Source organism: Labilibaculum filiforme (assembly GCF_002843315.1).
Taxonomy (GTDB): Bacteria; Bacteroidota; Bacteroidia; order Bacteroidales; family Marinifilaceae; genus Labilibaculum; species Labilibaculum filiforme.
On the sequence record NZ_MVDD01000003.1, the window covers coordinates 173,015 to 288,357 of the forward strand.

The following is a 115,343-nucleotide window of genomic DNA, read 5'->3' on the forward strand; positions in this document are numbered from 1 at the left end:
TCAGCATTAAACTTTTCGGCTGTAAACATGGGAATGAAATCTTTATAACCAAACTTATCCAAAGATCCATAATTTTCTAAATGAAATTTATGGTTAGGATGCCAACTATTATACATATTGGTGCCGTACCAGTCACTTTGTCCGGTGGCTTTTGGCACCGAGTAAACTCCCCAGTGAGTATAAATACCAAATTTAGCGTCCTGAAACCAAGTAGGACATTCATACTGCTTTAAGGATTCCCAATTGGGCTCGAAATTCTTAATTTCTTCTTTGGTATCATGCTTACATGCAGCTATTGCAGCAACCAACAGAACCAATAGTAAAACTCTATTCAATCTCATTCTATTTATTTTATATGATTTTATTTTTTAGCCTTGCTTACGTCTATTTTTAACACGGCTCCTGAATGTTTTCGATCTTCTCGCATAATTGCATTAAAAAGATATTCTGGCTGGCCATTTTTCCATAGTACCTGCACTCGTTCGTATCTACATTTCTCACAAACAGGAAAATAATGATCTCCTTTATGATGACTCCGCTGATATTCTCCCCAATGCAATCCATCATCTGATTCCAGATAAAGACCACTCAACCAGTCATAATTCCCCATATCCCGAATCAGGCAATGAAATTTATTCTTATAATGAAAAAAGTATGGATCTTCAGTTTGACCACCTCGCTCCGGAAAATCAATTACAGGATTCCCTGCATATTTCACATATGGACCTTCGAGTGTTTTCGACATAGCAACACCTGTCTTTCTTCTATCATCGTTTCGACGATCCCAAGAACGATAATAAATCCAATATTCCCCATTGGGGTGTTTCATAAAGGAAGGATTTACGGTACAGTATCCATCCCAAGCCATTGTGTCGCGAGAAACATCAACAACTGGTTGATCGAATCTTTTCCACGGACCGTATGGTGAATCGGCAACAGCCATTCCTACACGTTGAGTATTCGCAGCCTTCCCTTTCTTTCGCCAATTATCTTGGCGCAAAGTATCGTTCCCAATATAAAGCATTACATATTTACCATCTACATAATTAATGTTAGGATTGTGGATGGTATGTGCATCCCATTTGCCTTTTCGACCTTCCAAAATAACCCCCAATTTTTTATAAGGACCTTCGGGATGATCAGCAACTGCATGTGCAATTTTACTATGGGTTAGCCAATTCCCATTTTTTTCCCAAGTAGAATAATACACATGAACTTTGCCTTCCTTATCGTAAATAGGTGCACATCCCCAAACAATACTGTCCTTACTTTCGAGAATAAACTTTCCTTTTTCGGCCAAACATGGAGTAAGCCAAGAATCTTTAGGCTGTTGCTTCTGCTGTGCCATAGTTGTAAACACGGTTAACATCAGAACCGAAATGACAGTAATTAGTTTCATAAGTAGTTAGTTTATATTGATTTTTAATTCTTCAGTCTGTTTCTTAATACGTTCTTTTTGTTTCTGGTTTAGTGCATGTTTAAAGTGAAACTCAGGACTATAATTGTAATGGTGATCTTTCATTCCCTGGTCGTCCACATCCTGACTTAAATCACAATCGAAGCGTACAAGCATTGTGTGGTTCCAATTGCCATCGGCATTTATAATATGTGAAATTCCCCAAGTAATTCCTCTACCATTTTTAGTATCCGTAAAGGCATCTGGAACAAACGGACCAGCTGCAACAGGCAATAATTCTGTGATAGATGCAATTTCGAAATTCACCCAGTCTTTAGCATACTGAATGGTATTGTGCTCCTGACCATCGCGCTGAACAATGGCAGCAACTCCTTCTTTAAATGGAAACAATGTTGTTTCATGACCAGAATTGACTACCGGATTAAGCGGATGTTTTATGAATGGTCCAAGTGGATCTTCAGCAATAGCCAGACCTTGCATGCGTATTTTTGATGGTTTTAACTCTGGCCTTTTATCAAAATCGCCTTTATAGTATAAATAGATTTTACCATCGTGTACCAATGGATATGGATCGTGAATTGAATATTGATCCCAAGCACCTTCTGGACCATTAGGAATAACAATTTTACCAGTATGCGTCCAAGGACCATCCGGAGAGTCTGCATAGGCAACTGAAACGGGGCAAAAATCACCACGTAACCCACTTGCCTCCATAAATGCCTGGAAGTATAAATAGTATTTGCCTTTCCATTTTAAAATATCTGTTGTAGTAACAGAACGCCAGCCCGGTTGAGGTTTTGGCGGACGAGCTACAGCAATACCTTGTTCTTCCCAGGTAAAACCATCTTCGGAAGTAGCATACCAGATATCCGATAAATCCCAGTCTGCTGAAGGAATTACATCGGTAGCCTCTTTAGCTCTTGCCATCCCAACTGGTTTTACCGGAGATTTACGCCCTGTATAATACACATAGTACTTTCCATTTTCGAAAATCACTTTCGAAGGATCTCGACGCGTTATTGTACCATCACCATCATTATAATCGAAACCTTTCAATTTCGTGTATTTAAACTGCGTGTACAATTCTGTTTGCTCAGGACGAATATTATCGTAAGCATCGTAATTACGTTTAACTGCTGCACTTAAAGGACGATTTGGTTTCTCTGCTGGAATAAAGAATGGGAATTCTTCGTTTACAGTATCTTGAGTAGCCACGGTTTCTTGTTTTTGTTGGCAAGATATAAAGGCTAAGCTTGCCACTAAAAAAATTACTATTTTTATCATAGTTATTAATTTACCTTATTCAACTTTTACAGATTAAAGTTCATTATTTGTTATTTTATATTCTTTAAAAGCACTTCCTACATTCCTATAATCAGTTCCGGGAGTCCATGCAAAACCCTCTGGAGACCAGTCAATACCAGGAACCCAATATTCTCCGCCCAGTTCGTACGCGCCCAAGTCGGGTGTTACTCCAATAAAACCATCAGTGATTCCTTCTACTTGGTTTCCAGAATCGATTAAAGGAGAATCATCAAGCGGAACAAACATTTTACCTTTTTCGAAATGGAAAGGAACATTGGTAAATTGCCAATTATTTTTAAAATCATTATCAGCTTGACTGCCTAAATATTCTTTTTCGTCTACGCGATATTTTGTTCCGTTTCCAGAATGCCACCATGGGCGAACATCAGAAATATTGTTGTATAAAATATTGTCTTTCACATTGTATTGTTCCCCATCTATTTTAGGAACCCAACAATCTATCATTGCTTGCTCCATAGGACCAACATTCCAGAAAGTGTTGTTGTAAATTTTATTTTCGATAGCATTCCAATTAAAATGTAATCCTCCCCATTCTACATCCCACACAACATTATGATGGACGATATAACCTGCAGTATTATTATCCAAATAAATACCTGTTGCTTTTTTTCCTGCATGGGTATCGGCGTAAGCATCATGAAACCAATTATGGTGTAGTTCTATATTTTTGGGAATACTTCTTCCTGTCACATAAAATAATCCACCGTCGGCACCTGAAATCAAGCACTTTTGAACATGATTATAGGCAAACTCACTATCATTACCAGTAACTTTTGCACCATCACGTGCCGAACCGTATAAAGAATTTCGAATAATTTTACTGCGTACCCCTTGGCTGTTAAGTATATGAGCATGAATACCAATGGTATTAAAATATTGGATAATGCAATTTTCAAGCTTGGTATCTTCAGCATCATTACTGATGTACAAGCCTGTGACAGAACCATGTTCCAGCACACATTTTTCAATCAGATTATTATTTCCTTCCAATACCTGAATTGCAGCATCACTCACAGCTGCTCCATTTAGATTTGTAACCAATCTTTCGGCTCCATGTTTTACCATGCAATTGGTAAGTTTATTGTAATTTCCCTTAAGCGTTACCATACCTCCAAAAAAGTTAAGCTTGTGCAGGTGAATATAATTCTTGTTAATCTCAACCGTATTGCTTCTAACAGCAACTTCTACCAAGTCATTATTCGGATTACTACCTTCAGGAGCATAAAAGTAAAGCTCTTTATTTTTTGCATCGTAGTACCATTCGCGAGGTGCATCCAAAGCTTCTAACTTATTCATCAAATAAAAGATTCCTCTATGCCCATTTTCAAAGCGTTTTGGACTGTGTGTTGTACCAAAAGGCCACTTATCAGGCAAAGTTTCAAAATGAACACGGTGTAATTCTTTATCGTAATCGGTAATGGTTCGTTCCCAACTACAACCACTATGCGCACCTAAATAGTGAATGATACCTCCCGTCCAGTCAAGATCCTGAATTTCGTTATTGCTAATAAAAGACATAGACCATGTTTCCTTATCCATATCGATGTATTTAGCATCTAGCGAATATTCATTGTTATCCACATCGTTTGGCCAACGAGCTATCTGCATTTTTCTATGGTTCCAATAAACATTATTAGCATCGCCCATAGATAATGTAATACCCGATTTTTTATAAATATTTCCATTGTATTTTTCCCAATTAGACACTTCATCTGTGGCTGAAATAATAACAATGTCATTTTCAAAGCAAGTGAATGTGATTGGTTTTGTTACAGTTCCCGAATTTTTAGGATGAATACTTTCCCGATAAGTCCCCTTATGGATGTAACAGAAATCTCCTTTTTTCATAATATCCGCAGCCTGAGCGATGCGTTTAAAGGGATTTTCAACTGAACCATCTCCCTGAGAATTGCTGTTACAATCTACATGGTATTCTTTAGCAATAACACTAAATGATATTGCAAATAAAAACAGTACTAAAAATGCTTTTTTCATATTTAAAATTCAAAGGTTAATTCTATCACAATAGGCTCATCGTCATTACCCAAATAATTTTCCGAGTTTCCATGCGGTCCCATACTATCACATTCTTGAAATTTAGTGCCAATGCCCGGAATATTCTTTACAAAAGAAATATCGCCATCTGGAAATTTCGGAGAAAGCCTGCCTTTAGGATCTCCACTCGGATTTTCAGGAGTTAACATCCGTAAAAAAGTGTGCTTTGACTTACAATAAACTGTAAAACCGTTGCTGTTTTTCCCTTTTACTTTCGCCCAATACAAACTCGAAAAGAATCCTTTAAATTCAGGATACACAAAGCCCGACTCGCCAGTAATAGTATTGTTGTAATCGTTCTCCCACACCTGTAATTTGGTTCCTTTCATTCGGTTGCGCCACACCCGGTAAGGTCCATCGCCGAACCATTTCATACCTGCAACCTCCTGTTCCGGAAACGAAAAAGTAATTCCTTTGTAGTCCTTAACTATTTTCTTGCCTTTAATTTCCACCTTCAGGTCTAACAAACCATTCGGATAAACTGTCCATTTAATAAGGTCTGAACTATACTCTTTGTGACTAGCCCAATTCGGCGACTTGTCCGTTTTTTCGAATACTACTGATATCTCTACCCTATCTTTTAAAGATGTAAGCGTCAACTTTTCTATTTTATCTTTATGACCAAGAATTATCGGTCCATTACTAAAAGGAATTAATTGATCTCCCTTTTTTACTTCTAGTAACAATCCTGTTTTTTCAGAAAAAAGAAACTCGATTCCCTTCGCTTTCACTTTTATTTCCTCATCCTTTGTTTCTGTTACTAACGCTCCCGATCCGGTATAGTTTATTTTTGATTCATTAAACTGTTTTGGCGTTTGAATGGGATAAGTCCACGTAAAGATTTCCATTCCATGCTGATCGACAGCCTTTAAATTCAAGACATCTGCATTTTTCCAATTTCGCGGTAGCTCTACAGTAAAACTCCCTTTCTCACCAACCTCAAGATGAGGAAGTTTCACCATACTTTCTTCCAAAATAGAGCATTGTACAGAAGCATTGGGACCATCGAACTTTACCCATTGAGCAATCATTTTACATTGGTCAAGATTGGTAAAATGATACCTATTCTCTACTCTAAATTTGCCAGTAAAGCTTTCGCGGATATAACGATCTTCGATATAAATTGGCGACCAAACCTCTTTGATCGTAAAGTAGCTCGCTTCTTTCTCTCCATATGGGCCAACAATTCCATCTGCGGCATGATTCCCATCGGTATCCAACATCCCATTCTTATCGGTTCGAACTACTGCTTCGTCGGCAAAATCCCAAAGAAAACCACCTGCTGCAATAGGAATATTCCACATCATTTTCCAATAATCTTCTAAACCTGCACCATGACCTCCATCGTATAAGCCGTGTAAAAACTCGGTAGGAAAATAAATTTTATCTTTTGCATAAGTATCGTAAGCAAAAATGTGAAAGCTAGGATAATGCATTGTATTGGTTTTTCTGAAAATATTCCAAGGATGAATCACCTCACGATTTTGAATATCCCACTTTGCATAGTCATCGTCCAATTCCTTATTCCAACCCGTTTCGTTCCCATTTGCCCAAATTAAAATAGAGGGATGATTCACATCTCGAACCACTAATTCTTTCACAAGCTTTCGTCCAACTTTTGTATCTAAATGCGGACTGTGCCAAGTACACAACTCGTCAATCACAAATAAACCAAGCGAATCACACACCTCTAAAAAATGTACATCCGGCGGATAATGTGACATACGTACCGCATTCATATTCATATCTTTCATCATCTTCACATGCTCAATACTTAATTCTTTTGAACAAGTTCTTCCCGATTCGGGATAAAAAGAATGACGATTAACCCCTTTAAACTTAATTCGCACGCCATTTACATAAACTCCGTCCCCTTCAAGTACTTCAACCGTACGAAAACCAATGCGTTGCTTCACTTGGTGCAACAACTCATTATTTTTATCGAACAATTCTATCTGCAAGCTATAAAGTGTAGGTAGTTCTGGATTCCAGGATTTTATATCATTTGCTTTTGCAGAGAATCTCCACATCGTTTTTTCTTTTCGAATCAATTTCGTTTGAATATCCTGTAACTTGTTCCCTTTTAAATCGAAAAGAGCCAACTTTATTTGATCTCCTTTTTTTGATTCCATAAAAACATCCGCAATAATTTCCCCATCTGCTTTGGCATCAATAGCAACACGATTAATATTCTCTTTGGGAGAAACTTGAAGATATACCGGACGATAAATGCCACCAAAAACCCAAAAATCAGCTTTTCGCTCGGCAAAATTGATCGTTTCGTTAGAGGAAACCTTATTTACTTTAACTTCCAATAAATTATTAGCTCCATAGGTAAGCAAATCGGTAATTGTATATTTGAATTCGTAGAATGCTCCCTGATGGATTTCTCCTGCCAACTTCCCATTTATCTTAACCTCTGCATCCGTCATCACTCCTTCAAACACAATTTTAACATCCTTATTCTTCCAATTCTTAGGAACTGCAAATTGATGTTTATACAATGCATGTTCCTGGTGTCGTTTATCTTCATCATCTTGCCCATAATTATAGTGCCCGAAACCTTGTAGCTCCCAACAGGAAGGAACTCCAATAGTAGTCCACTTGCCACTATTCATTCCGTCCGAAACAAAAAATTCCCAGTCTACTGTATTATCTTTATCAGTACCCGACAAATACTCAATTTGAGTACTTTTATCCGACAAAACAGTATGTCTACTCAAATTCACTTGAGCCCTCATATTGCTTGCCATTAAAATGGAGATGAAAATCAAACTTACAATGAGTTTGGCATAAATCTTATTCATAAATTCTTGATTAAAATTATTCAATTTGTAATTTACATAGAAACCCTTACTTATCTCTATCAAATAAAGACTAAAACCAATAAAATAGCTACCTTTAACCTCACTTTAACTGTAGCTATAACGGTTACAAACCCACACCTATAATAAAGGTTTACAGAACAATAAGTCGAATTAGCCTAACTCTCGACAAAGCACTATTTAAAGAATAAATTAATATGCCCGCAAAGGATAAAAAACTGGAAATAACAGAACAAATTGTTGGAAGTAACACCTTTAAAAACGCTCCAACAAGCATTGCTATTTTAAGGTATTTAGTTCAGGCAAATATCGAAGATCGATTCTTAAAAGAAAGTGTTATTGACATAGAGTTTTTTGGCACCAAAGCAGATGCTGAAAACAATAATCCTCGGGTACGAGTAACTATTTATAACCTTAGAAATAAACTAAAAAACTACTACGAACGAGAAGGTGCAAATGATTTATTGCAAATTAAAATTGACAAAGGCCAATATTCCGTTCGTTTCGAAAAACAAAACTTTAAAAGAAAACGAATTTCGATTCCTCGATACAAACAGCTTATTCCTTACAGTTTATTATTACTTTCTCTTATCGCATTAATTTTTTCGCACCTTCCTGCTTCATCGCCTAAACTTTGGAAAGACTTCTTCAACAATAAACATTCTACCAATTTATTTATTGGTGATGCTTTTGGTTACGGAGGAAAAACCATATCCGGCATGGCTGGTTGGACCCGCGATTTCAGCATCAACAGTTTAGATGAATATTATGCTTTACTAGAAGAAAAACCAGAATTAAAGTCAACAACAAATCCAACCAATTTCTTCTATTCCACACGTATGGCTGAAAATGCAACCCACGACTTGGCACGTTTTTTTACAAAATGGAATCAAAATTTTGAAATTAAATACGGTACTCGTACCTCTTTCTCCGACATAAAAGAAGGAAATACTATTTACGTTGGGCGATTAAAAGACCAAAAGAATTTTGTTTACCTGTTTAATGAAGGCAATCCTTATTTTAAAATCAAAGATAAATTCGTAGAATTTAAAGGACATCCCAATATTCCAGACACTACCATTTTTGCAGGTTCTATAGAAACAGAATTAGACTATACAGTGGTATCCCGAATTCCAGGACCGAACCATACAGAACAATTTTTATTCTTTTCGGATCACGATATTGGTGTAATGGCTACCGTAGAATACTTTACAAATGCAGATTCTATTAAATTCTTCTCGAATAAATACTTAAAACAAAAACCTTATTTTACCGCCATTTACAAAACAAAAGGAAAAGGACGAATTAATCTGGACTTAGAAACAATACTAGTTGTTCCATTTGAATAATAAAACAAATTCCTAAGGCAAAAAAACCGAAACAGCACGTTACTGTTTCGGGATTTTCACTTATCACTAATCTAACTTACAATCTTTCTACAAGAAAATAGTAAGCCATTTCCTTCTCTCCTTTATCGTTGGTAAAACTTCCATAAAAATTCATTTTACCTGCAACTAATTCAATTTCTACCTCAGCAGCCTTATTGTCTTTTGTAAAAGCACATGGGTATTCCTTCCCATCAACAACAATCATTGGATTTGTTAAAGATAAAGATTTTCCAGCCTCGATAATTTCTGTATAACTAGTTGCCTTAACACCTTCAATGGCTGCATCCATTTCCAAATTACTTTCTACCGGGTAACGCGAAATAGAAAATTTGTAGGTTCCTGCTCTCACCACTTCGGTAAAAAATTCGCCTTGGGTAAACGACAATCCTTCGCGAATATAATTCTGATTCCAAGGAATATTTTGTTCGCTGTGCATATCATGACAAGTTAAATGCGTTGGATTTTCATGCTCATCCCCTATTTTCATCAATGAATATTCAAAATCGGCTTCAGTACTTTTCCACCATTGATCGTAAAAAGAATTCATTTCGGTAACCACCTCTGGGTAAGCTTGCGCAACATTAACATTCTGCCCAGGATCCTCATTAATATCGTACAACTCATCGCCATCAATCAATCGCCAACGAGTGGTCATCACACAAGAATTTCTTCCTTTTTTAGGCCACTGAATACGTTGCGTATCGGTCACTAACATTCTTGTATCAAAATCAACATTTGTACTATCTCCTTCAATCAAATTTTTTAATGAAGTTCCATCTAAAGTAGCATTGCTTGTATTTTTAATACCACACAAATCAGCTAATGTTGGCAACAAATCTACATGAGCAGTCAATGAATTAACATCAACTCCCTTTCTTTTAATTCCCTCTGGCCAACTTATAAATAATGGAACACGATGCCCTCCATCGTAGTGACTTCCTTTTGTACCTCGCATTCCGGCGTTATATCCATAAGTTCTTCCCTCATTTTTATCGTACGAATAACCTGCTGCAGTTCCATTATCTGTCATAAAAATAAAAATGGTGTTTTTTGCCAGTCCTTTTTCTTCCAGATGCTTTCTCAATTTTCCTACTTGCTCATCCAAATTCGTAATCATGCCATAAAACCGCTTCTGCCTTGGTTGTAAATCTGCATTCTCATACATTTCATAGTACTCTTCGGGCACATTGTAAGGACCATGTGGTGCGTTTAAGGATAGATACAAAAAGAAGGGTTTATCCTGATTTTCATCCACAAATTTAGTCGCCTCATCGAACCAAACATCGGTGCAATATCCTTTCACCTTTTCTGGTTTTCCATTTCTGAAATAAGTATCATCAAAATAGTCATTGTCCCAATAATCAGGCGTTTGACCTACACCACCACCGCCATTATAAAAGGCTGTCTGAAATCCTCTATCCTGAGGTCGAAATGGATACATATCTCCTAAATGCCATTTTCCCAACATTGCTGTTGTGTAACCACCCTCCGAAAAAACATCAGCAATACTTGTTTCTTTCTCGTTTAGTAAAGAACATCCACCAATAGTATGCCAGGTTCCATTACGATTCGAATTACGCCCAGTCATTAATCCTGCACGAGTTGGAGTACAGGTGGTTCCACTATGAAAATTTGTTAATCGCACGCTCTCGGAATGCAATTGATCAATGTTTGGCGTTTTAATAATCGGATTTCCCGTACAAGCTAAATCACCATAGCCCTGATCATCGGTTACCAATAAAATCACATTTGGTTTTTCAATCTTTTCTTTCGATTGACATCCGAAACATGCAATCGTCATTAAAAGAGCTCCCAATAGAGTTTTCATTTTCATTATACTGATATTTAATTAGCTGTTTGTCTGTCTGTACTAAAAAATGGTTTGTCCCATTTTAAATTCTGATTTAGAAACGTATTTTGCCTGAACGCTATGTGGCTTTTTATTTTTTAAAACGTCCATTTTAACTTCTAAATAATTACTGCCATATCCTGCATAAACAGGTAACTTTTCCTGATGAAAAACATTCCCTTCCTCATCTAAAAACAAGAACTCAATCCTTCTGTTTTTATTCGCTTTATAAATAAAATCAATCCGTAAAGCGGTTCCTTGATTATTTGCTGTAAGTTCTATATTTTCCTTAAAAATTGCTTCTTTATAAGTTGATTTCTCCTTTTGATCCATCTTTACCAATTCATAAGACCTTACCCAATCGTAAAAGGCAGTGTTAATGTCATTGTTCAGTAAATCTTCGTTTGAAGGTGCTGGTTGCCAATCGTAAGTTTCGGTCACCATGTTTATTTTCATGGGTCTATCAAATGGTTTTGATGAAATATCGGTACGAATCATTACCGTATCAAACAACTGATTATCAGCATAATAAAGCACCTCATTTGCATTTTTCCACCAAGCTCCATAGGTATGAAACTCTTCCGAAACCTCAGAGTTTAAAGTTGCTCCTGTTCCCTTCGACATAAATGTCTCTTTTTTTTCTCCTGGCTTTACGTATCTAAAATGAGTATTAGAATTCATGCCATTTCTAAACTTCTTATGAACCGTTCCTCCACCTATACATTCCTGAATATCCAGTTCCTGACTGTAAGAATCTCGTGTATCTTCAGTATCGGCATAAGGTACTTTATCATTAGACATCCAAAAAGTAGTCGACATGGCAATTTTAGATGCTTTCGCATGACATTCGTAATAGCCGTAATATGCCTCAGATGATTTTGAAGATACCGCTCCGCCATAAATCGTAAAATCTTTAACTGGCTTGTCCAACACTCCACTTTTTATTTCCAAATTTCCATTTTTTACGGATATTGCTTCAGGAACAAACATAGCAGGAGCTCTTCCCTGCCATCCGTTAAAGGTATCGTACCATTTTTTAGAATTTAATTGATTGCCATTAAACTCATCGGAAAAGCTTCCATTCAACACCCAACGGTAACCCTTTGGTGGAATTGGAGGATCTGCAAAAGTATTTGTTGTTAAAAACGCAAATAGAAATAGAATTAGATATTTTCGATTCATAATATAAAATTTAAAATAATGTTCAGAAAACAATATTACAATCTCCTGCCAACAATCAAGAAATAAATCCTATACATAAAAGGGGGCATTTGAATACATTTCCCCATGCAATTACACAAATCCCCCCTACAATTGGCATGAAACGAACTGCTTGTTACAAAAGTTCAAAGTATTTTTACTGATGGAATATTAAAGCGAATTATTTAGAAAAACTCAAACCAATATAATTACATGAAAAATTTACTACTGGCATTTTTATGCCTCTCGTTTATGCTTTCTCAAGCTCAAGAAAAAAAGAAAGATTGGGAAAATGAAGCTGTTTTTGGAATTAATAAGATGCAAGCTCGAGCTACTTCTTATTCCTATAAAAATACCGATGATGCCTTAACTGGCAACAGAAATAAATCAGCAATGCAATTATTGAATGGAATGTGGAAATTTCATTATTCTGATCAAGTAGAAGCACGTCCTACAAATTTTTACAAATCAGAATTCGATGCATCGAATTGGGATGAAATTGCGGTTCCTTCGAATTGGGAATTAAAAGGCTACGGAAAACCTGTATATGTGAATTCTGATTTTAAGGTTGATTTAAAACCTCCACACTACCCTTGGGAAAATGAAGTTGGATCTTATATCACAACATTTGAATGGAACCCAAACTGGGAAAATCAGCAAGTAATTCTTCATTTTGGAGGTGTTACTTCTGCTTTTTACATTTGGGTAAATGGAAAAAAAGTTGGTTACAGCGAAGACAGTTGTTTGCCTGCCGAATTTGATATTACCAACTACCTTACAAAAGGAAATAACAGCCTTGCTGTTGAAGTTTACCGATGGTCAACTGGTAGTTTCCTGGAAGATCAAGATCATTGGCGTTTGAGTGGAATTCATCGTGAAGTAATGATTCTGACTCAGCCTAAAGTTGCTATTAATGACTTTTTCGTTCGTACCAAATTTGATTCTAATTTAGAAAATGCCTTAGTACAGATTCGTCCTCGTTTATCGACAATTGATAATGCAGACTATAAAGATATTAGTGTGGAAGCTAAATTATTCAACGCTGATGGCAAGGAAGTTATGTCACCGATCACTATTAGTGCCAGTAAAATAATCGATGAATATTACCCACAACGCGATAATGTTTATTTCGGCTTGCTGGAACAAAATATCGAAAGTCCAATTAAATGGTCTGCCGAAAATCCATACCTCTACACCCTTGTTCTTAATTTGAAAGATAAAAAGGGAAAAGAACTGGATACTCGCTCTCAGAAAGTTGGTTTTAGAGATGTCACTATCGATGGGAATGTACTATTGATTAACGGCAAAAAGGTAAAACTTTATGGGGTGAATCGTCACGATCATGATCAAACCGGAGGAAAAGTAATTTCTCGTACAGCTATGGAAAAAGATGTTCAACTGCTAAAACAGTATAATTTTAATGCTGTTCGAACTTCACATTATCCTAACGATCCTTATTTTTACGAACTATGCGACCAATACGGAATTTATGTAATGGACGAAACCAATTTAGAAACTCACGCAGTAAGAGGTTTACTTTCGAATCAACCCACTTGGGCAGGAGCCTATGTTGATCGTGCCATTCGCATGGTCGAGCGAGATAAAAATCACGCAAGTATTATTTCTTGGTCTCTTGGAAATGAATCTGGATCGGGGCCAAATCATGCTGCAATGGCAGCTTGGATAAAGGATTACGACCCTACCCGTTTTGTACATTACGAAGGTGCACAAGGCAATTCAAATCATAAGCAGTACAAAAAAGTCTTCTCAAAAGATTGGCACGAATATGAAAATATTCACTCTGCAAATCCAACCGATCCTGCTTATGTTGATGTTATTAGCAGAATGTATCCTACATTGGAACAACTAGAAGATATGGCAAACAACCCTTATCTTCATCGGCCAATTATGCCTTGCGAGTATGCTCATGCCATGGGAAATTCTTTGGGAAATATGATGGAATATTGGGATTTGATTCACCAATACGACAACCTAATGGGTGCTTTCATTTGGGATTGGATAGATCAAGGACTTTTACAACAAGATGAAAAAGGAAACGAATACTACGCTGTTGGTGGCGATTTTGGAGATGAAGTAAATGCCGGAAACTTCTGCTTGAATGGAATTATTGCCTCTGATCGTACTCCAAAACCCGAAATTGAAGAGTGTAAGTACGTTTATCAACCGGTTACTTTTAAAGCAATAGACTTAAAATCTGGTTTAATTCGAATTCGCAACCGTCAATGGTTCACCAATACCGCTAGCAATCAATTTGTTTGGGAACTTTGGCAGGATGGTAAAAAACTACAAAATGGCAATGTTCCAACACTTAGCATTATGCCGGGAGAATCGCAAGAAGTAAGCATTCCGTTTCAAACACCGAAACTAATTTCCGGAGCTGAATATTGGTTGCGTATTAGTATGAAAAGCACTACTACAACGCTTTGGGCGGATAAAGGATTTGAAATTGCCAAACAACAGTTCAAACTTCCAATTGGAATTGAAAAGAAAGAGTCTTCGAAACAAAATCTTCCTGAAATATCAGAAAAAAGAGAAAATGGAATGCTTATTCTTTCCAATAAAAATTTCTCCTTAAAAGTTTCTGAAACAGATGGATACATTCATCAATTAATATCAAAGGGAAATACACTTGTTAACGGCGCTTTAACTCCCAACTTTTGGAGACCAAAAACGGATAACGACGAACGTGGATGGAAACCTGAAAAACAATCTGCTTTTTGGCAAACTGCTGCTCAAAATCTTAGTTTAGCATCATTTGATGTTGTAAAAAATCAAGATGGAGCCATTCGTATTTCTTCTCTTCTAAAAATTGAAGATAAACTTACTTTAGAGCTAAAATATACTGTAAGCGGTGATGGTTCGGTAGAGGTAGATTACAGCTTAAATGCTGCTAATTCTTTACCTAAACTATTAAGAGTTGGACTAAGCACAAAAGTACCCGTTAACTTCTCTGAAATGAGTTATTACGGAAAAGGACCTTGGGAAAACTACAGTGATCGTTCTCAGGCAGCCGAAGTAAATATTTACAAAGGAAAGGTTGCTGATTTTGTATTTGAATATGCACAACCACAAGAGTGTAGTAACAGAACGGAAGTGAGATGGTTGAAACTTCAGAATAAAAATGGAGCTGGACTACAATTTGAAGGAGCACAGGCTTTAAGTACTTCTGTATGGCCTTGGACCGCTGCTTCCTTAGAGCAAGCACGACATACCAACGAATTGAAAAAAGAAGACTTCTACACAGTTAATATTGATTTGACTCAAACTGGCGTTGGTGGTTGCGATACTTGGTCTCCAAAAGCGGAGCCAATTAAAAAATACCGCATTTATCCAGGAAAATATCACTACCGCTTTACCATAATACCATTACAATAATTTTATCGGTTTTTAGTTTTGATTTGGGGAATTCCGAAAGGGATTCCCCGTTTTTATATTTCCAAAATCATAAAGAATATAACTTATTTGTTGGTGGTTGCGATACTTGGTCTCCAAAAGCGGAGCCAATTGAAAAATACCGCATCTATCCAGGAAAATATCACTACCGCTTTACCATAATACCATTACAATAATTTTATCGGTTTTTAGTTTTGATTTGGGGAATTCCGAAAGGGATTCCCCGTTTTTTTTCATTTGTCTCAATCTATCTATTACGCATTATTGTGTTGATTTTCATCTTTTTACACCTACACACAACTACTAAGTATGTTTTATAATTGATCATCAAGACCGCAAATAATTACATGATTTACAATCAAAAGAACATTTCTTATAACGAGATTTATCAACTAACAACTCAATATCAATCCTTAAAAGCTATATGCTCCTCCTTACTATTCACGAGTCGCTCCATTTATAAATTTCCAAAGTGGTTTTATCTGTTTAATCAGATAGTAGTCCTTCTCTAACATCCGAAGTTCAGAAAAACAACCAAAACCCTATTTCTAAACACTAAATTGAATACACATATCTTCTTAAATTATCACCAAAAAAAGAGGATTGCGTAAGCAATCCTCTCTAAAAAATTAGTTATATAACTTCTTAATTATAAACTTCTGTAGTTGTTAACGTACCACTAACCGAACTTGATGCTGTTGAAGCATCAGCGTTGGTAGTAGTTATTGTAATGGAACAAACACCTGTGGCCTTGTCGGCTACAACTACGTATGCATGAGTAAGAGTTTCTATTGTTTCAATTCCGGCTTCATCCGTTACCGTTTTTTTCTCAACAGCAGTAACATTTACCATATAGTTCAACTCATCCGAAGTATCAGAATAAGCAGTTGTAACATACGATGTAATAAAATTACCGTCCCAAACTGTTAATAAAGCTTCTTCGCGATAAATATTAATTTGATCCATTTTAGCATTATTTGTTTCCGTGATGGAATAAACAGCAGTCAAATCAATATCTGGCACGTCATATTCCTCATATTCACACGAAAAAGTGGTAAAAACTAAAATGAGGCTTACTATTTTAATTAGATTCTTCATAATTGTCTTTTTTTTACCCACCCCGAAGGGTGGGATGATAGTATTTATTACGGTCTATTATCTGTTTCGATGATAGTTACATCATCAAAGTAAAGAATCGCATCTCCATTTACTCTAAAGCTAAAGAAACCAGGACCTGCATCAGGAACTACTTGATCTCTAGAAAAAGAAATCCACTCTCCTCTAGCTAAAGGATTTAAACCAGTCCAGAACTGCTGTCCTCCTGCTCCGTCATTCCAATAAAACCATGGTCCCATAGATGCTGTTGTTGTTGAAGGATCAATCCAAACCTTATATTTAATGGTATAGGTTTTTCCAGCTTCTAGTTCAACAGGATTATTTTCTGATGTACATCTTGTCCAATCTTCACCAGCTACACTTGTTAGTTTAATGGAATAATTCCCCGAAGCTACTTGTTCAGTACTGTATGCAACAGTTGGCGCATTGGTAGAAATCCAATCGTCTGCACCACTTTCGAAGCCATAAACACTCTCCGAAGTAAGTGTCACTACGTGAGGAGTAACGAGAATATCAGTAAACCCCTGAAGTGTTCTTTCATCCAACGACTCTAAATTACCACCAGCATAAGAAACTGTAACCACATCGTTTCCATAAATAGCTTCAGACAATTTTAAATCAATTATATTTCCAAAACTAGCATTTCTGGATACAGAGCTCACTGGTACAATTTTATCAAAACCATTTGGATTCGTAACATGTACTGTAAAAAACTCTTCCTTGTCGGTGAACTCAACCAATTCGCCAGAAACACTCATTTGAATAGTTTCGTCAGACTTCTCGGTGATTGTTCCCACTATTTCAAATGGCAAACTTGATTTAATTACCTTAATCTTCAAAGGAACATATTTCATTTTATTCCCGAAAGGCAAATTTTCACCTGATCTTGCAGCTGTTTGACGAGCAAAGAAGGTTCCCAAACGATAATAGTTCACAACCGCTGCAGAATCGGTACTTGTAGATGGAGAACCTCCATTCACAGACCAAGTAATTAAATTTGGGCGTCCTTTTTCTGTCATATCAACAAATTTCAAAGATGCACCTGCTTCAATTTCTACAGTTGGCCAAGAAGCTGAATCTGCTAAAGTAACCTGTTGATTAAAATCAACATTAGCAATCTCAATATCCTCCTTAAATACTTTAAACGCCGATTGAATGGTATCGTAAACATCTACCATAAAAGTAGTATCAATTACCCAAACATCTCCTTCTTTTACTGCTACCAATGTATCTAATCCTTCAAAAGTTACAGGATGTGGAAATGTATTTCTTAATCTGATTCCTTGTACTCCAGGCTTTGTAAATAAGATACTAACTGTTTCTTTTGTAGAAACCTCATCTAAATCTTTATCAATAAATTGAGTAAATGAAGTATCTTGTCTTACGATTACCCCCTTTAAAAATTTACAACCACTAGTATCGGCAAACGACCAAGAATGATCGATATAATTTTGAGATAAATCGGAAAAAGACAAGTAATTGTCTACTCCAACCAATTTTGCATCTCCAAATGTACTGGTATACCAGTCTACATCAGAATAGTCATTTAGTGGTTCGTAATCCGCTTCGCAAGCAAACAGCATTGCTAAGGCGGAAAAAAGAAATAATATTTTTATATTTTTCATAATCTCTTGCATTTTTAGTTAACCTCCGAGTTAGCTGTAGTTTCACTTGTTGGAATTGGCCAATAAGAGTGCTTTGCTTCGTTATAATTCTTTGCAGCCTGAACAAGATCCATTGATTTATAATCATAATCTTCTAAAGTGGCATGTTGCAATAAACCGCCCCATCTTGTTACCTCTTTATTTTGAATATCGCTATAGAATGTATAATCTGTTCTTTTATAATATCTGTTCGATAAATCCTCGAAACGAGACTTGGTAATTCCCCATCTTCTCATATCTAACTGACGAATTGCATATCCTTCTGCAGATAGTTCCAATGGACGTTCCTGATACATCAAATGATCCATTAGAGATTGAGCAGTATAACTTACCTCATCGTGTGTTGAACTAGAATATTCGCTTGATGCACTAGTTCCAAGCAATTTTAGCGCCGAACGATAACGAACTTTATTAATATATTTTAGTGCTTCCGTAACACCTCCGTCATTTGTTCCTCCTTTAATTAGACACTCAGCATACATCAATAACACATCAGCATAACGAATTACTCTAAAATTAATTCCCGATTTTTGATTGGTTGTTTTTTCTGTATTTAAAATATCCCAATTGGTCATCTTTCTCCAATATCCACATTCAGAATTGTTAAAAGCAGTTCCATCAGCCGTAACACTACCTTCGTAGTAGGTCATGTCTTTATCCTCTACTAATGCTACAGAATAAGATGTTCTTAATGAAAAAACTCTTAACCGTTCAGTACCGTCCTCTTCAGTAACGATATTACGTGGATCTGTTGGATCCATAGGATCTTCCATGTATGCCATTAATAGCCAATTACTTGGATAAACAGATCTCCATCCACCCACCGGACTAAACTGCATGTGATAAGTGTTAGATGTTCCTTCGGCGGACCATTCACTCTCCTCCACTTTAGTATTTGCATTGTAAGCAATCTCCAAAATTGATTCCTGATTCCACTCACCCTGTGTAGTAAAATTATCAGCCACATCAACTAATTGATAGTTCCCACCATCAATTACCTCTTTAAAAAGAAGAGCTGCACTTGTATAATCTTTTGCATATAAATAGCTTTTTCCTAAAACAGTAGTTGCAGCACCTGAAGTAACACGTCCTAAATTACTATCATTATCTGCAGCACCGCTATCAGAATAAGTAGTCCATGTTTCGGGTAAATTTTTACGTGCATACTCAAGGTCTGCAGTAAAAAATTCTCTTATTACACTTGCATCGGTTAGTGGTTGATTAAAATCAGCTTCGCCTTCCGGAACAAAATCATACAAAATTACGTTCCCATTGTTAAAAGAACTATGCAGATAAAAGTAAAATAAACCTCTAAAAAAACGTGCTTGTCCCATTTGAACGGTCCATTCTTCTAATTCAGCCTCTGTTTTCATGGCACTTTCAATTCCATTCAATCCAGCAATTACCTCATTGGCACGAAAGATTCCTTTGTATAAATTATCCCATTTATTATTTGCACCACTTGACGATGCCGTAAATATTTGCAAATAATATTCATCTGAAGTATTTGGTCTTCCCCAACCTGGAAAACTTAAGTCGGTTCTTTTTGTTTCTTCAGCCACACTCATCAATCCAGGATTACGAAACTGATTGTACACAGCCGTTAATCCCTTACTACAATCAGATAGATTATTCCAATAACTCGCGGTCGAAATCTCATTTGGATTCACCTCAGTAAGGAAATCATCACAACTACTAAAGGATAATAGAATCGAAGCAGCTGCTAAATATTTTAATATTTTTATTTTCATAACTTTTCACTTTAAATATTAGAAATCAAGCTGTATACCTACTCTGTATTGAGAACTAATAGGGTAATTACCTTTATCTAAACCTCTGGTTGCCAATCCATCATTACCAACTTCAGGATCGTAACCTGTATACTCTGTAAAAGTCAAAGGATTATCGGCAGCTACGTAAAATCTTAATTTCGTAAGACCTACTTTATTAATGATATGATTAGGCATAGTGTATCCTAATGTTACATTACGCAAACGAACAAACGATCCATCTTCTACCCAAATATCAGCCCATGCACGGTAATTATCGTGACTACCACCTCGGTTGGCAGGAATTACGCCATAAGGATTATCTGGTGACCATTGATACAATAGATCTTTATGCGTACCTGCTGTGTAAGCAAAAATCTTTGAACCATTAATTACTTCTTGTCCAACAGCCGCGAACCATTGCATAGAGAAATCGAATCCTTTATAATCGCAGTTAAAGTTTAAACCAACTTCAAATTCTGGAGTACCACTACCTCCATAAACACGATCACTTTCGTCGATTACATTATTTCCATCCTGATCCACATAGATTAAATCACCCATTTTTGCACCAGAATTAATTTTTTGGTAATCTGCTAATTTTGCTTCCGTGTTTATGATTCCATTAGTTTCCATAACCATGTATGCACCAGCTTCGTACCCTTCTCTAATTACTGTAATTTTATCGCTGTTACCACTTACGTTGATAGGATTACCATTGGAGAAATAGGAAATTGGATTAGATCCTTTCATTTTAGTAATCTCATTTTCATTTTTAGAAAAAGTACCGTTTACCGACCAAGTAAATTTGCCATGATTTCGATAACCAACAGCCAATTCAACTCCTCGGTTACTCATATCACCTACGTTAAGAATAACATCCTGATTTTGTCCTGCTCCTGCAGCTGTAGGAATTAATAGTGGGAATAACAAATCTTCCTTTTGTGTATCGTAGTAATCAGCAGTGATCGTTAATTTATTATCAAACAATCCTAAATCAATACCAATATTTTTCTGAATAGAAGTTTCCCACTGCACATATGGATTAGCATAACCAGTTTGAATACCTCCTGTAGCTAGATTTGGATTTCCTTCACTACCAAAAGGATAGTCGTACCCAAAGCTTATGGTTGGTGAATTACTGTAATCCAAGAAACTCTGATTACCAGTAGTACCATAACTACCTCTTAGTTTAAACGAATTAACCGGAGTTTGTAAGTCTTGCCAAAAATGTTCATCAGAAACGTTCCAACCAACAGAAGCAGATGGGAAAGTTCCCCAACGATTATCTTCTCCAAATCTCGACGATCCATCATGACGCACACTCACACTTAACAAATACCGACCTTTATAGTCGTATTGAGCACGAGCTAATAATCCAACCAAAGTGCTATTTTTATCCTGACTCCAACCTGTTCCAATTCCAACAGCTGGCTCAGTCGTTGTTTGACCAAGATTTTGAACTTCATTACTAGTTATATCCTGTCCTGAAGCCCAAAAACTAGTGTAAGTATATTTTTCAGCCGATGCTACTGCCAACAACTTAATTTTGTGATCTCCTAGACTTTTTGTGTAATTCAAACCACCATCCCAAGTAAAACTGGTATTACGACTACTTTGATCTTTAATACCAGAACGTGTATTTGAATTAATAATTAATTCTCCTTCATCGTCATAAACTTCAAACAAAGGATTAATCGTTACTCTCGTATCGTTTCCATACAACATACTTAAAGAACCTGTAAAGTTTAAACCTTTGGCTAATTCAAGGTTTATATTTACATTTCCATTAAACTGTTCTCCGTTCCGTACATCTGTTTGTTTTAACTTTGCCATTACAGTACCTAATTGCTGCTGGTCATTTCCTAAGGTTCCTGCTCCTGTAAATGAAACCGCATTAGGATCTAAAGATGCTTGATAAGGTTTGTATTTGTATGCTTCGTATAACAAATTATAAGATGCATAAGCTTGTTCTTCCACTCTAGCTCCTAAACTTGTTTTAATAGTCCATTTTCCTTTTGTGAAAGATGTATTTGCTCTTACATTATAACGCTCGTAATTGGAATTAATTAAAGTTCCTTCTTGTTCGAAATACGAACCAACAACATTGTAAGTTAAATCTTTTTTACCCCCTGAAATACTAACATTATGATTTTGAATAGATGCATTATCATTTTCAATAACATCCATGATATTAGTGTTATTCGTAAAATTATCTGTCGAATTCTCAAGAGAAGTCCAGACATTATCCGAATTAGATGCTGCATCTAAATGGTTTTTATTCATGAAAAATGAATAAAAGTAATCTTCAAAATCAAGTAACTCGATACCCGAAGTAATTTTCTGAATTCCGTAATAACTGTTTACAGAAACTTTCATTTCTCCGGCCTTACCTTGTTTAGTAGTGATTAAGATAACCCCAGCAGCACCTCTAGTACCATAAATTGCACAAGAAGCCGCATCTTTCAAAATATCGATGGTCTCAATTTCACTATTAGCCAAACGAGGATCACCATTTTGAGGAATTCCGTCTACAACGAAAAGTGGTGAATTCTGTCCATTAATAGAACTAATACCACGAATTTGGATATTAGAAGAGGCACCTGGCGCACCAGAACTAGCTTGAACACTAACCCCAGCTACTGTTCCTTGTAAAGCACTACCCAAATCGGAAGTTGAAATTTTCTCCAGATCCTCAGACTTCACCTGAACTACCGCACCTGAAATTTCTTTTTTCCTTTGAGTTCCGTAACCAATCGCAATAACTTCGTTCAAGTCATACGATTGAGGTTCCAATGCAACGTTAAGTTGCCCACTTGAAATCGTTTTCTCCAACGTTTCCATTCCCATAAAACTAAAAACAAGCACTTCGCCTTTATTAGCTTTAATACTGTAATGTCCATCAATGTCAGTAATTGTACCTATAGTTTTACCTTTAAGCACAACACTTACTCCGGGAATTGATAGGTTATCTTCGCTAGAAACCACCTTTCCTTGGACTTGAATTTCTTGACCATACATATTAAAGGTCAACATCAACAAGAGGGATAAGACTATACCTCTCGCCTTCCATGAACTTATGTACCTTATGTCCTTCATAAAATTTAAAAATAGATTAGTTTTAAACAATTATCTGCATCTTTTACACTTTCTGAAACAAATGTACTTTTCGTAAATGCAAACGTTGGAAAAAATTAGTTTCAATAGAAGGGGGATTTTTGTTAAAAAATGTAAAAACACCAATTTTCAACACTTAAATCATTCAAAAACAACACTCCTACAGCATTCTAAACAACAATAAAAGAACCCTACCTAAGTCTTTATCAATCAAAACAAACCAGATGTAAAATCTTATTTACCCCTGCTAATTAAAGATATTTTCCCTCGGGTAGAATTGCACACGAACAACTCTTCCTTTTATTCAACTATGAAATACAAAATACCTGAAACAAAGCAAAACTAATTAGTACACAATAGCAATACAACCTGTTATACGACAGTTAACTAAAACAAAAAAGAGGTGCCATAAGGCACCTCTACACACAATTTCACTAACTAATTAACTATCTAACAACAAATTAATTCAATTCCACTACGAACGCACATGCATACTTTGCATTGGCATCAACGGTTGTTTTAATTTTAAGTCCTGCCTCATCCACTTGCCATTCACAAGCTTCATCTAATCCCAACATTTTCACCGACTTGATCTTTTCCTTGCAAACAGTACTTCCAGTAGCAAATGATTCAACAAGATATTCTCCATTTTCAGCAATATCCATCGCAATCACATATATTTTACCATCCTTTTGAGTAAACCGAAAATCAGCAGCCGTAAGATTTTTATTTTTCCCTTCGGTATGATGACCCGTTTTAACTTCTGTAGGTCCTTCTCCGAAGATAGTCCATGGGCGTGTTCCGTAAATGGCTTCGCCATTTTTACTCAACCAACTTCCCATTTCAAGTAAAATATCTGCTTGATCTTGAGGTATTGTACCATCGGCTTTTGGGCCTACATTAAGCAGCATATTCCCATTTTTACTCACAATATCAATTAAATCATCAATTAATGTATTTGCATCTTTCGAAATCCAATTGGTAGTATAACACCAACTATTTGTACCTATAGAGGTATCTGTTTGCCAAGGAAATTTTCTGATATCTGCTGATTTACCACGTTCAATATCTAAAACATTGGTTCCTTCGGGAAAAGTTTCGTGCTTAAAGTTCTTGGTTTGTAACACAACATCTTTATTCCAATCAATTCCCTTATTATAATAGTAAGCCGCAAGTTTTGCATGATATGGTACAAACTCATCGTGATCCAAAACAAAATCAAACCAAAGAATATCAGGTTGATAATTATCAATGATATCTTGAGTTCGGTTCCACCACATATCTAAAAATTCTTGATCGGCAGGAGCATAATGTTCATGTTCACGTGCATATAAATCGGCATACTCAGGGTTTGCAGTATCAAAGCCTTTTTTATGAGTGTAGTAATTCCAATTAAAAGCATAATGAGAAGAGGCTCCAAAATATAAACCGGCATCTTTAGTTGCTTTTGAAATTTCCCCTATCACATCACGTTTCGGTCCCATATCTGCAGCATTCCAACGAGTAAAATGTGACTTATACATTGCAAAACCATCATGATGTTCTGCTACTGGAACGATATATTTTGCTCCGGCTTTTTTAAATAAATCTACCCATTCTGTAGCATTAAACTTTTCAGCTTTAAACATTGGAATAAAATCTTTATAACCAAACTCCCCTAAATTTCCGTAGGTTTCCACATGATGAGCATTAACTCCGGTTCCCGTATTCTCAACCATTTCTCCGGTTGGACTCCACAAAACTGAATCCATATACATTAAACGGGGATACCATTCCGAGCCGTAAGCAGGCACACTATAGGGACCCCAATGAATAAAAATACCTAATTTGGCGTCTTGGAACCAAGCTGGAGTTTGATATTTGGCCAAAGAGTTCCAATTCTCCTCAAAAGGTTCACTATTCACCATTGTGGAATCTTTACTATTCACACAGGAAACAAATAGAGTTCCTACTAACAACATACTTATTGCAAGTTTTTTCATCTTTTCTTTGTTAATTTCAAGTTGAACAATCTGCATTTTCATAAAAACAAAACTTTTTTACTCTCCTGCAAATTGTTTAATAATTTTAAAAGTGTACTTAGATCGCGATTCAAAAATACATGTTGCAAACTCCTTGTACAGATAGAAACTGCGACTATTACAGGGGGGAATTTCTCACAGCTGTCCCTATTGCAGACTGAAAGGGACATTTATAAACTATTTAAGGGTATTTTTTCAATCAGGCTTTAATAATCCATTAAAGACTATAAAAAAGAAGGAGAACCATTCATTGTGGTTCTCCTTCTATTCAAAAAATATATTTTTGCTTTATTTATGCCTCATCTTCTTGATCTTCTCGATGCCTTCTAATAAATTCGGATGGCGTAGTTCCAAATTGCTTCCTAAAACATTCCCTAAAATACTTCATATCGTTAAAACCCACCTCATATACCACATCAGTAACCGACAATCGATCTAATTTTAATAACTGCGCTGCTCTTTTCAATCGAATGGTTCGAATAAAAACATTGGCAGTCTGCCCTAACAATGCCTTCAATTTTTTATTTAAAATAGACTGACTAATTCCTACTTCGCGCCCTAACTGAACCACCGTGAATTCAGGATTGCTAATATTTTCTTCCACCACCTTCAACAAACGTTCTACCAGTTTCTCGTCAATAGAAGTAAAAGTTATTTCTTTAGGCTCAATTTCAATTTTTTGATTAAAAACATGTCTCACTAATCTACGTGCCTCCAAAATTGATTTTATTTGAGCAACAAGCACGTCAATATTAAACGGTTTTGAAATATAAGCTACTGCACCTTCTGTTAATCCGATCAGCTTATCTTCATCGGCCGATTTTGCAGTTAAAATTACGATGGGAATATGACATATTTCCTGATCCTGCTTAATTAGATTACACATTTCGAACCCGTCCATTTCAGGCATCATCACATCGCTAATAATAATATCAGGAGTAAACTTACGACACAAGTCAATCCCTTCTTTACCATTGTATGCCTGTATGCAATTAAACTCTTCCTCTAAATTAGTTTTTATTAATGCCTGAACATCATAATTATCTTCAACAATTAAAACACTTGATTTATCCTCATCAAACACCACATTTTCCAGTGATTGTTGCTCCCTTTTTTCAATTTGGTAATCTTTTACTACGATTTGTTTTTCTATAGCTTGCTCCATAGGCTGATCGGAAAAATCATCCTCTTTAAAATGAAGTTTTCCCTTACTTAAATACACCGAAAATACTGTAGCAATATTCGGATTACTAGAAACCATTATTTTCCCATGGTGCAAATTGATAAGATTTTTGGCAAATGCTAAACCTATTCCCGTACCTGATACTTTTGATAATTTGTGGCTACTCGTTTGGTAAAAACGATCAAAAAGAAAAGGAAGCTTTTCTCTATCTATACCTGGACCATTATCTTTTATATCAAATCGTACCCACTCCTTCCCTTCAATCTCCTCCTCCGAAACAATAATTGAAACTTCGCCCCCTTGAGGTGTAAATTTAAATGCATTGGAAAGTAGATTAAACAGTACTTTTTCTATTTTGTCGTAATCAAACCACAACTCCACCGAAGGGTAAGCATTTTTTAATTCGTAACGAATTCCTTTCGATTGGGCTATCTCATTAAATGCATCAAAAACTTCATTTACCAACTCCATTACATTGCCTCGAGATACAGCCAATGGCATTTTACCCTTTTCTAATTTTCTAAATTCCATTAATTGATTAATCAATCGATTTAGCATACCAACATTCTTAATCATTAAAGAATAATTACGCTGACGATACACTTCATCCACCCGATCGCCTTTGGATATTAATTTTTCTAATGGACTCTGTATTAGCGTAAGAGGAGTTCTAAACTCATGCGATATATTGGTGAAAAATTGCAATTTCATTTGAACCAGCTCTTCCATTTTTTCTTGTTCGAAATGCTCCATCATGAGTTGATTCTTTTTGGTAACATCAATAATTGAATACCTACGGAAAAAAACCATAAGCACAATAAAAAGGATTCCATAAAGTAGAAATGCAAAACTAGTAAACCAAAATGGAGGAACAACTTCAATAAATATGCTAGAGGGAAGAGTTGCCCATACACCATCATTATTAGTAGCCAAAACAATCAGTGTATATTCTCCTGGCGGTATATTCGTATATTTTGCTCTGGGATCTGCACTATTAACAACCGTCCATTCGGTATCGAAACCATCTAATTTATATTTATAGCTAATTTTTTCGGGTGCCACATAATGAAGTGCAGTAAAACCTACGGAAAAACTATTTTCGGAATACCTTAATTTAATAGAATCTGTTGAAGGCATCTCACTCTCGAGCAACACCCGTCCATTATATTTCTTGCCTGTTAATATTTGCTGATTAAGCACAAATAATTCTGTAAACTCAACTTCGGAACCGTATGGATTATCAACAATCTCGCTTGGATTAAACACATTAAGACCATTAACGCCTCCAAATATCATCTCCCCATTTACTTTCGTATAAGAGGCCAATTCACTAAACTCATAATCTTGTAATCCATCAGATACCGAATAGTTTCTAATTTCATCTGTTTCGGGATTAAAGCGAGTGAGTCCCTTATTGGTAGATATCCACAAATTACCATCTCCATCTTCTTCCAATGCCTTAATTGCATCGTTTGGTAAGCCATGTTTTGAGGTATAGGTTTTAAATTTGAAAGTACTCCCAAATTGCTCCAGCAATAAACATAGGCCACCACCCATTGTGCCCACCCAAGTTCGATCTTTACTATCTACATACATGGCCATCACATAATTATGCGACAATGAATTTTCATCCCCACAAACATGTACTGCCTTCAGAAAATAAGGATCTGGTTTGTATTTTTCGTTTTGTAGTAACAAATTCAATCCCTGATCGGTACCGATAAAAATATTCCCTTCCTTATCCTCTATTAAACTTCTTACAATATCTGAAGATAAACACCCATCTCCCTCACTATCCGCGTTATAATGATTTAAGATGACCAATTCCTTCTTCTCAACATCATAGCTTGCCTTGTACAAACCATCGCTATAGGTTCCTAACCAAATTAAATCATCGCGACCAACTAGAATTGTAAAAACAGGATTTTTTACCAAATTACTTAGTGAACTAAATTCAATATTTTCCTTGCCTTTTAAAGTACAAATTGCCAATTTCGTTGGATATCCAACTCCCATTAATACACTTTCCGGTTTCCCTGGTATGCCTTTAATACAATAAACGTAATTTTGAGCTCGTTCATTTGTACTTATTGGAATATTTACAAAACCATTTTGATAATTTTCTGTTTCATACTTAGATAGAAAAGAAACACCTCCACCTTCGGTACCAATCCATAAATTTGCATTGGGATCTTCATAAACAGCTCGAACTTTATTATATGCCAAACTTCCTTTTGAATTTGATTGACTTATATGGTGAAACTTTTTCTCATTTAAATCTAACTTATTAAGTCCTCCACCATTGGTTCCTACCCATAAAAGTCCCGACTTATCCTCGTACAAAATGGTTATATTATTTTTACTGAGACTGCCAGAATTGTAGAATTCCGATTGAAAATTTCGAATTAAATCCAATTGCTCCAAATCATCATCCCACATAAACTGAAATAAACCTTTAGGATTCCCTCCAAAAATGAACTCTTTACTAGTTCTGATTAAGTTTGCAAAAAAATAGGGCGCAACTTTCTTTACTTCCAACTTATCTTTGTCAAGAGAGCCTTTTAAAAAATAAACTGCATCGTTAAACGATATCAAATAACCATTTTTTGTTTCAACAATATCACGACAATAACCATTAAAATTTAGACTAATCTCATTAAGTTCTAAACTTAAATTTGTTGACAATTTAAATAGAAACAACCCTTTAGCACTGCTTAACCATAACTGCTGCTTCGAATCTTCTTTTAAAACATATATAGTAGCTAAATCATGAACTACATTTGCTTTATCAACAGCAGTTCTAAATACAGCACCTCGATATTCGTTTCTATTTTTATTATAGACTTTCGTATCTAAAACACTTAAGCCTTTGGAGGAAGAAAGCCAAAGCATTCCATTCGAATCAAGCAATAGGTTACCTATTTTAGTACCAAGAATAATTTGCTTCCCGTTTATTTCATTTGGGATCTTATGAAATTCCTCTTTTTTTCGATCAAAAAACCAAAGCCCATTATCGGAAGTTGCAATCCAAAAATTTCCATTATCATCTTCTGTCATACCAAATGGAAGGTTACTCCCAATTGGAAATTCCATAGGAGAAGTTCTTTTGTATGTTACAAAGTTCAATCCATCGAATCGATTCAAACCATCATAGGTTCCAAACCACATAAAACCTTTCGAATCCTGAAAAATGAAGGTAACATCATTTTGAGAAAGACCATCAAGCGTGCTCAAATGATCAAAATCGGATTGTGAGTAAGAAAATAAACTTGTAAACAATAACAAAAAGGACAGAAGTATACGCATATAAGATTAATTACTAGATTATTACCGCGACCTTAAACCAATTAGTAAATAATGGACTTAAATCGATCATTGAAACAATCGATAATGTATAAAAAAAAACCTTCCCTACATAGAATGCAGGGATAAGTTTATATTTCACTTTAGAATTTATTTTACTACAAATACATCCTCAATTAACTTTACAGAACCTAATTTTGACATATCTTGGATAGGAGAACTACCTCCTACCATAATTTTATACTGCCCTTTTACTACCACTTCTTTTCCTTCTTCCGAAATTTGAGCTAATTTTTTTGTATCTATTTCAAATTCTACTTTTTTCGTTTCTCCTTTAAGCGTTGTAATTCGTTTAAATCCAATCAGTTTTTTAAATGGTGCAGTTTGTCCAGCTCCGGGTTGACTCAAATACAATTGAACCACTTCATCACTATCGTAATTACCTGAGTTTGTTATTTCTACACTTGCTTTTACGCTTTCTTCTCTTTTAATTTTCTTGGCACTTAATTGCAAATTTGAATATTGAAACTGAGTATAACTCAATCCAAACCCAAAAGGAAATAATGGATCTTCCTTCATAAATTTATAAGTTCTGCCATTCATACTATAATCATTGTAAGCGGGAAGTTGATCCATACTCTTTAGAAATGTTACAGGCAATTTACCCGATGGAGAAACTTTACCAAAAACAATATCCGCTACGGCGGTTCCTCCATCTTGTCCTGGATACCAAGCCCATACTATTGCATCAGCCAATTCAGCTACTTCAGGAATAATCATAGGACTTCCTCCAGTCATTACAACAATTACTGGTTTTTTATTATCCTTTTTCAGTTTACGCAAAAACTCCAGTTGATTTGAAGGTAAGAATGGTTGTAATCGATCTCCCATAGTTTCCGATGCAATAGCATCCCCTTCTTCGCCTTCCATTGCACTTGATATGCCTAAAACAGCAATAATGGCATCAGCGCTCTTAGCTTCTCCTGTAGTCCAATCAATTGGATTTACATTATCACGAAAAGGCAAGCATCCCATTTTATAGTTGATAGTAGTTCCGGAACTTACTGTAGCGGTAATTCCTTCTAAAATATTTACCAAACGATTGCTCATTCCGTAATAATTCCCTAATAAAACTTCACTATTGTTGGCTTGTGGACCAGTAACATACAAATTTTTAATGTTCGGAGATAATGGTAATGCATTATTCTTGTTGGTAAGCAATACAATGGATTTTTGAGCTACTTCCAAAGCAAGAGAATTATGCTCATCGCTACAAATTACTTCCTCACCCAATTTACTGTATGGATTATCTTCTTCCGGATCGAAAAAACCTAACTTAAATCTTGTGTTTAGTAAAGCTCGTAAGCTTTTATCGATTGTTTCCTCCTTCACCAAGCCTTTTTGAACAGCTTCCACTAGGTTTGGATATACTCTTCCGCAATTTAAATCGACCCCAGTATTAATAGCTAAAGCTGCCGACTCTACAGCATTTTTAGTAACCTTATGATGAGCGTGAAAATCCTCGATTGCACCGCAATCGGAAACTACATGCCCCTTAAAACCCCATTTTTCGCGCAGAATTTCCTGCATCAACAAGTTACTTCCGCAAGCTGGCTCTCCCAACACACGATTATAGGCTCCCATTACCGATTCTACTTTAGCTTCCTTAACTAAAGCCTCAAAAGCTGGAAGATAGGTTTCATAAAGGTCTTTTTGAGAGGTAATCGCATCAAATTCATGACGCAAGGCCTCTGGACCGGAATGTACTGCATAATGTTTTGCACATGCCGCGGTTTTTAAATAGTTGGGATTGTCTCCTTGTAAACCTTTCACAAAAGCAACACCAATTCGAGAAGTTAAATATGGATCTTCTCCATATGTTTCTTGACCTCTACCCCATCTTGCATCCCTGAAGATATTAATGTTAGGAGTCCAAAAAGTTAGTCCTGCATATTTAGACCGATTATCATTTTTTATAGAAATATTAAATTTAGCCCTTGCCTCATCCGAAATGGCAGAGGAAACTCTTTGTGCCAAATCAGTATCAAATGTAGCTGCTAATCCAATAGCTTGCGGAAAAACAGTTGACCTTCCATTTCTTGCAACTCCGTGTAAACATTCATTCCACCAATTGTAAAGTGGTACAGATAAACGTGGTATTGCTTCACTAACATCTGTCAATTGCGATACTTTTTCTTCTAAAGTCATTGCATCAATTAATGCATCTATCCTCGTTTCTACAGGCAAAGTAGTATTATACCATTCAAAACTTTCATTTTGCGCGCTAACAATACTTTGATTAGCCAAACTGATCATTACCAGCAGAAAAAATAATCTCAATTTCATCATATCTCTTTGTACTTATTCGTATCTAAAATTACTTAAACTATCAATTCTTTCGAAGAATTAATAATTTCAAACCTAACATCATTATGAACAAAACCTAGGGTGTATTTTCCACAAATTAAGAGGGGGTATTTTCCCTACACTAATAATACCATTCCAGAATAAAATCACTACCTACTATATTACAAACACTTAACCTGTTGTGTAAATCAAAAACTTACCATTCTAAAAATTACAAACAATGCGTTTTCAACTTTTAACTACTCCATTATTTTATCAAAAAAATTACCCCTAAGTCTATTAGAAAATGCCCCCTCGCGATTTGTATTTTGAATTTACCTTTGAAAAGGACAATGTACAAAAAACAATTTTACAATTTAAAATGATAGTTGATTCCTCTCGACGAGGAGTTGAGAATAATCATAAATCAAAAATAAGGATGAATAAAAAAAAATACAAATCAAAATTATTCGACACTGCTACCCTACTAATAATTGCAATTTGCACAATTGGATTGGGAGCTTGCAAGCAAACTCAACTACTTTCCGATCAAGAATTTAACAAAGAGTGGTTGTTTTTTAAAGGGGAAGCAGAGAACGCAATTTTAGTGGAGTTTGATGATTCTAATTGGAGGAAACTAAACCTTCCTCACGATTGGGCAATCGAGGGTCCATTTAGTAAAGAATACAATGCACGAACCGGTGGACTTCCTGTTCATGGAACAGGATGGTACCGAAAACACTTTCAAATTAGTAAGGTGGCTCAGAATAAGATTATTTCGGTAGAATTTGATGGTGCTATGAATAATGCAAATGTATGGGTAAATGGTCAATTTGCGGGAAAAAGACCATTCGGATATATTGGATTTGAATTTGATATTACCCCTTTTATAAAATTCGGAGAAGAAAATGTAATTGCGGTGCGCTTAAGCCCTGAAGATCTGTCTGCAAGATGGTACTCTGGTGCCGGTATCTATCGGAATGTGAAATTGAAAATCAATAATAAACTTCACATCCCGCAATGGGGTACAAAAATTACAAGTAAAAACATTTCCGGTTCAAATACTCAGGTAAACATTACAAGTTCAATTTGTAATAAATATAAAGATCAGAAAACAGCTCAACTGCAAACACAAATACTTTCTCCAAAAGGGGAAATCATATCTGTAATTACATCCGACATAGTTATTCAGGCAAAAACAACTGGAATTGTTGATCAGAAATTAAATGTGGAAAATCCTCAAGTTTGGAGTCTTGAGACACCAAACATATATACTGCAATCAGTAATATACTTATCGGCGGAAAAACCGTGGATAGTTACGAAAGTAAGTTCGGAATACGGGAAATAAAATTTACTCCTGAAAATGGATTTCAACTAAACGGTAAAACAATAAAATTACAAGGTGTTTGTATGCATCATGATTTGGGACCTTTGGGAACTGCCGTTAATTATCGGGCAACCGAAAGACAAATGGAAATAATGAAAGGAATGGGAGTTAATGCGCTACGTACAAGTCATAATCCTCCATCCCCCGAAATGCTTGAAATATGCGACAAACTAGGAATTCTTGTTCAAGTTGAGGCTTTTGATGAATGGAAGATTGGAAAAGTTCCAAACGGATACAACAAATATTTCGACGAATGGCATGAGAAAGACCTGCGCGACATGATAAAAAGAGATCGGAATCATCCTTCGGTAATTATGTGGAGTATTGGAAATGAAATATTAGAACAGGGAAAAACAGATGGATGGAAGATTGCTAAAGCACTAACTGAAATTTGTCATTCAGAAGATTCTACAAGACCAACAACAGCAGGCTTTAATTATTATCCTGCTCCTTTCGAAAATCAATTAACAAAGTATGTGGATATTGTTGGAATGAACTACTGGCCAATTAATTACGAAGAAATCCTCGAAGCAAATCCAAATATGATTGTTTATGGCTCCGAAACTTCTTCGCAAACAAGTAGCCGTGGCGTTTACCACTTCCCTATTGAGGCAAAGGAGCAACACCAAACCAATCAGGTATCTAGTTACGATGTTACCGTTGGACCAGCTTGGGCATATCCTCCCGATGTTGAATTTGAGCAACAAGAAAAAGTCAAAAGATCATTGGGGGAATTTATGTGGACAGGCTTCGATTATTTAGGGGAACCAACGCCTTATGGTGGTCGCGACAATTCCACTCATGGTTATTGGAATGATGATTGGCCTTCTCGTTCTTCTTATTTTGCTCCGGTTGACCTATGCGGATTTCCAAAAGACCGGTATTATTTATACCAAAGCCAATGGACTACAAAACCAATGGTTCATGTTCTTCCGCATTGGAATTGGGAAGGAAAGGAAGGCGATATTATTCCAGTATATTCCTATACCAACTGCGACGAAGTGGAGCTATTTGTTAATGGAAAATCATTCGGGAAAAAAGTAAAAGGCGTTGATTTAACTCCAATTCCTGCAGAGTTTCATTTCTTTCCTAAAGGAACGTATCTATCGAAATACCGTTTGTCGTGGGATGTTCCCTATCAGCCTGGTAACATTAAGGTAGTAGCATACAAAAACGGTAAGGTGGAAGCCGAAAAAGAAATTCATACCGCAGGAAAAGCATCTCAGATAAACCTGGTTGCAGATAGAGGTACGATAAATGCAGATGGCAAAGATTTATCGTTTATAACGGTACGTATTGAAGACGAAAATGGAAATTTATGCCCAAATGCAAATCAATTAATTGAATTTTCGATAGAAGGTAATGGAGTGATTACCGCAGTGGGTAATGGCGATGCCACCTCATTAAAGGCTTACCAATCCAAAGAAAGAAATGCTTTTAATGGTTTGTGCCTTTTAATTGTAAAATCGACAGAAAAATCTGGTATCATCAAAATTACAGCCAAAAGTAATTCACTAACATGCAGTGAATTAACAATAAATAGTAAGAAATAGTTTCAATTAGTAGGTTAGTGTTAAAAGTAGCCGAGACTGTTTGCCATTTGGTATTCAGTCTCGGTTTTTTTTACAGATAAAATTTAAGAACGAAAGGGCATAAAAAAATAGACTGCCTAATCAGACAGTCTATTGGTACCAAGTTAACATCAAAACTCAATTAATTTATAGCATTACAAACTAATTTATTGATGCTGCTAATCTAGAGAAACAACGGCTTTCACAACCCCAGTTTTAGGATTTAACCATGTTTTAAAATCTTCAATCATATTCTCAAACTTCGCTCTATGCGTAATTAGCGAATTTACATTTATTTTGCCTTTTTTCATACAATCAACTACATGATCGAAATCTTCTCTGGTAGCATTTCTACTGCTTCTTAGTGTAGTTTCTCTTTTATGAAATTCAGGATGTGAGAAGCTAAATGTATCCAACTGCAAGCCAACCAAGGTAATACGTCCACTATGAGCTAGAAAATTAAGATTTCCCTCAATTGCTCTTTTGTTACCCGTAGCATCGATAATTGCAGTAACCATATCGCCACCGGTAATCTTCTTAATTGCTTCAAAAGGATCATTTAAAGCATTCACAGTATAATCAACACCAAAGTGCTCTTTCGCAAATTCTAATCGGTTATCCTGAACATCTAAAGCAATTACTTTAGCACCTGCAATTTTTGCAAAAGCCATAGCTCCTAATCCGATTGGACCAGCACCTGTTACCAAAACAAATTCATCTTTTTTAATTTCGGTTATGCGAACAGAATGCGCACCAACAGCCATTGGTTCTACCATAGCCAATTCATCGTAGCTCATTCCTTGTCCATGAATTAAAGCATATTCTGGCACATTCATGTATTCGCCCATTCCACCGTCGATATGAACTCCAGCAACCTCAATAGTAGTACAGCAATTTGGCTTTCCGGCTCTGCACGCAACACAATTACCACAAGGAAAATAAGGAATAAAAGTAACCGCTTCGCCTTTTTTAAACCCCTGATCATTTGAATCGATATCTACAATATCACCTGCTAATTCATGTCCAAGTACTCTTGGATAAGAAAAAAATGGTTGAGTTCCTTCAAAAGCGTGCAAATCGGTTCCACAAACCCCAATTCTCTTTATTTTCAATAAAGCATTTCCTTCTTTTCTTTCAGGTTGAGATGTTTCTTTCATCTCAAATTTACCTGGTTCAATACATACTAATTGCTTCATTATTCTATTTTTTAAAGTCCTAATTTGTAAATACGTTCCATTAATTGCCATTTTTCGTCGGCACTTGCATCGGCAGATGTATTCTGAAAACGAGCTACATGAGCCTCCCATTCCGACTGGCGTGGCTTTGTTGCCAATTCTGTCATTGCTTTATCATGATCGAAGTCTGTTACGGTATCCATGATCATAAATAGCTGATTTTTTGTGAGGTAAATCTCCATGTCTATAATTCCAACATCGAGCATTCCTTGTGTAATTTCGGGCCATGCAGCACCCGCCGCATGAACCTTTTTATATTCATCAATCAGCTTGTCGTCATTTTTTAAACAAAGCGATTTGCAATATCTTTTATAGCTGTCTGGTTTCTTCATTTTCAAATTTATTTAGGCCATATGAATTTTCACTGTTCTATATCCGTAAAGTGCAATCAATACAAAACAAATCAATGGAAGAATAAAAGAAAAATTAACTGCAGGCATATCAAAAACAACACCCATATCGATTATTGCAGCCTGAATTTTTGGTAAGAAAGTACCTCCAACAATGGACATGATTAAACCTGCTGCACCAAACTTCGCATCATCACCCATTCCTTCTAAAGCAATACCATAAATAGTTGGGAACATAAGCGACATACATGCAGATACACCAATTAAGCAATACAATCCTGAAATACCTTGCAACAGAATAGTTCCTGTAGCCAAAGCAATACCGCCAATAGCTAAATACTGAAGCAGTCTGCCTGGTTTTATATACTTTAACATGAAAGTACAAACGAAACGGGCAACCAAGAAGAAAAACATTGCTAAAATATTATACAACTGAGCAATATGAGCTGCAGCTCCTTCTGTTAATCCATTCGCTCCTTTACCTGAAAGAATAATATCTCTTACACCATCCGATAAAAATCCCAAATAATTTACAATACTTAACCAACCAGATTCTAAATCCTGAGGAGTTAATCCGCCTTTAACAAAAATACGTTGGCCATACTGAACGATAAATGTCCAACACATAATTTGTGCTCCAACATAAAACATCTGAGCAATAACGCCTTCGCGATATTTAGGAATTCGGAATAATTTAGCTAGCGTTCCAAATAAATTCAGACTATGATCTGCATCTTCACTCTTAGGCATTTTTGCTAAGGCAATAATGATGAACATAGCAATAATCACCAATCCAATTGCAACATATGGCGAACTTAAAATACTCAAATCACTCATTTTTACCGCATCAAATTCTTCTGGGCTTAACATTGTTCTTGCTTCGGCTCCTCGAGGGTCTAAACGAGCTTGAATCACCGTAGTTGCAATAAACATTCCTGTTAAAGATCCCATCGGATTAAATGCTTGTGCCAAATTTAAACGACGAGTAGCTGTTGATTCCGCTCCCATCGATAGAATATATGGATTGGCACTTGTCTCTAAAAATGACAAACCACAAGTCATTACAAAATAAGCAATTAGAAATGGATAGTACATGCCTAAAGCACTTGCTGGAAGGAATAACAATCCCCCAGTTGCATACAAGCCTAATCCAACCAAAATACCGGCTTTATAAGAGTATTTACGAATGAATAAAGCTGCTGGAAATGCCATAGCTCCATAACCTCCATAAAAAACAACTTGCACCCAAGTTCCTCCACTTGCTCCCATATTAAAAATTCGGGAAAAAGCCTCTACCATTGGATTGGTAATATCATTAGCAAATCCCCATAGAGCAAAACAGAATGTTATTAAAACAAACGGGACTAATACTGCTCTCGAAACCACTTTATCTTTTGTGTTCACAATCGAATTTTTTAGTTAAAAAAAGTTGAATTCTATTTTTAAAAAGGCAATTAGGCAATCACTATATTTCTTGTAGTGATAATATTTTCAGTTATTTCATTAAAAATAGTTTCACTAAGCACTCCTTCATCCCAAGCATCCAGTAAATCTGTGAGTTGTGCTTTTGTATGAGGACCCACAACTACACGATCTGCTTCTTCCATCGAAAATAAGTAACGCAATGCCAATCTCGATAATGGAATGTTGTATTTCTTCGCAATCTCATTGGTTTTCATTGCAACATCAACATCCATATTTGTGATCCACTCATTATTTGGTCTCTGTTCATTGTAAGTGTCTAAACGCCTACCTAACAAGCCCATGTGTAAGGCCGAAGCCGCATAGTAAGCAATATTCTCTTTACGAATTTGAGGAATATCTTTTTCGAAACCAGACAGATTACAAGCATCCATTTTTAAGAATCCCGATAACACATCAAAATTATCTTTAATCATGTGCGGATAAAAACGATCAATTGGATTTCCACCAATTCCTAACTTACCAACAAGTCCTTCTTTTTTAAAGGATTGCAAACAGTCCATAATCTCATCCATTTTCTCAACAGGAACCAAATGTGGTTCATGTAAAAACAAAAGATCAATTTTATCAATTCCTAAAGTCTCCAAACTCTCATGAACACTTCTTCTCATTCTCTCTGCAGAATAATCAACAATACAATCGTCGGCTTTTTCCGCTTTTAAGCGCCCCACTTTAGTACTAATGAATGGCTTTTCGCCAGTCCACTGACGCAAAGCTTTTCCCAAATAAGTTTGAGACATATTATACGATGGAGCTGTATCGAAAACGCGAACTCCTCGTTCCAAAGCATACATCATTGCCTCTAAGGCATCTTTTTCTTCAACAGGACTCCATACACCACCCAAACCAGAACATCCGCAAACTAAACGGCTTTGGCCTGAGAAAAAACTACTTTTTTGATAATCTCCCTTAATATATGTCGGTTTTGTTTTCATTCTTTCTCTATTTATTTAGTTGATAAAATTCAATTGCATTCCCTCCTAAAATCGCTTCTTGTTCTGAGGTGGTATATTTCTTAATTTTTTCGATAATCAAATTCATGACTTTTTGGTAAGAGCCTGCCAAAGTACAAACTGGCCAATCCGATCCAATCATCAATCGTTCAGGGCCAAATGCATCAAAAACAACATTCAAGTAAGGAATAATATCTGCCTCAGTCCAATTTGCCCAATCTGCTTCGGTAACAATTCCAGACAACTTGCAAGAAACATTTGGAAAAGAAGCCAGCTTTTGAATTCCTTCCGCCCAAATTTCAATTTTTTGATCCTTAATTTCTGGTTTTGCAATATGATCCAATACAAATTTTTGATTTGGAAATTTTGCTGCAAACTCAACACTTGGAATCAAATGTTTTGCAAAAATTAGAATGTCATAAGTAAATCCAAACTCTTCTAGCATGGCAATACCGTTACAAAATTCCTCTCCTATTATAAAATTATCATCCTGCTCATCCTGAACTACATGGCGAAACCCTTTTACTACCGGAAACTTGCTATAATGCACCAACCTATCGCGCAAATTAGCTGCTCTTAAATCTACCCAACCAACAACACCTTTAATAAAAGGATTTTGATTAGCTAGATCAATTAAAAAATCAGTTTCCGCTTCGGTTTGGTCTGCTTGTACAGCAACACATCCATCAAAATCAATAGCTTCCAGATGAATCTTCAAATCTTTAGGCATAAAATCATTTTTCAGAACAGCCATTTCATCCGATATCCAGCTATGTTTCTCTGGGCAGTAATTCCAGAAATGCTGATGGGCATCAATTTTTTGTACTTTCATAAGCTCTTAATCTTACTGATTTCTAATTCCTGCAATAATTGAAATCGCATTTTCCGTTGCCGCTTCAATGGCTTTGTAATTAAATGTGCCATCCGCATTTTTTACCATTAACTGTGATCCCATTCCTACACAATGAACACCTGCATTAAACCATTGAGTCAAATTTTCTCTTTCAGGCTTAACTCCTCCTGTTGGCATAATTGATGACCAAGGGAAAGGACCCTTTACAGCCTTCACAAACTCAGGACCTCCAACTTGTTCGCCTGGGAAAATTTTTACAACCTCAGCACCTAATTCCTCAGCGTACGAGATTTCTGTTAAAGATCCACAACCTGGCGACCATGCCACTTTTCTTCGGTTACAAACCTTAGCCATTTCGGCATTTAAAATTGGAGAAACAATAAAATTTGAACCCAATTGAATGTATAATGAAGTAGTTCCTGCATCAATTACCGAACCAGCACCCAATATCATTTCCGGACATTCTTTGGCTGCCCACTTATTTAGTTCCCCAAAAACTTCATGTGCAAAATCACCACGATTTACAAATTCGAACAATCTTGCTCCTCCTTTGTAACAAGCCATAATTACTTGCTTGCAAACTTCTATATCTGAATGAAAGAATACGGGAACTATTCCTATTTCTTTCATTTTTACTGCTACTTCAATTCTTGAAAATCTAGCCATTTCTATTCTAATTATGAGATATAAGTTATGAATTATGAGTTGTCTTGCTTTAGGAGCGAGAGTATTCGATTTTTCTAATTCATAATTATTAATTCATCATTTATAATTCAGTATTATCTTGAAACACGTCCAGAAGCGTCACCATCCATTAATTTCTCAACCTCCTCAACGCTTACTTGATTGTAATCGCCAAAAACAGTGTGTTTTAAACATGAGGCTGCAACTGCAAAATTCAATGCTTTCTGATCATCTCCGGCATAGGTTAATAAACCATAAATTAAACCTCCCATAAACGAATCGCCACCACCAACACGATCAACTATGTGAGTAATTTGGTAGGTATTATTCGATTTAAACAATGTTTCGCCATCGTACAAAACGCCAGCCCACGAGTTATGATTTGCATTTATTGAACCTCGAAGCGTGGTAATTACCTTCTTGCAACGAGGATATTCTTTCATGATTTTTTGCGAAACCGATAAATATGCTTCTGCAGTAACGTGTCCAGAGGTAACATCCAAACCATCCGGATGTATTCCTAAAACCATAGCTGCATCTTCTTCGTTACCCAAAATAATATCGGTACCTGCAACTAATTCGGGCATTACTTCGCCAGCGGTTTTTCCATATTTCCATAGGTTTTTACGAAAATTTAAATCGCAGGAAACCGTAATTCCTTTTTCGTTAGCTTTTTTAATAGCTTCCAAACAAGCATCTGCAGCTCCTTGCGAAATTGCAGGAGTAATTCCTGTCCAGTGAAACCAAGTGGCATTTTCAAAAACCTGATCCCAATCTATCATTCCTGCTTCTATCTGCGAAACTGCAGAATTTGCTCTGTCGTAAACCACTTTACTACCACGACTAACCGCGCCTGTTTCTAAAAAATAAATTCCTAAACGATCACCACCATATATAATATTATCAGTGGAAACACCATATTTCTTCAAATCCATTTCACAGGCGCGAGCCAAGTCATTTTTAGGCAAACGAGTTACAAAATCGGATTGTAAACCATAATTTGCCAACGAAACAGCTACATTAGCCTCACCACCACCATAAGTTGCTTTAAACTCTGAAGATTGATTAAATCTTTGATATCCAGGAGTTGAAAGACGTAACATGATCTCACCAAAACACACTACTTTTTTATTCATCGTATTCTTAATTTGTCAGTTTTACAACATTGATTCAATTGCCTTATTCATTCCTTTTTGATGAATAGATTGTAAGGATTCTGTTACCGCTTCGCACAAACCTTTCACTTCATTCAAATCTCTTTTCCACACTTTATCGTATGCCAAAACATTTTTTACAAGAGATCCAAATTCCAATTCTGATTTCATAGCAGCCCATTCCGATTTCATTAATTCCATTACATCAGCAGCATCGTTAACCGGAATTACTTCCAAATTGCGCTTGCCTCGATAGAAATACAACATGGCAGCAAAAGCAAAACTTAATCGCTTTGGAATTTCTCCTGTTTTTTCTTGGTAAGCCAATAGGGTTGGCAATACTCTAGTTTCAAATTTCGAGAAGGAATTCAGGGAAATAGACAGCAATAAATGGTGGATATAAGGATTTCTGAAACGATCCAATACATCGGCTGCAAATGCCTCCAATTCCTTCTTATCCATATCCAAAGAAGGAATAATTTCTTCCTCTAAAGCTTTATTTAAGAAACGCCCACAAACCTCATCTTCAACAGCTTGTCTAACCGCATCAATTCCATACAAATAAGCAACTGGAACCAAAATGGTATGTAAACCATTCAAAATTCTCACTTTACGCTTTTTATAAGGAGTAATATCGTCTGTAAAAATTACATTCAAACCTGCTTGTGGCGCAGGAAATTCTTTTTGAACTTGCTCTGGAGCTTGAATTACCCATAGGTGGAAAAATTCTCCTTCTACTACCAGGTTATCTTCGTATCCCAGTTCTTCTTTTATTTCTGTCATTCTATCTTTTGGATAACCAGGAACAATCCTATCCACCAAAGTATTACAGAAATAGTTCGCTTCATTAATCCACTTCACAAAAGCCCCTTCTAATTTCCAAAGCGCCGCATATTGCAAAACAAATTCTTTTAAATGATCCGCATTAGCATCAATCAATTCGCAAGGAATAATTATTAAGCCTTTGGTTGCATCGCCATTAAAATGTTTGAATCGACGATAAAGTAATGCGGTTAGCTTTCCAGGATAAGAATTTTGAGGTTTATCTTCTAATTTATCATTTGCATCGAAAGCAATTCCCGCCTCTGTTGTGTTCGAGATTACAAATCGAAGACTTTTTTCTTCGGCTTGAGCCATGAACTCCTCATTCTGAGTATAAGGATTAATTCCTCCTTGAATAGCATCGATTAAGGTATGCTCGCTTTTTGCTTCTCCATTTTGAATTCCACGAAGATAAAGTGTATACAAACCGTCCTGATCGTTCAACATATCCACCATACCTCTGTCGATTGGCTGAACTACTTTAATACCAGCTTCAAAATTTTGCTTTTTGTTCATGGTATTAATCATCCAATCTACAAAAGCTCTTAAAAAATTACCTTCTCCAAATTGTAATACCTTAGTAGGCAAAGCCTTTGTGGCCACAATGTTATTTGTTCTATTTAATTTCATTTTTCCGAACTATTATTCTTAAAAATTCTATTTGTATCTTATTTATAATGAAACTCCTCGTTTCCAAGGAATAAAGTCAAACTGACGAAGGTTTTCAGCTTTTACCATTTCTTCGCCCGAAGCCACTTTAATAATTAGCTCGAGAAGCTCAATTGCCTTTTCTCGTATGGAATGTTCTCCGGTTATAATAGTACCAGCATTAAAGTCGATGATATCGCTCATTTTTTCGGCTAATACCGTATTACTCGAAACCTTAACTACAGGCACAACAGGATTTCCCGTTGGTGTTCCCAAACCTGTGCTAAACAAGATGATATTTGCTCCTGAAGATCCCAAACCAGTAGTAGATTCTACATCGTTTCCTGGGGTACAAAGTAAACTTAGTCCCTTATTGCTTACCACTTCGGTATAATCCAACACATCAACAATTGGCGATGCTCCTCCCTTTAAGGCCGCTCCTGCGGATTTCATTGCATCGGTAATCAGTCCATCTTTAATATTTCCTGGCGATGGATTGGCCTCAAAACCAGAACCTGCTTCCACCGCTCTTTGCGCGTAAGCTTTAATTAAATCGGAAAATTTCTTAGCATCCTCTGATTTAATACAACGATCCACAATATTTTGCTCTACGCCATTCAACTCAGGAAATTCGGAAAGAATAGCTCCTCCGCCTAAAGTCACAATCATATCACTAACATAACCCAAAAGAGGATTTGCCGAAATACCAGAAAATCCATCCGATCCACCACATTCCAAACCAATTAATAGTTCGCTAAGCGGAGCATCTTCTCTTTTAAATTCGTTGGCTTCCATTAATCCTGCAAAAGTTAGTTTCACCGCCTCGGCGATAAAATCGCGTTCCGAAGTACTTTGCTGCTGTTCTAAAATGTGCACTGGCTTTTGTCCTAATACACCAAACTCTTTTAAAAAGCCATTAATATATTTCACTTCGGCATTTTGACAGCCCAAACCGATAATTGTTGCTCCAGCCACGTTTGCATTGGCAATATAACCGGCTAATAGTTTGCTTAATACAATTGCGTCTTCTCTGGTGCCACCGCATCCTCCCTCATGGGTTAAAAAACGAATTCCATCTACATTTGGAAAAAATGGGGAAAATTTATTCTCGGTATTCCGATTCAAAATATCCATTTTTAAAATATCCGACGCACTTACCCCTTTTGCAAATGCTTCTTTTAAAACATCCAAGTTAATTTTATGGGAAGTTACTCGTTTGTATCCCAATTGAGATTCCAACTCTTCCTGAAGCACTTTTATATTTCGGTTCTGACAAAATACCAATGGAATTACCAACCAATTATTGGCAGTTCCAACTTTTCCATCCTTCCGTTTATAACCTTTAAAACTTCGATTCTTAAACGCACTAACATCAGGTGCTGTCCATTGATATTCGGAAGTTTTACTACCAAATCCACCAGTATGATGAATAATATTTTCTGTAGTTATTACCTCTCCTTTCGCAATAAATGCAAGCGCCTTACCAACTGGCAAACCATACATTACCACAACATCTCCTTTTTGAAAATCGTACTCAGCTATTTTATGCTTCACCTGAACGCCATTTTTCACCAAATAGGTTTCGTTCTGATAGGTAACACTTTCGCCTGCTTTAATATCTGTCAAAGCAACCAGTAGATTATCCTTCTGACTAATTTTAATCAACTTCTCTTTCATCGGTGTATTCTTTTCATTTTAGGTTCCGATAAAACTTACCTTCTAAACCTCTTTCTATTTGCAGAAATTACTAAAACGGCAAGTTCTAAATTCAACGGTTCTATCGATTGAACTATTTATCAAAAAAAAGGATGTGATAACAATCCTTCTATTCTTATTCCCAAACAGGAAAATATCAATCTAAAAAAAACAATCGATTGAAACAGAAAATCAAAACAATACAAATTTTTATCCTCCTCAAGATGAAATGAATTTTTCAACAACTGTTCAATCGATTGAACACAAAGTAAGAAAAAAAAAATATCATTTAAAACTTTTTCGAAGATTTTCGAAGAATCAAACTTGGATTTAGAACAATACTACGAGGTATAAACTCTGATTTAGAACCTTTTATTTGTTCTAGAATCAATTCGCCAGCAGTGTGTCCCATTACAATACTAGACTGGTCTACAGAACTTATTCCTGGATCTAAATAGGAAGTGAACGGCTCGTTACTAAATCCGAAAATAGTAATCTCATCGGGAACAATAATATTTTGTTCGCGAGCAACCTGCAAGGCTCCAACAGCAGAATAATCACTGGAACAAAAAATGGCATCAGGCCTTTCCTTCATTTTCAACAAACGAAGCATACCATTTCGTCCATCTTCCAAATGCAAATCACTTTCTAAAATCAACTCCTTACAAATTGGCATAGAGGCATCCTTTAGTGCTGCTTTATAACCTTTTAATCGATTTTTATACAATTCCATATGTGAATGTCCGGCCAAATGGGCAATTTTCTTACATCCTTGATCGATTAAATGATGAACCGCATCATATGCTCCCTTATAATCATCTACCTCTACCGTACTTACGCCAAAATTTTTCAAAATTCGATCAAAAAATACCAGAGGTACACCTTCCTCTTTTAATTTTTCGAAATGATCATATTTTTTCGTCTTCAACCCTAAAGCAGCAATCACTCCATCTACTCTGGTAGCCAAAAGTGTATTAATAATGTCTTTCTCTTTTTTAACCGAATCGTTCGATTGTGTAAGAATAACACTATAGCCTGCTTTATTTGCAGTTTCTTCAATACCACGAATTACCGATGAAAAGAAAGAAATATTTGCCGCAGGTACGATCACTCCGATAAGCTTACTTTGACCACTGCGAAGAGCAGCGGCAATTTGATTGGGTTTGTAATTTAACTCGTTCGCTTTTTTGTTTACAGCATCCTTTGTTTGCTGACTCATTCGTGGATGATTACTCAAGGCTTTAGATACTGCCGATGGAGTTATGTTTAATGCTTTCGCAATATCCTGAAGCGTAATTTTTTTCTTTTCCATAGTTTTAATTATCCCAATACTAAAACAAAAGTAATAACAATTATCCTAAAGTAAGAGTAAGTTGGTGAATTGAACTATTATTAGGAATAATTAGTGCCAAAATATAATTCGTATATAACAGTTTTATAATACTTAACAATATTTTGAATATTTAAAAATGCGTTGTATATTTAGCTTAAACTAACTATAAACTAGATCACTATGACTATCCCAATCGAAACGGGCACCTTCAATTGGAATGATTTAATTTCATTAATCGTTGGTATTTCCGCTCTTATCACTGCAATCCTATCTATTCTACTCACACAGAAAGTTTCAAGAAATTCTGTAAAACCATTAATTTCAACGATCTCTAGGTCGGGCGAAAAACAATGTGGAATGATAATAAAAAACTATGGTAATGGACCGGCAGTCATCACTAAAATAGAATTCACAAATAAAGTTGATAATTCTGTTTTTAATGGATTTCCAAAAGCCTTTCCAATTCCTTCGGAAGATTGGAAAAAATACATTTTTTTCACTGCTGATAAATATTATCTAAGTGCTGGAGAAGAAATAATCTTGGGAATTATTAACAAAAAACATTTAACAACCAAATCAAAAAATAAAGATTACTTCGATATTAAAAAAGAGTATGATAAATTTAAACAAAATGTTTCAACCCATATTGAATATGAAGACGTTTATGGTAACAAGATGCCCGCTTATCATAGATCTTCCATAATCAACCTAACAACCTAAATTTCTATTGATTATATAATAAAACAACCTTCTTCAATATACATTTTACCCAGCCAATTCAAAACATAACACAAAAGCCTAACAATCAGATGCTAGGCTTTTGTAATATCATTAAATTATTATCGACTTATGGATTGTACAAATCGGGATTAAAATAATCCATGATAGATTGGATCATCGTAATTTTCACATTGGCTTTTTTATGATCGGGCTCTAAATCAGAAACTCGAATATAGGCACTTAAAGCTTTAGGAAGCTCGCCCAGCTGATGGTGCATTTCTCCAAGTCTAAAAAGTGCTTCTACATTTTTTGTCTCTGCCAAAGTAATTTCCTGATATTTTTCTAAGGCAGCACGAAAATCACCAGTCTCTTCAAGTTTTGCTGCATCTATCATTAAAATCTCAATATTCTTGCTCATTGCTTTTATTCTTGCGTTGTGTTTGCATTCGTATGTTGTGGGTAACAAATGTAAGTAATTTTCATTTCAGAGCGAATAATTGGGCTTATCTTATCCGAAAAGAAAGAGTTATTCTTACTTTTAAGGTCTAAACTTTACAAGTATGACAAAACAACATTGGAAACCCGGAACCATGGTTTACCCCTTGCCTGCTGTAATGGTAAGTTGTGGAAACACTCCAGAAAATTATAATATCATCACCATTGCCTGGACTGGTACTATTTGCTCCGATCCTGCCATGTGCTACATATCGGTTCGTAAAAATCGTCACTCCCACAATATCATTAAGGAAAGTGGCGAGTTTGTAATTAATCTTACTACAAAAGATTTAGCTTATGCCACCGATTGGTGTGGCGTAAAATCGGGTAAAGATTTCGACAAATTCAAAGAAATGAAGCTTACTCCCGGTAAATCGAAAGAGATTTCGGCTCCCATAATCGAAGAATCGCCATTAAGTATTGAATGTAAAGTGACTCAAATTATAGAATTGGGCTCGCACGATATGTTTATGGCTGAGGTTGTGAACGTGCAAGCCGATGAGCGATACATTAACGAAAAAGGAGAATTCTCACTTGCTAAATCGGGACCTTTGGTATACTCGCACGGACATTACTTCGAATTGGGAAACTTAGTTGGCCGATTTGGCTATTCGGTAATGAAAAAGAAAACCAAAGAGAAAATTAAAAAAGAAAATAAGAAAGGATAAAGTAAAAAAGTTACTTATTTCTTTAAAACTGCTGACTTATTAAAACAAAAAACCGGCCTATTGAGCCGGTTTTATTCGTTCATATAGTAGTTACTTATCGAATTCTATCCATCGAGCGAATTAAGGCCTCGTCTTTTCCGATTTCTCTAATTGCTAAATAGCTTAACACCAATGCCACCAAAGGAAATGCATTAATAAAACTATAACTTGTAATAGCATTTAATTCTGTTGCCTGACTGCTTATGCTGTAGTAAACTAAACCCATTGCACCAATCATACAAATCATATTAAACACCGTTAAACGAATTTGCAGCATTCTTTTCTTAAACAAAAAGATACTGGTGAAACTAATTAAAGCAATAATGCTTAACAAAAGAGCAACTGGCATCGCATTATAAACAACAGGTTCTCCTTCCTGCAAAGCAGGTATTCCACGATATAAAAATTGATAAGCCACGCCTGATGCATCTACCAACTCGGCCAAAGGAAAAAAGAACATGATTGCTATTAAAACAAAACTCCCCAACAGGTATAAAGACTGAATTCTTTGTATCATCGTATTTTTATTTTTTTTGTACAAATTTAAACTTAAATACAAAAGCAGCAAATTTTCATTTGCTGCTTTTTACCATCATTACTTACCACTAACTAATCGCACTACTAAAAAATAGTACTGCCTTGCAAAAAAAACACTTAATAGCAATACCTATTTTTCATCAGCTTTTACAGCTAGTTACACTGCAAAATTTAAGCAGGCTATTAACCTTTTCGTTTTAACGACATGTAGTCGATATAATATATCACCTTAACAGATAAGCTATTAAACTGTGTTGCATCAAATGTTTCCTTCAAATTATTCACAAAACGATGAGCAATTTTATCGTCTTCGTTAAAAATGGTATTTTTCCAAACTACTGCTAACTCACTTCCAGGAGCAAATCTCCACGAATACACCATATCAATATTAAAACTATTAAAATTAATATCATTATTTTCATTGTAATCAGTAGCTTTTAAGTCTCCGTTTGACTGTAAAGCATGAAAACTATTGTATGCTGCTTTGGCCCAATAATGTCTTACTTTTAAACTTAAAGAGCTTTTGTTGGTGAATATGTAACTTCCCGACAGCTTATTCTCTATATAAGATCTGTTTCTATCTCCAATGTACACCTGTGTTTTTCCATTAATTTCTTCGTCATCTACATAACCTAAATCATTTAACTGTCGGCCCCATTCCAACTGATAATTCATCACAAACTTATCGCTAAAACGGTAACGAGGCTCAATCTCAACTTCAAATACTTTTAAATGATCGTTTGATAGTCTTTTGCCGTACTCTGCTCTTATATCAAAAGCAAAAGCCTTTCTATAATCGGAAGAAATCCATGCTCCAGCAAAAGCCGAAGATCCTTTTTTCAACTTCAATCCATCTACTCGTGGCTCATCCCAATCGTACTGATGAATAGGTCGAATATTCCCATAAATACCAATAGCGGTATGACTTTTAAACTTAATATTGGCATTGTAATAAATAGTAAATTGAGAAAATCTTCTTGGCAAATATCTTGCTTCATGATTCAGTTGTAGGTTCCAATACCTCACCAATATATTTCCTATCGGATCGGCATTGTTGTAGTAAAAGTTTAAATCATTATTAATCAAATTGTTTCGATTCAAAAATCCCATATCATTAGGATTGTATTTATCGGAAATCATTCGATGGTAGAAATCCCAATTCAATTTCCCCTTAATCCGTCCAAACTCCAATTCATGATAATGACCAATTTCATCAGCTTCTCCATTTTCGAATCGTTGCGAAACAATCCCTTTTCCTTTTAAACTGTAGGATCTTTCTTTATTCCGAAATTCAAACTCGGTTCCACTCACATTAGCGATATAATCCAATTCAGGAATATATACATTAGTATTAAAAAGACTGGCGTAGGAGGCATTTTTAAAACTCTGATCGAACACCAACATGTTATAGTTAGAAAATGGCTGTGTTTTCACTTTTCTTCCTTTTCCCGTAATAGTATCGTTAATCTCAGCATAGGTATTTTTAGTCATCGCATTAAAAACACCTATTCCTAAGCCTTTGGTATTACGACCCGAAATTTTTGTTGCATTAATAATTTTTGTCTCGATAGGATTCTCCGTAATTTCCTCATTATCTTTTAATTGATCATCCACCTCGTACATCTTAACTGGTCGTCCGCCAATTCTTCTCGAATAAAAGATCTCCCCCCGATCAAATAACTCAGTTGCTTCGGTAAAAAACTGTCTGTTCTCATCAAATTTCACCTCAAAGGGTGATAAATTAAGAATCTCATCATCCGACTGCACCTGTCCAAAATCAGGAACCAACATCATATCTAAAGTATAACTTTCGTTGATTCCATACTTTAAATCCATTCCTCCCCGGTAATTTACATCTACCGATGAATTGTAGGAAGACTTATCGAAATACGTAGAGAAATATGGCGTAAACGACAAACGAACCGGAGGATTTACATTCTCAATTCCTTTCAGTACACCACTCTGACTTACCCATCCATCTTCTTCGTTATCAATAAAATTCCAAGTGGTTTTTTCTCTCACACTCTGAATATTTCGAATCAGGTTCATTCCCCACAACTGTACATTTTTTGAAGGAAATCGTAATGCCGCATAGGGAATCTCCATTTCTACGCTCCAACCTAGTTCATTAATTTTGGCTACGCTATTCCAAACCGCATCCCAACTAGAATCTTCATCTCCTTTAACCACTTTAGCATCCCACTGCACTCCTGCAGGGGTAACAACAAACTCAAAGGCATCCAAACCATTATTAAACGGATCTATTAATAAGGACAAAAAATCAGAATTATTAATCTCATCCCTCTTACTTAACTCTTTAAGAATACTTTGAGGATTCGCATCAAACATCATCACTCCAACAATAATGGAATGATCGGTATAAATAAATTTAGCTTCGGTTTTATAATTAGATACCTCCCCATTCGACGGTTCAAATTGAATGAAATCTGTCCCTTTCGGCACGCCTTTCCATACTTCATCGTTCAAATTTCCATCTATTATCGGTTTGTTACTAACTCGAATGGCGGTTAGCTCTTTTTTAGGTGCCAAACTATAGGAAGGCAAAACAAATAGGTTTGTAATCAGGCAAATTAGTAACAGCACTCTCTTCATAGTGGCAATATACTTTTAGGTCGTTAGCAATAGTTAATTTGGTTAACAGATCTTATTCTATCATATTTTATGCCAACACCACAAAATTCACTAACTAACAGACACTTAGCAATAATTGCCTGATTATCAACTGAACGCTTACGGAACAACCCTGTTCGTTTTCGTACACAAAAAAAAACCGCTCGACGAATCGAACGGTTTCCAATAGTTTAAATAACTATTTAGTTATTCCCCAAAATAAGTGGCATTCCCTCTTTTCCACTTCCAATAACCACAACTTTAGAGTTTGGCGATTCAGAAAGTTTAATCGTAGCTTCAATACCACGCATTCTAAGCAGTGCATCTGTTAAACTACTATTTATAATTTTATTCGCGATAGCCTCTCCATCGGCAGCAATTCGTTTTCTTTCAGCTTCACTTTTCTCTTTGTCCAATCTAAACTGATAAGCAAGAGCCTCTTGTTCCTGTTGCAATTTGCTTTCAATAGCTGTTTTAATTTTAGCAGGAAGATTTATGGAACGAATCAATAACGCTTTCATTTGAATGTTATTCTTCTTAAGGACAATAGAAGTCTCTTGAATAATAGCATCTTCTACTTCTTTTCTTTTTGTAGAATAAATTTCTTCAGCATTATACCTTCCAGCAACCTGTCTAACCGAAGAACGAACTTCTGGTGTCACCAACTGATTGATATAATCCTTACCAAAAACCTCGTGTAAATATCCAATTTTATTGTATTCAGGATTAAAACGAACGGATACATCAATATTTAAGGATAATCCACTTTTATCAAGTACATCCATGGTTTCTTCACTCTTTTGCTCACGAACAATATATGTAAACACTTTATTCCAAGGAGCAATAACATGAAATCCTGGCTCAACTACGTTTTCTTTGTCTAATCCTCCAGAAAATTTACGGAAGATAACTCCACGCTCACCTGGTTCCAAAGTAACGAACATACTTGATCCTGATAAGACCAAAATTACGGCCAAAATCCCAAGGACTATTAAAAAATAAGGTTGTTTCTTCATGATTCTATATTTCAATTACATTTTTAATACTTGTTAAATATAACACAATAATGTCAGATTTTGAAGAATGTAAGCAAGCTATATTTGAAAACTTTGTTTCTAACCAAAAGAAACTATTTAGTTAGTTTGCATATTGGTTTTTTTTACATATTTTCGGCTCTTTGCTCTAGTTAATTTTTAAATATTATGGAAAAAATAAAATCATCAGAATTAATAATAAATCCTGACGGAAGTGTATTTCACTTGCACCTAAAACCAGAACATCTTGCCGATACGGTAATTTTAGTAGGAGATCCTGGGCGTGTTGAATTAGTAGCCAGCTATTTTGATAGTGTAGAATTCACCATTTCAAACCGTGAATTTGTAACCAAAACTGGAACTTATAATGGCAAAAGATTCTCGGTTCTTTCCACTGGAATTGGTACCGACAATATCGATATCGTAGTTAACGAACTAGATGCTTTAGTAAATATCGATTTGGAAACAAGAACGCCTAAAAAAGAGCACAAAACTTTAAATTTAGTTAGAATTGGAACCTCGGGAGCCTTACAGGGAAACATTCTAGTCGATTCTTTTCTATTATCCAATAAATCGATTGGATTCGATGGAATGTTAAACTTTTATGCCGACAGAGATTCTGTTTCAGAATTAGATTTTGAAGAAGCTTTTAAAAAGTACGTTAATTGGGATCTAAAATTGGCCTCTCCTTATGTGGTTCCTGCATCTAAAAAATTAGTAAGCATACTAGATGGCACTGATATGACAAAAGGCGTTACCATCTCTGCAAACGGATTTTATGGTCCTCAAGGAAGAGTTCTGCGTCTTCAAACTTTAGATCCGGATTTGAATGATAAAATTGAAAAATTCGAATATAAAGGACAGAAAATCACCAATTATGAAATGGAAAGCTCTGCGATATTTGGACTTTCGGCAATGCTAGGACACGAATCGGTTGCTGTTTGTGCAATTATTGCAAATAGAATAAATAAGGATGCAAGTAAAGACTATCATCCAACAATAAAAAAACTAATTCAAACCGTTTTAGACCGGCTTAGCAAATAGCTTTTATCGTTGTTAGTAAATATTAAACCCGCAAGATTGTTTTTCCTTGCGGGTTTTACTATATTTAGCCAGGACAAAACCTATTATTATGAATAAGAATAAGTTAGAAGCTCTATTATCCTTATTAGACGATCCTGATAAAATAATTCATAAAAGTGTCGAAAAAGAACTAATAGAGCTACCGGTTAGTACAATACCACAACTGGAAGATTCTTGGTTAGAATCGAAAAGTCCACTCTTCCAAGAAAGAGTAGAAATCGTAATCAACAAAATTCAATTTTCTACAGTAAAAAAAGAATTTATTGAATGGAGTACTACTAAAACACCAAATTTGATAGATGGTGCTATTCTAGTAAATAAAAGTTACAACCCGAATTTGCTAATAGAGCCTATCCGTAAAAGTATTCAGAAAATAAAGGAAGATGTTAGCCTAGAGATAAATGACGATCTAAGTCCTCTAGAAAAAATTAAAATCCTAAATCATTTTTTCTTCAATATTTATAACTATCAAGCTTTATCGCCAAATCAACCAACAAATTGGGATGGCGATATCGGAACGGTACTATCCCAAAAACATGGCAATTCTATTATAATGGCTATTATTTATGCTGGCATTGCTCAAGAACTAAACATTCCTGTTTATGGTATAAATCTTCCGAACAGCGTTTTGCTTTGTTATAAAGATGAAGCTTCCAAAAACTCAAAGAAGAAAAATGCGGATTCAGTTCTTTTCTACATTAATCCAATCGATAAAGGAAGTGTATTTAATCAGAAAGACTTAGAACAAATCATCCACTCCAAAAATATGGAGAATAAATTAAAATTCTACAAATTAGCCTCCAATACCAACATGATTAAAAGATTGGTGCAACATGAAATTAATGTGTACCAGAAACTAAATTTAGATAGTTTCATTCCCAATTTTAAAGAATTATTTCGATCTATATAAAAAAAAGCCTGTTTCGTATGAAACAGGCTTTTTTTTTAATTCAGTATATTTTACTTTGCGTAATTAATCGCTCTCGTTTCTCTAATTACAGTAATCTTAACCTGACCCGGATAAGTCATTTCATCCTGAATTTTCTGAGCAATATCCAAAGATAAAGTTTCAGCCTCTTTGTCAGAAACTTTATCGCTTCCAACAATTACTCTTAATTCTCTACCAGCTTGAATAGCATATGTTTTTAACACCCCTGGGTGCGACAATGCTAAATTTTCAAGGTCCTTCAGTCTCTTAATATACGACTCTACAATTTCTCTTCTAGCTCCAGGACGTGCACCGGAAATGGCATCACAAGCCTGAATAATTGGAGAAATCATTGATGTCATTTCTATTTCATCGTGATGCGCACCAATAGCATTACAAATATCTGGCTTCTCTTTGTACTTCTCAGCCAATTTCATTCCTAAAATTGCATGTGGCAATTCTGGCTCTTCATCCGGCACCTTTCCAATATCATGTAAAAGACCAGCACGTTTTGCTCTTTTTGCATTCAAACCAAGCTCTGTTGCCATAATAGCACAAAGATTTGCTGTTTCTCGTGAATGCTGTAATAAATTTTGTCCGTAAGAAGAACGATATTTCATCTTACCAACCAATCGAATCAATTCTGGATGCAACCCATGCACTCCCAAATCAATCGCAGTACGTTTACCTGTTTCAATAATTTCTTCTTCAATCTGCTTACGCACCTTATTCACCACCTCTTCAATTCGTGCAGGGTGAATACGACCATCGGTAACCAATTGATGCAAAGCTAGTCTGGCAATTTCTCGCCTAACTGGATCAAAACCAGAAAGAACAATAGCTTCAGGAGTATCATCAACAATTATTTCGATACCGGTAGCAGCCTCCAAAGCACGAATATTTCGACCTTCTCTACCAATAATTCTTCCTTTAATTTCATCCGATTCAATGTGGAAAATAGTAACTGAATTTTCAATTGCAGTTTCAGTAGCTACTCGTTGAATGGTTTTTACAACTACTTTTTTAGCCTCCATATTAGCGGTCATTTTGGCTTCTTCCATAATCTCATTCACATAAGACATTGCCTCTGTTTTCGCTACATCACGCATAGAATCAATCAATTGAGTCTTTGCTTCTTCTCCTGATAAGCCAGAAATTTTTTCTAATTGCTCAATCTGCTGCTTTTTTGCCTTCTCCAACTCATCCGATTTCCGTTCTACTAAATCAATTTGAACGGTTAAATTCTCACGCACAACATCCACTTCCTTCTTTTTGCGCTGAAATTCGTCTACTCTTTGATTAAGAGCATTTTCACGTTGTTTAAATTTAGTTTCCGCAGCAAGCAATTTGTTATTTCTAGAATTAATTTGCTTCTCGTGTTCTGTTTTCAATTGGAAAAACTTCTCTTTTGCCTGAAGAATTTTATCTTTTTTGATCACTTCCGCTTCCGATTGCGCATCCCTAATTATTGAGCTACTCCTATTTTGAAGAGTTTTTTGCAAAACAAAGTAAGAAACAACGCCACCGCCAACAAACGCAATGGACCCTATTATTATTTCAATCATATCATAGAATATTAAGTCAGTATTATTATATATATAAAATGTAACCCGCACTATTACTCAGGCTTACAAAAATAACGTTCAATAGTCTTTTTCTATCTTTGCATAAGATACTAGAAAAATGACTACAAAACATTAAAATTGCGATCAGCTTAAGAAATAATGCGGGTTACAACTTTCCTTTCAAGAATCTAAATTACTCTTTATCTAAAAATTCCCTTAACTCTTGCTCCATGGCCTTTACCTCTTCAAAAACCGGCGAAACATCAGTTTTACTTTCCGCTTCAATCACCTTTATTACATACTGTAACGAGGCCATTGCCAAAAAATCCTGAGTATCTTTATCTTTATATCGTTGTTTGTATTGCATTACCTTTTCATTAATCATCTTTGCAGCTTTTCGGATCACCTCTTCTTGGGCTCGATCTATCTTTAAAGGATAAAACCGATCCGCTACATTAACTCTTATTGAAAGTTTTTCGTCCATAAACAAATTCTACCTGTTTAAAAGAGCAATACATTTATCAATCTCCCGCACAATTCGGTTAATTTTAACCTTAGCCTCCTGTGAATCCTCACTATTTCCAGCTAATGTTTTGGCTAACTTTAATGTATTGTATTGATGGTCCAGCTCTTCCCTTTCCCTTTTCAGGATCTCTAGCTTTTCCATGAGTTCTAATTTCTCATGAATTAAAGATTCTTTCTCCTGTTTAGATTTTTGGTACAACAAAATCAGTTCCGAAATTTGTTCTTTCAAACTATTCAGCACGTCGTTTGGCTCTTGATCCATCATTAAAATTTTTCTTTTACAAAATTAACATTGCTGAGAAGATTATCAAATATATTAGTTCGTATTTTGTAAATCATTTCACAAAAAACAGGTTTTTTTGTAGTTTTGATATTCCTTTCACAAAACCAGCATTTATAATATGAAGATAACCAGAACTTATATCACTCTTCCACTACTAGTACTACTTTTTTTATTTTCTAAACAAATATATTCCCAAAGTGTCCTATTCCCTCAAAACTATTTTCGTCCCCCTGTTGATTTTGACATAACGCTTTCAGGTAACTTTGCCGAACTCCGCAACAATCATTTTCATTCTGGCATCGATATCAGAACATTTACAACCGGAAAAAAAATATATGCTGTTGCTGATGGTTTTGTTAGTAGAATTAGAATCGCTTCAGGTGGTTATGGGAAAGCTATTTATATTGATCATCCCAATGGCTACACCTCTGTTTATGGACATCTTGATCATTTTAATACTGAAATTGAAGAATTTGTAAAATCGTATCAATACCAAAATAACTCCTTCGAATTTGATTTAAAAATGCAGAAAGATGAAATGATCGTGAAAAAAGGAACTGTAATTGCCGCCTCAGGAAATACGGGTTCGTCGGCCGGCCCACATTTACATTTCGAAATAAGAGATACCGAATCTGAACATCCTCTTAATCCCTTATTCTTTGGATTCAAGATAAAGGATACTACTCCTCCAAAAATATTTAATTTTTACGCCTACCCTCTCGATTCTTCGAGTAATGTAAATGGTTCTAACCACAGACAAAATTTTCCAGTTACTTTCTACAACAATGCCTATCACTTAAAAGGGGATCCTCAATTAAAATTACTTGGCAATATTGGTTTTGCACTGGAAACAAACGATTATATGGATAATACATGGGGAAAGTGTGGAATTTTCGATTTGAAAATGAAAATAAACGACACCTTAATTACCAACTATTCCTTTCAGGAATTTTCATTCGACGAAACAACCTATATCAACAGTCATATGGATTACGAATTAAACGTAACTCAAAATAAACGTATTCATAAGACTTTTAAAGAACCAAATAATCAACTTAGCATTTATTCTACAATAAAAAACAATGGTATTTTTCAGTTTAAAAAAAATGGAAAGTATAAAATTGACTTTTTTGTTTCCGATGCCAATCTAAATAAAAGTAGTCTTAGAGTTTATGCGTCAGGAAACGAACTTGAAAAATTATTCCCAACAGATGCTTATGATATGGTGTTAGATGGTAGAAAAAAAAACTCACTTACAAAAGAAGGTTTAGAAATTGAATTCCCAGAGAATAGTTTCTATTCCAACATTAATTTTACCTACTCTTGCGAGAAAAAAGAAAACTATCTCTCCAATATTCATTCAATACACAATGAGAATATTCCCGTACATAACTACTATACTATCGCCATTAAACCGAACCACTTCCCCGAAGGTAAATCAGACAAACTTTTTATAGCTCGCATCAACAAAAATGGCAACATAATAAATGAAGGTGGAATTTATTTCGATTCATTCGTAAAAACGAAATCTAGATATTTCGGGAAATTTGCTGTATCTATAGATACTATTCCTCCAACAATAAAAGCGCTTACCAATTTTAATCTACAATCGCTGCGTGGGCAAAAATCCATCCGGTTTAAAATTTCGGATCGTTTAACTGGAATAAAATCTTACGAAGGATTTATTGATGGACAATGGGTTTTATTCGAATACGATGCTAAAAATGATCTTTTGTTTTATGTTTTTGATAAAAAAAGGTTAACTCCAAACAAGAAACATCAATTAGAGCTTAAAGTCACAGATAAGGTTCAAAATCAGAAAATATTTAGCAGCCCTTTCAACTGGTAGCTTACCATTTTTTATCAAATTCATTTTAAACACGGTCAACCTACCAATAAATCAAGACTTATATCATTTCTATCTACTGTTTTTTTTCTATTTTTGTACGACCGAAAACGATTTAATTCAGTAGTGAATACATTTAAAATAGTTAAACATGAAAAAGATTTTTGTAGTTGCGGCTCTTCTAATGTTGGTGTCTGTTTTTTCAACTCCAAGTGCCAGAGCATGTACAAATTACCTAATAACTCGTGGAGCTTCCACCGATGGTTCTAATATGATTACTTATGCGGCAGATTCGCATGTATTGTATGGAGAACTTTATTTTCGTCCGGCTGCCGATTGGGCAACAGGAACAATGATTGATGTTTACGAGTGGGATACTGGTAAATTCCTTGGTGAAATTCCTCAAGTACCTCATACCTATTCCGTTGTTGGTAACATGAATGAATTTCAGCTGGCAATTGGCGAAACAACTTACGGTGGACGTTCAGAACTAGGAGCACAAGATGGTGCTATCATCGACTACGGAAGTCTTATGTACCTTACTTTACAAAGATCAAAAAACGCACGTGAAGCGATCAAAGTAATGACTGATTTGGTTGAAAACTATGGATATTATAGTTCTGGTGAATCTTTCTCAATTTCGGATGCAAACGAAGTTTGGATTTTAGAAATGATTGGTAAAGGGAATGGCGAAAAAGGTGCTGTTTGGGTTGCTCGTATGATTCCTGACGGATATGTTAGCGGTCATGCCAACCAGGCAAGAATCACTACTTTCCCATTAGAAGGGAAAAGTTCAATCTCTTCCGATAAAATGGATAAAATTTTCAACCCTGAAGTTCAAAATGTTTATTCTAAAGACGTTATTTCTTTTGCAAAAGAAAAAGGATTCTATCCTAAAGATGGCAAAAATAAAGATTTTAGCTTTTCAGATACATACGCTCCAGTTGATTTTGGTGCTGCACGATTTTGTGAAATAAGAGTTTGGTCTTTCTTTAATGATGTAAAAGAAGGGATGGATCAATACTTTGACTATTGTAAAGGTAAAATTGAACACGACGATAAAGGATATGCTACAAACAGAATGCCTTTATGGATCAAACCTGACAAAAAAATTAATGTGCTTGAAGTAATGGATTTCATGAGAAATCATTTAGAAGGTACAGATTTAGATATGTCAAAAGATATGGGTGCAGGTCCATACGGTAATCCATACAGATGGAGACCTTTAACTTGGAAGGTAGATGGTGTTACCTATTGTAATGAACGAGCTACTGCTACACAACAAACCGGATTCTCTTTTGTTGCACAAAGTAGAAATTGGTTACCTGATGCTGTTGGTGGAATTAACTGGTTTGGTGTTGATGACGCCTCTTCTTCAGTATACTTCCCTGTTTATTGTGGTATTACAAGGGTTCCTGAAACTTTTGCTGTTGGAAACGGAAAAATGATGGATTTCACTAGTAAGTCAGCATTTTGGGTGTTTAATCAGGTTAGTAATTTCGCCTACACTCGGTACAATGAAATACATCCTGAAATAGCTACCAAACAAAAAGCTTTAGAAACTAAATATTTGGCATTCACAAACATTATAGATCTTGCAGCTGAAGGCATGTTCAAGAAAAACAAAGCTACAGCAATCGAATTTTTAACTGATTTTTCTTGCAACCAAGGAAATAATTTGGTGGAAGAATGGAAAGATTTCTATGGCTACTTATTCGCAAAATTTATGGATGGTAACATCAAAGAAAAAGATGGTAACAATCAAAATCCTAAAATGAAACAACCTGGATATAGTGAAGAATTTTACAAGACAGTTGTAAAAACAACCGGCGACAAATTAAAAGTTGTAGGTGACGCTCACTAGTTAACTATTTAAATACAAAAAAGGAGCTCGAAAAGGCTCCTTTTTTTATACCTCCATATTTGATTTAACACGATAACAATCAAGCATTTTTATATCCCCGTTCATTTTTCCTTTCTATTTAAGTATCACAGGCAAAAAATAACTTTAATAAACTGTTTTTATAGTTTTTTTTATTAATTTCGCGTCGAATTCGTGCGTAATCTCTGACATGGTAATAGATGTATATGTTTACATTGCGCTCGTGAACTTTAACAAATAAGACAATGAATTTAATTAAAATTGCAGAAGAAGCTTTCGCTACAGGTGTTCAAAATCCTGAATTCAAAGCTGGGGATACTATTAGTGTTTCTTACAAAATTAAAGAGGGAAACAAAGAAAGAATCCAGATTTTTAGAGGTGTTGTTATTCAAATTAAAGGTACTGGCACAACTAAAACTTTTACAATCAGAAAAATGTCTGGTAACGTAGGTGTTGAAAGAATCATTCCACTTTTCTCTCCATTCATCGATAAAATTGAAGTGAACAAAAGAGGTCGTGTTAGAAGAGCAAGAATTTTCTATTTACGTGAGCTTACTGGTAAAAAAGCAAGAATCAAAGAAAGAAGATTCTAATTTACCTCTTTCCGAAAAATATAAAAGCTTTCCAATTTTGGAAAGCTTTTTTTATGACTTTATAATCCCCGTTTTTAATCTACTAAGGATTATACAAATCGGGCATCTCCCCATTAGAGATAATCTTTTCCCGGTTACTTCCATCCGTATCCATTATCCAAATACTCTTTTCACCTTTATTATTGTTTAAAACATTCATAAATGCAATTTTTCCACCTGTAGCAGTAAATCGAGCTTGCAGATCGTTTGTTCCTGCTGTTTTATCATCTCCCGACAAATTTACAACATTAGTTCCATCAACGTTTACACTATAAATTTTCGCATTCAATTGCCTCCCATTATCATCCTGAAATAAAGAGTCTAATGAAAAAATCACTTTCGTTCCATCTGGCGAAAAATGTGGACTTGAAATTGTTCCTTCTAAGTTTCCTACTAATAAAAATAGATTCGATCCATCAGGATCCATTAAATAAATTTCATTATCGTAAGGCTTCTCCCCTTGTGTAAGAACCGCTATTTTTTCTTTCGATACATTATTAAAGTGAGAACTCCAATCACAGTATTTAAAATGACGATTTACAGGAGCATTAGCTATTTTAGTTTCACCTGTCCCGTTATAATTAATTGTATAAAGATCTCCATAGTGTCCATAAAGAATTTGATCCCCAGTTGGAGACCAAACAAAACCAGTTCCACTATTATTATAACTTACCAAAGGCTTATCATTTGTTACTTTTAAAATATTATTTCCTTTGGTATCCATTGTATAAATATGATACTCTCCTGTCTTATTAGAGGCATATGCAATTAATTCTTCGTTAGGTGAAATGCGAGGAGAAACATCACTAGCTCCATCCTTAGTCAACCGAACTAAATGATTTTTTGCTAAATCCCATGAATATACATCCCTACTATCCAAAGTATCCTTCACAAATAAATATCCATTCTTAGGAAAAGCTTCTGTGCTAAATTTCCATTCCCTACCTTCTGTCTTATATTTAGCTCGATTACTAGCATCGACTTTCCACCGATAGTTGGTTTCAAATTTTAGATTTTTAGCAACAAAACTTGTATCATTTATTGCCTTGGCAATAGTATCGCCAGCAAACCCTCCATTTTCATATATAATAACATCAAAAAATAAGGTATCCCCTTTTTCTGTTTTCCCATTATTCCAAACCAGCTTAACTTCTGTTTGAAGATTAGCAGTGGCATCCAAGGGTAAAGCGTAAACAAGTTCAGATGGAGCCTCCGTTTCATCTGGAGCAATTGCCATAATTACCTGCACAGCCACTTCTTGACCTTCCCGAACTTTAATACTAATAGCTACGGCCGTATAACCTTCTTTTTTAGCATTAACCGTATAATCCCCTACAAGAACATCCTTTATCTCAAAATTTCCATCTATATCAGTAGTTACAGCTGTTGAACCTGGATTTGTTGTAATGCTAACACCTTCCATAGGCAAACTCCCTTCTGTCTCCGAAGTTTTCACAGTTCCACTTATAGAACCGAATAAATCTGGATCAACAGTACTCTCATTACAAGAAAAAATAGACACAGACAGACAGAGTAGGATAAAAAGCCTGCAGAGTAGGTAGAATTGTCGCATATATATTGTCAATTTTATTTTTTTTTAAATTAATAATTATCTCCATGTAAAACAACAGAATCTTGAGCAACTATCACCTTATCATGATAAATAAACAATTTTGCCGTTAACCTATCACTTTTCATTAAATTCATCCCTGATTCAGAAAGCGTGGTAATAGTCCCTCCTAATAAAATAAAGCTTCCTTTTTGTATTGAATTTGAGTTTCCTGATGCTCCTTTTTTTGATAATTCAAAAACATATCTCAACGAAAACGTTTCTTCTCCCTGATTTTCAATATTTGCCTTTAAAGATTGACAATGCATTTTATCCCCCACCTCAACCCAAGCTTTAACCGGCAACTGTCCCATCACTCTTTCAGCATTAAAAATAAAGCATATAGCAACAAAAAAAATAATCTTTGTATACATTCTTATTTTGCTTAAAAATTACATACTAAATTTATTTAATATTTAAGTGTGAACCTATATAAACTCCGTTAAATTACTATAATAACTGCAAAAAAAGTACACATCCTCCAAATTGTCTAAAAAATGGGATGCCTTTAAAAGACATCCCATCCAATTAAACCTGCTCTGTATTCACAATCCACTTTTTATTATAACATTCATTCCTGTTCCAACTTGAGTTTCTATCATTCCCACGTTTATCAATACAGAATCAATCTCCAATTGGTTGTCATTATCAGCCTGAGTAATTTCAAAGCTCTTCTTATTCTGAATAGCTACTTACTGCAATGAATTGTTATCACCATATTGATAAATGAGGAGATGTTTTCTCTTGAAGTAAAGTATCAGTGGTATTTATAACTCCTGATTGTAATATCTCCAGAAAATTTGAATCTCTATTTTGTATTGACTTAATCAAATTATCTAATCCTAACCTGCTAAATACTGGTCAATTAATTGTGGCTAAACTAATTATCAAGTTGCCTTTCCTGATTGGATTGCCAAAGCAAAAAAGGAACAGAGCAAAATACAACTATTTTCGAATAGATACAGACATATTAAGATTTGTGAAAAACTATTCGAGAAAAAAAAATCCCGCCGAAGCGGGAGTTTTTTCTACTAATTATTTATAATTATGGAGCTACAAAAATAGTTCCTGCATTTCCTTGCTGAGTTACAGCAAAGTTAGAGTTACCATCCTGAATAACAACACCATAATGATCATTACCAACTTGCTCAAGGAATGAAGTATTATCATTTCCATACTGGTAAGTTAAACCGGTATTATCATCACCTGTTTGAATAATTGTTGCGGTATTTCTAGCACCATACATTTGACCTATAACAGCAACGTTACCATCACCTTCCTGTAAGATATCAGCTAAACTTTCTTCCTGATCGTACTGGAATACCCAACCTCTGTTGTTATCTCCTCTTTGCTCAATCGCAGCTTCAGAATCTGATCCACCAAACTGTCCAACAAATGCGAAGTTATACTCTCCTTTTTGGAATACGTCGGCACTATTCTTCACGCCACCAATCTGATCAACAACAGCAGTATTGGCAAAATCTCTTTGAACTACTTTTGCTTTATTTTTAGTTCCCCATAATTGAGAAACATAAGCTGTTTGGAAAGATCCTTTTTGGTTAATTCTTGTTTTATCACCAGTACCATATTTCTGAGTTACATCTGCAAAATTTCTCTCGCCATCTTGCATTACATTTACTTTTCCTTTAGATTCTCCAATTTGCTCAACAAATGCATAGTTTCTTTCACCATACTGAGTGGTTGTAGAATTATTGTGATCACCGCCTAACTGAACTGTTCTAGCACGATTTGCATCACCATTTTGCATAATTTTTGCAGTATTATCTAAACCTCCTCTTTGAAAAGTAGAAGCCATATTCCACATTCCATTCTGATGAATTGTCGCATTATTAGCATATCCACCTATTTGCATTGTATTCGCTCTATTAAAAGCATATAACTGACTTATAGAAGAATGATTAAATTCACCGCCCAATTGGATTGCTCTGGCATTATTTCTTAATCCAGATTGATTGATATAAGCTGAATTCCATGCTCCTCTTCTTTGATAAATACTTGCATAGTTGGCACGTCCATCCTGAACAATTTCTGCCGATGAAAAGATTGGAAGATACTGTCTGATTGATGCAGAATTACGCATTCCCATTTGAGTAACAAAAGCATCACTTAATGCTCCCATTTGCCATACATCACTATTATTAAATCTTCCCATTTGCATTACCATTGCGGTATTGTTATGGTTTGCTTGTAGAACTGTAGAATAATTAGCTAATCCCATTTGCATTACGGCTGCTCTATTTAAAAAATCATACTGAGTAATATTAGACATATTAAACATTCCCAATTGAGCAGTACCTGCCATATTCCATGCTCCCATCTGAGTAGTACGAGCAATATTATGAAGCCCTGATTGAGCTACCATAGCAGAATTGAAAAATCCTAACTGATCTACATAGGATACATTCAAAATTCCCCATTGTGAAACAGTTGCAGCATTTCCAACTAAAGCTTGATTTATAGATGACATATTAAACATACCATCCTGATTAACCCAAGCACTATTATCATTTCCCATTTGAAGAATACTGGAAATGTTATGCATACCATACTGATCAACAACGGCATAATTAAAGAATCCTACTTGGTCAACATACGATACATTTAGAATCCCTTCTTGTGTTACCTCAGCAGCATTTCCAACAAATAATTGATCAATTTTAGAGATATTAGTAATTCCTGTTTGATCAACAGTTGCACTATTCCATAGTCCCATTTGATCAACATCACTACTATTGAACCAGCCTACTTGAGTAACATCAGCTGTGTTTAGCCAACCTATTTGATTGACATTAGAATTGTTTACCTGCGCAAATGCGGAAGATCCCGCAAATACGACAGCGATTAATAAAAATAAAAATTTTTTCATGGTTGATTTTTTTAAAGGTTTAAAGTGAATTAATTTTTACAAATCAATTTTAAAGATTTAAGAGCTTAAACAGATCAAAATAATGTATATATAACATCTTTCGATCTTTTTATCTAAATTAAGAAAAAGCCTTCCCAACCCCTCACCTTTTTACACAAACAACCCTGATTTAGTGATCAATCCAAGTCTCTTTTATGCTAATCTTTATTCATTCTAAAAAAGAATAAGAAAATTTAAACAAAAGTTTAAGTAGTATTAAAACCTAAAAATTAAAAAGCCGTCAAAATCGAATAAAAATTCAATCTTGACGGCTTTAAATACTATAAATCAATCAAATATCTCGATTAATTATTAAAAACCATTGTACTGACTAACGGTAGCTGTGTTACCATTTCCGTATTGAGTAACAATTGAAGAGTGACCAAATCCGTTTTGGTAAACACTTACTGTATTATTACTTCCAATTTGTTCGGTATAGGACATGTTTTCAGCACCAATTTGTGTGGTAACTGCTACATTATTTTCACCATACGCTTGAATAGAAACAGCTTCGTTATCGTCACCATATTGTTGAATTAAAGCATAACTATTATCAACTTCATATTGACCAATTCCGGCAGCATTTCCGTTACCAACTTGAATAATTCCAGCAAATGTGTTACTTGTTTCAAATTGCTCGATATATGCATAGTTTTCATTTCCTAATTGTGCAACACCAGCATAACTAGCATAATTATCTACTTGAAGAATTTCAGCCTCATTAGATTTACCTTCTTGTCCGATATAAGCATCGCTAAAAGATCCATCGACCTGAGTAATCATTGCTTCATTTTCTTGACCATACTGCTCAACTTCTGCGGTATTAAAATATCCACCATTTTGAAGAACATTAGCTTTATTCATTTTACCTCGTTGAGTAACCAATGACCAATTTAATTCTCCACCTACTTGTTCAATATTTGCATAATTAGCTTTTCCTCTTTGATCAATCATACCGTAATTATACGAACCTTCATTTTGATAAACCGCTCCATAATTTGCATTACCATGTTGAGTAATAGAAATCTCGTTGTTATTACCCATTCTTTGAGCAGCATATGCATAATTATTCTTTTTCTCTTGATTAATCTCAATTAGATTATCGGATCCAGCACCTTGGTAAGAATATGCATCATTTCCGTTTCCTTTTTGATCGACATAAGAATTATTCAATGATCCACCATACTGCTCTGTTTTTACAGTATTGCTATTTCCTTTTTGAATTGCAACCGCATTGTTATCATTTCCAACATACATCTGCTCAATAAAAGCACTATTATTTTTACCTTCTTGATAAATCTCTGCATTATTGTTCTGACCACTTTTTTGATAAATCTTAGCATCATTAAAACTTCCATTTTGACTTACCAAAGCAGCATTTGCAAAAGTATTAAGCTGATCAATGTCAGATACATTTAAAGTTCCCCATTGACTAACTTTAGCAACATCATAAGAACCAGTCTGAAGAATATTCGAGTAATTTAACCAACCTGATTGAAATACATTTGCAGATTCCTTGTAGCTAAAGAATTGATTTACTTCCGACAAGTTCCTTCCAAACTGTTTAACTACAGCTGAATTCTCCATTCCAATAAATTGAGTAACAAAAGAGGAGTTAGCTCCTTTTTGCCATACCGATATGTAATTATCCCAACCTAACTGATATGCATTTGAGAAATTTGACCTAGACTGAGTTGCGTAATACTCATTTCCAAATCCATATTGTTCCAAAAATGACATGTTTAAAAAGCCATATTGCGTAACTTCAGCAATATTATCAGTTCCATTTTGATAAATATCGTTAATATTAAAAATACCTACTTGTTCTACAGTAGATGAATTATCCACTCCAACTTGATTAATATTGGATTGATTAATTTGGGCAAATGAAACTACCCCAGTACACAGTACTAATAAAAAGACGAATAAAATCTTTCTCATGGTTATAAAGTTTTAAGGTTTAAAGTGAATAGACCAGGTTTCCCTGATTTAAAAGTTTTACTAATTTGGTTGTTGGTTGATTTCTACTTGATGATTTATGTTTTATCTTTTTAATTTCTAATTAAATGTAAAGAGATCTACTGAATTAATACGAATACATTACATCAAACATCAAATTAATATGATGAATATCTTCCGAAAATTGATAAAGCTTATCAAAAATCTTAAACTCTTTATGAATAGTTAATTTTAATTAAACAAACCAAGCTAAACGCCCTGTTTTACACACATAAAAATACAATGATCCTAAAATTTAGAAACAAAAAAAGGTCGAATAAATATCCGACCTTATTAACAACATATAAGTATTTTATTCAGCAGTAATAGGTTGAGGATCTGCTTTTTTTCGAATTTTTTCTTTTCTATTTTTCTTTTTCTTACTGGTATCCCAAATTTTATCAAAATAGAAATTCAAACCAATTTTTCCTTCCCAAAAATAATCGTTAAAATTTCCTTGCTTCAATCCGTCTATGTTATCATTAAATATATAGTGATTGAGTATTGAAAAATTTAACCCAATACGATCATTAAATAAAAACTCTACTCCTGCACCATACAATGCTTGGGTATGAATCGAATTCGAAATATCAATTGTGTAAATCGATTTTTCATGCTCTGAAAAAACACCAAATCCACCTTCAATATAAGGAGTCCAATTTTTATAAGGTAATAATCGATACTTCGCTGTTACATCTAAGGAATTAAAAGTCTTCTGAAAATACTTCGTAGTAGCAAGATCTCCTCGGCTAAAATTAAGTGCAAACTGTAAAGCCGACTGGGTATCATACAATAAAGATACTCCTCCCATAGCCTCCATCTCGGAATGTTTATAATCTCCCATATATAACCATGATCCACCATTAAATCCTAAACCAAATTTGCGACGACGTGGTGTCAATAGTTGATCAAAGAAATCCGACCCTTCGTTATCCTCTTTTCCTTCCACATATTTCGTAACAATATCTGAATTAACATCTTCTGGGTTTTTTAAGTCCCATAATCCTTCTATAACTCCTTCAATAATTAATGACTCTACAGCCTTCTCTATAGCCTCTTTCACCGCCATTTCGGATGGTTCATTGTAAGTAAAACCTACCTCAGCCTCGAGCAAACGCTTAAATTTCACATATCTAAAGATACTTGCATCTAATTTCTGAGAAAGAATCATTTTTGAAGTATACACGGTCTTTAAAATTCGACCATTACTAGTTGAAATGGCACGAAGATATACGGTCACTCTATCTTGTCGATACTGTCCTGAAGCTCCAGCACCAAAATACTTTAAACCAGCACCTCCAGTTAAAACATTAGCGTCGTAACTAATTACGCCACCTTCCAAAACCAAACCAGCAAATAAAAGTGGTGGTAACAATTGAGAACTTTCATTTTGCCCTGCATAATTCGCTCTGCTTGAACGTATTATTTTACGTTCATTCAATAAATTTGATAAGCCTTCGCGTTCGATTGGAATAAACCAACCCGATTCTTCAATTGCTTTTAATAAAATAGAAGTAGTTCCCTGAGTTACAGCAGTGGACCAATTGGCTCCCGTATCGGATGGTTTATATTGTCCGGTTTGATCGCGAAACTTATAAACAGCAGCAACTATTTTTTCTTTAGGTTCGGGTAAACTAACCAAACTTTTTCTTGCTGGTGTTTCAGCTCCAATTTCGGCTCTTTGCTCATTTATAGGCTGGTTAAAAAAAGGAGTACATCCAGCGATGAGAGGTAGTAAAATAACGATACCATAGTAGTGGCGTATACATTTAAACATATATAGGGAATTAGCAAGTAACTACTTATTAATAACTAGGGATAACAACATTCGTATAATTTCCGTTTGCAATATCCTGAACATTTACAGTGACACCACTAGCATCTTCAGAAATATCTACCTTATAATTCCCAAGATTATACGAACCAGTTTCGAGATCATTACTATCACCAAAAATAGAATTAACTAATTTACTAGATAGTTGATTCAAAATTTGTCGATTTAAATTATCTTGAAAATCATCCAATGGATCTGAATTAAGGGCATCTTCGGCATTTGGATCTTCAATCCTATTTTGTTGAGTAGCCGAATTTATCAACCAATTGTAATTATATGCATTACCCCCAAAACTTGAGTTAATTGGCGTATACACAAAATCTTGAGCCTTTGATTCGTTTGGCAATAAAAAACTCATAAAAATAAATACAAATACTATTTTTACAATATTCATGGTTTGTAGTTTAAAGTTCAAAACATTCCCGTTCCCTGTTGATCTTCATCTTCAAGTTGGGCGTTCATTTTTTCATAATTATTTAAATATTGTACCGCCATTTGATTCGCATATTGAGACATTTGCTCTAATACCTCATAACGTGGCTGCACTCTTTGTTTAAATACTTCATTATCATTTACTAATACAATAATTTGAGTTGCTAAGCCTGGTAACACCATTTCTTTAATTGTAATGGTATAATTTTTCGCCTTTTGTGGAGCATTCCAAACAGAATAAAACATATCATAAAAATCACGACCAACTTTGGTCATTGTTTCATCCATAACCAATCCATCAACTTCCATTTCGGAACCCACATTTTCGTAGGCCGTATTTTCTTCGACAATATCATCGAGTGTTTGTTGAAGAATTTTTAAAGTTCTTATAGAATCATTCATACTTTCGGTTTCTTGCCCCTTCATTTCGGGAAGCGAAACAAAAAATACAAATAAAAAGACTAATAGTAAATCTTTATAAAAACAATTCAATTTAATCTTCATAAAATCAATGATTATCACAACATAAATATATCATTTCTAAATTTAATATCATAACAATACCAAATTCATTAGACCTCACTTAAGGAATCTTAACTTTTGGATGTCAGGCTATGTAAACCAATCACAAAATACTATTAATTAGTTCGTTTAAAATATAAATATCAAAATTTAGGACATCTAATTGCACGTATTCGTCTTTTTTTTCTTAAAAAATGAGTTCCAGAACAAGAAGATTTCGCTTTACCCAATAAATAACTAAGAGATATCTCATGTGCACCAGAATTTGTTTTCACTAAATTAGAGACCACATAATCATAGGAATAACCGATTCTTATTTTTTCGGTTTGATAACCAAGTAGGACTATGAAAGCATCAAAATCGAAAGAAATATTATGCCGAAACCAGCCACCCACAACCCAATTGTTTCTCGACAAATACATCCCGTAGTTAATTTGCTCGAACCCTAACTGCCGTTGATATAATAAATTGGGCGAAATGGTAAAATTGCTCTTCATCAATCCTCGGGAGTAGCCCATGGGAATATTTGCTCCTGCATGCAATGTATATTTACGAGGTAACACTGCAACATTTTGCGATGCATTGAAAGCTTCATTTGGCTCTGAAAGATGGTCAATTACTCCTCCAAAATAAATACTTTTGTAATTTAGGATGAATCCCATGGAAAAATCCCAATATGAATTACTCAAATTACTTGGCTGTACTTCTCGGGAAGGATAAATTACACCGTACAAAGGATCTATCATATCTGAAAACACCAATGAATTCCAGTCCAATTTCCGTTGATTGTAGCTTGCCTTTAAACCAATATTCATTGATAAATCTCTATTAATATCCAAAGAATAGGAATACATTCCCGCTGCTGTTGTTGTTTTTATGGCTCCCTGTCCTTGATTATCCTGAAGTATTAATATTCCCAACCCACCATTCATTACATCGACATATTGATCGTAAGAAGCACTATAAGTTACAAAAGGACGATTATTTTGAGGCCATTGATTTCGATAGGACATTCCGAGCGTGGGCACGTATTCAGATCCCGCAAAGGCAGGGTTAAGATAAAGCCGGTTTGCGTAAAATTGAGAGAACTCAACGTCCTGAGCCTTGACAAATGAAGTCAAAAGCAAACAACAGATGATATAAACAAATCTCCATCTTACCATTTTATCGAATTAAAGAAACATTACCATCCTGACGAGCTTTTCCATTAACAATCAGAACCCAAACATACACTCCGGTTTTTGCCATTTGCCCTTTGTAGGTGCCATCCCAACCTTGTCCTAAATCTGTAAATTCATAAATTAGTTCCCCCCAACGGTTGTATATAAACATTTCGATATCTTCTCCAGCAATATCCCCTGTTATTGATGGCCCAAAGGTATCGTTCACTCCATTTCCATCTGGTGTGAAAGCATTCGGAACAAATATTCGGTATCTATCCATATAAACCTCGATAGAATCCTTCCCAATACAACCATTTCTATCGGTATATTCCAAGCGATACATTCCTTCTTGAGTAACTGTATATAGTGATGCTGTAGAACCATCTTGCCATAGATAGGTACCTGGAAGAAAACGAATTTCGATTGAAGGAGCCAATATTTTAGACTCGGTATAAAATATTGTAGTATCCCTTCCTAAATCAAAAACTGGTTTATCGTGTACGATAAAATCGACTACCGATGAATTTTCACATCCATCATCTATTCTAGCAAAAAAGCTATCATTGGAACGAATTAGAATTTTAGATGGATTTAAAACCGGAATAAACAAATCGACATCTTCATACCAACTTACCGCACCAGTAGAACTGGTAGTTACTTGATTATTAAGCGAAGTTAAATCGAAATCAAGATACTCTCCCCTCCCCACAACCTCTTCGCACAATTCTATAATTAAAGGAATTGCTTCTGGTAAGGGATCAACGATAAAATTTAATCGCCCTGAATTCTCACAACCGCTTGTATTCGTGGCAAGAGCATAAAAAGAACTTTGATTAAAAACAGTTACATTCGTAGGATTCGATACAGGAATATTCAATCGATCATCTTCAAACCATTGTACATTTGCAATTGGATCGTTACTTACTTGCAAATTGTAATTATCTAAGTTGATTCCTGAAAGTGAGGAAGATCCGTAACTCTCTTCACAAACCATCTCGTTTACCGTTGTTGTTTGAGGTAATGCTAGTATAGCAAATGAAAGTTCGGCAAAATTCTCGCAAGTACCATTCCAAATTCGAGCATAGAAAATATCACCATCCGAAACCAAAACATTGCGGGTATTTAAAACAGGATTTGAATAGCTTGATTCAGAATACCAAATAATTGTGCTACCTGTTGTTGTGGTTATTTCGGATTGATAAAGATTTAAATTTACCCCTATTACTTGTCCAGAATTGAAAACTTCTTCACATAAGGAAACTTGATAGTTTTGAGCATCAGGTAAGGCATTAATCGTAAAATCGACTCTTCCAACATTACTCTCGGCACCAAAACTTACACGAACATAAAAACTATCTCCATCGGAAACGGCAGTACTAAGAGGACTTGTAACTGGTACACTAAGCGCTCCATCAAAAAACCATTCTTTAACTGTTCCTGGATCATTATTTACTGAAGACTCTAATTGAGAAAGATCGTAGGATACTATGGAACCACTTCCCATTACATCTTCGCACAATTCTATCTGCAAATCGTTTGCTTCGGGTAGATTTCGAACCGTAAAAGTTATCACTGCAGAATTTTGACAATTACCATTGTCGACCAAAGCGTAATAACTGTCTCCTGTTATTACATCGACATTATTAGGAGTAGCAACAGGAATTGTAAGTAAAGCATCTTCATACCACAATATTGAACTACTTGAAATAAGTGAATTATAAGCCAAAAGGTTTACTCCTGTAGCTATCCCCGTTCCAAAAGTATCTTCCCAAACATTGACTAATGGACTAGCTGCAAGTGGCAATGAATTTACCGTATATGCAACCACCGCAATGTTTGTATTAAATGCATCGCTTACCGCTGCAAAAAACCGATCTCCATTGAATGTAATTACGTTGCTTGGATCTGCAATTGCATTCTCGGGCAAACCGTTTGGTTCTGAGGACCAATCATTAAACCATGAAAACGAATCCCCATTCCCTTCATTAATTTGATTCTCAAGTAAACTTAAATCAACCAAAACACTGCCAGTTCCCAGAGCATCCTCGCATAGCACAGGAGAAACATTTCTTGCAATAGGCGTGTTTAGCACCGAAAAATTAACCGTTGCTGTATTTGCACAAGTACCATTGGAAACCAAAACATAGAAAATATCACCATCGGTTACATCTTGACTTGTTGGATCTGGCACCAAGTTGGTGAGGCCTGCATCTGAATACCAATCAATGGAATTGTACTGTCCTCCGAGAATCACATTATTGTAATAACTTAAATCTACTCCAAGTGAAGTCATAGAACCAGGTACATCTTCAAACTCTACGATATTTTGATTATTTGCGATTGGCAAAGCAAGAACCGTATATGTAATTACAGCAGTATTAGACTCTCCAGCATTTTGAACCAGAACATGAAATACCTGTCCGTTGGTAACACTTACATTTGAAGGATTTACAACAGAATTAAGCAATGCTGCATCGGTAAACCAACTTACACTACTTGTTGTTCCTCCATTAATTGTAGGATTTAGTAGCAATAAATCGATATTTGATGCAAGCCCACCTCCATATAGATCTTCGCATACGTCGATGTCCAAATCATTTGCAATCGGCGACGACCGTACCGTAAACTGAATACTCCCTTCATTTAGACAGTAACCATTATCAATATAGGCGTAAAAAACATCTTGATCATTAACCACAAGATTTGTTGGGTCGACTATCGGATTTAAAAGCGTGGCATCGAAATACCATACCAAATTATTAGTGCCAGCAACCTGATTATTATAAGAAGTTAAATTAATACCTGAGGCTGTTCCAGAACCAAAACTATCTTCCCAAACTTGAATATTTACATCATTCCCTTCGGGCAAAGCTTGAATGTTATAAGTTACAGTAGCCACACTTGTTTCGGTTCCTGTAGAGACTTCGGCATAAAACATCTCTCCATTTGAAACTATTCTATTTGTAGTATTAACAACCGGTTGCGATAAAGCTAGATCATGAAACCAATTGACTAAAAAACCATTATTATTTGTAATGGCCGGCTCTAATAATGTAAGATCAATATTCGATACAATTCCTGTGCTATAGTTATCCTCACAAAGAGTAATATTTTGATCCAAAGCTTTAGGTAAAGAATTAACGGTATAAGTTACCACTGCAACATTACTACAAAAACCATCATTTACTTCCACCCAAAATTGCTGTCCATTACTAAGCGTAACACTTGTAGCATCAAGTAGCGTTGTTGTTAATGATGCATCAGAGTACCAAGTGAAAGTGGTTCCAACGGTACTATTTATAGCACTCTCTAATAAAGTTAGGTTTATACCACTTGCTGTTCCAGTTCCTTGCACATCTTCCCAAACAGATTCCGACAGATCGTTAACTAAGGGCAAAGGCAGAATAACAACCTCTTGACTAATGTTATCGGTTCCACCTGAAATTAAATTAACTTCTAAATTCACACTAAAAGTACCCGCAAATCCGTAAATATGATTTACGGTAAAGGGACTGGTATTAGAAGTTAGGACTGTTCCATCACCAAAATCCCAGGATGCACTTGAAATATTAGTAAGATCAGAACTTATAGTAAACTCGGTATTATCACCTAAACAGTTGAACTGATATGCAAACTCCAAGGTAAAAATACTAGTTACAAAATTTGGCAATCCTAAACGACACCTTCTTCCTCCTAAATTTTTTGAGTCAGCCACAAAATTAGCCCCTACTCCCGCAGCATCAGGATTGTTAATCACATCTAAATTTAAGCTTCCAGTATTCCCATCGGTATTTGTTTTAGCCATGTAAATTCTATTATCTGGAGCCAATTGCAAAGCACCATACAACCATGATCCAGAACCTATAATTTGGGCAGATCCATTAATAGTTGCCTGATTATTTGACGATATATTAAATTGATACAAATCGCCACCTAAAAATGAACTCATATATAAATATTCGCCCGACGGAGAGAATTCAATTCCATAAGGAGTAGAATAATTATTTAATTGAATTGGATTGGATACACTACCAGTTGCAGCACTAAAATCAAATAGCTCCACCCTATCTTGCGTATAAATTGCTACCGCCAATTTTGATCCATTAGGAGAAGTCTTCATATAACCAATAGCGGATTTTCTATCGCTATTATGTCGTACGCCAACGGTGCTAATTACCGGGGTAGAAACGCCAGTTGCTGTGAATTGATACGCATAAAAATCGCGTGAATCCCAAACATGCATTATAATCCAAAAATCGGTACCATTAGCATGTTTAACTGCAGTAATTTTTTCACAAACCTCATTTCCAAACAATACGGTATTTTTAACAGTTACAGCACCAAGGCCTCCATTTTGCGATAGATCCACGATTGAATAATTTAAGCCATTCCGAAGTGCATTTTGATGAGCATCGACCGTAAAAATATAGTAGAGAATAGCACTTCCTGGTTGTTGAACAATTATTGAAGATTGAGTGGCAGAAGCGTTTCCATCTAAACCAGTTCCATTCGCCATTACCGCATGATTCTTATTGTAGACAGTAACTCCGTCGGTATAGAAAAGTAAGTCTCCTTGCACTGTACAAACAGTAGAGCAGCCTTCCTCAGTACTCAAGCTGCCATCGGTTAATGCCACCGCAGGATCAACATTAAAATCCAAACCTGCATTTTCGCCAAAATACCATATCCCAGCTTGCCCTTGACCAAACACTAAATTTGAGGCCAAAAAGAAATAAGAAAGTAGTAAACGAAATACAAGTTTCATCTTTAATTTAAAATAGGTATCGGAAAAATACAAGCTGTTTAATTTTGCTTAAACCCTGATTATCTCCCACTTACATACAATTTACAAAATTTATCCTATCCAATAATCAGATACTGAATGTTATTAAATAAAAATCAGGTAATAGTTTCATGATTCATGAATAATTACCTGATTATTAATATTAGTTAAACGGCATTTGTCAAAAAAAAAATTAACTAAGGCCTAAGTAATCAAAGAGTTTTGACTTTACAGTAGTAGTCAATGGTCGTTTCCCGTTAAGAATATAAGACAAATACACATCAGTTACTCCAATAATTTTAGCAACTTTCTTCTTCTTATCATCTAGAATTCTGAGTCTGTCTTTAATTCTAACTAAATCGTTCTGAACTTCCTGCTTCATAACTTCAGTTTTAAAATTTAACAATTGAGATTAAGTTTTTTTTTAAACCTGAACCGAAAACAAGTGACGATTTCACTTGTTTTCGAGATTCAAATTCAATGTTTGTAAATTTTTTAATCAATCTACATGGTTGGTTGAAAAGTGAATAGAGCAAATATTAGTTCGGACTATAATCAAGTCCAGAACCAATAGCCTTTTTTAATTCGAATAAACGAAGTTGTTTTTGTAACAATTCGTAATTCTTATAGAGTGCTTTTCGGTTTTCTAATTTGGAATTTTGTTCCTCTCGGTCCACCGTAATCACAACTTTGGTTTCTTTAAAATTATCATTAATGTATTTCAGCATATCTACATTCGATAAAGCTTTTAATGGCGTAATTACTAAATCAATTTTTGTCTGATTTAAAATGATCTCCATCTCCACAGGATCATCGGCAAAATATGCTTTAGCATCTAAGCTCTGAATGTATTCTTTCAGCTCATCAATTAATGATCTATTTTCTTTTATAAATAGGATATTCATAGCTTCTTCTGATGAAGGAAGAATTTTTAATGAGTCTCCTTCCAATATTAACACATCCATACATTAATCGTACTTAATAACGCCCTTTCTTAAGCAATCCTCGTACCACAAACACCTTAACCCTATCAATCAACTACTTATGCTTATTTTGAGTTCGATTATTTTAAATAATAATATCCGTTTACGGATAGTTAAGTTTAAGAAAACTAAAACGAAGTACCTAAGTGCCTGATACACTTACAACCATGATTTTTTTTGATGTTTTATCCGTTTTCGGATATGAAAAGAATCGGATAGAATGAGAAAATTTCCTAATTGTTGATTCTAAACTCGATTTGTATTTGAAACAACACTTAACCAATTAAGCTATACATTGATTTATAAAAGTCTATTAGCATAATAACTTATCAATTTTGATGATAAAAGCATAAAAGTTTTTAGTGTAAAGCGAAGAATACAGGGATTAAATTATCCAAAATCGGATAAAAAAAATATCTGGTAAGAACCAGATATTAAACTTCAATTTTATATTTTTTTATTCGTCTATCGAGAGATTGCCATGTTATATTAAGCAAATCGGCAGCTCTAGACTTATTATTATTGGAACGTTCGAGTGCCTTTTTAATGCAATCCATCTCGACCAATTCCAAATCCAGATTTTCATCGGTTGAAAAGTTAATTTTTCTTGCTTCTTCTTTTGGATGAGTTAGTTGAAAATGAGATAAACTTAATCGGTTCGCATCGCAAATAATTACAGCTCGTTCTACCATATTTTTTAACTCCCGCACATTACCAGGAAACTCATAGGCTACTAATCGTCGAATAACAGCACCATCAATTTCATTTATATTTTTACCCATTACCCGATTAAAATATTTCACAAAATAATCTAAAAGTAAAGGGATATCCTCTTTCCTATTCCGTAATGGCTCTAAATGAATGATAAATGAACTTATTCGGTGATACAAATCCAGACGAAATCCTTTTTCGGAATGAAGGCCATCAATATTTTGATTGGTAGCTGCAATTATTCTTGTATCGAATGGAATTTCGACATTCGAACCAACTTTCATAATTTTTCGATCCTCTAAAACTCTCAAAAATTTAGTTTGCAGATTAAGTTGCATATCGCCAATTTCATCCAAAAAAAGAGTCCCTTTATTCGCTGCTTCGAACCAACCAACTTTTGAATCGGAAGCTCCAGTAAATGCTCCTTTAGTATGTCCAAAAAACTCACTTTCAAATAGTGATTCAGGAATAGCACTACAATTTACTGCATAAAAATAGTTCTCTTTTCGACTACTTAAATAATGTATAGCCCTAGCTACCAGCTCCTTACCTGTACCACTTTCTCCCGTTATCAGCACCGATGTATTATCTGTCTTAGCAACCTTACCAATCAGATTAATTAAATTTTTCATCTGTGGACTATCGCCGATGATTTCGTATCCCATTGCCTTATAGAACTCCTCTGATATAATAGAATAGTTTCGCTTAACTTCTACTAAGTTTTTCTTTAGGTGTACAAATTTCTTTGTTCGTTCAATAGCATTTTCCACATCGCGCAAACGAAATGGTTTGGTGAAAAAATCGGAGGCTCCTAGGCGCATGGAATGAATAACAGAATCCATTTCGCTATATCCGCTAATCATAATCACTTCAATTTCAGGAAAATCGTGCTTTACTTTTTCTAAAACATCGAGGCCACTCATTTCGGGTAAATTAATATCGATTATAGCAATATGAATCTCATACTTATCCATAATCGTAAAAGCTTCGGAAGGACTACCGGCTTTAAATATGTTAAAATTAGGATCAATTAGAAACTCTTCTAACTCATCGCGAACCAGCTGTTCATCATCTAAAATTAATATTCTTAAATTACTTATTGGCTCCATATAGAGAGGTCTTTACTGTAGATTGATTACTTTTAAATTGCCTTGCTTTTCTAAATTTTCGAATTCTAATGGTAAAATCAATTTCATTTCGGTGTATTCATTTTTTAAACTACTAACGGTTATTTGTCCATTCATTTTCTGTACAATGCCCTTACTAATATACAAGCCAAGCCCTGAACCAATACCTGATTGCTTCGTGGAAAAAAACGGCTCAAAAATATAGTTGAGATTATCCGGATCTATGCCACAACCATTATCCTTAATAGCTATTACAACATTTTCATTCGCCAAATCAGCAGTGATCTTTATCCATTCATCCTGCGATTTTGAACTTGATGTTGAATATTGAGACTCAATAGATTCGTAAGCATTATTTAATAAATCAACAATAACCTTCTGAAGCTTGTGCTTACAACCCCTCACATACAAACCTTCGGAACATGTATTAACCGAAATTTGAACGGCACTTGTTTTATATTGATTTTTAACCAAGTTTAAAGAATCGTTAAGAAGCCCCTTTATATCTATTTGTTCCTGAGAATTTTCCTTTTGTGAAGAGTTATAAATTCCTATTTGCGACAAGTACTTCTTGATGCGATCTATATCGGTAAACACTTGTGAACACTTTTCACGAATATACTCCTCATCGATTTTTTTCATGGATAAACGCAGAAGAATATTATCCATAATCATGGATATCCCTGTTAATGGTTGATTAATTTCATTCACCATAGAACTAGCTAACTTCCCAAGCGATTCTAATTCCGATTTCTTCAAAAGCAACTGACGATGAAAATCATTAATTTTCAGCTCCTTTTCCACTTTCTCTTTTAATTTGTTGGTTTTATCCTCAAATTCTTGTTCCTGACGTTTTAATCCAGTTATAATATCCTTATAGTCCGTGGAATCATTCCCAACATCTCCATTGGTAACAATCTCCATCATAATACCTCTTACCCCTTTTTCATTATTCGCAAAAGTAGAGTGTGCCACTAAAACAATACGCCTTAAACTATGTTTTTTAGTAACAATCGATAATAATTCGAAGGCAAAACCTTTTTGTGTGGCAGATAAATTCAATATTTTTTTAATTTTCTTACTATCCTCCCCTTTAAAAAATTGCGTAAACTTTTCACCTTTGGCATTTTTTAATTCTTGGCACTCTAAAAATTTGCAGGCATAATCATTTAAATAGCTTATCTGATTTTTTGCATTTAATTCGAAAATCGCCTTATCGCTATACGCATCATTTTCCAGACTTAAACTCTCTTTAAAACTTAATTCCAAAGCTTTTTTCTGAGAAATATCAGCAACTAAACCGTAAATATTAAAAACTTTTTCAATCTCGAGGTACTTGCAATACATTTCAATTTTGAAATATTTTACCTTCCCATTCTCGTAAAAATATCGATGTTCAAATTCAATTTTCTGGTTTTTTTCTGGAAGATTCAATAACATTCGTTCTATAGCATCTCTATCTTCAGCATGAGTTCTGGATTTCATTTCCTCAAAAATATCTTCATCTTTTTTTGAAGAAATATTATAGATTCGCATAAACTCATCCGATCCCCGCATAATTTTGGAATAAGAATCCCATTCGAAACTACCTATTTTTGCTTTCTTTTGTACTCTTCTTAAAACGCTCTCCTTCTTAACTAATGAGTCTTTTATTTGCTTCCGCTCCGACACATCTCTACCAATTGCTAAAAAATGGGTATCATCAAATTCTATTTCTTTAAAAATAGTCCATTCCAAGTAGACCATATTTCCGGCAGAATTCACTATCTGTTCTTCAAAAGTTATTCGTTTTTCTTTTCCATTTAGTTTATCTATTCCTTGAATTAATTGGTCGCGTAAAACTAAATTAACCGAAGCTAAAGTGTCGCTAGAAATACCATCTATTGTGTAATTAAAAAAATCGGTAAATGCTTTATTTGCAAACTCGAGTCGTTGCTGACTATCCATTTTCAAAATAAGTTCGGATTGCCCCTCAATAATAGAGCGATAATTGGAAGCAAGATTACGTAAACGACTCTCCAACATATCCTTCTCGTTTAAAGCGAAAGTCAACTTCTTATTCTGCGACTCAATTAATTTTCTATTCGTATAAAGTTCTAGAAAAATAGTAACCTTATTAATAAGAATTGAATTGTTGAACGGTTTCCTTAGAAAGTCAACACCACCACATTTGTAGGCCTTTGCTTCACTTTCTTTGTCCTGAAAAACTGCTGTAAGAAATATAATTGGGGTAGACTTGTTCACCTGACCACTACGAATTTTTTGAGCAAGCAAAAATCCATCCATTTGTGGCATTTGAACATCAAGAATAATAAGCGCATACTCCTTCTTCTCGATATCCTGCAAAGCCTTTATTGGTGATTCAATTAATTCCAAATTAACGTTCAAGATTCCTAACAAGGCCTTTAGTAATTCCAAGTTTTCGGCACGATCGTCTACAATTAATAATTGGGGTGTAGAATCCAATTCCATAGGCTTTGAGTTAGTGGTATGCGCACTTAAAAAGAAAAACCCGAAAGGGCATTATTTCTTTCCTAGTAAGGTTGTTTAATCAAAATTAAAACTAAAGCATTAGAAAATCAACTGTTTTATGATTAAAGGCAAATTAACTTCCTTAGGAATACCTATAAGTACGACCAACTATCCGAAAACGGCTATTAAGAATTTGGCAATTTATTGCCTAATAATGAATTAAGAGTAGTAGATAAAGTAGGAAATTTAAAGGTGAAGCCAGCATTTAAAAGGCGTTTGGGCAGCACTTTTTGACCTGAAAGAAGAACACTTGCTCCTTTCCCAAATAAGACCCGAAGGAAAAAAGCCGGAACAGGTAAAACTGCAGGTCGTTTTAGAATCGAACTAAGTGTTTTGGTGAAATCTGTATTGGTAACTAATTCGGGTGCAGTTAAATTAAAAGTGCCTTCTACCTCCTTATTTAAAATTGCAAACATGTAGGCATTCAAAAGGTCGTTTATGTGTATAAAAGGAAAAGCCTGATGTCCATTTCCCAATTTGCCACCTAAACCGTATCGAAAGATCGGTAATACTTTTTCCAAAGCCCCTCCCTTATTGCTTAAAACAACACCCAACCTAAAAATTACGGTTCGAACCTCCTGCTTCTTAATTTCATTAGCCGCATTTTCCCAATCCTGACAAAGCTCCCCTAAAAAATCGTTCGAATAATTTAAACCGTACTCGTCGTGAATATGTTTGGTATCGTAAATACCAACTGCTGAAGTAGAAATAAAAAGCTTTGGTTTGATCTCCATTAAAGCAATTGCGGCACTCAAATTTTTAGTAGTTGTAATTCGGCTAATCCGCAAAATCTCTTTGTTTTTCGAACTCCAACGACACAATACTGGTGCACCGGAAAGATGAATTATAAGTTCGCACGCATTCATGAATTTAGAAAGCTCCTGAACATTTCCGTAAAGAAGTTTTCTTGGAATTAAAACAATATCAGCATTCAGATCCTCAACTAATTTTTTAATTAAATGAGCGCCTATTAAACCCGATCCTCCACTAATTCCAATTTTCATTTTTCTTGTATTTATAGAATAAAACTTGAGAAATCGCCTTCTAAAAATGTTCGTAACTCATTTGGGGTAATCCTCACCTTAATATTTCCGCCCATTACATAGGAAATATTTCCAGTTTCTTCGGAAACCGTAATCACATGAGAATCGGTTGCTTGAGTCATGCCAATAGCTGCTCGATGCCTTAATCCCAAACTACCTGGAATATTTGTATCATCGGTAACCGGTAAAATACAGCGAGCTGCAAGTATCCTATTATTTGCCCAAATTAGAGCTCCATCGTGAAGAGGCGAATTTTTAAAAAATATTGTTTCGATCAGATTCTTAGAAACTCTTGCTTTTAAAATTTGTCCTGTATCGGCATATGTTTGTAAATCTGTATTTTTTGCAACTACAATTAAAGCTCCTGTTTTTGTTTTTGCCATGTGCTCGCACGCGCTAACAATTGATCGAATTTCAATATCGGGAATCCCTCTTTCGTCTAGAGCAAACCAATTATTCAAATTAAATTTTTGGCTCATATTATATCTAGTTCCAAGTAGTAGAAGAAATCTTCTAATTTCCTGCTGAAATACAATAATTAAGGCAATCACTCCAACCCCTATAAATTGTCCGAGAATACTACTTAATAACTCCATATTAAGAGCTCGAACCAACAACCACATAAGGTAAAAAAGAGATAATCCAACAAATATATTGATGGCAACTGTTCCCTTAATTAGCATGTAAACCTGATAAAGCAAAAAGGCAACAAGTAATATATCCAGAATATCAAAAAGTCCAAGTGTTATAAATGCGGTGGTCATTTTTTATAATTAAATTCAGTATGCTAACAAAATTACAATTTTATTGGACAAATTACTGCAATGAGGAATTGATCTTAGAATACAAATTCACACAATCCACTGCTTCTTTCACATCGTGCACTCTTAATATATTTGCTCCTTTATCAAGCGCTATCATATTTAAGGCAGTAGTTCCATTTAAACTGCTGGAAGGATCCCCTCCTATCAATTTATATATCATCGACTTGCGAGAAACTCCAACTAATATAGGCAAGCTTAATTGATGAAGCTCCTTTAGCTTGGCCATCAACTCGTAATTGTGCTCCAATGTTTTCCCAAATCCAAATCCAGGATCGATGATAATATCCTTTGCCCCAAATTCGTTTAAACTTTTAATTTGCGATCGAAAAAAAGCAACTATTTCGTTTAATAAATGATTGTAAGTTGGATTTTGTTGCATGGTTTGTGGTGTTCCCTTAATATGCATCATGATGTAAGGAACTTGTAATTCTCCAATAAGCGAGAACATATTTGCATCCATAGTTCCTCCCGAAATATCATTTATTATACATGCTCCAAAATCTGTAACAACACTTTTTGCTACTTCGGCCCTAAATGTATCGATGGACAATATTGCATTTGGAAATTCCTTACGAATACAAGTAACTGCCGGAATTAGTCGAAGTAGTTCCTCCTTTGCAACAACATCCGTAGCTCCTGGACGAGTTGAGAAAGCTCCCAGATCAATAATTTCAGCACCTTCGCATAAAATTTGTTCACTTCGTTTTAAGATTGCTGTCTCTGTAAGATAAGATCCTCCATCGTAAAACGAGTCGGGAGTGAGATTCAAAATCCCCATCACCAAAGGCTTTTGGAAATTTATTGATCGATCGCCACACTTAATAGAGAGATTATCGCTGTTAAAACAATTAGTTTTGTAATTTTGCATCACCGATTTTTTTTGAACAAATTCCGAAGCAAAAGTAAAATAAAATACAATGGTTTAAGCTATTTTCTTACTTTTACGAGGGAAATTTCTAAAACAAATTATGAATAAAACAGACCAGCAGTACAATTCGATTATTAAAATCTGTACAGATATCTTCACAAAAAAAATGCACGATTACGGAACCGCTTGGAGAATTCTTCGCCCTAGTTCCATAACCGATCAGATATACATTAAGGCACAACGAATCCGAAGCCTTGAAACCAAAGGAATAAGCAAGATTGAAGATAATATTCGCGATGAATTTATCGGAATTGTAAACTATGCCATTATGGGCATTGTGCAATTAGAACTTGGCCCGTCGGAAGAAGAACTACCTGCTGATAAAGCGCTCGAAATTTACTCAACGCATTTTACGGAGGCAAAAGAATTAATGGAAGCCAAAAATCACGATTACGATGAAGCATGGCGAAGTATGCGGGTTAGCTCGTACACCGATTTAATTCTAATGAAAATTAACCGAACCAAACAAATTGAAGATCTGCAGGGAAAAACTTTAATATCAGAAGGAATTGATGCCAATTATTTCGATATGATTAACTACGCTGTATTTGGTTTGATTAAAATTGAGTTCGAAAACGCTTAAAAAAAATAGCTCTATTATGAAAATAGTTCAGTTTATAAGTCGTCTTATTGTTGGTCTTATTTTTGTCTTTTCAGGATTTGTAAAAGCAGTCGATCCAATGGGATCTACCTTCAAATTCACAGATTATTTCCTAGCTTTTGGCATGGATGCCTTAAAGGAGATTGCCTTTCCTTTAGCAATTCTTTTAGCCGCCCTCGAATTTACAGTAGGAATGGCCTTAATTTTTAACTGTAGAAAGAATATCACTGCTTGGTTAGCCCTGCTGTTCATGCTTTTCTTTACACCACTTACTTTTGTTTTGGCCCTAACTAATCCGGTAACCGATTGTGGTTGTTTTGGCGATGCTTTGGTACTTACAAACTGGGAAACTTTCTGGAAAAACATTGTAATTCTTGCTTTCACTTTGGTAATCTTCTTTAAAAGAAAAGAAGCGGATAATAGTCAAGCAGTATGGGAACAAAATTTACTGATAGGATTTGCCCTTATTGTTTCTTTTGGTATCTCGACCTACTCTTATCGCCATCTACCACTTATCGATTTTAGACCTTATCATATTGGTGCAAATATTTCTGATGGAATGAAAATTCCGGAAGGAGCACCGGCTGACGAATACCGTAGCCTTTTTAGATACGAAAAAGATGGTGTAGTAAAAGAATTTGACGAAAGTAATTATCCTTGGCAGGATACAACCTGGAAATATGTTGATTCTGAGCAAATTAAAATTAAAGAAGGTTATACTCCCCCTATTCATGATTTTACTATCAGTAATGAAATAGATGGAGACATTACCAATATGGTTTTATCAAATAATGGATACACTTTCCTTTTGGTTTCTAAAAATCTTACTGAAATAGACGAAAGTTCTTTGGTTAAAATAAAGGAACTCTCCTTTTTCGCTTTCGAAAATAACATACAACTGGTTGGCTTGACTGCTTCGGGCGATAGAGCTATGCAAGAATTTAAAAATACGAATGAGTTGCCTTTTGAATTTTACAATACCGATGAAATTCAACTAAAAACCATCATCCGTTCGAACCCTGGCTTGGTTTTACTTAAAAATGGAACCATCCTTGATAAATGGCATTTTAGAGATTTCCCGAAAGTAGACCAGTTTCAAGGCGATCTTGCAGCCTACTCTATTACAAAACATCAAACACTAAATATCAATCTATTTATTATTAGTATTACATCAACTTTGCTTTTGCTACTTGTTCTTTTCAGTTGGATAAAAATAAGATTAGCAGCAGCAAAAAACAGATTACGATTATGAGAAAGAAAATTGTTGCAGGAAACTGGAAAATGAACAATACACTGGAAGAAGGTATTGTGTTGGCGGGACAAATCAATGATTTAGTTGAAAAAACTGAGCTTAATGGTGTAGATGTTGTTATTGGTACTCCTTTTATTCACTTAACTGAAGTAAACAAGCTTGTTGGTGATAAAATTGGTGTTGCAGCTCAAAACTGTGCTGATGAAGTTAGCGGAGCCTACACAGGAGAAGTCTCAGCTGCCATGATTAAATCAACTGGTAGTAAATATGTAATTTTAGGTCACTCGGAACGCAGAGAATACTATGGCGAAACCAGTGAAAAATTGGTTAAAAAAGTTGCGCTTAGTCTTCAAAACGGTTTAACTCCAATCTTCTGTTTTGGTGAAGTTTTAGAAGAGCGTCAATCAGAAAAGCATTTTGATGTTGTTAAAAGTCAAATTGCAGAAGGATTATTTCATTTATCACCAGAAGATTTCGGAAAAATTGTGTTGGCTTACGAACCAGTTTGGGCAATTGGAACAGGTGTGACTGCATCTTCGGCTCAGGCACAGGAAATGCACGCATTTATTCGTAAAACTTTAGTTGCTAAATATGGTCAAGAAGTTGCTGATAACACATCTATTCTTTACGGTGGAAGTTGCAAGCCTTCTAATGCCAAAGAATTGTTTGAAAATGCTGATGTAGACGGAGGTCTAATTGGTGGTGCTTCTCTTAATGCAGAAGATTTTATGGGAATTATTACTGCTTTTTAATAGCGTAAACACATACTATTAAAGCCGATACAGCAGTGTCGGCTTTTGTTTTTTGATCAGGATTAAATTAACTTGTTGCCCAGAACTATTTAAGACTCACACGATGGATTATATCGAACTAAAATGCACAATTCAACCATTCTCGGAAGAGATTGCCGAAATAATAATTGCAGAACTTGGCGAATTGGATTACGAAAGTTTTACACAAAGTGAAGATGGTATAGAAGCCTACATACAGGCTCCTCTGTTCGATATGGACGAGGTAAAACAACTTAGTATTAATCACCTTCCAAATGCTCCTTTTAACTTGAGCTATTCGCACAAAACCATTGAGTCGCAAGATTGGAATGCACTTTGGGAATCGAATTTTAGTCCGGTTATTATTTCCGATCAGGTGGTGATTAGAGCCTCTTTTCATACCGACACCCCCAAAGTTCCTTACGATATTGTAATTGATCCAAAAATGTCATTCGGAACCGGACACCACTCCACTACCTCCTTAATGGTTCAAACTATTTTAGAATTAAAATTAGAAGGTAAAAACGTGTTAGATATGGGATGTGGCACCAGCCTACTTGCTATTTTAGCTTCGAAACGAAATGCTGCTAAAGTTGATGCAATCGACATTGACGAATGGCCATACACCAATTCGTTAGAAAACATCAAAAATAATAAGGCCGAAAATGTATCCGTTTTTCTTGGTGATGCTGCTTTACTGGAAGGCAAACAATACGATGTTGTTTTGGCGAATATCAACAGAAATATCCTCATAAATGATATGAAACATTACGTGGCATGTCTTCCTGAAAATGGCGAATTAATTATGAGTGGATTCTACACTGAAGATTTAAAATACATTCAAGAAGAAGCTGAAAAAAACAATTTAAAATATATTAGTCACAAAGTGGCATTAAATTGGGTTGCTGTTCGCTTCACCAAAAAATAAAACACAAACTATTTTGCCGGTACCTGCTATTCCTCATAGAATACAGAGAACCGGCATCTTACTTTTTATAGCATTATGATTTCTTTTTAAGTTGCCATATGAAAATCCTATGCTAGGAATATTCGTCTCAGTTTGTAGACGAATATCTTTAACATAGACGCTTCATATCCCATCAAATTTGTTAAATTGCCTTTGCAAATATATCTACACCCGAAACTTCATTTATAATGAATAAGCTACTCTTTTCCAGCATTCTTTTTTTTGGAATAGCAATTATAAGTCAGGCCGTAAGCGCCCAAAGTATCAAATCATTTTCTCATGATTCCATAGTCTTTCAGGATGAATTCTTAAAGTTTATGGATCATCCTACCAAAAAGAAAGAATTTAAGGAGTTTAAAGAGCAATTTCCTACCTTTTGGTTCTCACCAGAAATGACTAGTGAAAAACGAAGCAATATTTACCAGATATGCGACATCTTTCTAAACAAAAAAGCAAGGTCGTTTCCTGATTTTTATAACTATTTTGAAACGCTGATGCTGTTTCAGCAACAAAACCGCGACCAAAAGGATTATTCCAGTTGGGAAAAAGGTTTGTTGCTTCAGATGAGCGATCGAAAAAACAAACTAAGCGCGACCCAAGACTTTCTTATTCAGACCCAAAATCTTTTAAGAGATACCATACTTCACGAATCGTACGCCACCAAATGGAAATGTGAAAATGCTAATTTCAAATTCCTATTCGATAAAGAATTAACCATTCAGTTCGATAAGGCCGACTTATATTGTATTGCTCAACGCGATAGCTCTTGTATTTACAGTACGAGTGGAATTTATCATCCATTTGAAAAAATTTGGAAAGGGAAAAAAGGAAAAGTAACTTGGACCAGAGCAGGTAAAAGTAGTGCCGATGAATATGCAACATTCGATTCGTATTCTGTCGACACCGAAAAATCCTCCTTTCAGGTGGATACTGTTAGCTATTACAACAAAGAACTATTCGACTCTAAAATAGAGGGCAGTCTTTCGGAGAAAATGAACTCTGTAAAAGATCCTGCCTTGGCTATTTATCCTCGTTTCGAATCGTTCGGAAAAGAAATAGAGATTAAAAACTTATTCACAAATTTAAATTACAAAGGAGGCATTGCCATTCATGGTGCAAAATTCCTTGGTAAAGGAAGTCCTGAATTTCCTTCAGTGATTGAACTATCCAGACACGACACCTTGTTTTTACGAGCACGCTCGGAACACTTTTCGTTCAATAACAATCGGGTGGTTGGAAAAGATACCGAAATTGAAATTCTAATCGACACTTGCCAAATTTATCATCCTGGTTTATTGTTTCAATATTATCCCGACAAAAAAGAAGTCAATTTAATTCGCGATGGAGAAGGAATTGCTTTGAGTCCCTACTTTAACACCTACCACAATATAATTATGGATTTTGGGATGTTGATATGGAATATGGACGAAAATTTAATGCACTTTGGAAGCATGAAAGGTGCTACCAGTAGACAGGCTCACTTTGAGTCGATGAACTATTTTAGTTTGAACCGATTCATGAAAATACAGGGCATGGATCAGGAAAACCCACTGGTATCGCTTCGCAAATATGCCGATTACTGCTACGTAGAAACATTTACGGCCATGGAATATGCTAACTTTATTAAAAAGCCAGTGAACCAAGTGCGCCAACAAATTATTGGCTTATCGTTTCAAGGCTTTGTTATTTACGACCGAAATACCGATGAAGTTAGCTTACAACAACGCCTTACCGATTACATTAAATCGGGAATGGGACGACAGGATTACGATGTAATTCGATTTACCACCCAAACCGAAAATAACGAAGATGATGCTACCCTACGAATGGGAAGTTTTAATTTAGATATTAATGGAGTAAAACATATTGCAGTAAGCGATTCTCAGAACGTGGTAATTTTCCCCAAGCATCAGAAAATTACTCTTAAAAAGAATCGTGACTTCCAGTTCGACGGAAAAATTATGGCCGGATTGCTGGATATGTATGGCAAAGACTTTAATTTCTCGTACGAAAAATTCAAAATTGATCTCGACCTAATTGACTCCCTACAAATAAATATTGTAAACGACTCGCTTTCTACCTACGGAAGAAGATACACAACCCAACTGGGAAGCGTATTGGAGAAAATTACCGGGAACTTATTAATCGATGATCCCAATAATAAATCGGGAATGAATAACTACGATGAATATCCTATTTTTAATAGCTCTGATTCGTGTTTCGTGTACTACGACAGCAAAAAGATTCAGGACGGAGTTTACAAAAAAGAGGAATTCTATTTCAAAGTAGACCCCTACACCATCAACAATATAAACGACTTTAAAAAAGAAGATATTTCGTTAAAAGGGGAATTTGTTTCCGACAGTATATTCCCAACATTTCGTGAAACACTTAGTATTAATGACGATAATTCGTTAGGATTTTACCACCTAACTCCTGCAACAGGATTTTCCGCTTACGGAAAAGGAACTTTTACCGATACCATACACCTTTCGAATGAAGGCTTAATTGGCAACGGAGTACTAAACTATCTCAGCTCGACTACAAAATCGAAAAATTTTGTGTTTAGACCAGAAGTAATGACTACCCAAGCCGAAAGTTTCGAATTAAAAGAACTTGCTTCTCAAATGAATAATCCAGAAGTAAATGGCGAGAAAATTTTCGAGACATGGTATCCTTACAAGGAAGAACTTTACGTGAAAAGTACTGCCTTGCCTATTGATATGTACAAAAAACTAGCAACATTAGCCGGAACCCTAAAAATTACTCCGAAAGAAATTACTGGCGTTGGCGATATGGAATTGGTGAATGCAGAACTTCAGTCGGATTATTTTACCTACACACCAAAAACCATTATAGCAGATACTGCTAGCTTTAAACTCAAAAATACCGATGCAGAAGGTTATGCCTTCGAAAGTACGGATGTAAAAGCACTTATCGACTTTAGAAACCGAACCGGACAATTTACGAGCACTACCGAAGGAAGTATTAGTGAGTTCCCATCGAACAAATATATCGCTTACATCAATAGCTTTGGTTGGGAAATGGATAAGCAGGAACTACTGTTTGGTAGCGAGAGCGAGACTACCCTAGCCAGCTTGTGGGAACAAAATAAAATGGAAACATTGCCTGAAACAGCCTATACCAAGTTAATATCGACTAGTATCAAACAAGATTCCTTAAGCTTTTTTACGCCTTTGGCCAGATACAGCTCCATCGAACATACCATTAAAGCAAAATACGTAAGCGATTTAGCGGTTGCCGATGCAAAAATTTATCCCGACAAAGGAGAGGTAAACATCGAAAACGAGGGATTAATGCAAACACTTCGCAACTCGAAAGTGCTTGCCGATACCATTAACTCCTATCATAACATCTTTAATGCTACAATTAATGTTCATGGTAAAAATTCCTATTCCGGATCGGGTAGCTATACGTATTTTGATGCCGACGATAAGGAGCAGGATCTGGTTTTTGATGTGATTGATGTGGATAGCTTGGGGCAAACCATTGCCATGGGGAATTTACCGGAAGAAGAATCGTTTAGCTTGAGTCCCGATTTTGACTACAAAGGCAAAGTGAAACTCGAAGCTCGCGAAAAATCGCTTTTTTTTAATGGGCAGACAAAAATTCACAACCATTGTGAAAGTATCGACGACAATTGGCTGGAGTTTAATTCACAAATTGATCCGAAAGAAATCTATATTCCTGTTGAATTATACGTTACCGACGATGAGAGTTTGAAGCTTTACAATAGCTTTTTCTTAACGAACGATTCCATTCATATTTATTCGTCGTTTTTATCGCGCAGAATTTTTTATACCGATAACGTGCTACTCGAAGCAAAAGGTTTTCTTACCTACAAACCAAATTTGCAAGCCTATCAAATTGCACCAAAAGATAAACTAAAAGATTTAGACGCAAGTGGAAGTATTCTTTCCTTTTATCAGGGAAACTGTAATATGAGAGGCGAAGGACTAATTAATTTGGGTGCCGAATTAGGACAGATAAAACAAATTGCTTCGGGAGCCATCGAGCACAATTTAGCGAGCGATATTGTGACTTTGGATTTAATTTTTGGGGTAGATTATTTCATGAACGATCAAGCGATGAAAATTATGGAAAATGCTTTTATGCAAGCCAATTTAAAACGTACGAATATTAATAAACAAGATTACACCCGTAAATTAGCCGAAATAATGGGGCGCAAAAAGGCCGAATTAGCAGTTCGAGAAATGGACGACTATGGTACTTTTAAAAGTTTACCTAACGAACTTTTGCATACTATTTATTTCAATAATCTTGATTTTATTTGGAATAAAGAAACCAAAGCATATCAATCTATTGGCGAAATAGGAATTGGAAATATTAACGACAAACAAATTAATAAAAGCATAAAAGGAAAAATAGAGCTGGACAAAAAACGAAGTGGCAACCGATTAACAATGTATTTGGAAATTGATAATTCTACTTGGTTTTATTTTGAATATCACCATGGGGTGATGTTTGTGCGCTCATCGAACGAAGAGTTTAATACGCTTATTCACGAAAGCAAGGAGGACAAACGCGAATTTAAAGATCCATTGAAGAAAAATCCGTATTCCTATATCATCTGTCCGCGTTCTCAAAAAACAAAATTCCTGAAAGAATTTAATATGGAATAAAATAGTAGGGGCGCAATATTTTGCGCCCCAATTCTTATTCTACGATTTCTTTTACTCGTCCCACCTGTCCATCTTCCAACATCACTTTAATACCATGAGGATGCATGTGCGAATTGGTTAGCAAATTTTTCACAACCCCTTCGGTTAGTTTTCCTGATCGCTGATCGGCTTTTAATACAATTCGAACCACCAAGCCTGGGTGTATATCTGCTCTTTTCGTTCCGTCTTTCATTTCTATATTTTTAAGTACATTAATTTCTTTATAGCACTGCCCTGTAAATGTAAAGCCTTTTTACGGATTATTACCTCACCAATTGGAAAATCCCCGAGCTAAAACAGGTAGCAATAAATGTTTATTACCTTATCCTTGCTACTTGATACCTGATACTTGGAGCTTGCTCCTTGAATATTGCAATTATCATAAAGGATGTTTACTTTAGCAATTCGCAAATTTTACTTTAGCACACAACATCTTCGAAGCAAGAATTTTAAAATATCACATGAAAAAATATAGTTTCCTACTTAGCCTCTTCATTCTACTTATCGCTTGTAAAAAACACAGCACTACAATAGCACTTATCCCCAAAAATAAGTTCGAAACAAAAATTGGAACAAAACAAGTTTCCTTATACAACCTAAAGAATCAAAAAGGAATGACTTGTCAGATTACCAATTTTGGAGCCCGTGTAGTTAGTTTATGGGTAAAAGATAAAAATGACATATTTACGGATATTGTTTTAGGATACGATAGCATTGAAGACTATCAAAAACCCGGTGCCAACTACATTGGAGCTACCATAGGCCGATATGCAAACAGAATTGCTGCAGGTAAATTTACCCTGAACGACAGTACCTATATTCTAGCTAAAAATAACGGAGAAAATCATGCTCATGGAGGAGTAAAAGGATTCAACAATGTAGTTTGGGATGCGAATCAATTATCCGAATCGGAACTACAACTCACCTATTTCTCGCCCGATGGCGAAGAAGGATATCCAGGAAATCTTACGGTTTCCCTACTCTACTCACTTAGCGAAGCAAACGAGCTAAAAATATCCTATACTGCAACTTGCGATCAAGAAACCCCAATTAATCTCACCCATCATTCCTTTTTTAATTTGAATGGTGCTGGCGCTGGCGAAATTACCGATCACCTGCTAAGTATGCCTGCAACAAAATATATTCCGATAACAGAAGATGCACTACCAACCGGTGAAATTCTGCCAGTACTAAACACACCATTCGATTTTACAGCAACCAAAACCATTGGAAAACACATTGGGGCAAATTCGGAGCAATTAGTTTTCGGACATGGATACGATCATTGTTTTGTGTTAGAAGCAACAGGCGTAAAATTGGCGGCCAAACTAGAAGCTCCATCGGGCATTTGTATGGAAGTATATACCAGCGAACCAGGAATACAACTTTATACCGGCAACTTTTTGAACGGAGCAATTCATATTGGAAAAGGAGCAAAACATTACGAACGAAGAACAGCACTTTGTTTGGAAGCACAACACTATCCCAATAGTCCGAACCAAGCTAATTTTCCAAGCACCATTCTTAAACCAGGAACCACCTATCAATCTACTACTAATTATAAGTTTGGAAATAAATAAATAAATAAAAGATTATCGAAACAGCGTTAAATCCATTTAAAACATAATGAGAGGGATTTATTTTGCAATTAAAAAACTACAAATAAACTGAACTATCTATTATATAAACAACAACACAAATATTACAAGCATAAAATTAAATTATGTGGTTAAATAAAAAAGTGATACTTTCGTAAGGAATACTACATAAATCTCTTCTCTGCTATAAATAAAATAGCTACAGACTACTATTTAAAATTTATTTACCATTTAAAAACGTAAAAAGTAATGACTACTACTAATTTACAGACTGTTAAAGCGAAGTACTCCATTAACGGTCAAATCATTTTTTCTTATACCAAACTTCGTTTTCAAAAAGACCTACAAGGCTTTGTCGTTCCCATTATTATTATTCCCATTTTATTTATTTCGACCCTTTTAAACTTTTACAGTGCTTACCGCGACCAAGACATTTACGAAATTATTTTTTTCGTGAGTATTTTGGTTAGCAGTATTGTGTTTACACTTATTGTATTCGCACAATACAAAGTAGCTAAAACCATGGATGGTAAAGAGTTTGACTTTCGCGATATAAAAATGATACGTATTCGCGAATCGAGAAACATTGCCAAATTAGCCTTCGAGTTTACCAATGGCCAAAAGCACAAAATGTCGATAAAAAAAGACGAAGCCTATTCCGATTTTTTCAAGAACTTAAACTATGCCAACGTAAGCATTTCCACAACAAAAAGTTAAAAAGGCAAAACTAAATTATTCCAACTTAAATCATCTATTCTCCAAATTACCTTGTATTTGCTGCGATTGATTGCTGTGGAAACAAAAAATTGATTAATTTTATCTAAATAGATCAAACATTCCATAGTCAATCATCATATGTATAATTATCAGTTTCTAAATAGAGATTTAAGTTGGTTATCCTTTAATAAAAGAGTACTACAGGAGGCGTCGAATAAGGCCTTACCTCTATACGAGAGAATCAAATTTTTAGCCATCTACTCCTCCAACCTCGATGAATTTTATCGGGTGCGTTTGGGTACCTACAAACGATTTACCGAGCTTGACCCGGTAGATAAGGATGTTTTAAGAGAGAATCCCGATGCAATATTGAAAAATATCAACGCCGAGGTCGATCGTCAGCAAAACGAATTTGGAACTATTTTTACACAGGAAATAATCCCTGCACTGGAAATGGAAGATATTATTCTGATACGAGATCAAACCTTAAGCGAAGAACATCATCAATTCGTGAAAGATTTTTTTCTAGACAATTTATTGCCTCATGTGCAACCCATACTTCTATTAAAAAAGCAGATTCAACCTTTTCTTCAAAACAACGTAATTTATATTGCGGTGAAATTGTTTAAGAAAAGCAAAGAAGAAGGTACTCCAAAAGCTCGTCGTGCCCGATACGCCATTATAAAAGTTCCCAGTCATCGATTTCCTCGCTTTATAGAGTTGCCCGATGATGATGGTAAACATTTTATCATGTTTCTGGATGACATCATTAAATTGCGAATGAAGTTGCTATTTCCTGGTTATAAAATAGATTGTAGCTATAGTTTTAAACTAAGTCGCGATGCCGATTTATTGATTGAAGATGAGTATTCGGGCGATTTAATTAAAATGATTGAGAACAGTTTAAAAAAACGGGAAACAGGTTCTCCATCGCGTTTTTTATACGATGCCAAGATACCAAAGGACTTTCTGAAATTTTTAAAAGACTCTTTTAACCTGCAAAATAACGACATGGTGAAAGGAGCCCGATACCATAACTTTCAGGATTTTTTCGCTTTTCCAAATCCAAAATTTCCGGAACTGGAACAGGAAGCTTTTCATCCCTTAAAAGTGGATGTTTTGCATACAAACAAATCCGTTTTTAAAAGTATTCGATTAAAAGATCAGATTCTTCATTTTCCGTATCAGTCGTACGAATACGTAATTCGCTTTTTAAACGAAGCTGCTGTTGATCCGAAAGTATTCGAAATTAAAGCAACTCAATATCGGGTTGCCGATAATTCGGCAGTGGTAAATGCTTTAATTAATGCTGCTCTAAATGGAAAAAAAGTAACTGTTTTTGTAGAAGTGAAAGCTCGTTTCGACGAGGAAGCGAATCTTCGATCGGCAAGTGAAATGCGAAAAGCGGGTGTAAAAATTATTGACAGCATTCCAGGTTTAAAAGTGCATGCGAAACTGGCTTTGGTACTACGCAAAGGCGACAAAAAAGATTACGCCTTTTTAAGTACCGGAAATTTTAACGAAAAAACAGCCAAAATATATACCGATCATGGTTTACTAACCTCCGATGAGGTAATGATTACCGAACTGAAACAACTTTTCGATTATCTGGAAAATCAGACCGAAGGATACGAATTTAAAAAGCTTTTGGTAGGACGATTTAATTTGCGAAGAAGTTTAATTGAACTGATTGATCAGGAAATTCAGAACGTAAAAAATGGAAACAAAGGCTATATTATTCTGAAAATGAATGGTCTTCAGGAGAGAGATATGATTTCTAAACTGTATGAGGCTAGCGAAAAAGGAGTGAAAATAGACCTTATTATTCGAGGAATTTGTTGCTTAAAACCCAACAAAACTTACGCAAAAAATATTCGGATTATTCGTATTGTCGATCAGTTTTTGGAACACGGAAGAATTTTCTATTTTCACAATTTAGGAGAAGACCTGCTATACCTTTCTTCGGCCGATTGGATGAATAGAAATTTGCACCGACGAATTGAGTGTGCTTTTCCTATTCAGGATAAAAAGATAAAAAAGGAGATAATTGACCTATTAAATATTCAATTAAAGGACAATGTAAGCGCCCGACTTTTAGATGGGAAATTGAATAACTTACCCATATTAAGCAATGGAAAAATGAAGGACATTCAATCGCAACAAGAAATTTTCCGCTATTTAAATAAAAAAGAACTGGCGAATCAAACTAGAAAACTTAAAGCGAAAAAAAAGACGGAATAATTACATTATCACTAAACCCAAAATCCTCAAACCATGAAACGACTTATTCTTGTAAGACATGCCAAAACGGAAGGTATTCGTTACGATATTTCTGACTATCAGCGGAATTTGATTGATAGAGGAATCAGCGATTCGAAATTAATTGCCAACAAGCTGTTTTTAAAGAATAATATTCCCGATTTGATGATTTCTAGTCCGGCCAACCGAGCTATTGAAACCTCTTTATTGTTTGCGAATGTTTTGCACTACCCGCTTGATAAAATTGAGCAAAACGACGATTTATACGATGGATTTACAACACACGAATTTTTAGATTTACTTCATAAACTTGGAAAAGACCATGAAACAATTATGGTGGTTGGACACAACCCAAGTATCGAATATTTAGCCTTTAACCTGACAGAAGAATTCTATCACAGCGTTCCCACATGCACGGTTATTGGTATTGATTTTCAGATTCAGAATTGGTCCGACATTGAGGCTAGAACTGGAAAATTGGCTTTTTACGAATATCCAAAAAAATATAAGGAGGTATAATAAATTAGTCCCTAATTATAAAGAAACTATAAGATATACCTTCCCAATCGGGAAGGTATTTTTAGTTTATTGTTTTCCAAAAATAATCTTTCCCTGATTATCCAAAATCAATTTACCATCAACAATTTCTTGCGATTGAGGATCTTTAAAGCCTTTAATCAAAGACGTTTTCCCTTGGGTAGCTAAAGATTTTATTTGAGCTTCGCTCAATTTTTTCTCCATAAAAACAAAAGGGACAATAAACTTGCAACCATTTCGGTAATTGGAGCAACCGTAAGCTGCATTTCCTTTTAAAAGTGTACCTGTTTTGCAAACCGGACAGTGCCAAACTTCATCCTCTTCGGCAATAAATTCGATACTGAAATCGGGTGCAAAACCTAATTGTCCGTTTTGCTTCTTCCCATCTATTTCGAATCCTTTAATTTTAGGGGTTATTTTTTTCAATACCAATCCCTCTACCTGCTTATCGGTTAATTTCTTGCCTTCGAATTCGAAAGGAATAAGAATTTTACATCCATTGGCCCAATTGGAGCATCCCCAAGCATTATTGCCTTTTAAAATTTTCCCATCGCCACATTTCGGACAGCTTAATTCTTTTTTATTTGTTGGTTTTGTCTTGGCTTTTTTCTTTTCTTTTTCTTTCTCTTTTTCCTCATCAATTACTTCTATCTGACTGATGTTTTTCCTCGATTTTACATCCCAAACAATTCCTACCACCATATTTTTAAGCTCGGCCATAAATTGATTCACTTCGTAGTTCCCCAGCTCAATTTCATGAAGTTTTTTCTCCCATTGTCCGGTTAGCTCTGCCGATTTTAATAGCTCATTCTGAATGGTATCAATTAGCTGAACTCCCGTAATAGTTGCCTCGAGTCGTTTCTTTTCTCTTTTTATGTATTTCCGTTTAAATAGTGTTTCAATGATATTTGCACGGGTAGAAGGTCGTCCAATTCCATTCTCCTTCATTAAATCCCTCAACTCGTCATCGTCCACCTGTTTCCCTGCAGTTTCCATTGCCCGTAGTAAGGTAGCTTCCGAATAATACTTTGGTGCTTGAGTTTGCTTCTCCGCCAAATCGGGTGTATGCTCACCGCTCTCCCCTTTCACAAAGTCTGGAAGAATAACCCCATCACCAATATTACCATCTTTCGCATATAAAACACGCCAACCTGGATCCAAAATCTGCTTACCCGTTGCTTTAAAATCTATAGTGGTCACCTTTCCCATAACGGTGGTGTTACTCACTTTACAATCTGGATAAAATACCGAAATAAACCTACGTGTTACCATGTCGTAAACTTGCTTTTCGTCGTACGATAAAGCAGAAGGAGTAACTCCGGTAGGAATAATAGCGTGGTGATCGGTCACCTTTTTATCATCAAAAACCTTTTTCGATTTTTTAATTTTCGTTTTTAAAAGCGGTTCGGTAAATTCACTAAACGAAGTTAATTTTTGAAGAATGGCAGGTATTTTTTTATACAAATCGTCCGTAAGGTAAGTAGTATCTACTCTTGGATAAGTGGTTAATTTCTTTTCGTATAAACTCTGAATCATCCGCAAAGTATCTTCTGCCGAAAAACCAAGTTTACGGTTACAGTCTACTTGTAGCGAGGTTAAATCGTATAATCGGGGAGGCAGTTCTGTTCCTTTTTTCTTCTCAATAGAAACAATCTCGAATGGCTCCGAACTAATTTTTTCTAAAAACTCGAGCCCTTGCTCCTTTTGTTCGAATCGCCCATGCGTTGCACCAAAACTTACCTCACGATAAGTGGTTTTAAGCTCCCAATAGGTTTGAGGAACAAAATTATCGATCTCTTTTTGCCGATTTACAATCAAAGCCAAAGTTGGTGTTTGCACCCTACCAATAGAAAGTACCGATTTACCATTGGCATATTTCAAAGTATATAGTCGGGTGGCATTAATACCCAGCAACCAGTCACCAATCGATCGCGATGATCCGGCGGCATATAATTTATCAAACTCTTTACTATCGCGTAAATTTTCAAAGCCTTCCCGAATAGCTTCTTCTGTTAGCGATGATATCCATAGTCGTTTAACAGGCACTTTACACTTTGCTTTGTGCAAAACCCATCGCTGAATTACCTCTCCTTCTATTCCCGCATCACCACAGTTCACCACTTCGGTAGCTCCGGCAATTAATTTCTTAAGAGTGTCGAATTGCTTTTGCACCCCTTTATCGGGGATTACCCGAATACCAAAACGTGGCGGAATTATAGGTAAATCATTTAAATGCCAATATTTCCAATTAAGATCGTATTCATGAGGTTCCTTTAATCCACACAAATGCCCAAAAGTCCACGATATTTGATATCCATTTCCTTCGAAATATCCATCTTTTTTACTTTTAGCGCCTAAAATAAGGGCTATTTCACGTGCTACACTTGGTTTCTCTGCTATACAAACTATCATGCTTTACTCTCTTGTTTAAGGCAATATATTCTTGCTTATTTTATTTTCTTCTTTCTTTATTCAGCCACTTCTCCACCATCATAAACAATTCTATCTTCGAAACTGGTTTAAGAATAAAATCATCCATTCCAGCTTCCGCAGATTTCACTTGATCATCCGAAAAAGCATTTGCTGTCATGGCAATAATAGGTCTATCAAACCCATTCTTACGCAATTCAACAGTTGCCTGATAACCATCAATAATTGGCATTTGCAAATCCATAAATACCATTAAAACAGATTCTTTATTTTTCTCATAAAAATCAAGAGCTTCCTTACCATTTTTTACCCAATCGGTAGGAATTTTATCCATTTCCAGCAAACGAGATATGATTCTACCATTTATAAAATCGTCCTCAACTAATAAAATTCTTCCATTGCCGAGCTCTGACTTTTCTTTGTCCATTATGTCGTTTTTATATTTTCCATGTAAATATGTATTGTTTTATTCAATTATCATATTAAATTCTTAAAACAAGTATTTAAATTCGATAGAAACAATATCATCTTCCTTTGAATGGCTAAAATTAGCAGTAATTACCATTAATTTATAAGGTGCAAGCCAAATTCCTCCTCCATAGCCATGATGCCACTTGTCAGAACTCTCATTATCAACCCATACACGTCCAAAATCATTAAAACCTAAAACACCCACTTCACCACCTAAAAAATAGGATTTGAATCGAGCTAAACGAAATCGCAAATCGGTATTTTGATAAAGCATATCGTCTCCCGCAAACCGATCCTGTTTATAGCCTCGCAAATTCGATTTTAGCCCCAATTTATTGGCCTGATAAAATGAATATCCACTACTATTGTGAGCTGCTCCGGCACGCATTGCCAATATGGTTCTTTGCGGTCTTCCAAAACTAAGATACATTCGCATATCGGTTTCCATTTTATGAAAATCGTGATCGTGCTGTTCCAATCCCTTATAATATTTCCAACTAGATGTCCAATAAATTCCCCTTGATGGAAGAATTGCATTATCGCGAGAATCCCACAAATAACCGAAACTAAGACCAATATATCTTCGAGTATTAAAATCGGTTAAAGGATTCAAATCATTCTCTGAATTTGCAAAATCACTTACAAAACGATTGGGTGTGGCCTTTAGTTCTAATTGCTGATAAAAGGAACCAATAGAAACAGTAAGATTTTCACCAAACTCACGTTTAAATTGCGGATGAATAAAAAACTGAGCCATTCGAATTCGATTGTAAACCCCATCATCCGATTTATAATTTACGGTTTCATTCCCTAACCCGAAATAGTTTCCCTGGAAATTAGGCGTATTGTAATGAATGCTTGCTAAAAAATCCGTTTTTCGAAACACTTGTTTAAACTCTCCCGAATATTTCAATTCTACCGAAGGATACGCAAATGCATAATTGATAATAAATTTATGATACGATCCGTATGGTTCTTTCTTAAACCCTTGGCTTTTAAGATTTACGCCTGCACCCAAAACAAGTCCATCGTCGCTTACAAAATTTAGATTTGCTCCCGGACTAACTACATCGTATTTAAATGACTTTCTGTCGTAGGTATTTACTTCCGAACTTTTCCCAAATCTTTTTTTATAGGCTCCATCTCCTTTTATACTAGTGTTCGATTTATCGTAAATTAGTAAATTTTGTTTTTCAGTATCATACAACTTGAACTTGTCTTTTCCTTTTCCTCCAACAATACGAAGCTTCACTCCATTTTCAGCATTTCCATATGCCTCAAACTTATCTTTATCGCCAAGTCCGAATATTCTTACCTCATTGGTTTCATCCTTATTAAAAGTTCTGCTATACAAAAGTTCCTTTTTGTTCCCTTTCTTACTTAGTCGGTAACTGTCAACTGTTAATTGTCCGTTTTCCATCCAGTTAATTTCAAAACTCTCTCTATCATTTGTCCCTACTATATCCACTTCTTTCGCCAAAAAATCATAAAACTCCTCTGCTAAATCTGGCAGTTTATCTCTTCTCGCTATTAACTTTTGTATAATTTCCTCGCCCGAAATGGCATAAACCTCTTTTGGCAAGCCTTTCACCGATTCCCGAATAAGTTCATCACTTAATTTAGACTGAAGCTCTTGAGCCATTTCAATCCAGTCCTTTCTGCCTTTCGACTGTAAAAAATTCCGATCGAAATAACGAGCATTAAAACCTAATCCAACCACGTTATCAACAATGCTATCAAAAGATTGAAATTTTGGCATCGCCCATTTCCTTCTAATTAACCAAGGAATAGCTCCATCGCTATAGAAAAAAGCCTGATCGCGATCCCTGGGAATCGGTCTTGCATAAGTTTTACCGTCTTTTTTAAAGGTTGCCCATCTCCACTGATCATCGTGACGATCCCAGTCATTTATGAAAATATCGAACAAGCGAGAACGCAAAACTGCTGTTTCGTCAATTTCAAGATCCGTATTTTTAAAACGCTTTTCCAGCAACTTGTCTGTCCCTAAAACATCCTCGGCATTTCCAAAATTATCCATATCAGACATATCGCCGTTGGGACGCTCCTCGAAAAGAAAAAGTTCATTTTTAAAACCATCTTGATAAATTCCTAAACGCGGATCATCGGGAACATAAACAATTTTAGGATTGGTATGATAAACGCCCACTGCTTTTGCCATTTTGGGAACCGCTAAAGCCGCGTAGGGATAGGATTCCGAAATTCCATCTTGAACAATTTTAGCCGCAAAAGTTCCTTCCATACCATCCGGAATTGCCTTTTCGGTGTACTTTTCTACCGATCGTAACACGTATTGTTTTCCATCTTTGGCCTTTAATCGTAAGGATCTTGTTTGTTGTCCACCTCCTCGTTTTATAATTTTTAAACCTCCTTTTTCGGTAGCAATATCAAATACCGGAACACTTATTGGAGTTGCCCAGTCTTTCCGATAATTTTGTCCTAACAGCTGTATTTTAAGCTTCTTATCTGTTTCGTAAACAGTACTTGCAGCAATGGTAATGGTACTATCCGAATAATTAATTTCTTTGTATTTATTAATCAAATCTTCTTCGGTAGGAACTTGCTTGGTATAAAGTTTTTCTCGAAAAGCCAAATGAGCTTCCTGGTCTCCGTCGGCACCAACCGACCAAAATTCTAGCCAAACCTCATCATTGGAGTAAAAATTTATCCGCGAAAAACCAACTTCACGAATAGCAACATCCATTTTATTTTTCGACACATAATCGCTCTTACTTCCCGAACCCGAAACCACAAAAAAGGAATCATCCTTTTTGGTAAACTGCAAACTATTATCGTGAGCTGCAACGTTTATAATATTATCGTAACCAACTCCTACTTTATGAGACATATACCGCATTTGTTTGTAAAAAGGGTAGGCAAAATCCTGCGGCGTTCCAAAAAGCTTTCGATAAATCTCTACCGGACCAGGAAAAGCAAAATTTCCAGCATGCTTTCCCGCACTGTACATTGGATGATGCGTGGCAAATACAATTTTCTTATTCTTATTTCGCTTGATCGCATCATTTAGTAGAATTAAAAAGTCATCATTACTTTCTAAATCACACTCTGTTTCGGGCTTATTCCCCAAATGAAGCCACCATTGCGAATCTACAATTAACAGCACCACCTCATCGGTTAAGTCAATTTCAACCGGTCCCGGACAACCTCCCGATGGAAGAAAAACATCTCCTCGGCCCAGATAATCCTCCACGAATGTCTCTAAATTTAATAAAGCTTCCCATCCCCTACGCCGACCTTCATTCCATTCTTTTTCTCCAGGAATAAAAATAAGTTCTCCTTTAAAATCTTTTACCGAATTCAACAACTTCACCAAAGTAGGATCGCCAGTTTCTATATCATCAATTTCATCTTCCAAATATCCTTTCGACACGGTATTTCCCAAAAATACAAGTGTTCCTTTCGAACCAACTTCATTCATTTGGCTTTTTAGCATCTTGATATTTGGATCTACTATAGCCGCTTCGCCAATATCACCAATAAAAAAAATAGAATGATCAAGCAAAATAGAATCAGGAGCTTTCGGAAGTTCCATTTTTTGAGCAAATACAGTATTTACAGAAATAAAAACACTGATATATAATAGTATTCTCTTCATTATTTCATTCAAATTTTAATTACAATCTTCTTTGTTGTTGGTAATTTAATTTTGGTAGCTGAACTGGTAAATGTTGGCAGCTCGGCCTTTTCCTTCATTAGAAATAAACATCGTTCCATCCGGAGAAAAACAGATTCCTTCGGGTTGTCTAAATAGCTTTCGTTTCAGTTTTACCACGGCCAAAATATCCCCTTCGGGATTAAGAACTAGAAGTAGTTTCCCCACCGAACCTAACACATATAAATTATTCGTAATAGGATGCACTGCAACTGCCGAGGGTTGAAAGGTAACATCACCTTCTGATGGATTAATATGCTCCAATAAAGTAACCGCAAAACTTGTGTACCCATCAAATTTTAGAATATTTCTTATTTCTTTTTGATCTATCAAAAAAGCAGGCAAATCGGATAACTTATTTGAATCCAATGAAAATTTATAAATTGCCCGCTTCCCTTTAAATTTATTATTGGTTGCTGGTTTTCCTTTACAAGCTATTAAAAGACTATTACTTTTGGAATCGTAACCTAGTCCTTCTGTATCATTTCCCGCATTCAATTTCGTATTCGTTTTCACGGATAAAATATCCTTCTTTTTCATATGATCAACGGTAAAAACATTTCCATCCGATCGCAGCACAAAAACTTGATCGTTTACCACCTCAATTCCTTCATAATCACCTGATCGATCGAACTCATATTTTTTAGTGATCTCTTTCTTTTTTAAGCTAAACTTATAAATAGTTCCTTTCTCATCATTCACACAAAGCAAGCTATGATCATTAAAGTAGGCTAATCCTGAAATCTCCCTCAACTCATTTTTCAAATCATAGCGCTCATCGGCCTCCAAAATGGAATAGGGAAAATGGTAGTTATTATCAACTTCGTATACCAATTTTGAATCTGTAGTTTTTTGTTTACACGATTCGAAAAAAACAAGACAACTTGAAAGGCTAACATAGAAAATTAAAAAATTACGCATTTTTGAAAGTATCGCTGGAGTTATTATTTTGGAATCTAAAATTACATAAATAAGGCTCAATTCCCAACAAAAAAGAGCTAAGCAAGGCATTATTATCCAAATTTAAGACCGTTTTCCACTATAATGACTATATTTATTCATTACAATTTCATTTAGTCAACATCAGAAAAAAAAAGAGAAATGAATATCATCCACGAAGCGGAAACATTTGTTACTAATTTAATCCAAAGTACCCACCAACCTATATTCACCTACCACAACTTGGAACACACTCAAAATGTGGTAAAACAGGCAAAAAAAATTGGCTTGGAAACAGGATTATCTCCCGACGAAATGGAAAATCTTATTTTAGCAGCTTGGTTTCACGATACTGGTTACTACGAAAACTTTGCCAAACATGAAGAAATAAGCGCTTCACATGCCAGAAAATTTCTCGAAGAAAAAAATTACCCAGAAGAAAAAATCAAACAAGTTGTTGATGCTATTCTTCATACTAAAATGCCACATATCCCTTGTGACGAAAAAGTATGTAACGTACTTTGCGATGCCGATTTACACCACTTATCCACAAAAAGTTACATCAAAACTTCCGAAAAATTAAAGGAAGAAAGAGGCGGAATTCTTCAGCATGAAATTCACCCAAAAATGTATTGGGAAGAAACCTTACGTTTTTTAAAAGAGCATCATTACCATACTGAATACGGCAAAAAAGTACTCTCCAAAAAAAAGGAAGTAAACTATCAGAAAGTGGTTGAAAAAGTAGCTGGATTTCAAAGCAAAGAAATTAAGAAGCTTACCGAAATGGTAAGTAAATTAGAGCAACAAAACGTGAAGCTAAAAACTCCACAACGTGGCATCGAAACCATGTTTAAGGTAACATCCAGAAATCAAATAAATCTAAGTTCTATTGCGGATAAAAAAGCCAACTTGATGATCTCCGTTAACTCCATCATTATATCCGCTATCTTCTTTATTTTCAAAAATATAATGGACGTTCCTCACTTTATCATCCCCTGTATCATTCTTTTAATCGTATGCCTTTTCACCATTACCTATTCTGTTTTGGCAACCCGACCTATTGTTACATCGGGAACCTTCTCGCAGGAGGATATTAAAAAGAAGCGAGTAAATTTAATGTTCTTTGGGAATTTTCACAAAATGGCACTTACCGATTATTCGGATGCGTTGAAAGGAATGATGTCGGACTACGATGATTTGTATGATAGTTTAATTAAAGATCAGTATTTTTTGGGAAAAGTTTTGGGCCGGAAATATCGTTTTCTACGAATCTCTTATACTATTTTTATGTTTGGCCTTATCTTTTCTGTTCTGGCCTTTATTCTTGCCGCTGTTTATCAACCGATGGTTTGGTAATTTTTTATTTCAAAAAAATCTCTGAAAAGAAATACATGAGCTAACTTTACGGAATCATTTTTTTTTACTTGCATAAGCTTATGAACTTATTTTACACACCCGATATCCAGAATAAATTTTATCAGTTAGATGAAATTGAATCGAAACATTGCGTAAGAGTACTTCGACTGAAAGAGGACGACATAATTCATCTAATTGATGGAAAAGGCTCTCTATTTAAAGCAAAAATAATCGACGCACATCCCAAACGATGCACCGTAGAGTGTATTGAAACTCAGACTGAATTTGGGAAACTAGATTACAAATTACACATGGCTCTGGCTTCCACAAAAAACATGGATCGAACAGAATGGTTTATGGAAAAATGTACCGAAATAGGTATTCATGAATTCACTCCTCTACTCTGCCAGCATTCCGAACGAAAAGTAGTAAAACACGAGCGTTTATTTAAAGTAATCACAGCTGCCGTAAAACAATCACTGAAGGCTTATCATCCAATTTTAAATGAACAAACCAAGTTTTCCGACCTAGTTACGGCTCCGTTCGATGGCGAAAAATACATTGCTCACTGTAACGATGGTGAAAAAACTCATCTTAAAAATCTTTATAAAGCCAAACAAAATGCCTTAATTTTAATTGGCCCCGAAGGCGATTTTAGTATGGAGGAAGTAAATTTGGCAAAAGAAAATGGTTTTCAGGAGATCAGTCTGGGAAAAAGTCGTTTAAGAACCGAAACTGCCGGAGTGGTAGCATGCAATATTATTAGTTTAGAAAATCAATAAAATTTTAATGAGTAAAATTATCCATATCGCATTTTTTTTGCTCCTTAGCTTGTGCTCTTTTTCGCAAAACACAAGTGTTCGAATTGGTTTACTAAAATACAATGGCGGAGGCGATTGGTATGCAAATCCAGGATCGTTACCTAACCTTATCGAGTTTTGTAACCAAAATAACATTGCAACTATTTATAAAGATCCCAATACTGTTGAAGTAGGGAGCTCTGACCTATTCTCCTATCCCTTTGTTCACCTAACCGGGCATGGGAATATTGTTTTAAACAATCAGGAAGTGGCAAATTTAAGAAAATACCTTGAAGGTGGTGGTTTTTTACATGTTGACGACAACTATGGCTTAAATGCTTACTTCCGTCGCGAAATTAAAAAGGTATTTCCCAATGAAGATTTAGTTGAGTTGCCCTTTTCGCATCCAATTTATCATCAGGTGTACGAATTTCCTACCGGATTACCCAAAATTCACGAACACGATGCGAAAGCTCCTCAAGGTTTTGGTATTTTTCACAAAGGAAGACTGGTGTGCTTCTACACTTTCGAGACCGATTTGGGAGATGGATGGGAAGACCCTTCGGTTCACAACGATACAGAAATCAATCATCAAAATGCGCTAAAAATGGGTGCTAATATTATTTCCTACTCCTTTAGTAATTAGAATTATTCTTAATTACCTTATTCTCATACAATAAACAAATCTTACTTCTCTTTTGGTTTGAATTTATCTTAACAAAATGATACCTTAAAGTGATATTACATTGTTTTCAGTCACTTAAGATATTTACATTATGGCAAAATCAAATTCAACGAAAGGAATTATTGGAATTCTAACAGGAGGTGGTGATGTTCCAGGATTAAATCCCGCCATTCGAGCCGTAACCATTAGGGCTATTCGAGAAGGTTATCAAGTAATCGGTATTCGTAAAGGATGGAGAGGTTTAATTGATCTTGTTCGTGATAAGAAGACAGATAACAGTGAAAACTTTATTCCTTTAACCGAAGAATTGGTTAACAAAGTAGGTAGAACTGGTGGTACATTCCTTCACACCTCAAGAGTTAATCCGTCGAAAACTTCAAAAGATAGAATTCCTACTCACCTGAAAGAAAAATACAATAACGATGTGAATGATTTAACCGAAGAAGTTCTTGCTAATTTAGCCTTTCTAAACATCGATTATTTAATTCCAATTGGTGGCGACGATACCTTAAGCTATGGAGTGCGATTGTACAAAGAAGGTTTTAAAGTTATTGCCATCCCAAAAACAATGGATAATGACGTCCCTGGAACTGACTACTGTATTGGATTTAGTACCTGCATTACTCGAACAATTTCCTTAACACACAGCTTAAGAACCTCGGCTGGCTCGCACGAAAGATTACTTGTATTGGAAGTTTTTGGTCGATATGCTGGTTTTACAGCAATTCTACCAACACTTGCCGGTGCCGCAAATCGATGCGTTATTCCCGAATATAATTTCGATATAGAACGCCTCACCGAATTATTGATTCAAGATCGTTTTTCAAATCCAAGCCGCTATTCAGTAGTGCTAATTTCCGAAGGTGCAAGTTTTTCAGGTCAGGATATGATTTTTCAGGATGATGTAAGAGACGATTACGGACATAGAAAGTTAGGTGGAATTGGTGACCGCGTATCCGAACATCTAAAACAACTATCCCCCAAATACAATAACTCCAAACCAATTAATGTTATTAATCAAAAATTAGGATATATGGTTCGTTGTGGTGATCCTGACGCTATTGATTCTATTGTTCCAATGGCTTTTGGAAATCTCGCCTTAGATTTAATTATTAAAGGAGTTCACGGCAGATTAATTACACTTCGAAATGGAAGGTATGACAATGCTCCGATAGATATCGTAACCAGTTCTAAAAAATTAGTTGATGTAGAAAGGTATTACAATATCGACCGATTAAGACCTAAATACAATAGCTTCGAAATGCAACCATTATTTTTAATGACTGGATTGTAAGAAGAAAAAATGTTTAGTACATTTGAGGAACCTTTCGGAATCGGAAGGTTTCTATTTTTACAAGAAATCCCAAACCATTTTTGAATCCTCTCCAAGGCTTATTTTATCACAACACAAATTATTATGCTGGAATATAACATTTTAGGCATTCAATTACTTGAATGGATTGGCTATGCAGCCTCGGTATTGGTATTGGTTTCTTTAACGATGACATCCATTGTAAAATTGAGATGGTACAATTTAGCAGGAGCTATTCTTTTCTCTGCTTACGGATTTTTAATCGGTTCTTTACCCGTAGGAATCATGAATTTCTTAATTGTTTGTGCAAACCTGTATAATCTGCAAAAAATGTACAAACAAAAAGAAGATTTTAAAATTATTGAAATAAAAGAAAATGATGAGTTGTTAAACTACTTTCTTAACTCCTACCAAAAGGACATTAAGATTTTCTTTCCTGATTTTAAAATGAACAAAGAACAATTAGGAATGTTTGTATTGAGAGACATGGCGGTTGCAGGAATTTTTATCGGATCTAAAGACCAATCGGGATTACGAATTGAATTGGATTATGCACTGCCTCAATACCGCGACTTTAAAGTAGGCGCTTACCTATACAATCAACTAAGTAATATTTTATACAAACACAATATAGATTCCGTGTATTGCGACACCAAAATAAATCTAAAATACATGGAAAAAATGGGATTCGAAGCCTCCGAAATAGATGGCCACTCCATTATGCAAAAAACATTAAAAAAGCCCTAATAGGGCTTTTTTTTATTCTTCCAATGTATCGGTATCTTTCAACCCTTTATCCTTTTTTCGTCCTGCGTCATTCAAGGCTTTATTTAAAATCCATTCTATCTGTCCATTTGTACTACGAAATTCATCAACAGCCCACTTTTCTAACTTTTTATACATTTCAGGATCAATACGCAAAACAAATGATTTCTTTTTTGCCATAATTAATCAATTATTGATACAAACTTCCAGTATTCACGACAGGAGTTACATCTTTATCGGAACAAAGAACAACCATTAAATTACTAACCATTGTTGCCTTCTTATCCTCATCCAAATCTACTATATTTTTCTGTGCTAGTTGATCCAAAGCCATATCAACCATACTAACGGCTCCTTCAACAATTTTAAATCGTGCCGCAACTACTGCAGTAGCCTGCTGGCGACGCAACATTGCTCCAGCAATTTCAGAAGCATAAGCAAGATAATTAATTCTTGCCTCCATCACTTCAATCCCCGCAATTTCAAGTCGGTCGGTTAATTCTCGCTCCAATAACTCACTTACATCATTACCTCCCGAACGTAAAGTAATTTCTGCCTGCTCGTCTTCAAAATTATCATAGGGATAAGAACCTGCCATATTCCGAATTGCTGCTTCCGATTGAATATTTACAAAATGCTCGAAATTATCAACATCAAAAGCTGCTTTGTAAGTATCGCGAACTCTCCAAACCAAAACAACACCAATCATAATTGGATTTCCAATTTTATCATTCACCTTTATTGGATCACTATCCAAATTACGAGCTCTCAGGCTTACTTTCTTTTTTACCATAAACGGATTTACCCAAAAGAACCCATTCTCCAATATGGTACCCTTATAAGCTCCAAACAACACTAAAACTGCCGACTCGTTTGGATTAACAATAGTAAACCCAGGTATCATCGCAATAATCAAAGGAATAAAAATCACAAAAAATGGATTTCTTATTAAGAATAATCCAAATACACCTATTGCCAGCATTGCAAGGGTAACAAAAATCATAATAAAACCAGATTTTGCGGAAAAACTCTTTTCTTCTCTCATAATAATTTAATTTGATATCATTTTGATATCAATATACATCTTTTTTTTTATTCTCAAAAAAATAATAAAAAAAAAACCGAAGTATAAATACTCCGGTTAGCTCTTAGTTTAATGTAATTTCCGCAATATCTGAACAGTTCAGATTTACATTTTTTGTGGACTGACGAAATCCTAAAATACGTTGAAGAAGATTTTTTTGAGATTTTACCTTAAACTTGTCGAGATATTCAACCAAGTCGGCAGATTCGAATACATTAGAAGAAGCAATTCGATCCATAAGTAAGATCCTATCTTGTCTTGTATTTTTACGGTCTAATTTTAAAAGAGTATAAACATCGTTCATAGGCAAATAATTAATTGTATTTCCCTATTAACGCATAAAATATTCTTTTAGTATCTCGTAAGTAAAAATACAGAATATCTAATATCTTCCAATCTATTCCTTTTTTCCAGCATATACTATAAAGTAAGACTCATATTTCTTTCTTCGATTGTTTTCCGCATATTAATTAAAGCGTACCTCATCCTACCCAAAGCGGTATTAATACTCACGTCAGTTTGTTCAGCAATCTCCTTAAAGCTTAAGCCTTTATAATGCCTCAAAATAACCACTTCTTTTTGATCATCAGGCAGCTCATCCACCAAACTACGCACATCTGCGTGAATCTGACTTAGGATCAGTTCATCTTCGTAATTTCCTTCGCAATACTTGGGAGTATTTAGAATATCCAATTCATAATCATCTTTTGAAAAGGTATTGTTCTGCTTCTCTTTTCTAAAATGATCAATAATTAAATTGTGAGCAATTCTTAGCACCCAAGCCAAAAATTTCCCATTGTCTTGATATTTTCCCATACGAAGGGATCGGATTACCTTTATAAAGGTATCCTGAAATAAGTCCTCGGAAAGCTGATGATTTTTTACGATTAGATAGATGTAAGTATAAACCCTGTCCCTATGTCGGATTACAAGAGTATCTATACTATCTTCATTACCATCAATGAATTGCTTAACGAGATCATAATCAGTTGGATTAATCTTTCTCAATTTCACAGCTATTTAATAAAACAGTGTAAAAATTATTCTATAAGCAATGTCTCCTTTTTAATTGATGGTGAATAAATATTTCTAACAGTTTGCAAGAAACTAATTTTTAATGAGATTTGAAAATGTTTAGAAGTTAAATAACTTTGTAGATTCGATTTTAATAAACTTATAAGAGACCGAATCTGTAGTCGGATTAGAAATATGGCGGACAAAAATTCAGAAAAATACATTTATATAAAAGGAGCAAAGGTTCATAATCTTAAAAATATTGACCTTAAAATCCCTAGAAATAAGTTTATTGTGATCACCGGACTTTCGGGATCCGGAAAATCATCTTTAGCATTTGACACTCTTTATGCTGAAGGGCAACGAAGATATGTTGAAAGTTTATCTTCTTATGCCAGGCAATTTTTAGGACGGATTGACAAGCCTGAGGTAGATTTTATAAAAGGAATACCTCCTGCTATTGCCATCGAACAAAAGGTAAATACCCGTAACCCTCGATCGACCGTAGGAACATCAACAGAAATTTACGATTACCTTAAACTTCTTTTTGCGAGAATTGGGAAAACCTATTCCCCGATTTCGAATACTCTTGTTAAAAAGCACTCCATTACCGATGTTGTGAAGTTTATTCTTAGCCAGGAAGATGCAGTACCTGTAATGATACTAACGGAAATGCACAATGGTGACCGAAGTAAAAAAGAACAATTGGAAGTTTTATCTCAACAGGGTTTTTCTAGAATAGAAAGCAAAGGTGAAATTCATAAAATATTTGAAGTACTTGAGAATCCTAAACTTCTTCCTAAAAATAATCCTATTCATATCGTAATTGACAGAATAAGGGTTTCATCTGATGAAGATACCCAAAACAGATTAGCTGATTCACTTCAAACTGCATTCTACGAAGGAAAAGGGGAATGTCTGCTCTCTATTAATGGTAGTGCTGAATACAAATCCTTCTCGAATCGTTTCGAGGCCGATGGAATTGAATTTGAAGACCCTAATGTTCACACCTTCAGCTTTAACAATCCTCTTGGTGCTTGCCCTACTTGCGAAGGCTTTGGGAAAGTAATCGGTATTGATGAAGATCTGGTAATTCCGAACAAAACACTCAGTATTTACGATGATGCTGTTGTTTGCTGGAAAGGTGAAAAAATGCAGGAATGGAAAAATAAATTAATTTACGCGGCTGATAAATTTAATTTTCCCATACATCGTCCTTACTTTGAATTAAGCGATGCTGAAAAATTATTACTCTGGACCGGAAATAAACACTTTAAAGGATTAAATGATTTTTTTAAGTACCTGGAAGCAAAACAATATAAAATTCAGTACCGAGTAATGTTATCTCGTTACCGAGGAAAAACAGTTTGCCCGGACTGCAGAGGCACCCGATTGAAAAAAGAGGCTGGCTATGTAAAAATAGATGGAAAAAACATTCAGGATTTGGTGTTGATGCCACTAACTGAACTTAAGGGGTTTTTCCAGAATTTACAATTGGATAAAACCGATGAAAAAATTGCAAGTCGTTTACTAATAGACATCAACAATCGAATTAATTTCTTATCGGACGTTGGATTGGGATACCTCACCCTTAATCGTTTGTCGAGCAGTCTATCTGGAGGAGAATCTCAACGAATTAATTTAGCTACCTCGCTAGGAAGTAGCTTGGTTGGCTCTCTTTATATTCTCGATGAACCAAGTATCGGACTTCATTCTCGCGATACCGAATTACTGATTAAAGTACTTAAACAATTACGCGATTTAGGAAATACGGTTATCGTAGTTGAACATGATGAAGATATTATTTTAGCTGCTGATGAACTTATCGATATTGGACCATATGCCGGCCGACTAGGTGGAGAAGTAGTATTTCAAGGAGCTCTTAATCAATTAAAAGAAGCTTCGGAAAGCTTAACGGCTCAGTACATATCGGAAAAAATGATGATTCCCGTACCAACGGTAAGAAAAAAGTGGAATAACTATATTGAAATAATTGGCGCAAGAGAAAATAATTTAAAAGGCCTCAATATCAAATTTCCATTAAATATCATGTCGGTAATTACTGGTGTTAGTGGATCTGGAAAATCTTCGCTTGTAAAAACAATTTTGTATCCTGCATTAAAAAAACATTACGGCGGTTATTCCGATAAAAGTGGGCATTTTGATGCTCTTAAAGGCGATCTTCATTTAATTAAGGATATCGAATTTGTTGATCAAAATCCAATTGGAAAATCATCCCGATCGAATCCGGTTACCTACTTAAAAGCATACGACGAAATTCGAAAGCTATTCGCCGATCAAAAAGCATCGAAATATAGTGGTTTTAAACCTTCTCATTTCTCTTTTAATATTGATGGCGGTAGATGCGATGAATGCCAAGGAGAAGGTATTATTAAGGTAGAAATGCAATTTATGGCTGACATTTACCTACAATGCGAAAGTTGCAAGGGAAAAAGGTTTAAAGATGATATTTTGCAAGTTCGATACAATAAAAAAAATATTCACGACGTCCTGCAAATGACTGTCAACGAATCGGTAGAATTCTTCTCTCAAGGAAAAAGCACTACCGAAAAGAAAATTGTTCAGCGTTTACAACCTTTAGTAGATGTAGGATTGGGATATGTGAAATTAGGCCAATCGTCAAGCACATTAAGTGGTGGCGAAAGTCAGAGAGTAAAACTAGCTTCCTTTTTAGCAAAAGAAAAAGCAGAACCTTGTTTGTTTGTATTCGACGAACCAACCACCGGACTGCATTTTCATGATATTAATAAATTAATGGATGCTTTTAATGCCCTGATATCAAGAGGACACACACTTATTATTATTGAACACAATATGGAAATAATTAAATGTGCCGATTGGCTAATTGATTTAGGTCCCGAAGGTGGAATTAACGGAGGCCAGATTGTTTTTGAAGGTATTCCGGAAGATATTATTAAATGTTCGAG

Annotated in this window: 81 protein-coding genes (2 of these 81 running past the window's edge); 25 read left to right on the plus strand and 56 right to left on the minus strand. The window is 35.3% G+C overall.

What is annotated here, in order from left to right; translation table 11 throughout:
• The 5 genes in view from BZG02_RS05500 to BZG02_RS05520 are tightly spaced (at most 33 nt apart) and all read right to left on the minus strand, a layout consistent with a single transcriptional unit that may run on beyond the window.
• Positions 1-341, minus strand: partial view of an alpha-L-fucosidase gene (locus BZG02_RS05500; protein WP_101260414.1) — the beginning only. 1,174 nt of this gene lie to the left of the window's left edge; 341 of the gene's 1,515 nt are visible here — the first part of the coding sequence; its start codon is at positions 339-341; its stop codon lies off the left edge, out of view.
• A 20-nt stretch (positions 342-361) separates the two neighbouring features.
• Complete coding sequence (locus tag BZG02_RS05505; protein ID WP_101260415.1) at positions 362-1,399, minus strand: glycoside hydrolase family protein; 1,038 nt, start codon at positions 1,397-1,399, stop codon at positions 362-364.
• Between the two features lie 6 nt (positions 1,400-1,405).
• Positions 1,406-2,701, minus strand: coding sequence for a glycoside hydrolase family 117 protein (locus BZG02_RS05510; RefSeq protein WP_101260416.1), 1,296 nt, complete (start codon positions 2,699-2,701; stop codon positions 1,406-1,408).
• Positions 2,702-2,734: 33 nt separating this feature from the next.
• Positions 2,735-4,738, minus strand: coding sequence for a right-handed parallel beta-helix repeat-containing protein (locus BZG02_RS05515; protein WP_101260417.1), 2,004 nt, complete (start codon positions 4,736-4,738; stop codon positions 2,735-2,737).
• 2 nt (positions 4,739-4,740) lie between these two features.
• Entirely contained in the window at positions 4,741-7,605 is a 2,865-nt protein-coding gene (locus BZG02_RS05520) for a glycoside hydrolase family 2 protein (RefSeq protein WP_218972151.1), read from the minus strand.
• Positions 7,606-7,820: 215 nt separating this feature from the next.
• Here BZG02_RS05520 and BZG02_RS05525 point away from each other — a divergent pair, with 215 nt between their 5' ends.
• A complete protein-coding gene (locus BZG02_RS05525) occupies positions 7,821-8,972 on the plus strand; it encodes a hypothetical protein (RefSeq protein WP_101260418.1) in 1,152 nt (383 codons plus the stop codon).
• 76 nt (positions 8,973-9,048) lie between these two features.
• Here BZG02_RS05525 and BZG02_RS05530 read toward each other — a convergent pair whose 3' ends face one another.
• Positions 9,049-10,845 (minus strand): arylsulfatase, encoded by a 1,797-nt coding sequence (locus BZG02_RS05530; protein WP_101260419.1) that lies wholly within the window; start codon positions 10,843-10,845, stop codon positions 9,049-9,051.
• Between the two features lie 36 nt (positions 10,846-10,881).
• Complete coding sequence (locus BZG02_RS05535) at positions 10,882-12,042, minus strand: family 16 glycosylhydrolase (protein ID WP_101260420.1); 1,161 nt, start codon at positions 12,040-12,042, stop codon at positions 10,882-10,884.
• A gap of 231 nt (positions 12,043-12,273) precedes the next feature.
• Here BZG02_RS05535 and BZG02_RS05540 point away from each other — a divergent pair, with 231 nt between their 5' ends.
• Positions 12,274-15,456 carry a glycoside hydrolase family 2 TIM barrel-domain containing protein gene (locus tag BZG02_RS05540; RefSeq protein ID WP_101260421.1) on the plus strand — a complete coding sequence of 1,061 codons (3,183 nt, stop codon included), beginning with the start codon at positions 12,274-12,276 and terminating at the stop codon, positions 15,454-15,456.
• A 663-nt stretch (positions 15,457-16,119) separates the two neighbouring features.
• Here BZG02_RS05540 and BZG02_RS05545 read toward each other — a convergent pair.
• The 7 genes from BZG02_RS05545 to BZG02_RS05575 all read right to left on the minus strand — a co-directional run bounded on the left by BZG02_RS05545 (position 16,120) and on the right by BZG02_RS05575 (position 31,996).
• Positions 16,120-16,572 (minus strand): hypothetical protein, encoded by a 453-nt coding sequence (locus BZG02_RS05545; RefSeq protein WP_101260422.1) that lies wholly within the window; start codon positions 16,570-16,572, stop codon positions 16,120-16,122.
• 47 nt (positions 16,573-16,619) lie between these two features.
• The gene (locus BZG02_RS05550; RefSeq protein WP_143470422.1) at positions 16,620-18,215 is read right to left on the minus strand and encodes a hypothetical protein; all 1,596 of its coding nucleotides are present in this window, start codon (positions 18,213-18,215) and stop codon (positions 16,620-16,622) included.
• A 14-nt stretch (positions 18,216-18,229) separates the two neighbouring features.
• The gene (locus tag BZG02_RS05555) at positions 18,230-20,005 is read right to left on the minus strand and encodes a RagB/SusD family nutrient uptake outer membrane protein (RefSeq protein ID WP_101260424.1); all 1,776 of its coding nucleotides are present in this window, start codon (positions 20,003-20,005) and stop codon (positions 18,230-18,232) included.
• A gap of 18 nt (positions 20,006-20,023) precedes the next feature.
• Positions 20,024-23,059, minus strand: a complete 3,036-nt coding sequence (locus tag BZG02_RS05560) for a SusC/RagA family TonB-linked outer membrane protein (protein WP_101260425.1) — start codon at positions 23,057-23,059, stop codon at positions 20,024-20,026.
• A 542-nt stretch (positions 23,060-23,601) separates the two neighbouring features.
• Positions 23,602-25,122, minus strand: a complete 1,521-nt coding sequence (locus BZG02_RS05565; protein ID WP_101260670.1) for an alpha-L-fucosidase — start codon at positions 25,120-25,122, stop codon at positions 23,602-23,604.
• 331 nt (positions 25,123-25,453) lie between these two features.
• A complete protein-coding gene (locus BZG02_RS05570) occupies positions 25,454-29,650 on the minus strand; it encodes a hybrid sensor histidine kinase/response regulator transcription factor (protein WP_101260426.1) in 4,197 nt (1,398 codons plus the stop codon).
• Positions 29,651-29,797: 147 nt separating this feature from the next.
• Positions 29,798-31,996, minus strand: coding sequence for a glycoside hydrolase family 3 C-terminal domain-containing protein (locus BZG02_RS05575; RefSeq protein ID WP_218972152.1), 2,199 nt, complete (start codon positions 31,994-31,996; stop codon positions 29,798-29,800).
• Positions 31,997-32,432: 436 nt separating this feature from the next.
• Here BZG02_RS05575 and galB point away from each other — a divergent pair, with 436 nt between their 5' ends.
• Complete coding sequence (gene galB / locus BZG02_RS05580) at positions 32,433-34,934, plus strand: beta-galactosidase GalB (protein WP_101260671.1); 2,502 nt, start codon at positions 32,433-32,435, stop codon at positions 34,932-34,934.
• 197 nt (positions 34,935-35,131) lie between these two features.
• On the opposite strand, the gene BZG02_RS05585 is transcribed toward galB, so the two are convergent.
• The 10 genes from BZG02_RS05585 to BZG02_RS05630 form a co-directional block, all read right to left on the minus strand.
• Positions 35,132-36,148: a zinc-binding alcohol dehydrogenase family protein gene (locus BZG02_RS05585; RefSeq protein ID WP_101260428.1), complete on the minus strand. Its 1,017-nt coding sequence runs from the start codon at positions 36,146-36,148 to the stop codon at positions 35,132-35,134.
• Between the two features lie 11 nt (positions 36,149-36,159).
• Positions 36,160-36,519 (minus strand): L-rhamnose mutarotase, encoded by a 360-nt coding sequence (locus BZG02_RS05590; protein ID WP_101260429.1) that lies wholly within the window; start codon positions 36,517-36,519, stop codon positions 36,160-36,162.
• A 12-nt stretch (positions 36,520-36,531) separates the two neighbouring features.
• Positions 36,532-37,941: an L-fucose:H+ symporter permease gene (fucP, locus tag BZG02_RS05595; RefSeq protein WP_180335644.1), complete on the minus strand. Its 1,410-nt coding sequence runs from the start codon at positions 37,939-37,941 to the stop codon at positions 36,532-36,534.
• 50 nt (positions 37,942-37,991) lie between these two features.
• Positions 37,992-38,954, minus strand: coding sequence for an aldo/keto reductase (locus BZG02_RS05600; RefSeq protein WP_101260431.1), 963 nt, complete (start codon positions 38,952-38,954; stop codon positions 37,992-37,994).
• 7 nt (positions 38,955-38,961) lie between these two features.
• Positions 38,962-39,804: an amidohydrolase family protein gene (locus tag BZG02_RS05605; protein WP_101260432.1), complete on the minus strand. Its 843-nt coding sequence runs from the start codon at positions 39,802-39,804 to the stop codon at positions 38,962-38,964.
• A 12-nt stretch (positions 39,805-39,816) separates the two neighbouring features.
• Positions 39,817-40,491 carry a bifunctional 4-hydroxy-2-oxoglutarate aldolase/2-dehydro-3-deoxy-phosphogluconate aldolase gene (locus tag BZG02_RS05610; RefSeq protein WP_101260433.1) on the minus strand — a complete coding sequence of 225 codons (675 nt, stop codon included), beginning with the start codon at positions 40,489-40,491 and terminating at the stop codon, positions 39,817-39,819.
• Between the two features lie 113 nt (positions 40,492-40,604).
• Positions 40,605-41,645: a sugar kinase gene (locus BZG02_RS05615; RefSeq protein WP_101260434.1), complete on the minus strand. Its 1,041-nt coding sequence runs from the start codon at positions 41,643-41,645 to the stop codon at positions 40,605-40,607.
• Between the two features lie 21 nt (positions 41,646-41,666).
• Positions 41,667-43,115: a tagaturonate reductase gene (locus BZG02_RS05620; RefSeq protein ID WP_101260435.1), complete on the minus strand. Its 1,449-nt coding sequence runs from the start codon at positions 43,113-43,115 to the stop codon at positions 41,667-41,669.
• Positions 43,116-43,157: 42 nt separating this feature from the next.
• Positions 43,158-44,810: a UxaA family hydrolase gene (locus BZG02_RS05625; RefSeq protein WP_101260436.1), complete on the minus strand. Its 1,653-nt coding sequence runs from the start codon at positions 44,808-44,810 to the stop codon at positions 43,158-43,160.
• A 307-nt stretch (positions 44,811-45,117) separates the two neighbouring features.
• Positions 45,118-46,140: a LacI family DNA-binding transcriptional regulator gene (locus tag BZG02_RS05630; protein WP_101260437.1), complete on the minus strand. Its 1,023-nt coding sequence runs from the start codon at positions 46,138-46,140 to the stop codon at positions 45,118-45,120.
• A 201-nt stretch (positions 46,141-46,341) separates the two neighbouring features.
• On the opposite strand from BZG02_RS05630, the gene BZG02_RS05635 reads away from it, so the two are divergent.
• Complete coding sequence (locus BZG02_RS05635; protein ID WP_101260438.1) at positions 46,342-46,881, plus strand: hypothetical protein; 540 nt, start codon at positions 46,342-46,344, stop codon at positions 46,879-46,881.
• A 127-nt stretch (positions 46,882-47,008) separates the two neighbouring features.
• Here BZG02_RS05635 and BZG02_RS05640 read toward each other — a convergent pair whose 3' ends face one another.
• Positions 47,009-47,299 carry a tetratricopeptide repeat protein gene (locus BZG02_RS05640; RefSeq protein WP_101260439.1) on the minus strand — a complete coding sequence of 97 codons (291 nt, stop codon included), beginning with the start codon at positions 47,297-47,299 and terminating at the stop codon, positions 47,009-47,011.
• Positions 47,300-47,441: 142 nt separating this feature from the next.
• Here BZG02_RS05640 and BZG02_RS05645 point away from each other — a divergent pair, with 142 nt between their 5' ends.
• Positions 47,442-48,044, plus strand: a complete 603-nt coding sequence (locus BZG02_RS05645; RefSeq protein WP_101260440.1) for a flavin reductase family protein — start codon at positions 47,442-47,444, stop codon at positions 48,042-48,044.
• Positions 48,045-48,138: 94 nt separating this feature from the next.
• Here BZG02_RS05645 and BZG02_RS05650 read toward each other — a convergent pair whose 3' ends face one another.
• From BZG02_RS05650 to BZG02_RS05660, 3 genes are all read right to left on the minus strand, one after another.
• Positions 48,139-48,600: a DUF4293 domain-containing protein gene (locus BZG02_RS05650; protein ID WP_101260441.1), complete on the minus strand. Its 462-nt coding sequence runs from the start codon at positions 48,598-48,600 to the stop codon at positions 48,139-48,141.
• 203 nt (positions 48,601-48,803) lie between these two features.
• Entirely contained in the window at positions 48,804-51,233 is a 2,430-nt protein-coding gene (locus BZG02_RS05655; protein ID WP_101260442.1) for a DUF5916 domain-containing protein, read from the minus strand.
• Between the two features lie 221 nt (positions 51,234-51,454).
• Positions 51,455-52,267 carry a prohibitin family protein gene (locus tag BZG02_RS05660; RefSeq protein WP_101260443.1) on the minus strand — a complete coding sequence of 271 codons (813 nt, stop codon included), beginning with the start codon at positions 52,265-52,267 and terminating at the stop codon, positions 51,455-51,457.
• Between the two features lie 186 nt (positions 52,268-52,453).
• On the opposite strand from BZG02_RS05660, the gene BZG02_RS05665 reads away from it, so the two are divergent.
• Entirely contained in the window at positions 52,454-53,329 is an 876-nt protein-coding gene (locus BZG02_RS05665) for a nucleoside phosphorylase (RefSeq protein ID WP_101260444.1), read from the plus strand.
• A gap of 88 nt (positions 53,330-53,417) precedes the next feature.
• Positions 53,418-54,278, plus strand: coding sequence for a transglutaminase family protein (locus BZG02_RS05670; RefSeq protein ID WP_101260445.1), 861 nt, complete (start codon positions 53,418-53,420; stop codon positions 54,276-54,278).
• A gap of 50 nt (positions 54,279-54,328) precedes the next feature.
• On the opposite strand, the gene rny is transcribed toward BZG02_RS05670, so the two are convergent.
• The 3 genes from rny to BZG02_RS05685 form a co-directional block, all read right to left on the minus strand.
• Entirely contained in the window at positions 54,329-55,861 is a 1,533-nt protein-coding gene (gene rny / locus BZG02_RS05675; protein WP_101260446.1) for a ribonuclease Y, read from the minus strand.
• 193 nt (positions 55,862-56,054) lie between these two features.
• Positions 56,055-56,345, minus strand: coding sequence for a cell division protein ZapA (locus BZG02_RS05680; protein WP_101260447.1), 291 nt, complete (start codon positions 56,343-56,345; stop codon positions 56,055-56,057).
• 9 nt (positions 56,346-56,354) lie between these two features.
• Positions 56,355-56,651, minus strand: coding sequence for a hypothetical protein (locus tag BZG02_RS05685; protein WP_101260448.1), 297 nt, complete (start codon positions 56,649-56,651; stop codon positions 56,355-56,357).
• Between the two features lie 136 nt (positions 56,652-56,787).
• On the opposite strand from BZG02_RS05685, the gene BZG02_RS05690 reads away from it, so the two are divergent.
• The 3 genes from BZG02_RS05690 to rplS all read left to right on the plus strand — a co-directional run bounded on the left by BZG02_RS05690 (position 56,788) and on the right by rplS (position 60,990).
• Positions 56,788-58,518, plus strand: a complete 1,731-nt coding sequence (locus tag BZG02_RS05690) for a M23 family metallopeptidase (RefSeq protein WP_101260449.1) — start codon at positions 56,788-56,790, stop codon at positions 58,516-58,518.
• Positions 58,519-58,666: 148 nt separating this feature from the next.
• On the plus strand, positions 58,667-60,379 hold the full coding sequence (locus BZG02_RS05695; protein WP_101260450.1) for a dipeptidase: 1,713 nt from the start codon (positions 58,667-58,669) through the stop codon (positions 60,377-60,379).
• Between the two features lie 263 nt (positions 60,380-60,642).
• A complete protein-coding gene (gene rplS / locus BZG02_RS05700; protein WP_101260451.1) occupies positions 60,643-60,990 on the plus strand; it encodes a 50S ribosomal protein L19 in 348 nt (115 codons plus the stop codon).
• 82 nt (positions 60,991-61,072) lie between these two features.
• Here rplS and BZG02_RS05705 read toward each other — a convergent pair whose 3' ends face one another.
• The 16 genes from BZG02_RS05705 to folP form a co-directional block, all read right to left on the minus strand.
• On the minus strand, positions 61,073-62,602 hold the full coding sequence (locus tag BZG02_RS05705; protein WP_101260452.1) for a carboxypeptidase regulatory-like domain-containing protein: 1,530 nt from the start codon (positions 62,600-62,602) through the stop codon (positions 61,073-61,075).
• A 29-nt stretch (positions 62,603-62,631) separates the two neighbouring features.
• Positions 62,632-63,012 carry a curli-like amyloid fiber formation chaperone CsgH gene (gene csgH / locus BZG02_RS05710; RefSeq protein WP_101260453.1) on the minus strand — a complete coding sequence of 127 codons (381 nt, stop codon included), beginning with the start codon at positions 63,010-63,012 and terminating at the stop codon, positions 62,632-62,634.
• Between the two features lie 671 nt (positions 63,013-63,683).
• The gene (locus BZG02_RS05720) at positions 63,684-65,525 is read right to left on the minus strand and encodes a hypothetical protein (RefSeq protein WP_101260455.1); all 1,842 of its coding nucleotides are present in this window, start codon (positions 65,523-65,525) and stop codon (positions 63,684-63,686) included.
• Between the two features lie 351 nt (positions 65,526-65,876).
• Positions 65,877-67,505 (minus strand): hypothetical protein, encoded by a 1,629-nt coding sequence (locus tag BZG02_RS05725; protein WP_101260456.1) that lies wholly within the window; start codon positions 67,503-67,505, stop codon positions 65,877-65,879.
• Positions 67,506-67,875: 370 nt separating this feature from the next.
• Positions 67,876-69,339, minus strand: a complete 1,464-nt coding sequence (locus BZG02_RS05730) for a CsgG/HfaB family protein (RefSeq protein WP_101260457.1) — start codon at positions 69,337-69,339, stop codon at positions 67,876-67,878.
• A gap of 28 nt (positions 69,340-69,367) precedes the next feature.
• Positions 69,368-69,790, minus strand: a complete 423-nt coding sequence (locus tag BZG02_RS05735; RefSeq protein ID WP_218972153.1) for a curli production assembly/transport component CsgF — start codon at positions 69,788-69,790, stop codon at positions 69,368-69,370.
• A gap of 17 nt (positions 69,791-69,807) precedes the next feature.
• The gene (locus BZG02_RS05740) at positions 69,808-70,332 is read right to left on the minus strand and encodes a CsgE family curli-type amyloid fiber assembly protein (RefSeq protein ID WP_101260458.1); all 525 of its coding nucleotides are present in this window, start codon (positions 70,330-70,332) and stop codon (positions 69,808-69,810) included.
• A gap of 161 nt (positions 70,333-70,493) precedes the next feature.
• Positions 70,494-71,513 carry a PorP/SprF family type IX secretion system membrane protein gene (locus BZG02_RS05745; RefSeq protein WP_101260459.1) on the minus strand — a complete coding sequence of 340 codons (1,020 nt, stop codon included), beginning with the start codon at positions 71,511-71,513 and terminating at the stop codon, positions 70,494-70,496.
• Position 71,514: 1 nt separating this feature from the next.
• Positions 71,515-76,278, minus strand: a complete 4,764-nt coding sequence (locus tag BZG02_RS05750) for a T9SS type B sorting domain-containing protein (RefSeq protein ID WP_101260460.1) — start codon at positions 76,276-76,278, stop codon at positions 71,515-71,517.
• Between the two features lie 211 nt (positions 76,279-76,489).
• Positions 76,490-76,678, minus strand: coding sequence for a helix-turn-helix domain-containing protein (locus BZG02_RS05755; protein WP_096427463.1), 189 nt, complete (start codon positions 76,676-76,678; stop codon positions 76,490-76,492).
• 157 nt (positions 76,679-76,835) lie between these two features.
• Positions 76,836-77,261, minus strand: coding sequence for a hypothetical protein (locus tag BZG02_RS05760; protein ID WP_101260461.1), 426 nt, complete (start codon positions 77,259-77,261; stop codon positions 76,836-76,838).
• Between the two features lie 452 nt (positions 77,262-77,713).
• The gene (locus BZG02_RS05765) at positions 77,714-79,099 is read right to left on the minus strand and encodes a sigma-54-dependent transcriptional regulator (RefSeq protein WP_101260462.1); all 1,386 of its coding nucleotides are present in this window, start codon (positions 79,097-79,099) and stop codon (positions 77,714-77,716) included.
• Positions 79,100-79,111: 12 nt separating this feature from the next.
• Positions 79,112-81,589 (minus strand): hybrid sensor histidine kinase/response regulator, encoded by a 2,478-nt coding sequence (locus BZG02_RS05770; protein WP_101260463.1) that lies wholly within the window; start codon positions 81,587-81,589, stop codon positions 79,112-79,114.
• A gap of 185 nt (positions 81,590-81,774) precedes the next feature.
• Positions 81,775-82,653, minus strand: a complete 879-nt coding sequence (locus BZG02_RS05775) for a TIGR01777 family oxidoreductase (protein WP_101260464.1) — start codon at positions 82,651-82,653, stop codon at positions 81,775-81,777.
• Positions 82,654-82,664: 11 nt separating this feature from the next.
• Positions 82,665-83,456, minus strand: coding sequence for a diadenylate cyclase CdaA (gene cdaA, locus BZG02_RS05780; protein ID WP_101260465.1), 792 nt, complete (start codon positions 83,454-83,456; stop codon positions 82,665-82,667).
• A gap of 52 nt (positions 83,457-83,508) precedes the next feature.
• Positions 83,509-84,384: a dihydropteroate synthase gene (folP, locus tag BZG02_RS05785; RefSeq protein WP_101260466.1), complete on the minus strand. Its 876-nt coding sequence runs from the start codon at positions 84,382-84,384 to the stop codon at positions 83,509-83,511.
• Between the two features lie 100 nt (positions 84,385-84,484).
• Between folP and BZG02_RS05790 the strand changes: the two genes are divergently transcribed.
• The 5 genes from BZG02_RS05790 to BZG02_RS05810 all read left to right on the plus strand — a co-directional run bounded on the left by BZG02_RS05790 (position 84,485) and on the right by BZG02_RS05810 (position 92,698).
• On the plus strand, positions 84,485-85,027 hold the full coding sequence (locus BZG02_RS05790) for a DUF1599 domain-containing protein (RefSeq protein ID WP_101260467.1): 543 nt from the start codon (positions 84,485-84,487) through the stop codon (positions 85,025-85,027).
• A gap of 16 nt (positions 85,028-85,043) precedes the next feature.
• Entirely contained in the window at positions 85,044-86,297 is a 1,254-nt protein-coding gene (locus BZG02_RS05795) for a BT_3928 family protein (RefSeq protein ID WP_101260468.1), read from the plus strand.
• Complete coding sequence (gene tpiA / locus BZG02_RS05800; protein ID WP_101260469.1) at positions 86,294-87,049, plus strand: triose-phosphate isomerase; 756 nt, start codon at positions 86,294-86,296, stop codon at positions 87,047-87,049. The genes BZG02_RS05795 and tpiA overlap by 4 nt, the downstream gene beginning before the upstream one ends.
• Before the next feature lie 103 nt (positions 87,050-87,152).
• Positions 87,153-87,995 carry a 50S ribosomal protein L11 methyltransferase gene (prmA, locus tag BZG02_RS05805; RefSeq protein ID WP_101260470.1) on the plus strand — a complete coding sequence of 281 codons (843 nt, stop codon included), beginning with the start codon at positions 87,153-87,155 and terminating at the stop codon, positions 87,993-87,995.
• A 227-nt stretch (positions 87,996-88,222) separates the two neighbouring features.
• Positions 88,223-92,698, plus strand: a complete 4,476-nt coding sequence (locus BZG02_RS05810; RefSeq protein ID WP_101260471.1) for a hypothetical protein — start codon at positions 88,223-88,225, stop codon at positions 92,696-92,698.
• A 34-nt stretch (positions 92,699-92,732) separates the two neighbouring features.
• Here the strand turns inward: BZG02_RS05810 and BZG02_RS05815 are convergent, their stop codons facing one another.
• A complete protein-coding gene (locus tag BZG02_RS05815; protein ID WP_101260472.1) occupies positions 92,733-92,930 on the minus strand; it encodes a YwbE family protein in 198 nt (65 codons plus the stop codon).
• Positions 92,931-93,198: 268 nt separating this feature from the next.
• Between BZG02_RS05815 and BZG02_RS05820 the strand changes: the two genes are divergently transcribed.
• The 4 genes from BZG02_RS05820 to BZG02_RS05835 all read left to right on the plus strand — a co-directional run bounded on the left by BZG02_RS05820 (position 93,199) and on the right by BZG02_RS05835 (position 97,830).
• Positions 93,199-94,317 carry an aldose epimerase family protein gene (locus BZG02_RS05820; protein ID WP_101260473.1) on the plus strand — a complete coding sequence of 373 codons (1,119 nt, stop codon included), beginning with the start codon at positions 93,199-93,201 and terminating at the stop codon, positions 94,315-94,317.
• 267 nt (positions 94,318-94,584) lie between these two features.
• Positions 94,585-95,052: a hypothetical protein gene (locus BZG02_RS05825; RefSeq protein ID WP_101260474.1), complete on the plus strand. Its 468-nt coding sequence runs from the start codon at positions 94,585-94,587 to the stop codon at positions 95,050-95,052.
• Between the two features lie 138 nt (positions 95,053-95,190).
• Positions 95,191-97,293, plus strand: a complete 2,103-nt coding sequence (gene ppk1 / locus BZG02_RS05830) for a polyphosphate kinase 1 (protein WP_101260475.1) — start codon at positions 95,191-95,193, stop codon at positions 97,291-97,293.
• Between the two features lie 33 nt (positions 97,294-97,326).
• Positions 97,327-97,830, plus strand: coding sequence for a SixA phosphatase family protein (locus tag BZG02_RS05835; protein ID WP_101260476.1), 504 nt, complete (start codon positions 97,327-97,329; stop codon positions 97,828-97,830).
• 66 nt (positions 97,831-97,896) lie between these two features.
• On the opposite strand, the gene BZG02_RS05840 is transcribed toward BZG02_RS05835, so the two are convergent.
• The 4 genes from BZG02_RS05840 to BZG02_RS05855 form a co-directional block, all read right to left on the minus strand.
• Positions 97,897-100,260 carry a type IA DNA topoisomerase gene (locus BZG02_RS05840; RefSeq protein ID WP_101260477.1) on the minus strand — a complete coding sequence of 788 codons (2,364 nt, stop codon included), beginning with the start codon at positions 100,258-100,260 and terminating at the stop codon, positions 97,897-97,899.
• A 40-nt stretch (positions 100,261-100,300) separates the two neighbouring features.
• Positions 100,301-100,705 carry a response regulator gene (locus BZG02_RS05845; protein ID WP_101260478.1) on the minus strand — a complete coding sequence of 135 codons (405 nt, stop codon included), beginning with the start codon at positions 100,703-100,705 and terminating at the stop codon, positions 100,301-100,303.
• Between the two features lie 63 nt (positions 100,706-100,768).
• Positions 100,769-104,383: a BamA/TamA family outer membrane protein gene (locus tag BZG02_RS05850; protein ID WP_101260479.1), complete on the minus strand. Its 3,615-nt coding sequence runs from the start codon at positions 104,381-104,383 to the stop codon at positions 100,769-100,771.
• Between the two features lie 45 nt (positions 104,384-104,428).
• On the minus strand, positions 104,429-105,361 hold the full coding sequence (locus tag BZG02_RS05855) for an SdiA-regulated domain-containing protein (RefSeq protein ID WP_180335645.1): 933 nt from the start codon (positions 105,359-105,361) through the stop codon (positions 104,429-104,431).
• Positions 105,362-105,541: 180 nt separating this feature from the next.
• Between BZG02_RS05855 and BZG02_RS05860 the strand changes: the two genes are divergently transcribed.
• From BZG02_RS05860 to BZG02_RS05880, 5 genes are all read left to right on the plus strand, one after another.
• Positions 105,542-106,735, plus strand: a complete 1,194-nt coding sequence (locus BZG02_RS05860) for a Pycsar system effector family protein (RefSeq protein ID WP_101260481.1) — start codon at positions 105,542-105,544, stop codon at positions 106,733-106,735.
• An 80-nt stretch (positions 106,736-106,815) separates the two neighbouring features.
• Positions 106,816-107,517 carry a 16S rRNA (uracil(1498)-N(3))-methyltransferase gene (locus BZG02_RS05865; protein ID WP_101260482.1) on the plus strand — a complete coding sequence of 234 codons (702 nt, stop codon included), beginning with the start codon at positions 106,816-106,818 and terminating at the stop codon, positions 107,515-107,517.
• Between the two features lie 7 nt (positions 107,518-107,524).
• Positions 107,525-108,181 carry a DUF4159 domain-containing protein gene (locus tag BZG02_RS05870; protein ID WP_101260483.1) on the plus strand — a complete coding sequence of 219 codons (657 nt, stop codon included), beginning with the start codon at positions 107,525-107,527 and terminating at the stop codon, positions 108,179-108,181.
• Positions 108,182-108,311: 130 nt separating this feature from the next.
• Positions 108,312-109,514, plus strand: a complete 1,203-nt coding sequence (locus BZG02_RS05875; RefSeq protein ID WP_101260484.1) for a 6-phosphofructokinase — start codon at positions 108,312-108,314, stop codon at positions 109,512-109,514.
• A gap of 123 nt (positions 109,515-109,637) precedes the next feature.
• Positions 109,638-110,279 carry a YgjV family protein gene (locus tag BZG02_RS05880; protein ID WP_101260485.1) on the plus strand — a complete coding sequence of 214 codons (642 nt, stop codon included), beginning with the start codon at positions 109,638-109,640 and terminating at the stop codon, positions 110,277-110,279.
• A 12-nt stretch (positions 110,280-110,291) separates the two neighbouring features.
• Here the strand turns inward: BZG02_RS05880 and BZG02_RS05885 are convergent, their stop codons facing one another.
• The 4 genes from BZG02_RS05885 to BZG02_RS05900 all read right to left on the minus strand — a co-directional run bounded on the left by BZG02_RS05885 (position 110,292) and on the right by BZG02_RS05900 (position 112,389).
• Entirely contained in the window at positions 110,292-110,477 is a 186-nt protein-coding gene (locus tag BZG02_RS05885) for a type II toxin-antitoxin system antitoxin (RefSeq protein WP_101260486.1), read from the minus strand.
• Between the two features lie 10 nt (positions 110,478-110,487).
• The gene (locus tag BZG02_RS05890) at positions 110,488-111,342 is read right to left on the minus strand and encodes an SPFH domain-containing protein (protein WP_101260487.1); all 855 of its coding nucleotides are present in this window, start codon (positions 111,340-111,342) and stop codon (positions 110,488-110,490) included.
• A gap of 103 nt (positions 111,343-111,445) precedes the next feature.
• A complete protein-coding gene (locus BZG02_RS05895) occupies positions 111,446-111,685 on the minus strand; it encodes a hypothetical protein (RefSeq protein WP_101260488.1) in 240 nt (79 codons plus the stop codon).
• A 116-nt stretch (positions 111,686-111,801) separates the two neighbouring features.
• Positions 111,802-112,389 (minus strand): RNA polymerase sigma factor, encoded by a 588-nt coding sequence (locus BZG02_RS05900; RefSeq protein ID WP_425432610.1) that lies wholly within the window; start codon positions 112,387-112,389, stop codon positions 111,802-111,804.
• Between the two features lie 201 nt (positions 112,390-112,590).
• On the opposite strand from BZG02_RS05900, the gene uvrA reads away from it, so the two are divergent.
• Positions 112,591-115,343 carry the 5' portion of an excinuclease ABC subunit UvrA gene (uvrA, locus tag BZG02_RS05905; RefSeq protein WP_101260490.1) on the plus strand. It continues 52 nt past the right edge of the window, so only the first 2,753 of its 2,805 coding nucleotides appear in the window; the start codon lies at positions 112,591-112,593; its stop codon lies off the right edge, out of view.

Bases quoted from the DNA above. Each gene is read 5' to 3' on its own strand.
- BZG02_RS05640 (WP_101260439.1), bottom strand. From the start codon at position 47,299: ATGAGCAAGAATATTGAGATTTTAATGATAGATGCAGCAAAACTTGAA.
- BZG02_RS05685 (WP_101260448.1), bottom strand. From the start codon at position 56,651: ATGATGGATCAAGAGCCAAACGACGTGCTGAATAGTTTGAAAGAACAA.
- BZG02_RS05845 (WP_101260478.1), bottom strand. From the start codon at position 100,705: ATGGACAAAGAAAAGTCAGAGCTCGGCAATGGAAGAATTTTATTAGTT.
- BZG02_RS05655 (WP_101260442.1), bottom strand. From the start codon at position 51,233: ATGAAGAGAGTGCTGTTACTAATTTGCCTGATTACAAACCTATTTGTT.
- BZG02_RS05725 (WP_101260456.1), bottom strand. From the start codon at position 67,505: ATGAGAAAGATTTTATTCGTCTTTTTATTAGTACTGTGTACTGGGGTA.
- BZG02_RS05630 (WP_101260437.1), bottom strand. From the start codon at position 46,140: ATGGAAAAGAAAAAAATTACGCTTCAGGATATTGCGAAAGCATTAAAC.
- BZG02_RS05530 (WP_101260419.1), bottom strand. From the start codon at position 10,845: ATGAAAATGAAAACTCTATTGGGAGCTCTTTTAATGACGATTGCATGT.
- BZG02_RS05745 (WP_101260459.1), bottom strand. From the start codon at position 71,513: ATGGTAAGATGGAGATTTGTTTATATCATCTGTTGTTTGCTTTTGACT.
- prmA (WP_101260470.1), top strand. From the start codon at position 87,153: ATGGATTATATCGAACTAAAATGCACAATTCAACCATTCTCGGAAGAG.
- BZG02_RS05825 (WP_101260474.1), top strand. From the start codon at position 94,585: ATGACTACTACTAATTTACAGACTGTTAAAGCGAAGTACTCCATTAAC.
- BZG02_RS05850 (WP_101260479.1), bottom strand. From the start codon at position 104,383: ATGAAGAGAATACTATTATATATCAGTGTTTTTATTTCTGTAAATACT.
- BZG02_RS05790 (WP_101260467.1), top strand. From the start codon at position 84,485: ATGAATAAAACAGACCAGCAGTACAATTCGATTATTAAAATCTGTACA.
- BZG02_RS05620 (WP_101260435.1), bottom strand. From the start codon at position 43,115: ATGAAATTAAATAGAACAAATAACATTGTGGCCACAAAGGCTTTGCCT.
- BZG02_RS05570 (WP_101260426.1), bottom strand. From the start codon at position 29,650: ATGCGTATACTTCTGTCCTTTTTGTTATTGTTTACAAGTTTATTTTCT.
- BZG02_RS05690 (WP_101260449.1), top strand. From the start codon at position 56,788: ATGAAGATAACCAGAACTTATATCACTCTTCCACTACTAGTACTACTT.
- BZG02_RS05885 (WP_101260486.1), bottom strand. From the start codon at position 110,477: ATGGCAAAAAAGAAATCATTTGTTTTGCGTATTGATCCTGAAATGTAT.
- BZG02_RS05635 (WP_101260438.1), top strand. From the start codon at position 46,342: ATGACTATCCCAATCGAAACGGGCACCTTCAATTGGAATGATTTAATT.
- BZG02_RS05720 (WP_101260455.1), bottom strand. From the start codon at position 65,525: ATGAAAAAATTTTTATTTTTATTAATCGCTGTCGTATTTGCGGGATCT.
- BZG02_RS05585 (WP_101260428.1), bottom strand. From the start codon at position 36,148: ATGAAGCAATTAGTATGTATTGAACCAGGTAAATTTGAGATGAAAGAA.
- tpiA (WP_101260469.1), top strand. From the start codon at position 86,294: ATGAGAAAGAAAATTGTTGCAGGAAACTGGAAAATGAACAATACACTG.
- BZG02_RS05820 (WP_101260473.1), top strand. From the start codon at position 93,199: ATGAAAAAATATAGTTTCCTACTTAGCCTCTTCATTCTACTTATCGCT.
- BZG02_RS05535 (WP_101260420.1), bottom strand. From the start codon at position 12,042: ATGAATCGAAAATATCTAATTCTATTTCTATTTGCGTTTTTAACAACA.
- BZG02_RS05705 (WP_101260452.1), bottom strand. From the start codon at position 62,602: ATGCGACAATTCTACCTACTCTGCAGGCTTTTTATCCTACTCTGTCTG.
- BZG02_RS05545 (WP_101260422.1), bottom strand. From the start codon at position 16,572: ATGAAGAATCTAATTAAAATAGTAAGCCTCATTTTAGTTTTTACCACT.
- BZG02_RS05520 (WP_218972151.1), bottom strand. From the start codon at position 7,605: ATGAATAAGATTTATGCCAAACTCATTGTAAGTTTGATTTTCATCTCC.
- galB (WP_101260671.1), top strand. From the start codon at position 32,433: ATGAATAAAAAAAAATACAAATCAAAATTATTCGACACTGCTACCCTA.
- BZG02_RS05615 (WP_101260434.1), bottom strand. From the start codon at position 41,645: ATGAATAAAAAAGTAGTGTGTTTTGGTGAGATCATGTTACGTCTTTCA.
- rny (WP_101260446.1), bottom strand. From the start codon at position 55,861: ATGATTGAAATAATAATAGGGTCCATTGCGTTTGTTGGCGGTGGCGTT.
- BZG02_RS05665 (WP_101260444.1), top strand. From the start codon at position 52,454: ATGGAAAAAATAAAATCATCAGAATTAATAATAAATCCTGACGGAAGT.
- BZG02_RS05590 (WP_101260429.1), bottom strand. From the start codon at position 36,519: ATGAAGAAACCAGACAGCTATAAAAGATATTGCAAATCGCTTTGTTTA.
- folP (WP_101260466.1), bottom strand. From the start codon at position 84,384: ATGCAAAATTACAAAACTAATTGTTTTAACAGCGATAATCTCTCTATT.
- BZG02_RS05735 (WP_218972153.1), bottom strand. From the start codon at position 69,790: ATGAATATTGTAAAAATAGTATTTGTATTTATTTTTATGAGTTTTTTA.
- BZG02_RS05865 (WP_101260482.1), top strand. From the start codon at position 106,816: ATGAACTTATTTTACACACCCGATATCCAGAATAAATTTTATCAGTTA.
- rplS (WP_101260451.1), top strand. From the start codon at position 60,643: ATGAATTTAATTAAAATTGCAGAAGAAGCTTTCGCTACAGGTGTTCAA.
- BZG02_RS05755 (WP_096427463.1), bottom strand. From the start codon at position 76,678: ATGAAGCAGGAAGTTCAGAACGATTTAGTTAGAATTAAAGACAGACTC.
- BZG02_RS05680 (WP_101260447.1), bottom strand. From the start codon at position 56,345: ATGGACGAAAAACTTTCAATAAGAGTTAATGTAGCGGATCGGTTTTAT.
- BZG02_RS05895 (WP_101260488.1), bottom strand. From the start codon at position 111,685: ATGAACGATGTTTATACTCTTTTAAAATTAGACCGTAAAAATACAAGA.
- BZG02_RS05795 (WP_101260468.1), top strand. From the start codon at position 85,044: ATGAAAATAGTTCAGTTTATAAGTCGTCTTATTGTTGGTCTTATTTTT.
- BZG02_RS05505 (WP_101260415.1), bottom strand. From the start codon at position 1,399: ATGAAACTAATTACTGTCATTTCGGTTCTGATGTTAACCGTGTTTACA.
- BZG02_RS05840 (WP_101260477.1), bottom strand. From the start codon at position 100,260: ATGATAGTTTGTATAGCAGAGAAACCAAGTGTAGCACGTGAAATAGCC.
- BZG02_RS05670 (WP_101260445.1), top strand. From the start codon at position 53,418: ATGAATAAGAATAAGTTAGAAGCTCTATTATCCTTATTAGACGATCCT.
- BZG02_RS05875 (WP_101260484.1), top strand. From the start codon at position 108,312: ATGGCAAAATCAAATTCAACGAAAGGAATTATTGGAATTCTAACAGGA.
- BZG02_RS05870 (WP_101260483.1), top strand. From the start codon at position 107,525: ATGAGTAAAATTATCCATATCGCATTTTTTTTGCTCCTTAGCTTGTGC.
- csgH (WP_101260453.1), bottom strand. From the start codon at position 63,012: ATGTATACAAAGATTATTTTTTTTGTTGCTATATGCTTTATTTTTAAT.
- BZG02_RS05625 (WP_101260436.1), bottom strand. From the start codon at position 44,810: ATGAAAGAGAAGTTGATTAAAATTAGTCAGAAGGATAATCTACTGGTT.
- BZG02_RS05525 (WP_101260418.1), top strand. From the start codon at position 7,821: ATGCCCGCAAAGGATAAAAAACTGGAAATAACAGAACAAATTGTTGGA.
- BZG02_RS05650 (WP_101260441.1), bottom strand. From the start codon at position 48,600: ATGATACAAAGAATTCAGTCTTTATACCTGTTGGGGAGTTTTGTTTTA.
- BZG02_RS05575 (WP_218972152.1), bottom strand. From the start codon at position 31,996: ATGATGAAATTGAGATTATTTTTTCTGCTGGTAATGATCAGTTTGGCT.
- BZG02_RS05695 (WP_101260450.1), top strand. From the start codon at position 58,667: ATGAAAAAGATTTTTGTAGTTGCGGCTCTTCTAATGTTGGTGTCTGTT.
- BZG02_RS05855 (WP_180335645.1), bottom strand. From the start codon at position 105,361: ATGCGTAATTTTTTAATTTTCTATGTTAGCCTTTCAAGTTGTCTTGTT.
- BZG02_RS05765 (WP_101260462.1), bottom strand. From the start codon at position 79,099: ATGGAGCCAATAAGTAATTTAAGAATATTAATTTTAGATGATGAACAG.
- BZG02_RS05565 (WP_101260670.1), bottom strand. From the start codon at position 25,122: ATGAAAAAACTTGCAATAAGTATGTTGTTAGTAGGAACTCTATTTGTT.
- BZG02_RS05890 (WP_101260487.1), bottom strand. From the start codon at position 111,342: ATGAGAGAAGAAAAGAGTTTTTCCGCAAAATCTGGTTTTATTATGATT.
- BZG02_RS05815 (WP_101260472.1), bottom strand. From the start codon at position 92,930: ATGAAAGACGGAACGAAAAGAGCAGATATACACCCAGGCTTGGTGGTT.
- BZG02_RS05740 (WP_101260458.1), bottom strand. From the start codon at position 70,332: ATGAAGATTAAATTGAATTGTTTTTATAAAGATTTACTATTAGTCTTT.
- BZG02_RS05645 (WP_101260440.1), top strand. From the start codon at position 47,442: ATGACAAAACAACATTGGAAACCCGGAACCATGGTTTACCCCTTGCCT.
- BZG02_RS05775 (WP_101260464.1), bottom strand. From the start codon at position 82,653: ATGAAAATTGGAATTAGTGGAGGATCGGGTTTAATAGGCGCTCATTTA.
- BZG02_RS05660 (WP_101260443.1), bottom strand. From the start codon at position 52,267: ATGAAGAAACAACCTTATTTTTTAATAGTCCTTGGGATTTTGGCCGTA.
- BZG02_RS05555 (WP_101260424.1), bottom strand. From the start codon at position 20,005: ATGAAAATAAAAATATTAAAATATTTAGCAGCTGCTTCGATTCTATTA.
- BZG02_RS05770 (WP_101260463.1), bottom strand. From the start codon at position 81,589: ATGGAATTGGATTCTACACCCCAATTATTAATTGTAGACGATCGTGCC.
- BZG02_RS05540 (WP_101260421.1), top strand. From the start codon at position 12,274: ATGAAAAATTTACTACTGGCATTTTTATGCCTCTCGTTTATGCTTTCT.
- BZG02_RS05810 (WP_101260471.1), top strand. From the start codon at position 88,223: ATGAATAAGCTACTCTTTTCCAGCATTCTTTTTTTTGGAATAGCAATT.
- BZG02_RS05880 (WP_101260485.1), top strand. From the start codon at position 109,638: ATGCTGGAATATAACATTTTAGGCATTCAATTACTTGAATGGATTGGC.
- BZG02_RS05610 (WP_101260433.1), bottom strand. From the start codon at position 40,491: ATGGCTAGATTTTCAAGAATTGAAGTAGCAGTAAAAATGAAAGAAATA.
- BZG02_RS05760 (WP_101260461.1), bottom strand. From the start codon at position 77,261: ATGGATGTGTTAATATTGGAAGGAGACTCATTAAAAATTCTTCCTTCA.
- BZG02_RS05560 (WP_101260425.1), bottom strand. From the start codon at position 23,059: ATGTTGACCTTTAATATGTATGGTCAAGAAATTCAAGTCCAAGGAAAG.
- BZG02_RS05750 (WP_101260460.1), bottom strand. From the start codon at position 76,278: ATGAAACTTGTATTTCGTTTACTACTTTCTTATTTCTTTTTGGCCTCA.
- BZG02_RS05860 (WP_101260481.1), top strand. From the start codon at position 105,542: ATGAATATCATCCACGAAGCGGAAACATTTGTTACTAATTTAATCCAA.
- cdaA (WP_101260465.1), bottom strand. From the start codon at position 83,456: ATGACCACCGCATTTATAACACTTGGACTTTTTGATATTCTGGATATA.
- ppk1 (WP_101260475.1), top strand. From the start codon at position 95,191: ATGTATAATTATCAGTTTCTAAATAGAGATTTAAGTTGGTTATCCTTT.
- BZG02_RS05600 (WP_101260431.1), bottom strand. From the start codon at position 38,954: ATGAAAACAAAACCGACATATATTAAGGGAGATTATCAAAAAAGTAGT.
- BZG02_RS05510 (WP_101260416.1), bottom strand. From the start codon at position 2,701: ATGATAAAAATAGTAATTTTTTTAGTGGCAAGCTTAGCCTTTATATCT.
- BZG02_RS05605 (WP_101260432.1), bottom strand. From the start codon at position 39,804: ATGAAAGTACAAAAAATTGATGCCCATCAGCATTTCTGGAATTACTGC.
- BZG02_RS05515 (WP_101260417.1), bottom strand. From the start codon at position 4,738: ATGAAAAAAGCATTTTTAGTACTGTTTTTATTTGCAATATCATTTAGT.
- BZG02_RS05835 (WP_101260476.1), top strand. From the start codon at position 97,327: ATGAAACGACTTATTCTTGTAAGACATGCCAAAACGGAAGGTATTCGT.
- BZG02_RS05730 (WP_101260457.1), bottom strand. From the start codon at position 69,339: ATGTTTAAATGTATACGCCACTACTATGGTATCGTTATTTTACTACCT.
- BZG02_RS05550 (WP_143470422.1), bottom strand. From the start codon at position 18,215: ATGAAAAATATAAAAATATTATTTCTTTTTTCCGCCTTAGCAATGCTG.